The following is a 115,343-nucleotide window of genomic DNA, read 5'->3' as shown; positions in this document are numbered from 1 at the left end:
TGATGGAAATGGCAGCTGAAATGACAAGAGTTGCAAGGAGAGCCACGAAGAACGGGGCCCCGATCAAGCGGCTCGACGCAGCAGATCGCCAGTCATTCGGTGTCCAGAGGATGTGGTCCATCCGTCCGGCTACTTTGTCGAAAAGGCTCGAAAATGGACCACATTTCCTTCGCCTTTTCTCCTCCTATCCAAACGGATGGCCTCACACCATTTTCACCAAATGAATAGGTCTTGACCCTGACCCGCTTGCGATTTCAGACAGTTGAAAGCCTATTCCGCAGGGGTATCTTCCGGTTTCAGATTCTGCTCGGCCTTGGTCGACTTTTGATGCGTGAAACCCTTGAGTCCCTTGGCTGTTTCCTCGGCATCGCGCTTGATCTCGACCTCGCTCATTGCGTAGTGAACCGCAAGTTTTGCTATGGAAGTGAGCGCGCTCAGATGAATGCGCTCATAACCATGCGACGCATCGACCCCAAAGGTGAGCAACGCCGTGCGCACGTCGTGCCCCGCCTCGACCGCCGAGGCCGCATCCGAACGATAATAGCGGAAAACATCCTTCTGGACCTGGATGTCATGTTCTGCGCAAAGCTCATACAGCTTCTTCGTAAGATGGTAATCGAACGGCCCGGTCTGATCGGCCATGGCAAGCGTGACACCGAACTCGGACGAATTCTGGCCCGGTGCTGTGGTGCCATTGTCGATGGCAACCAGCGAGGCAATATCCGGCACGACGACCGCCGATGCTCCAACGCCCACTTCCTCGCCGATGGTGAACAGCCAATAGCTATCGACCGGCGTTTCCACATCCGCCCTCTGCATCGCCTCAAGGGCTGCAAGCATGATGGCAACGCCTGCCTTGTCATCGAGGTGGCGCGAAACGATAAAGCCATTATCGATGAATTCCGGTGCGGGATCGACCGCAACAATATCACCGACATCGATACCGAGCTGCAACAGATCATCACGGTTTCGGGCAAGCGCATCGACGCGTAGCTCGACATGAGGCCAGCCAACAGGCTGTGTATCCACTTCCTCATTGAATGTATGGCCGGAAGCCTTCAAGGGAAGGATCGAACCGCGATACGTGCCTTTGGACGAAAAGATGGAAACGCGAGCACCTTCGGCGAAACGCGCCGACCAGTTGCCGATGGAAACCAGTTCCAGCCGTCCGTTATCCTTCAGATATTTAACCTGTGCGCCAAGCGTATCGACATGCGATACGATCCCGCGCGCGGGCCTCTCGGACAGGCCCGCCCTGCGCGCCCGAATGGCGCCCCTGCGCGTCAGCAGGACCTCAAGCCCAAGATGCTCAAGCTCCCGCGCGACGTAATGCACGGCCTCGTCGGTAAACCCGGTCGGGCTCGGTATGGCCAGCAGCGCCTTGAGCCGTGTTACGAGATAGTCCTGATCGATTGTGATGGAGGTTTGCATTCCCTATGTGTCGCAAAACGAGACGGCAACGTCAACGTCAGCCCATGATGGGGAATAGCTGTTATTCGGCGGGTTTGATCGGCTTCGGCCTGAATTCCGGCTTGACGGCCTTGAGCGCCATGCGGTCCACCAGCGTTGGGGCAACAAGCTTCAACCACCGTCCCAATCGCATCTGGCGCGTCATCAACACTTCACGCCTGCGGGCCTGCACGGCTTCCAGCATGAGCCGCACGGCTTCCTCGACCGGCATCATGTCATCTTCACGCACGCCGCTCATTCCCAGAGCGCTACCGCTTGCGCCATAGCCCACCTTGCGAATGTCGGTTTTGACGACGCCCGGATAGACGATCGTAACCGATATGCCGCTTGGTTCGAGCTCTGGACGAAGCGCCTCGCAGAAGCCAGATAGCGCGAACTTCGTTCCGCTATAAGCCGTGCGGCCCGGCACGCCGATCAAGCCGGCGACAGAGGAGACCGCCACGATCCGTCCCCGGCTCGCGGCAAGATGAGGAAGTGCCGCATGAATGGGCCAGACGCTTCCCCAGTAGTTCAATTCCATCAGATCATGCATCCAGTTGAGATCGTCCGGCTTGATTTCGGCAAAATTGGCGTGGGCCGACATGCCGGCATTCACGATCAGCGTATCGATGCGTCCGAAAGCAGACACCGCCCGGTCAATCAGGGCGATGCAGGCCGCGCGATCTTTCACATCCGTTGGCACCACAAGAACCGAACTGCCCAGCTGTCGCAATTCGGTCGCCAGACTTTCCAGCTTTTCCACGTTGCGCGCGGCGAGGACAAGCGCCGCACCAGATCGGTCGCGCCGGGCAATCTGCCGCGCAGTTTCCGCACCGATACCTTCCGATGCTCCTGTTATGATCGTGACATCCATGCCAGTCCCTCCCGCCTTTCGGTTAAACGTCAGGCAGGGTACAGGCAAGGCAATCCGTGCGTCCAGTCGCTTCGGCCCTTCGCACCATGCAATGCGATGGAGGCTCGCCCTTGTTGCGGCAGGTGTTTCCCGTCAGAATAATGCGTAAACCCTCATAAAGTCGTATATCCTGCCAACAGATAAGGATTTTCAATTACTTATCTCTTGGTTCGTTGCATCCACTAAATCTTCAGGGCCAATTTCCGTGACTTAGCCAAAGGGAGAAATTGACAGTCCGGTTTCATATCCTGTATCGGTCATTCAGTTCTGAACATTGTTCAGTATATCGAACAAACGGAAGGTTTATCTCAAGACCTTCCTTTCGGAACTGCCGGTGCATCGGCTGCATCGGAGAATTGCACAGGCGCCTCCTTCCCAAGACAGAAGCGCTTGCGAAGAAAGCCCAGCGTTGTGTGCCGGTGAGGAAATGAGAGACCTCGGCGCTGGTGAAAGTGATAAGGGTGGAATGATGACAACTGAGATCAAGCCATTTTCATTCGATACCGTCGGCTCGATGCTCGTCGAATGGAGCGCTGCGAAGCGTCTTGGCGAAATCCTCGGCGAACGGTTTTCCGAACGCAGGATTCTGATCGTGACGGACAAGGGACTGCACAAGGCCGGTGTCCTGGACCATGCGCTGGCCTCGCTGGAAAAAGCCGGTTTCGGTATCAGCATTTTCGATGATGTGGTAGCCGATCCGCCGGAATCCGTGCTGTTTGCCTGCGTCGAACAGGCAAAGGCCGCAGACTGCGATATCGTGCTGGGCCTTGGCGGCGGCTCCTCCATGGATATTGCCAAGCTCGCAGCCGTGCTGCTCGTCTCGGAACAGGAGCTCTCCGAACTATATGGCATCGGCAAGGTGCAGGGCAGCCGCCTTCCACTGATCCAGATTCCGACAACAGCCGGAACCGGATCGGAAGTCACGAACATCACCATTCTGACGACTGGTGAGACCACGAAGATGGGCGTGGTCGCGCGTCAGCTTTACGCCGACTTCGTTATTCTGGATGCCGAACTGACCTGCGGCCTGCCTGCCCTGCATACGGCTGCAACCGGCATCGACGCCATGGTCCATGCGATCGAGGCCTATACGAGCCGCATCAAGAAGAACCCGCTGTCCGACGCTTTCGCCCGGGAGGCGCTGACGCTTCTTTCGGCGAATCTGGTCGCGGCCTGTGAAAACGGCAATGACCGTCATGCCCGCGAGGCCATGCTGCTCGGCGCCAATTATGCCGGTCAGGCTTTTTCCAATTCGCCTGTCGGCGCCGTTCACGCGCTGGCTTACCCACTTGGCGGTCATTACCATGTGCCGCACGGGCTTTCCAATGCGCTGATGCTGGGGCCAGTGTTGCGCTACAATATGGCGGGCGCGGCCAAGCTTTATGCAGAACTTGCCGATCTCCTTCTAGGACGAGTGGAAGGCACGATGGAAGAGCGCTCGGCGGCCTTCGTCACCTATATGGAAGAGCTGATGGACAAGTCCGGCGCCCCGCGCCGCCTGCGTAATGTCGGCGTGACGGAAGACAGCCTCGAAATGCTGGCGCGCGACGCGATGCTGCAAACCCGGCTTCTGGGCAATAATCCGGTCGACGTGACCGAGGCCGACGCCCTGGCGCTCTACCGCGAAGCTTTCTGACCAAACATAACAAAATCTGACGACCGAACGCCGGAGAAGCGCGCTGACTACCGCTTCTCCGCAGCTTGGTTCCGTGTCTGTGGAGAATAAATTGAGCACTGAACGTATCGACGGTCAGGAGCAGCCCTATTGGCCTGCCGGACCGTTCAAAATCCGCCTGCCTTTCGTCCATTACAAGTTCGAGTGGCCTGATTATTTTCAAGGCTTGCTGATGTGCGCGGTGGACCTGTCCGCCATCCCGCTTATGACAGAACTCCTTGGGATGCCTTTCGAGGTGGCCCTCGCCGTCGTCGTGCTGAACGGGCTCTTTTACCTGACGCACCATCTTCTGGGCGATCCCGTCGTTCCGGGCTGGATCACGCCTGCCATTCCGCTCCTCATGGCCTATTGCGCCACTTTTCCCGAAGGACCGGAACGTGTCCACGCTCTGGTCGCATTCCAGATGATGCTCGGCATATTCTCCATCCTGATAGGCGCGACGGGCATGGCCCATCGGGTGGTGCAGCTTATTCCCGCCGCCATCAAGGCGGGCATCATTGTCGGTGCGGGATTTGCCGCCGTCATATCGGTTTTCCAGCTGGGCGGACGTTTCGACACTTTCCCGTTTACGATCACCATCGCCGTCGGCCTCGGCTTCTACGTCATCTTTTCCCGCCATTTTGCACGTATCAAGAACAGCAATCCTGTCCTTGCCATCGTCGGAAAGCTTGGCGTGTTTCCGATTATCCTGCTCGCGGTCATCATCGCTCCCCTTTTCGGCGAAGCGCAGTGGCCGAAGCTTGAGTGGTCGATCACAAGTCCGGATTTCACCACGCTTTGGCGCGAATACACGGTTTTCGGCCTTGGCTTGCCACCTCTTTCGATGTTCCTCAGCGCAATCCCGACAATGCTTGCAGCCTATATCGTCGTGTTCGGCGACGTTCTGCAAAGCCGCGCCATCCTGAAGGAAGCCGACGAGGCGCGTCCTGATGAGAAGGTGGACTACAATCCAGACCGGGCGCATCTCATCTTTGGCGGACGCAATGCCGCAATGAGCGTTCTGGGGCCGGATGTGTGCATGTGCGGGCCGCTCTGGTCTGCCATGCACGTCGTCATCACCGAGCGTTTTTCTCAAGGAAAAAAGGCGATGCATTCGATCTTTGGCGGTGCAGGCTCATTTCGCTGGGGCACCAATACCGGCCTGTTCCTGATGCCGATCGTCACCCTGGTACAGCCGATCCTCGGCGTCGCACTCGCCCTTACCTTGCTCATTCAGGGCTATGTTTCAGTCCGTGTCGGCATTCTCGAAGCCCGTTCCCAGCGCGATCTCGGCATTGCGGGCGTGGTCGGCGCGGTTCTTGCCACCCGCGGCGCTGCCTGGGCCTTTGCGACCGGTGTTGTCCTGTGTCTCCTGATATATGGCCGCGACTTCTTCCGTGGTGAAGCAGACAATACCTTTACCAAGGACAGCTGACGCATCTTTCCTCCCGCATTCACGCGGGAGGGCTATCCTTCTGCATCGAAGGGAAATAGGATCGGCGGCCATGACCCGGATTTTCTTGCGCAGGACCGCTTCTGCTGACGCGGATTGCTGGAGCCGACAGGCAGGGCAAGCCGCCTATTTCCCCTTGGGCAGCACAAATTCCACGCGCCGGTTCTGCGCCCGGCCTTCCGGGTTGTCCTGCCCATCCGCCTTGTTGTTGGGCGCAACCGGGCGGGTGCTTCCAAGGCCGATGGCGGAAAGCTTTTCCCGGTCGACACCATGCGCTTCCAGCCAGAGCGCAACAGCCTTTGCGCGGCGCAGCGAAAGCGCCCGATTATAGGCCGCCGACCCCTTGGAATCGGTGTGCCCCTCGATAATCGTCCTATCAGGACCCAGCGACGTGACCAGGCGCGCGATTTCATTCAGCACTGGCTCCGCTGCCGGTTTTATGGCCGCCTTGTCGAAATCGAACAGCACATCGCCGGTCATCGAAACCCGGACGCTCCCCGCGTCCTGCCGAACGGTAAGGCCGCTGTTTCTGGCCGCGAGGTCATCGATCCGGCCACGAAGCGAGGAGGCCGACGATTCCAGGCCGGGATGAAGCCCCTTGAGCGACAACACCGTCGCCTTCAGCGCACGAATGTCCCGCTTGTAATCCCCGGCTTGCGCATATGCACAACCCGCCGAAGCCAACAGCACAAGAGCCGCTATTCCTGCCAGACCCCTCATGGCTATTTATCGGAAATCGGGATGGCATCGATGGTTTCGACACCGCGGATGGTAAGCGAAACTTCGCCGATATCCTTTGGCGGCGCAGGAAACCGGCCATACCATGTTCCGGAAACGGGCGAGTTTTCGCTGTTGCGGATGGACAATTGCGGATTGGTCAACGGCTTGTCCTGGCTATCCGTCAGAAGCAGATACTTCTTGTCCCCAGCAAGCACATAAAAATCGTTTTCGTAATCATCCTTCGTGATCTGGCTGTAGATGGATTCCATCTTGCCCGGAACGACCGGAGCAAACCGGATCTTGATCGTGAGAATGTCGCCCCTGCGGATGGCCTCGGTCACTTGTGCCTCCGCCGAACCCGTATTGGTCATCCCGGTTGCGAGCGGAGCAACAGTGCTATTGGAAGCCTGTGCATGCGCCGTGCCCGGCCCGGCAATTCCGCCTGCGACAAGGAAGAGGCCAAGGGCAATCGCTTTCAAACCATAGGAATGCATGTTCAGTCCCCTTCACGAGCGAATTCTGGCGGGCAGCCTAGGGGCTAGCCCGGTCAATCATCGGATGTTCCGTGTGTTTGCCGGGCCGGTCCATTTCCGCCTCCAGCATGGAAAACAGCATTTGTCTCTGACGCTCCAGAAAAGCCTGGTCCGGTGCGATGACGTTGTAGAAGACGTAGCCGCGCAGGGTGGAAAGCGTCAGATGCATGAGATCGGTGCGCTTTTGCCGGTCGGGAATGCGCGCTTCGAAAACCGTGGTCCAGAGTTCATCGAGCTTGGCCTGCGACTGGATTCGGTGTTGCAGGATCAAGCCATGCAGATGCGTGTCTGCACGCGTCCCCATCACGATTTCCCAGATCGCCATATAACGGGGGCTCGAATAGATATCGCGCAACAGATCGATAAAGCTTCGCCAGTCCACCCTGGAATTTTCGTCATTCGCAAAGGCTTCAAGCTGTTCGCAAACCGCATCGAACTGATAATCCGCAAGCGCAAGAAGCAGCTCTCCCCGCGACGCGAAATGGTGTTGCAGCGCCCCTGAAGTCAGGCCTGCCCTACGGATGATCTCATGGGTGGTCGTGCGCGCATAGCCAAGCTCGATCAGCGCCGCCATCATGCCTTCCAGCAAGGCCTTGCGGGTCTCCTCCCGCCTTTCCTGTTGCGTGCGGCGGCGTGTGCGCATCTGATTTTCAGCCATGTCCGTATCTCGCTATCACATAAAACATCATAATCATGATGTTTTATGTTGCAAGTCTCATTCTTGAAACCTTTTCTGGAATATGCACCGAAATGCCACTCTTCAAAGGGTTGCGCGGCGCGGATGTTCAGCCAATCGCAAAAAGCATTTTGGAGCCAAAGGCGTGAAACGCCTGCGCGGAGCAATAAGACAAAACGAAGAGTTGAAGTGGTCCCGGCTTTTCTGTCGCAACAGGAACCACCCTATCGAACGGCATCAGGGCCTTGCCTGCGGGAAGGCATTATAGATCGTTTCCCGCAGATTTTCGTCCAGCCAGTCTGCATTCAGCGCAGCGGTGGCCAGAAGATCGGTGATGACGATCCTTTGCGCCTCGTCGGCGGCTTGCGACATTGTGAGCGCCTGCTGCGTGCCATCCTCAAGGGTCTTTTCCATGGGGATCGACAGGACCAGAATATGCGAGCCGATATTTCGGAAAATCACCCGCATCCCTATCTCCCAGGCATTCTGTTCCTCACGTCTGGTAACGCTTTGGAGGATAATGTCCGGCTTTGTGTATTTCATTTTCATGCTCCAGCTTTCGCGCCTTCAAGAACATCAGTTCAGCTGATTTGCAAAGCCGTTTGCACAAATATTCACGCCGCAAAAAAGGCCGCCGAAGCGGCCAGTTTGATCACGGGAACATTAATGGAGAGCATTATAGAACCACAGTCGCAATTGCGTCAGGTTCAACCTCACGAAGAATGCAACTGTAGCAATAGGGCCAGGCTGCGATTAGCCACTACAATGCAGCCTGGCCCAAGGGGGTGACGCGGGAGGAGGTCCGCGCCTGCCTTCTGTGGGGGGTGGAAGGCAAATTCAAAATAGCCCTGATTTATCATCTTGTCCGCATAGAGACTGCCTAAAATGGGCGCTTTACTGTCATTCACTCTTCCGGCAGGGGAAAATCTATCGAAACAGGCTGGCTCAAAACTCTGCTTCACGCATGCGGCTCAAATTAATTAACAGGTGAATTATATTGACTCCGCGCCGTGCCGGAGGCATATTTTCCCCTTGTTTCCGGCATTTCATGCCGCGAAACCACCGGCTCTGTTGGGAGGCAAAGTTGGAACTCGTTCACTATAGCAACCTCGTACCGGATGCGTGGAAAGCCATCCCCTACGATCAGTGGTCCAGCGATCTTCGCTCCGTGTGCGGCAATTTCAATCCGCAGACTGTGGAAAAAGGCGATGCGGTGACGGGCGCCGCCCGGCGCATCGACGTCTGCGGCATGGAATTCGCCCATGTTTCAAACGATCTCGATTGTGTGAGCCGGGGATGGGATGATGTTCGCCGCGATGCGCAGGAACATCTTTTCCTCATCGTGCAGCTTGAGGGAAGCTGCGGCCTGGAGCATGGCGACCGCCAGAATATTCTTGATGTCGGCGAATGCATCCTCGTCGATTCCACGCGGCCAACAACCTTTTATTTCGGCGGGCGCTTTTCCAATCATCTGTCGCTGCATCTGCCGCGGCAATTGATGTATTCCGACAGCCGCATGCACTTCGATATTGCCCGCAAGCTTTCCGCACACGATCCGATGGCGCATATGCTCCATGCGCTCATCGCGAAAATCATGGCGACGACGGAATCGGATTCCGCTTCGCCGCATCTGCGCCAGCTCATGTTCAACGCCACGCGCCAGGCCTTTCATTCAACCGGCGAGAGCGCCCCGCTGCACAGCCTCCATGACAGCGCAAGCAAACGCCTGCAAATCGTCGACCTTCTGATCGACCGGCACCTGACGGAAACCGAGCTTTCCGCACGTTGGCTCGCAACCCGGCTCGGCATTTCCATCCGCACATTGCAACAGGACTTTCAAGGCATGGGCGTTACCTGCACCATGGTCATCCGCGACAAGCGGTTGCGGCTGGCGAAGGAAAAGATCGAGCAGTTGAAGGAGCAGAAGTCGGGCAGCACCATCGCCGAAGTCGCCTATTCGGCAGGCTTCAACGACATTTCCTATTTCAACCGCAGCTTCAAGGAACTGTTCGACTGCGCGCCGACCGATCTCCTGAAAGGTGGCGATTGCTGAAGGCTTGCGCTCCGGTCCAAGCCGGGGCGCGTTTCTCCCCAAGACGATACTGCTTATTGCGGCAATACTCCTTTCGATAAGTTAGAACGATGATCCGATTCAATCAGATCGAACCGTGTTCTAACCATTTGTTTTTACGCGCATACCGAAAACGGTTTCACGCTTTTCGGGATGCGCGCCAGGGAGGATATCATTGTGAAGCAGTACACGCTGCTCATCGGCGGCGAATGCGTTGCCACGACCAGCCATGCCGAAGTGCGCAATCCATCCACCGGCGAAGTGGTGGGGCTGATGCCGCTTGCGAGCGAAGCCGATCTCGACCGCGCCGTCGCCGCCGCGGCCAGCGCATTCCAGACATGGTCGAAAACCGGCGATGGTGAGCGCGCGGCCGCCTGCCGGGCCATTGCCGACAAGCTTTCCGAACACGCGGAAGAACTCGCCCGCCTGCTGACGCTCGAACAGGGCAAGCCGCTCAACGGCCTCGGCTCCCGGTTCGAACTGGGCGGCGCAATGGCCTGGACACGCTATACGGCCGAGCTTGGCCTGCCCGTGGAAGTGGTGCAGGACGACAATGAGGGCCGCGTCGAAATCCACCGCAAGCCGATCGGCGTTACCGGCTCCATCACGCCGTGGAACTGGCCGGTGATGATCGCCTGCTGGCACATCATTCCAGCCGTGCGCACGGGAAACACGGTCGTCATCAAGCCCTCCCCGCTCACCCCGCTTTCCACGATCCGCCTTGTCGAAATCATCAATGCGGTTTTGCCGGCGGGCGTGGTCAATGTCGTCACCGGCGAGAACAGCATCGGCGCGGCCCTCTCGGCCCATCCGGACATTGCCAAGATGATATTCACCGGCTCCACCGAAACGGGCCGGAAGATCATGGCCTCCGCAGCCGCCACGCTGAAGCGCCTGACGCTGGAACTTGGCGGCAATGATGCAGGCATCGTGCTGCCCGATGCCGATCCTGCCCGTATCGCAGAAGGGCTTTTCTGGGGCGCCTTCATCAATAATGGCCAGACCTGCGCGGCCCTGAAGCGCCTTTATGTCCATGACCGGATTTATGACGATGTCTGCCGGCACCTGACCGAATATGCCGCCAATATCGTTGTCGGCGACGGCCTTGACGAAAAAAGCGTTCTTGGCCCGGTTCAGAATGCCATGCAGTTGAACAAGGTGCGCGAGCTTGTGGACGACGCCAGGGCGAAGGGCGCGCGCATTCTGATCGGCGGTGAAGCACCCGAAGGCCCCGGCTATTTCTATCCGATCACACTGGTCGCGGATATCGACAACGGCACGCGCCTGGTCGATGAGGAACAGTTCGGCCCCGTGCTGCCCATCATCCGCTACAGCGATATTGACGAGGTCATCCGCCGTGCCAACGACAATCCCTCGGGCCTCGGCGGTTCGGTCTGGTCCGGCGATGCGGAAAAGGCGCGGGCGGTCGCCCTTCAGCTCGAATGCGGCTCGGTATGGATCAACAAGCATGGCGCGATCCAGCCCAATGCACCTTTCGGCGGCGTCAAGCAATCGGGGATCGGGGTCGAGTTCGGCACGGACGGGCTCAAAGAATTCACCACCATCCAGACGGTGCTAAGCTGATGAGCGGAGCTTTCGACTATATCATCGTCGGCGGCGGATCGGCGGGCTGCGTGGTGGCCAACCACCTGTCGGCCAATCCGGCCAACCGGGTTCTGCTCATCGAATCCGGCCGCCGCGACCGTGATCCGTGGATTCATATCCCTGCGACCTTCTTCAAGGTTCTGGGCAAGGGCATGGACATTCACCCTTATGCGTCCGATCCACAGCCCGGCCTCAACGGACGCCCCTCGATCGTGCCGCAGGGAAATGTGCTCGGCGGCGGTTCGTCGGTCAATGCGATGATCTATATTCGCGGCCATCGCAACGACTACGACACATGGTCACAGATGGGCTGTCGCGGCTGGTCTTATGACGAGGTGCTTCCGGTGTTCAAGGCGCTGGAGAACAACCAGGCTTTCAACGGCCATTATCACGGTCAGGCCGGGCCGCTTGCCGTTTCCAACCCGCGTCACCGCCATCCCCTTTCGGAAGCCTTCGTCAATGCGGCCGTCGAAACCGGCCTGAAGCCGAACGCCGATTTCAACGGAGCGGATCAGGAAGGCGTCGGCTTTTACCAAAGCACGACCCGAAACGGACGGCGCTGGAGTTCGGCCATGGCCTTCCTGCGCGAGGCGGAAAAGCGTCCCAACGTGACAGTGCTCACCGGCCGCAAGGTCGCCCGCATCCTGTTCGAGCAACGCAGGGCTGTCGGCGTCGAACTGATGGACGGAACGATCCATCGCGCAAACCGGGAGATCGTGCTTTGCGCGGGCGCCATAGCAACACCCCGCATTCTGCAACATTCGGGTATCGGCGATGGCGCGCATCTGTCGTCGCTCGGCATCAATGTGGTTTCCGATCTGCCGGGCGTGGGTGAAAATTATCAGGATCATCTCGAAGTGCCGGTTCAGGCAGAAGTCCGCGAGCCGATTTCCATCATGGGCCAGGATAAGGGCATCAGGACCGTCGGCCACATGCTGCGCTATCTGACCACAAAACGGGGGCTTCTCGCGTCCAATGTCGTGGAATGCGGCGGTTTCGTCGACACGTTGGGCACCGGCCAGCCGGATGTGCAATTTCATGTCCTTCCCGTGCTGATCGGCTTCATGGACCGCGAGCCGGAACCCGGCCACGGCTTTTCGATCAGCCCCTGCTATCTACGCCCGCGTTCGCGCGGCTCGATCCGCATCAAGGCGCCGGACCCGTCCGCAAAGGTGGATTTCAACGCCAATTCACTGGCTGATCGCGACGATTTGGAAACGCTCCTGCGCGGTGTGAAGACGGCGCTGCGCGTCCTGGATGCGCCGTCCATACAGAAAATCATCAAGCGCCGTGTCCTGCCGCGCCCCGGAGTGGAGGCCGACCCGGCGGCGCTCGAAGCCTATATTCGCCAGACCGCCAAGACGGTGTTCCACCCGGCAGGGACGGCGAAAATGGGCCGCGACGACGATCCCATGGCGGTCGTGACGCCGGAATTGAAGGTGCGCGGCGTCGAAGGCCTGCGCATTGCCGATGCCTCGATCATGCCGACGCTTGTTTCGGGCAACACCAATGCGCCTTGCATGATGATCGGCGCACGGGCTGCGGCGTTTATGAGCGGGACCGCATAAGAAAAACCGGCCGGTGCGGAGGAACACCGGCCAAGCCGCCAAGGCACAAAACATGGAGGAGGAACAACATGCTGAATTTATTAAAAGGGCTGCTGCTGGGCCTGGCGCTCAGCCTGGCAGGCGCAGCCGGGGCACAGGCAGCCGCATCCTGCGGCGATAATACGGGGCAGGCCGCGACCGGCGAGCCGATCGTGATCGGCGCCATTACCGGCAAGACGGGACCGGACGATTTTTCAAACTCCACCAAGGCGGCGAAAGCCTATTTCGACTGCCTCAACGCCAATGGCGGCATCAAGGGCCGCCCGGTAAAATATCTGGTCGAGGACGACCAGTGGAATCCGGAAACGGCAGCCCAGCTTGCCGCCAAGCTGGTCAACGATGAAAAAGCCGTCCTGATGGTCGGCAATTCCAGCTATGTCGAATGCGGTGCCAATGCCGAATTCTACAAGAAAGCCGGAATCTATGTGATCGCGGGCGTCGGTGTGCCACGCGAATGTTTCTTTGCGGAAAACTATGCGCCGACCAATGCCGGTCCCCGCGTCTCCATGCTTGGCGCAATGGGCTATGCGCTCGACCATCTGGACGCGAAATCGGTGGTCTGCATCGGCCCGAACATCCCGAATGTCGGCACATGGTCCTGCGATGGCGTCATGCTGCTGGCCAAGGAAAAAGGCTTTGCTGCCCAAACCATCCTGATGGACCCCGGCAGCGCGGATGCCACATCGATCATTCTGCAAGCGGCCGCCGGCAAGCCGGATGTGATCGTCCTCGGCATGTCGAAGGGCGTCGCCGTTCCCCTGCTCGTCGCCGCCGAAGAGCAGGGGCTCAATGAACAGATCACTTTCCTTTCCGCCGCATCGGCCTATGACCTTTCCGTACCGGAAACCATCGGCGCGGGATGGGACGGCAAGTTCTATGTGAACATGGAGTTCAACGATCTCGAAGCCGACACGCCCGACAATGCCAACTGGCTCGCGGTGATGGACGAATACGGCCAATCGTCCGACCCGCGCGATACTTTCGCCCAGGCTGGTTATCTTGCTGCCCGCATTGCTGAAAAAGCGCTGATGGGCCTTGATGGCGCCGACATCACGCGCGAAAGCGTTTCGGCGGCAGTGCGCAATGTGCAGGACTTCAAGAGCGATATATTCTGCACGCCCTGGTATTTTGGCGACGGAAAGCTGCGCCACAATGCCAATTCCACCACGCGCATGGCTGTCAGCGAAGGCGGCAAGTGGAAAGTCATTTCCGATTGCGCGCCCTCTCCCGATCCGGAACTGAAGGACATCCGGGCCTACGAAGCCAGCCTCAAGTAATCCACCTCACCCTGCGGGCGTTTGCCCGCAGGGTAATCGCGGCAATTCCCGTGCGGCGCGAAGCGCCGTGAATTGTCAGGCAAATGGTTCGCATTGCATCGAGGGCATCATGTCGCTTCTGCCATTTCTCATTTCCGGCCTTGGGATCGGGGCGGTCTATGCCCTGTCGGGTGTCGGTCTTGTCATACTCTATCGCTCGACCGGTGTTCTGAACTTCGCCTTCGGCGCTTTCGGCGCGCTTGGCGCGCATGTGGCATGGCAGACCCTGCAATGGAACATTCCACTGGTTTTCGCCATTCTGGCAGGCGTTGCGACCTCCACCGCCGTCAGCCTCCTTTATGGCCGTCTCTTCGCACCCATGCTGTCCCATCGCGATATCGTCGTGCGGGCCGTGGGCACGCTGGCGCCCGCCCTCGTGCTGATCGCCGCCATGGGGGTTATCTGGGGCGAACTGCCGCGTCGCCTGCAATTCCCGACCGATCAGATGTATCTCACCCTGTTCGGCGTGCGGCTGACCTTTACCAGACTGATCGCGCTTGTTCTGGCGCTCGCCATGGTAGCCGCCATTACGCTGCTTTTGAACCGAACGCGCCTCGGCCTTGACATGCGGGCGCTCGCCAATGACCGCGATCTTTCGGCCATTCTGGGCGTGCGCGTCCTGCATACGGAAACCGCGGCCTGGGTCATCACCGGCCTGTTTTCGGGGCTGGCCGGGCTGCTTCTGGCCGATCTGGTGCGCCTGCAAGGCACATTTCTAACCTTCGTCGTCATCCCGGCCATCGCGGCTGCAATTCTTGGCCAACTACGCTCGCTTTACATCACGGCCATTGCAGGCATCGGCATCGGCCTTGCCGAAGCCGTCCTGACACCCATTGCCTGGATCTCGCCCTACCGCGCCGCGGCTCCCTTCGTGATCGCGCTGATAGCGGTAACGATCCTCGGAAGCACCTCCAGAGCCGCTTTGAGGGACCGATGAACAACGAACGAACCCTTCCCGCCGCCGCCATGCCTTCGCTTCGCCCAAATCATCGCGCGTTCCAGCCTCTGGCCGTCATCGGCCTTGCCATGGCGCTGTTTGCCGCAGCAGTCTGCCTGTTGGCCAACGCCTTCTGGATATCGGCGACAACCTCGGCCATGGCGCTGTCGCTGTCCGTCGCCGGTGTTGCCCTGCTTTATGGCCAGCTTGGCCTTGTTTCGCTCTGCCAGTTCGCATTGGTGGGGGTTGGCGGGTGGGTCACGCTGCGCATCGGCCATGGCTTCCACCCGCCTTTCGAGATCAGCCTTCTGGCGGGCGGTGTAGTAGCGGCCCTTATCGGTCTCCTGTTCGGCATTCCCGCACTTCGCCTGCGCGGCCTCTATCTCGCTTTGGTGACGCTGATGCTGGCGGGCGCATTCCAGATCGTGATTTCCGCCTGGGGTTTTCCCGATGGCGGACCCGGCTTCCTTGGCCGCGCCGATGGCGCAGGCCGCGCCATGCTTGCCCGTCCGGCCCTTGCAACGGAAGCCACGCCTTATTTCCTTTATACCTGCCTCTTCGCCACCCTTGGCCTCATGCTGGTGCAGGCGCACAAGATGACCCGGCCGGGCCGCGCCTGGGCGCTGATCCGCAAGGGCGAGACCGTCGCCATTGCATCGGGCGTCAATGTGCTGGTGTACAAGGCCTGGGCCTTCGCACTGTCGGGCTTTCTCGCAGGCATTGCAGGCGGGCTTCTGGCAGGCAATGTCGGACAGCTGGAGGGGCGCGCCTTTTCCGCCTTCGAGAGCCTCAATCTTTTTGCGCTGGCGACGGTCGGCGGGGCATTTCACTGGTATGGCGCGGTCATTGCCGGCCTGCTGCTTCGGGCATTGCCCGCCCTGCTGACCGATCTCGGCATAGATGGTTATGTGACCATCGGCATTTTCGGTGTCGCCCTTTTCCACGCCCTGGCAACCGCCCCCAGTGGAATTGCCGGGCAGATTGCCGCCCTTCTCACCCGTTTCGCGAAGAGAGAGCCGCGATGATCGAAATTGAAACGCTTTCGGTGCGCTTCGGCGGCATCAGGCCGATTGACCAGCTGACCGCCGCACTCAGCGCGCCTGTCTGTGGTCTTATCGGGCCGAATGGCGCGGGCAAAACCACGCTTCTCAACGTGTTTTCAGGTTTCGTGCGTCCCGTCGAAGGTTCGGTGCTGATCGACGGCATGCCCTTGCTGCCGCTCTCGCCGCTGCAAAGGGTACGCGCGGGCCTGCGCCGCTCTTTCCAGACCGAACAGGTCGTCGAAGACCTCACCGCGCGCGACAATCTCGCCGCCATTGCCGACAATGTTGCAGCAACGGGAGAGCGTAACCGCACGGTCGACCATGCGCTCGATTTCATCGGCCTCGCTGCCGTCGCGCACCGCCCCGGCGCCGGGCTCAATCTTTTTGAGCGCCGTCTTGTGGAACTGGGCAAATGCCTGATCGGCAAACCGCGCCTCATCCTGCTTGATGAACCTGCCGCAGGCCTCACCGATGAGGAAGGCGCGCGCCTGCGCGATCTGGTTCTGGCCATCCCCGACACATTCGGCGCGCAGGTCATCGTCATCGACCATGATGTCGAACTGATACGCGCCATGTGCAGCCAGACGCTGGTGCTCGACTATGGCAAGCGCCTTGCCCTCGGCCCGACCGAAACCGTGCTGGCCGATCCCGATGTGCGCCGCGCCTATCTGGGAGAATTGTGATGAAAACCGATATGATCACGGTTGACGATCTCGTCGTCGAGCGGGGCGGAAAGCGGGTGCTGCACGGCATTTCATTCTCGCTGCAACCCGGCACGATCAGCACCCTGCTCGGCGCCAACGGTGCGGGCAAATCGAGCACGGTGATGGCGCTTGCAGGCGCCATTCCCACCGCTTCCGGCATGGCCTCGCTCGGCAGCACACGCCTGACCGGCCGCTCTCCCGACGATATCCGGCGCATGGGCGTCGCGATGGTGCCGGAAGGCCATCGCGTGCTGAGCCAGATGAGTGTGGAAGACAATCTCCTCGTCTCGGTTCTGGAACGCGATGCGGCCGCCCGGCGCGACGGGCTGGCACGCGCCTTTACGATTTTTCCCGAACTCGAAACCCGTCGCCATCAGCGCGCAGGCGATCTTTCTGGCGGGCAGAAACAGATGGTTGCCATGGCGCAGGCATTTCTCTCCCGACCGCGCTTCATGATCGTGGATGAATTGTCGCTCGGCCTTGCGCCCACCGTCGTCAAACGATTGGCCGAAGCGCTGGTGCTTGCCGCCGGGGATGGCATCGGCGTCTTGCTGATCGAGCAATTCGCCAATCTGGCGCTTGGCCTTGCAAGCCACGCCCTCGTGATGGAGCGCGGACGCATCGTCTTCGATGGCCCGTCGCAAACATTGCGGCAGCAGCCGGATATCCTGCACGGCGCCTATCTCGCGGATTGAGGCCATGACAGGCTTTCCCCCGCTCGAAGCTGCAACGGGCACGGACGTCCCGACCGTTGCGCGCCGCCTGTTCGGTACGGTTCGCCTGCATTTTCCCCATGGGCGGGAGGGTGCCAGCCGCCTCGTTTCAGCAAAATTCGGGCAATGCAGGCTGACGCGCCTCAATGCCGAGGCGCATCGGGTCGATGGCACGCAGGTACTGACCGATGGCCGTCGTCCCGATATGGTGAAACTCGTCATCCAGCCGCGCGGCAAGTCACTCTTCCAGCAGGCCGGGCAGAACCTGACAGTGGGCGGGCAGGCGCTTGTGATTTACGATCCGGCCTATAGTTACCGGCTCGACAATCCCATGCCGGTCGAAGTGCTGATGCTCCAGGTGCCGCGCGGGACATTGCCGCCCGCAATAGCCGGGCGGCTGCGCCGGCCGATGACGGTGCCTCTCGCTGACGGCGGACTGCCGAATATCCTCTTTTCCATGATGCAGGCAACCATATTGGAAATGAACCATCTCGACGGGGCCGGGCGGGAGAGCCTCGGGCGCGCCATGGTGGACCTCACCCGCACCATCGTCGGCGACCATATGAAGGCCGATGTCCAGGCCCAACCGCTTGCGCTGCTGTTCGACCGCATCAGGGACTATGTGACGGAAAACATTCGCCGCAGTGATCTCGACGCCGCCGACATCGCACGGCGGATGGGCTGCTCGGTGCGCTATGTCTATCGCGCATTTGCCGCGCAGGGCACGACGCCAGCCGATTTCATCTGGGAACAGCGCCTTGCGGCAGCAGCCGAAATGCTGCGCAACCGCCCATCCCGGCCGGGCCTCATCGCCGAAACCGCGTTCGAATTCGGTTTTTCCTCCAGCGCGCATTTTTCACGCCTGTTTCGTCAGCGCTATGACCATACGCCATCGCAATGGCGCGAGGCGGCGAAGTGACCGCCGCCTCTTGATTTTCAATCGCACATGGCCTCGGCAACACGCAGCGTATCGGTGAACTGCTCGAAGCGGCGGATTTTTCCGTCGGCAACGCCCCAGACATGCACCACCCGCACGTCCATCGCCTTGCCGGTCGCCTTGTTACGGGCGGTATAATTGCCGGTGGCCACGACGTCGTCCCCCGCATCGAGCAGGCGATCCAGCGTGAAGGTATAATCATCCCAGGCCGCGCCAAGTGCGGCAAAGACGTTTTCCACGATGGCCATTGGCCCGACATAGGTGCCCGCACAGGGAAAACCGTCCATCTCCGTCCAGCGGCAATCTTGCGCTATGTCGGCGAGCATCCCGTCCATGTCCCGGCGCGCATTCGCATCGTAATGCGCCTTGACGATCTCGTAAGCGCTACGCATCAGACTGGCTCCTGGCCGGGCTGGTAGAAGGTGACGGAAGCCTTGCGGATAAAGGCGCCGGCGGGGCTGTTCTGGATGGCCCCCTGGCCGTTGATCCCGAGGAACTTGCCTGTCGAACGCATGTCGGCAAAATTGTAGAAGAAGGTAGAAGCCACCGGAATCTTGAATTCACGGAAGGTGAAGACATATTGGTTCTCGGCAAACTTGTAGGTCGTGGCAAGGTCCACGTCGCCATGGCCGCGCTGCACGCCCACGAGGCATTGCCAGGCATAGCGCTTTGACGACAGATAGGTGTGCTCGTAGACATGGTTGGGGCTGTAGGTGAAATGGGCGCGCAGGCCGATCAGGTCGCGCGTTTCCTCCGGCACCATGCCGCTCGGCTCGCCACCCGCGATGACACCCGGACGGAAGATCTGGCCCACCTGCGGCTCGCCCACCGTTTCCTCCTTGGCGCGCACGACCGAAAGGATCGACAAGGCACGGCGCGAGGACAGATTGAGGATCAGCGTTTCCGCTTCCAGCGGCTTTGCGGCGAAGATGATCTCCACGAAATAGGTATCCGGGGCGACTTCCACGACCTCCACGGCATCCGTGCCGGACCCGGATGCATCCTTCCAGATCACCTTGTCTTTTGAAAATTCGAGCGAAAGTTCGCGTCCATCGTCAAAGCGGACCGCCTGTTTCGTCCCGGCAAGCGCATCGCTTGCGGGCAGACGGTTGGTGTCGATGCCATAGGCGAACTGGTCGTAGGTTTTCCAGTCCTTCGGGTTTTCAAGTGCCATTCCGGTTCCTCCTATTCCACAAAAGCCAATGTCGGCAGATCGACCGTGCCTGCGCCGCCGTCGACGGTCAGGATCGCGCCGTTAATCATTGCGGCCTCGCCGCAGGCGAGAAAGCAGACGGCATTGGCGACTTCTTCCGCCGTGGCCGGGCGTCCGAGCGGCACATCCCTGGTCACAAGCGCATAGGCCTCGGCAATCGAGCCGAGCTTATGTTTCTCGACCAGCACTTCCATCTGCTCGTCCGCCATGGCGGTCGCAACCCAGCCGGGGCAAACCGTGTTCGTGCGCACGCCGAAGCGGCCATAGTCGCGCGCCAGCGATTTGGCGAGCCCGATGCAGCCATGTTTCATGGTGACGTAGCCCACGGCATCCGGCCCCGCGAAGAGGCCCGCAATGGAGGAAAGCACGACGATATTGCCCTTCGAACGGATGAGGTGCGGCAGGGTTTCGCGGGCCGAGACGAAAGCCGTATTGAGGTTGAGCCGGATCGCCTGCTCCCATGTCTCGTCGCTCATGGTTATGGTTGGCCCGACGCCATGACCGCCCGCATTGGCGATCAGGATATCGATGCCGCCAAACTGTTCCGCTATCGCGGACACGGCAGCCTTCATGCTGGCTGTGTCGGCGGCGTCGGCGGCAAAAACGGCGGCCCCGGTTTCTTCCGCAACCGCACGCAACGGTTCGGGCCTGCGCCCGATCAGCGCCACCTTTCCGCCCTCGGCAACAATCCGCCGCGCAACGGCGGCCCCGATGCCGGTGCCGCCGCCGGTGACGATGGCGACCTTGTTTTCAAAACGCATATGTTCCTCCCGTTTCTCAGGCGATCATGCGATGGAAAGGCGGTATCGTCGCGTCTGGTCCTGCACTTCCTTTTGTCTGGAACTGCACTTTCCACCGTGCCCAAAATGAAGCAGGCGGCCCGTCAGGTGCCACCTGCTGTTCAATAAATCCTGGCGTCCGGGCTGGCTGGCCTGCCCGGCTCGGTTGTCTTGAAGTCGGCAAGCAGCCTGGTGGCGGCGCTTGCAAGCAGGGTCACATCATTGCCGATGGCGACAAAGGTTGCGCCAAGGTCGAGATAATGACGGGCAAGCGACAGGTCGCTGGTGAGAATGCCCGCCGCCTTGCCGTGCCCGACGATGCGTTGAAGTGCATCCCGCACGGCGTCCTGCACCTCTTCCGCGCCCGGCCTGCCCAGATAACCCATATCGGCGGCAAGATCGGCAGGGCCGATGAAGACGCCGTCCACGCCTTCGGTCGTGGCGATTGCATCGAGATTGGCAAGTCCCGCCCGGCTTTCCACCTGCAACAGAAGACAAACCTCGTCATTGGCCGTTTGCAGATAATCGGGGATGCGGTTGAAGGCGGAAGCCCGCGCCAGCGCGGAACCGACACCGCGCACCCCATGGGGCGGATAGCGCATGGCCTTCACCATGGCTTCGGCCTGTTCGCGGCTTTCGATCATGGGGATCAGCAGGGTCTGCGCGCCGATATCGAGCAACTGCTTGACGATCCATGTCTCGCCGACAGGCGGCCGCACGACCGGATGCGAGGCTGAACCCGCCATGGCCTGAAGCTGTGAAACCAGAAGAGGCACATCATTGGGCGCATGTTCGGCATCGAGCAGCAGCCAGTCATAGCCGGCTCCGGCGCAGATTTCGGCCGTATAGGGATTGGCGAGCGCCTGCCACAGACCGATCTGGGCGCGGCCTTCCTTTAGCGCGGCCTTGAACTGATTTCGAGGAGCAGGCATCAGACATATCCCTTTCAGCACCGGCCCAAAAATCGGAATCGATTTTTGGAAAGCACGATGCGTAGATGCAAAAAATCAGGGCGACCCTTGGGCGTCCAATCGGACGCACGGCGCTCTATAGAAAATGACAGGCAATCGTGCCGCAAGGCCCGAAATCCGCATTGATCGTGTCGCCATGGCGCGCCTCCACCGGACGGATGAACGATCCGGCCAGCACGATCTGCCCGGCTTCGATGCCCTCGCCATAAAGGGCCAGCCGGTTGGCAAGCCATGCAATGCCGCGCGCGGGATGGTTGAGAACTCCGGCTCCCAACCCCGTTTCCTCCACTTGCGCATTGCGTGAGACGATGGCGCCCATCCAGCGCATGTCCACCTGGTCGGGCCGCATCTGCCGTCCGCCAATAACGATGCCGGCATTGGCCGCATTGTCGGAAATGGTGTCCACGATGCTGCGCGCTTTCTTCGTTTCAGGGTCCACGCGTAAAATGCGCGTATCGAGAATTTCCAGCGCGGGCGTGACATAGTCGGTGGCGTTCAGCACATCGAAAACCGAAATATTCGGTCCTTTCAGCGGCGCCTTCATGGTGAAGGCGATTTCCGCCTCGATGCGCGGCTGGATGAAGCGGTCGGCGGGAATGACCGCGCCGTCTTCAAAAGCCATGTCATCGAGCAGCACGCCGGAATCGGGAATGTCGATGTTCAGCGCATATTGCATGGCCTTGGATGTAAGGCCGATCTTCCAGCCGATCACCCGGCGGCCGGCGGCGTGCCGCACACGATCACGTCGCCCGGCACCAGCGTCGTGAAAGTGGAGACATAGTTGATGATCCTGCGGAAAGAGAAGATCATGCGGCTGGTGCGATCCTGCTGGCGCACCTCGCCATTTACCCGCGTCGTCAACTGAATATCGGCTATCTGGCTTTCATCCATATAAGGCACCAGCCATGGCCCGATGGAGCCGGTGGCATCGAAATTCTTGCCTTGCGTCACGTTGAATTTCGCATGGCGCACCCAGTCGCGGATCGTGCCTTCATTGCAGAGCGTGAGCGCGGCAATGTGATCAAGCGCATTCTTTTCCGCAATGCGCCGCCCGCCCTTGCCGATGACGATGGCGATCTCGCCCTCATAATCGAGCTGCGGGCTTTCCGGCGGGCGCATCAGCGGGCGATCATGCCCGGTGAAGGACCGCGGAAACCGGACGAAGAGCGAGGGATTGGACGGCGCGGCCTGTCCATCCTTGTATTCCTCGTTTCGATCCGGAAAATTGACGCCGACACAGATGATCTTTTCCGGCGAGGGGATCGGAATCTCATATGTGATGGAAGAAAGCGGAACATCGGCGGCAAGCCCTGCCGCCTCCTGCGCAAGCTGCGCCAGCGCACCGGCCTCGATCACCTCGCGCAAGGTCGGCCAGCGAGAGCCATGGCGTGCCGAAAGATCGACAATACCGTCTCCTTTCAGCACGCCATAGTGCCTGCCCCCGCAGGTCGAAAAACTTAAAAACTTCACCGTGACCTCCTCGGATTTCCTTCCGTTCCGCGCCACCCGCCACAGGGGCGGATGGCGTCGGGACCGCCCATCAAGGGGCGACGATCGGCTGTGCCTTCAACACGGAATCGATTGGCTGCACGTCTGCAAAAAGGCTGCCTTCCTCGAACCAGGATTTCGGCGCAGGCGCGCCCCAGAGCGTCTGGCGCTGCGGGTCCTTCAGATCCCACTTGATCGGCTCCAGATCGGGATCGACCGTCTGGTAATCCGAGCAGTAGATTTCGATGCGATGGCCATCCGGGTCGCGCACATAGAGGAAAAAGGCATTGGAAATGCCGTGGCGGCCGGGACCGCGCTCGATATTGGCAAGCCAGCCGCTGGTGGACATGAGGTCGAGCAGGTCGATGATGTTGAGCGGCGTCGGCACCCAGAAAGCGGTATGGTGCAGGCGCGGCCCCTTGCCATTGGTGAAGGCGATATCGTGAACGCCGCCCTTGCGGTGCGTCCAGGCGGCCCACAGGCGGCCGGTTTCCGCATCCTCGGTATATTCCGTCACGCGGAAGCCAAGCTCGTTATAGAAGGCGACGGATTCATCCACATTGGGCGAGAAGCAGTTGAAGTGGTCGATCCGCAGCGGCTTCACGCCCTTATAGAGCGCATATTTCTGATGGATCGGCGGCAGGCGGTCCATTCTGGAATAGAACTCAAGTGGAATGCCGTGCGGATCGCGCGTGCGCAGCGTGCGCGACTGGTAGGGCCGCTCCACCCATTCGACAGGCAGGCCCTTGCCCTTGAAGAAATGTTCGGCCCGGTCGAGATCGTCCTCCGAATAGAGCTTGAAGCCAAGATCGCGGGCTTGCGCCTTGTCGGTCTTGCGCAGAACGATGCAATGATGCCCGCGCTCTTCCATGGCGCGCAGATAGATGGCGTCAGCACTTTCGTCGGTCACTTGCAGTCCAAGCGTATCGACGTAGAAAGCCCGCGACTTGGCAAGGTCTGTCACCCCAAGTTCGACATGCGACAGGCGCACGATGTTGAATGGCGGGTGAAGGTTAGGGGTCGGCAAGGGCATGAATTTCCTCCTCAATATGTCAGATGCGGCGATGCGGGGTTTGAATGCCCGTCCTCAGCCGCCGAGTTTCGCAATCGCGTGCGCAGCGTTGGCGAAGGCGATATTCTTGGTTTCCATGTAGAAATCGAACGACCAGTCGCCGCCGTCGCGGCCGATACCGGAATTCTTCACGCCGCCGAAGGGCGTCGGCAGATGGCGCACATTTTCCGAGTTGACCCAGATCATTCCGGCTTCCAGCGCATCGGTGAAACGGAAAGCGCGGGTCACGTCACTGGTCCACAGATAGCCGGTCAGGCCGTACTGCACATCATTGGCAAGCGCCAGCGCCTCGGCCTCGTCCTTGAAAGGAATAGCGGTCAGAACCGGGCCGAAAATCTCCTCCTGCGCGATGCGCATGCCATTGTGGGCGGCGGTGAAAAGCGTCGGCGACACATAGCAGCCACCGCCCGGCCCCGCGAATTTCGCGCCGCCTGCGGCAACCGTCGCGCCTTCGCTGCGGCCGATCTCGATATAGTCCAGCACTTTCTTCTCGTGGACCGGATGGATCAGCGGGCCAACGACCGTTTCAGGATCGAGCGGATGGCCGACCTTGATGCGCTTTGCCTTTTCGGCGACCAGCGCGGTGAATTTTTCATAGATGCTTTCTTCCACCAGCAGGCGCGAGGAAGACGTGCAGCGCTCACCGTTCAGCGAATAGATCATGAAGACGGCAGCATCGGCGGCGCGCTCCAGATCGGCATCGGCGAACACGACCACCGGGTTTTTGCCGCCAAGCTCGAAGTGCACGCGCTTCAGCGTGTCCGCTCCCTGCTTCATGATGAGCGAGCCCGTGCGGCTTTCGCCCACAAAGCCAATGGCCTTGATGTCTGGATGCTCGGTCAGCGCCTTGCCCGCATCTTCCCCGAAGCCGTTGACAAGGTTCCACACGCCCTTCGGCAGGCCTGCTTCCTCGGCAATCTCAACGAGCAGGCGCGCGGTCAGCGGTGAAAATTCAGCCGGCTTGTGAACCACGGTGCACCCTGCCGCCAGTGCCGGCGCGATCTTCCAGGTCGACAGCATGAAAGGCGTGTTCCAGGGCGTGATGACGCCAACCGGCCCGATGGGCATGCGGGTCGTCATATTGACCTGGCCGGGGCCGCGAAGCGCCCTGCCGTCGCGGGCTTCCGGCGCGCGGTCTGCGAAGAAGCGGAAATTTTCCGCACCGCGCAGGGCTGCCTTCGCCATGAATTTCAGCGACTGGCCCGTATCCATGCATTCCACGAAGGCGATTTCCTCGGCGCGGGCAACAATGGCGTCGGCGATCTTGTGCAGGAGCTTCTTGCGCGCATTGCCCGGCATCGCGGCCCATTCGGGAAAGGCAGCCTTTGCCGCCCTGGCAGCACGGTCGATATCCGCCGCCTTGCCCAGCGCCACCGTTGCCAGCGGCTTCAGGTCCACCGGCGAAATCGTCTCGAAGGTCGCGCCATCGGTAGCGGCCACGTCTTCACCGCCAATGCGGTTCAGGACCCCTTTTTCAAACCGGGCAAGATAGGTTTTTGCTTTGGCGACATTGTCGTCGAGCTTGGACATGCTTTACTCCGTGATGTGGGCCGCGCTGTGAAAACAACCGGCGGCGACGCGCTGCAAGGCGCGTGTGGATCAGGCCTGCTTCTGGCGCAGGCGGGGATGAATGGCGTTTTTCTTCCAGCTGAGGCGCGGATCGATCTCGCGGATCTCCAGCGTCAGCGCGAAATGCGGCGTGGCGAACAGCGGCGCCAGAAATTCGGTAACGGTGGCGAAGATCGCTTCGCCGGTCCTGTGCTTTTCCTCATCGGTTCGCCCCACGCCGATGCGGAAGCTCATGTCGATGAAACCATTCTGCGGCAACAGGTCGGCGACGGCATAGGCCCCGGCGCGAAAGGCGCGCACGCGCACCGCGCCCAGCTCGAAAAGCCCCGTATCCAGGATCGTCCTGTGCACGGCGCGGCACAGACCGTCGAAGTCGACCGCGCCGTCGAGATTGGAGGAGTACTCCATTGTAAAATGCGGCATTTTTCCTCCCTCGAAACCCGGCCCCGTACCTGTTCCGGCTGTTCGCTTGCATTGCGATCTGTCGTGATTATATTTAACATGTTAATAATAGCCTCCACCCCTGTCAAGCCGTTCCCTCGCGATCTCCCCGTTCCAATCATTGAAAAGCGCAAAAAAATGCAGGATAAAACCAGGATGCAAGATCGATCGTCGCCCAAGACCAAAATCCAGCAGGATGCCCTGCTTCCCCGCAACACGCGCCGTTCCGTGCCGATCGCCCTCCTGCGCGCCCGCGAGGCGGTGATGAGCCATTTCCGGCCGATGCTGGCCCAGCACGACATCACCGAGCAGCAATGGCGCGTCATCCGCATTCTGGCGGAAACGGACATCGTCGATGCCTCGGAAATGGCCGAGCGGGCCTTTATCCTTGCGCCCAGCCTCACCCGCATCATCCGCTCGCTCGAGGAACGCGGCATCATCACCAAGACCAGGGACGAAAATGACGGACGCCGCGTGCTGTTGCAGATCACCCCGGCCGGGCTTGCGATCATCAAGGAAGTGGCCCCGGAAAGCCGCCTTATCTATCAGATGATCGAGGAACGTTTTGGCCGCGAGCGGATCGACCAGCTTCTGGTCATGCTGGACGATCTGGCGGCGATCAACGACTGACACCCTCCTCTTCGGCCAGGGCGCGCACGTCCGCCACATAGCGGCTGAGGCGGGCAAGATTGTCGGGCAGTTCCGGCCTTGCAGCCGCCCAGCCGATATAGGTCAGCGCGCGCAGCAGCAGGAAAAGCGGGAGATGCCCGAACTCCCGCGCAAGGCGGGGCCTGACGGCTGCATAACCGTCCAGAAGTGCCGCGCGCAGCGCCGGATAATCCGGCTCGCGCCTGTTGCGCAACAGCACCGTCGCCAGATCGAACAGGCGAAAACCGAAGCCGCAATCATCAAAATCGATGAATGCCACCGCGCCGTCACGCACAAAGACGTTTTCGCGCACCAGATCGGCATGAATGAGCCCCTGGTCGAGTTGCGGCGCCAGATCTGCCAGCACCGCCGACAAATCCTCACGCAGCCGCGCAAGATAGATGCGGTCGTCCGCGCCCAGCGCCTCGCAATCCCAGAAACGGCCCCAGAACGGCGCCTCGCCCAAAAGGCCCGCCACATCCCATGCCGGGCGTTCGAAATCAGCCGGGCGGGAAAACCTGTCCGCAGCCTCATGCATCCGCGCCATTTCGCCGCCAATAGCATGAAAAACCGCAGGCAGGTCACGGCCCTGCCGGAAAAGCGGCGTGCCCGTTTCGCCAAGCGGGTCACCGTCGACCCAGCCGATCAGGTCGGCATGATAGGTCGCCCCTTCCGGGGCATCCAATGCGACCAGAAATGCACCGTCCAATGCAGCCAGCGGTTGGGGCACGGCGATGCCGCGCTTGCGCAGATCATCCATCCACACCAGTTCCGAAACCAGCGCCGCGCGCGCATGATAGCCGGGGCGATGCAGGCGCAGAGCCGCCGGATTGCCATCCCGAAGCCGGACCTTGAAAACCGCGTTTTCACGATATTTCAAAAGTTCGGGCCTCTGTTCCGGCAAGCCCCAGAAGGCAAGGGCCGCGGAGGCGCGCCCCGCCAGATTGTCGAGAATGTTTCCCATCGCGTTACAATCCGCCCAGAACATCGTCCAGCGTGGAAAGCATGAGGTCCGCATTCTCCTTCGAGAACGGCATGGGCGGCCTGATCTTGGTGGCGTTCTGGTGAATGCCGAGCTTGTTCATCAGCACGCCGCGTTCGCGCATTTCGTTCACGACCCGCGTGGCAAGCTCTGCCGCCGGTGTTTTTTCCGCCCGGTCGAGAACGAGTTCCGCGCCGAAAAACAGCCCGCTGCCGCGAACATTGCCGATCGCGCCATGTTTCCGGGCCAGTTTTTCCAGTCCCCGGCGTGCATAAGCGCCAACCTCCAACGCATTGGCCTGGAGGTTTTCCTCCTCCAGCACGTCGAGCACAGCCATCGCCGCAGCACAGGAAACCGGATTGCCGCCAAAGGTGTTGAAATAGCGGAAGGCCTTCCGGAAGGCATTCAGCGTATCCGCACCGGCAACCACCGCGCCAACCGGGTGGCCGTTAGCCATCGGCTTGCCGAGCGTCACGATGTCCGGCACGATGCCTGCCTTCTGGTGTCCCCACATATGTCCGCCCGTGCGTCCGAAACCCGGCTGCACCTCGTCGGCGATCACCACGCCGCCCGCCTTCCTGACCGCAGCGATGGCGGGGGCCAGAAAATTCTCCGGCAGATCGGGAAAACCCTCATTGGCAAAGAACGGGTCGATGATGAGGCCGGAAAAGCCGAACGGGCTTGCCTGCAACGAAGCGATGGCCTTTTCCACCTCCGCCGCCCAGGCTTGCGCGAAGGCTTCGCCCCCCTCGCCGCCGAGCGGGCGATAGCTGTCCGGCGCGGGCACATGGCGCACATGGCCGCCATAGCCGCCCACCGGCGGCATTCGCGTCGAAAGCTGCGATACCGCCGTCGTGTTGCCGTGATAGGTGAAGTCGGTTGCGATGATGCCGGTCTTGCCCGTTACCGCCTGCGCCATGCGCAGGGCCACGTCATTCGCCTCGCTGCCGGTGCAGGTGAGGATCGCCGCATCGAGGCTTTTGTCGAAAGTCGCGGTCAGCCGCTCGACATAATCCAGAATTCCCTCATGCAGATAGCGCGTATGGGTGTTGAGCATCGAGGCCTGACGGCAGATCGCCTCCACCACACGCGGATGGCAATGGCCCACATGCGGCACATTGTTGTAGCAATCGAGATATTTGCGCCCGTCCGCATCCCAGAGCCAGACCCCTTCGCCCTTCACCAGATGCACCGGGTCCTGATAAAACAGGGACATGTTGCGGCCAAGCAGCCGCTCCCGGCGGGCGATCAGTTCGTGATTTCCACTCATTTCACTGTCCCTTCGCAGCGGAAAGGCCAGCATCGAGCGCGGAAACAATGCGGTTCACATCGTCTGCCGTGATGATGAGCGGCGGCGAAATGATGACATTGGCACCGGAAGTGCGCACCATGACGCCTTCCTCATAGGCGACATCATAAACCTTCTGCACCACGGCCTTGGCGGCGGCGCTCTTCTTCTCACGATCGGAAACGAGTTCCAGCGCCGCCATCAGGCCCTTGCCGCGCACGTCACCCACAAGCCCGTGCTTTTCCTTCAGCCGATTGAGCCCCGCCATAAGTTCGACACCGCGCGCCCCGGCATTGGCCGCCGTGTTGGCGCGCGCCGTTTCCTTCAGCGTGGCAAGGGCCGCCGCGGCACCCACCGGATGGCCGGAATAGGTGTAGCCATGGCCGATTGCGCCGAGCGAATTTTTGTTCGCCTCAAAAACGCTCGCCACCGTGTCGGAAATCATCACCGCGCCGAAGGGGAAATAACCGTTGGTGATTGCCTTGGCGGTCGTCATCATATCGGGTTTCACCCCCCATCCGCGCGAGCCGGTCCATGCGCCGGTACGCCCGAAAGCCGTGATGACCTCGTCGGCAATCAGGAGAATGCCGTGCCGGTCGCAGATTTCACGCATCAGCGGCATGAAGCTTTCATGCGGCACAATCACGCCTCCTGCTCCCAGCACCGGCTCCATGATGAAGGCGGCAATGGTGTCCGCCCCCTGAAACGCGATTTCATCCTCAAACTGGCGCGCAATCGCCGCAGCAATCGCCGCCGGGTCGTCCGTATTGAACGGATTGCGATAGGGATAGGGCGCCGCCAGATGGAACACGCCCGGCAGAAGCGGCTCGTAGTTGCGGCGGAAATTGGCATTGCCGTTGACCGAAGCGCCGCCGAAATGCGTGCCGTGATAACCCTTTTTCAGCGAAACGAATTTCGTGCGTTCCGGCTGTCCGTTGATCTTGTGGAACTGGCGGGCAAGCCGCAGCGCCGTTTCGACCGAATCCGATCCGCCGGAAGTAAAGAAAGCGCGCGTCAGCCCGTCTTCCTTGAAGAATTCGACAAGCTCATAGGATAACTCGATCAGGGGCGAGTTGGTCGTGCCGCGAAAGGTCGAATAATAAGGCAGGCTGTCGAGCTGGTCACGGATCGCCTTCTTCACCGGCTCGCAGGAATAGCCCAGATTGACGTTCCACAGACCGCCGACCGCATCGAGAACCTTCTTGCCGTGAATGTCGATCACCGAGACGCCCTCGCCGCCATTGACGATGCGGGGCGGATTGGCCTGCATCTCCGCCGGATGCGCCATGGGGTGCCACAGGTGGCGGGCATTGTTCTCGATCAGGAAATTGGAATCACGCATGAGGATAACCTTTCAAATTCCGAGCATTTTCAGCGCCTGCGCATAGCTTTCCGCAGGCCGGGTCACGTCGAAGTGCACATGCGGCAGGTGGACCGCCTCCGCCCCTTCGATATTTTTCTTCTGGTCGTCGACGAACACACAATCGGCGCGGTCGAGCGCCAGCTCCGCCAACACCTGTTCATAGGCGCGCGGGTCTGGTTTCAGAATCTTGGTGTAGGTGGCGTCCACGATCACATCGAAGAGCTCGATCAGCGGGAAACGCTTGCGAAACTCCACGCCATAGAAAAGATCAAGCTCGTTGGAGAGGATCGCAAGCTTCAGACCCGCCGCCTTTGCCCTCAGGATGGCGTCGCGCGCTTCCGGGCGCAGCACCAGCTCCGGTTCCGCGCCGCGCGCACGCTGGACAAAGGTTTTCATGTCCGTCCAGTTTTCCCCCAGAAGCGCGCCGGTTTCGCGGGTGCGCGTCATCCAGTAATCGCGTTCGGTGATTTCGCGCGCCTGCATCGACACCCAGAGCGGGTCGGTGGACGGATCGAAGGGGCCCTTCCAGCCAAGGCTTCCCGCGGGAAGGCCGAGCGCCCTTTCCGTAATATCGTGGGTCTCGAACAATGTGCGTGTCACCACGCCGCCAAAATCGAGAATGAGAGCCTTGTTCATGCGGCCCTTGTTCATGCGACATTGCCTTTCACTACAATTCCTTCCGCGACCCAGCGGTCGAAGACCGCAAGGGCGCGCGATGCAAATTCCGGCGCATTGATATGCGCATCCACTTCCTCGAAGGTGATCGCCCTGGAAACAGCGCCCCGCATCTCGTCAAGAAAGGCATCGAGCGCCTCCGGCTCATGCAAGGGTTCGCCGTTGCGATCCCATTCCTGCACGCCGCCGGACGGCAGGATGAAGGCAACCGGCGCGACAGCGCGCTCCAGCTTGGCCGCCACCACGCGGGCCACCTCGCGGCGCTGCTCGGGTGCAACGGTGATGGATGCGATCAGCCGGTTATGGGCGTGATAGGGCCGATCCCGGAACTGGTCCGGCACATTCTGCCAGGCGGGCATATCCACCATATCCACGGCCCCCGGCGCGATGATCTGGGGTATGCCCGCCCGCCCGGCATTTTCCATGCGGTCCGGCCCGGATGTAACCACAGAGCCGCTCTGGGCATTGGTCACTTCCTGTATGCAGAAATCGAAAACAGCGACAAAACCCTTCTGCGCCGCAACCGCCTCATAGGCGCGCCCACCCATGCCCGTGGCGTGGAATATCGCGACATCATAGCCGCGCTTTTCCAGTTCCGGCTTCAGGAAGCGCATATATTTGAGACAGGAAGAACCGAGCGAGGTCATGCCGATCAGCGGCTTTTCGGCGTTGGGCTTTTCCGCCATCTTCGCCGCGCCCACCACCGCGCCGCAGGCTTGCGACAGGACGGAACGGCAGATCGGGTTGAGGCCGTAAAGCCCTCCGGCCCAGAGGATCATCATGAGGTCGGGCGCGATGCGCTCCGGCGGCAGGAGATGCGAATAGGCGATGGTCGAAACGATGAATTTCGGCACGCCGAGCGGCAGGACCGCCGCGATATCCAGCGCAAGATCGGTGCCGAGCGAACCGCCGAGCGCAATCATGCCATCGACCTGACCGCGTTGCGAAAGGCCGCGGACGAGAGCCGTCGCGCCTTCGGCCATGAGCGCCATGGCGCTATGCTCATCGCCGCTGTCGATGATCGCCTGAACCGTCGTTCCGGCAGCCCCGGCCACATCATGCTTGGAATAGGCCGGCTCATAGGGCGGATTGCCCAAAATGCTGACATCAATCATGACGGGCGTGCCGCCGGCCCTTTCGACGACATCCGCCATGAAAAGCAGTTCGTCGCTCTTGGTATCGCCCGTGCCGATCACCAGAATGCGGGGGGAATTGGTATTCGCAGTCATCAACCGTTCCTCTTCGATTGATTGAAACGGATGTGCCTGTGTTCTCCGAACAGGGCAGCGGAAATGGCCTCGGCCGTGGCATGGGCGTCCGCGCCATACCGCATGACGACCCCGTCATCGGCGCGCGCAAGGGGGGCTGCCACCGTGATGCAGCCAACCGGCCTGGAATCAGGCGCGAGAATCGCTGCCGATGTGCTCATCACGCCCACCTCAAGCCCCTGCCGGTTGACGGAAAAGCCGTTCTGCCGCGCTTCCTGCACGCGCTGCCGGACTTCCCCCGGATCGGCAAGTGTAAATTGCGTGAATGTATCGAGCGATTTCGCCACGGTGGCCTCCACCACGTCGTCCGCACAGGCTGCCAGATAGGCAAGGCCCGACGCCGTGGCGTGGAAAGGCAGGATCATGCCGACATTGACGAAAACCCGATGGGCGCGGGGCGATTCTTCCACATGAATGGTGGAAAGCCGCCCATTGGAAAATTCGGAAAGATGCACGGTTTCGCCGGTACGCTCGGCGAGTTGCCTTATGAATGGAAGGGCCGTGCCCAGAAAGGGATAACGGGCTTCGCGAATACGCGCGAGCCGCAGCGGCTCGGCCCCGATTCGGTATTTGCGGCTGTCGGCCAGCTGCTCGACGAAGCCGTGCCTTTCCAGTTCGACCAGAAAACGGCGGGTCGTCGCCTTATCATAACCGCAGGCCTGCGCAATCTCCGTCAGTCCGGCCACGGTGTTCAGCCGCGACAGGACGTCCAGAAGCGTCAGAGCTTTGCCAATGGTGCTCATTCATAGTCCTCCTCAGGTCAAGCCCCATGCCCGCCAACGCGCCTGGCGGCGGCGTTTCCCAAGCTCCTCCCCCACTCTCCCGCGGGGCGCTTCGCACGGCACAGATACTTAACATGCGAAATAACTTGACAGGAACCCGGACTCTTTGCAAGTCTATATTTGAAGCATCGGTTTAAATAATGAACCGGGCAAATTCGGACTTCAACAACAGAAAAACTGCCCGAATAGCGCTTTCGACTTTACGGCCGCGATGTGGAACGCGGTTTTTCAAGTATCCAGGGGAACAAACATCATGAGCGATTCTAGCGAACTGCCTGAACAAGCCAATCAATTGCGAAAAAACAGCCTCGGCGTGGCGGCTGTTACCTTTCTCGTCGTCTCTGCGGCCGCACCTTTGACTGCCGTGGCCGGCGGCGTGCCGCTCTCCATGCTGCTTGGAAACGGGGCCGGCATCCCGCTCACTTTCCTGATCGTCACCAGCGTTCTGTTGATGTTTTCGGTGGGCTATGTCGCCATGGCGCGGCATATCCGCAATGCCGGGGCGTTCTATGCCTTCACCGCACAGGGGCTGGGTGGCCTCATGGGCGGCGCGGCGGCACTTCTCGCCATTTTGGCCTATAATGCCATGCAGATCGGCGTGTTCGGCCTTTTCGGCGCGGCAACATCCGGCTTCATGGCGGGCCTCGGCCTCGACCTGCCCTGGTGGGCATGGACCTATATCGGCATCGCAGCCGTTGCCGTGCTCGGCTATCGCCGGGTCGATCTTTCGGCGCGGGTTCTCACCGTGCTCGTGGTTCTGGAATATCTCGTCGTGCTGGTGATCGACGCCGCCATCCTGTTTTCCGGCGGCGACAGCGGCCTTACGATGGAACCCTTCACACCGTCCGCCTTCCTGAGCGGCACGCCCGCCATCGGCATTCTTTTCTGCTTCGCCGCGTTCATCGGTTTCGAAGCAACCACGATCTACAGCGAGGAAGCCCGCGATCCGGGCCGCACCGTGCCGCGCGCGACCTATATTTCCGTGCTGATCATCGGCCTTTTCTACATGCTGACCTCATGGCTGATGGTCAATGGCGCAGGCGCCGACAAGCTCGTCGGCGAATTGCAGGCTCTGCAAGACCCCACGACCTTCCTCTTCGGCCTTGCCGAGCGTTATGTCGGGCACTGGATCATCCCGGTCATGAACCTTCTCTTCGTCACCAGCCTCTTTGCAGGCGTGGTCGCCTTCCACAACGGCGTTGCCCGCTACATGTATGTGGCTGGCCGTGAAGGCCTGCTGCCGCGCGGGCTCGGTGTCACCCATCCGCACTATCAAAGCCCGCATGTCGGCTCCGTCGTCCAGACCGTCATTGCAATCGTCGTCGTGGGCATTTTCGCGGCCACCGGACAAGACCCTGTCCTGGCGCTCTTTTCCTGGGCAACCAATGTCGGTACGCTGGCGATCATGCTTCTCATGACCTTCACCGCCTTTGCCATCATCGCCTTTTTCGCACGTCGTCCGGGGCTGGAAAGCAATCCCTTCACCACGCGCATCCTGCCGTTGGTGACGGGCATCATCCTTGGCCTTCTCGTGATCTATATTGCCGTCAATTTCGGCAGCATCGCCGGTGCGAACGGCTTCATGGCCGTGTTCCTGCCGGGCCTTGTGCTGGTGGCGGCGATTGCGGGCCTGCTGCTTGCACTGCGCCTCAAGGGCGCCAATGCCGCAGGCTTCGCCCGGCTGGGCGCGGGCCAGACCGTCTGACCGCTGACATTCCGGCGCTCTCCCGCAAGGAGGGCGCCGCATCTGCATTTGCGAATTGAGGATAGTGCCGCCATGCAAGACAAGATCAACCGTCTGCGCCAACAAGCCGTATCGCCGCAAGGCCTGTTCATCAATGGCCGCTGGCAACCCGCTGCCGACGGAAATGTGATGGCGGTCATCTCGCCCATCGACGGGACGCAGCTGACGACAATCGCCGCCGCCGCGGCCATTGACGTGGACCGCGCCGTCGCTGCGGCGCGGCACAGTTTCGAAAAAGGCACATGGGCAAAAGCCGCACCGGCCGAGCGCAGGAAGGTCCTTTTGAAAATCGCTGAGCTGATCGACCGGGATGCCCTAGAGCTTGCCGTTCTCGGCGTGCGGGACAACGGAACCGAAATCTCGATGGCGTTGAAGGCGGAGCCCGGCAGCGCCGCCAATTCGTTCCGCTATTACGCGGAAGCCATCGACAAGGTCTATGGCGAGATCGCCCCCACGGCTGAAAATATTCTCGGCCTCGTGCACCGCGCGCCGGTCGGTGTAGTGGGCGCCATTGTGCCATGGAATTTTCCGATGATGATCGGCGCCTGGAAGATCGCGCCCGCCCTGGCGGCGGGCAATTCGATCGTGCTCAAACCCGCCGAAGGCGCTTCGCTGTCGCTGCTGCGGCTGGCCGAGCTTTGCACTGAGGCCGGATTGCCGGACGGTGTGCTCAATGTCGTGACGGGCGCCGGACCTGTTACCGGCGAGGCGCTGGGGCTGCATCCCGATATCGACGTTCTGGCCTTCACCGGCTCCGGCTTCGTGGGCCGCAAACTGCTCGAATATTCCGCCCGCTCGAACCTCAAGCGTGTCTATCTGGAGCTTGGCGGCAAATCGCCCAACATCGTCTTCGCCGATGCGCCCGATCTGGCGCAGGCGGCGAAAGTTTCGGCCTATGGCATATTCCGCAATTCCGGCCAGGTCTGCGTCGCGGGTTCGCGCCTTCTGGTCGAGCGTTCCATCGCCGAGAAATTCGCCGAAAAAGTCAGCGCCATCGCCGCCGCGATGAAGGTTGGCGACCCGCTCAGCCTTGCAACCGAGGCCGGCGCCATTTCCAGCGATGTGCAGCTTCGGAAAAATCTGGGTTTCGCCGAACAGGCGCTTTCGGAAGGCGCGCGGCTGCGCACCGGCGGCAAGCGCATCCTCGAAGAAACCGGCGGTTTCTACATGCAGCCGACCGTCTTCAATGTCGCCCCCGGCATGACGCTTGCCCGCGAGGAGGTTTTCGGCCCGATTCTTTCGATCATCCCCTTCGACACGGAAGAGGATGCGTTGAAAATTGCCAATGACAGCGATTACGGCCTCGCCTCGGCGGTCTGGACCGGCAACCTGTCCCGCGCGCACCGCATGGTCCGGGGCATCCGCGCCGGGGTGGTCCATGTGAACACCTATGGCGGGTCCGACAACACGGTTCCGCTCGGCGGCGTCAAGCAATCCGGCAATGGCCACGACAAGTCGCTCCATGCGCTCGACAAATATATCGACCTGAAAACGGCGTGGATTCAGCTCTGACGCTGTTTCCATCCATAAGAGCGACAAGGGCGGCTTCGGATTGATCCGGCCGCCTTTTTCATCATCATTCCCTGCACATCAAAATATTTAACGTGTGAAATATATTGACACGCCATCGCAGTCGCGGCAATCTAACAAACAAATAATGGGTTCGAATAATGAACCATAAGGGAACACTATACATGACCGGTGCGACGCACGCAGATTTCATCCTCACCAATGGCCGCCTTTATACTGTCGATGCCGCACGCCCCTGGGCGGAGGCTGTCGCCATTGGCGGCGGGCGCATTCTGGCGGTCGGCAGCAAGGCTGAAATCGAAGCCTTTCAAGGCAGTGAAACGGAAGTGGTGGACCTTGGCGGGCGCATGGCCATGCCGGGTTTCGTGGATGTGCACAATCACATCATGATGGGCGGCCAGGCCGATCTCTTCGAAACGCAATTGCCGGCGGGCGCAAGCGTCGATGACATCTGCGCCCATGTGCGCCGCCAGGCCGAGGCAGCAGTGCCCGGCCAGTGGATTGTCGCCAACCAGTGGGGCGCGGATATGATAACCGCGCTCAACAGCGAGGCCTCGCTTGCCAGGCTCGATGCGGCCAGCCTTGGCCATCCCGTCCTGCTGCGGGATGAAACCATGCACAATCGCTGGGTCAACAGCGTGGCATTGCAGATGTGCGGCATTGCCGACGACCAGCCGGACCCGCCCGCCGGTTCCTTCGGGCGCGATCCCTCGACGGGCCGCCTGACCGGGCTTCTGGTGGAATCGGCTGCCGGTATCGTCGAGCGTGTTGCCGCCGACCACTTCACCGAGGCAATGGGAGAGGCAGCCATTGCCCGCGCGGTGGAAATCGTCAATTCCTATGGCGTCACCGCCTTTCAGGATGCCGCCTCCGTCCTCCCGATCATGAAGGCGCTGACCGGACTGGACAACAAGGGCAAGCTGACGGCCTGGGCCGTCACCTCCCTGCCCCTGATCGAGCCATCCTTCATGTTCGGCCTTTCCGGCGATGAGCTGCTTGCGCTGCGCGATGAATACCGCACCCGGCATGTCAGGCCGAATTTCACCAAGATATTCCTTGATGGCGTTCCGGGCGCGCGAACCAGCGCCTTTCATGATGCCTATCTGGATGATGGCGTGCACCCGCGCGGCCATCGCGGCGAAACGCTCGTCCCCTATCCCGATCTCGTCCAGCATATCGACAAGTCCGAAAAGCTCGGCATGGGATTGAAAATCCACTGCACCGGCGATTATGCCGTCACCGAAATGCTGGATGCGGTGGAGGCCGTGCGGCACTTCAACGGCCCGGCCAAGGTGATGCATCACATCGCCCATGCAAGCTATGTCCGCCCGCAGGATATCGAACGCTTCGCAAGGCTTTCCGTCGTCGCCGACCTGTCTCCAATGATGTGGTATCCGACCACCTTCCTCGAAGGCCACAAGGAAGCCATGGGCGACGAGCGCGCAACCCGCTTCTGGCCGATTGCCGATCTGCACAAATCCGGCGCGCTTCTTGCGGGCGGCTCCGACTGGCCCGTCATTCCCGTGCCCGATCCATGGACGGGGATCGAAGGCATGGTCACGCGGCAGAACCCATCCGGCGCATTTGCGGGCGTTTCGCTCTGGCCGGAACAGGCCATCGACCTTGCAACCGCCATCCGCATCTTCACGCTCAACGCGGCAATCGCCATGGGCATCGGGGAGGAAACGGGCTCCATCCAGCCCGGCAAGTCCGCGGACATCATCGTGCTCGACCAGCATGTCTTCGACGTGACCCCGGACAGGATCGCCGACACGAAAGTCCTGGCCACCTATTTTGCGGGCCGCGCCGTCTATCGGCGCTGATACCGATAATGCATCCCGCCATGGCGGGGAAACAATGAACGGGGAGGAAAAACATGAAACCGATAAAGGACACCTGCCTGCGGGTTGCGGGCATGGCGCTCGGCCTTTGGGCCCTTGCCACAGCCGCGCAAGCCGCGCCGACCTGCGAAAACGGCCCGATCCAGCTTGGCGCCGTCTCGACAGTTACAGGCGTCGTGGATTTTTCGGACGCGCCGAAAGCGGCGGCGGCCGTCTTCAAGCAGCTGAACGATGCCGGCGGCATCAATGGCTGCAAGGTTGAATATTCCATTGCCGACGACAAGGGCGACCCGCAGGTGGCGGCACAAGCCGCCCGTGACCTGATCGACAACAAGTCCGTCGTGGCGCTGGCGGGCGGCGCAAGCCTGCTCGACTGCGCGGTCAATGCCGCCACCTATAACCGCAACGATGTGCTGGATGTGCAGGGCGTGGGGGTGGACCCGCTTTGCTTCAACGCGCCCAGCATCGCCCCGGTCAATGTCGGCCCCTACACGCTGACCACCGTCATGCTCGACTATGCGATGAAGAATCTCGGCGCGAAGAAGCTTTGCGCCTTCTTCCTCGTCATCGGCGGCACGCAGGAGGCCTATGCCAATGCCGTTTCCCGCTGGGAAGAAGCGAGCGGAAACAAGATCGCCCTCATCGACATGACGCTGCCCGCACAGGGCGACCTCACGCCCTATGTCATCAAGGCGCGCAATGCCGGTTGCGATGCGGTGCTGACCAATCAGGTCGAGCCGGGTGTCGTGCAATGGATCAAGACCGTCGACGCGCAGAAGGTGGAAGGCATCAACTGGCTGTTCCTCGCGCCCGGCTATACGGAAGGTGTGGCAAAGGCACTCGCCGACAGCAAGCAGCCCATCTATGTCGGCACGGAATGGGAACCCTATACCGAGGCCAGCGAGGCCAATGCCGACTGGATCAAGACGATGGACACGGCAGGGCTTGCCAAGACGGCCTTCTCGCAGGGCGGCTATCTGGCGGCGAAGGTGATGATCGACACGATTTCCGGCATTGACGGCGAAGTGACGCGCGAAGCCGTGACGGAAGCGCTGAAGCAAGGCAAGGAACTGCACTATCCGATGGCGGGCAGCCCCTATGTCTTCGGCGAAGCCAAGGCCCACTCGCCGATGCAGGCAACAAAGGTCATGCAGCTCGACGCGGGCAAATGGACGGTCAAGACCAATGACTGGTTCTCGCTTTCAAAAGCAGACTGACCCCTGTTTCACCGGGCGCACTGTGGCCGCCCGGTGAACATACGCAAATTTCTGGAGTGCCGGACATGAGCTCTCTCTTTTCTGCCGCCGTCGCCGGATTGTCGGCAGGCGGCGCCTACGCAATCCTTGGCGTGTGCGCCATCTTCACCTACAGGCTCGTAGCCGTGGTCAATTTCACCGGAGCCGCCATCGGGGCCATCGGCACATTCATCATGGTGGCGCTGGCCGAGGCGGGCGTGCCGCTGGCGCTTGCCGTGCTTCTCGGCGTTGCGGCGGGCGCGCTTGCGGGCATCCTCGTCGGGCTTGTGATGACCACGTGGTTTGCCAATGCCAACGCCTCGACCAAGGCCGCCGTCACGGCAGCACTTCTGGTCGGCATCATCGCCGTGGGCCTGCGCCTCACCGGCGGGCAGCACCCGCATTATTTCCCGGAAGTCATTTCCGGTTCGGCCTTCCGGCTGGCGGGCGTGGAAGTGACCTGGGCCGCGGTGCTGACGCTTGTGCTTTCCATCGCCTTTACGGTTCTCACCGAGCAATTCCTTGCGCGCACCCGCACCGGCCTGCAATTGCGCGCGCTGTCGCAAAGGCCCATGGCGGCTGAACTGATCGGCATCCGCGTGCGTCTTCTGGCGCTCGGCGTCTGGGCCGTCACCGGCGCGGTCACGGCCTTCGCGCTGATGGTGATCGCGCCGCTGCGCTCGCCGGATTTCGCGTCGCTCAGCCTTCTCGTCGTTCCGGCCCTTGCTGCGGCGCTGATCGGCGCCTTCTCAAGCTTTCGCGCGGCCCTTGCTGGCGGCGTGCTGATCGGCATTCTGGAAGGCGCGGTCAGCACCATCGATATCGTCAGCCAATATCGCAGCACCGTGCCTTTCTTCGTCATTCTTGCCGTCCTTCTGTGGTCGCAACGGGGAGCCCGCTGGGATGAAGCACGCTAGTTTCCGCGCCGCCCTCATTGCCCTCGCGCTTGCAGCGCTCGGCGCCGTGATCCTCCTGGGCTTTCCGAAATATTGGGTATTCCTGATAACGGCCGTGTTCATCGTGGGCATAGCGCTGCAAAGCCTCGGCCTTGTTGCGGGCCGCACCGGCATGATCTCGCTTTGCCAAATGTCCTTTGCGGGCGTCGGCGCCTGGGTCACGGGCTATCTCAACCTTATCGAAGCGCCGGGGGGCCTTGCCGTCTGGGTGCTGCTTGGCGGGCTTGCCGCCGTTCCGGTCGGCATTGCCATCGGCCTGCCCGCCCTTCGCCTGCGCGGGATCAATCTTGCCATCGTCACTTTGTCCTTTGCCGCCGCTTTCGATACGGTGCTGGCCACCATCACTTTCCCCGGCCAGACAAGCTTTACGCAAGTGGCAAGGCCCGATCTCTTCGCAAGCGACCGGGGTTATTTCCTCTTCGTCCTTCTCGCCTATGGCATTATCGCCGTGGTGCTGGAATTCATCAGCCATTCGCGGCTTGGCGCCTCGTGGCTGGCGGTGCGCCATTCCGAACGCGCCGCAGCGGCAAACGGCATCAGCATCCCGCGCGCCAAGCTCAGCGCCTTTGCGATTTCCGCCTTTATTTCCGGCATATCCGGCGGCTTGCTGGCGGGCTATCTCGGCACATTGGTCGCGGAAAATTTTTCCATGATGCAATCGCTGGCGCTCTTTGCCGTGGCAACCATGGCGGGCGCACATTTCACCCTCGGCGCGCTTATAGGCGGCGTGCTGATCGTGCTGTTTCCAGAACTTCTGCGCCGCCTCAATCTTCCGCAGGATATCGGAAACGTCTTTTTCGCCTTGGGTGCGGTGCAAGCCCTGTCGAGTGGCGAAACCATTGCGGAAAGCTGGACACGGCTTGCCGGGAAACTGTTCCCGCGGCGCGCCGAACGGGCCATATCCGCAGCACAAGCACTCACCAATTCCCCGCCAGCCATCGGCGAAGGCACGGTGCTTGAAGTCCGCGATCTTACGGTGCGCTATGGTGCGGTGACGGCCTTGAACAAGGTCAGCCTCACAGTGTCAGCCGGTACGGTTATGGGCCTCGTCGGGCCGAACGGAGCGGGCAAATCGACATTGGTGGACGCCATTGCCGGGTTCCTGCCGCGTTATGACGGCACGGTTCTTCTGCATGGAAAGCCGCTTGAGGCGCTTTCGGCAACGGCGCGGGCCAAGGCCGGCATTCGCCGCACCTGGCAGACAACACGCATCGCGCCGGAATTGCGGGTCGGCGACTATATTCGCCTTGCCGCCGGTTCCATAGGACAGACGGAGCTGGAAAGCCTGCTTGGCTGGTTCGGTTGTCCGCCGCCCGAGACGCCGATCGCGTCCGTCGATGCGGGCACGCGCCGCCTGCTGGATGTTGCAGGCGCCGTCGCCTCGCGCGCGCCGGTGATCCTGCTCGATGAACCAGCCGCCGGCATTTCCTATGACGAAGCCTTGAAGCTGGGCGAGCGGATCGCCGCCATCCCCGCCACCTTCGGCAGCGCCGTCCTGCTGATCGAGCATGACATGGATCTCGTGCGGCGGGCCTGCACGGCCATTACCGTGTTCGATTTCGGGCAGGTGATCGCTTCGGGCGAACCGGCGGAGGTGCTGGACATGCCGGAAGTACAGAAAGCCTATATGGGCGTTGATTTCGAGGAGGCCGCCGAATGACGATATTCTCCGTCAAGGCGCTGCAAGTGGACCGTGCCAGCATTCCCGTCATTCGCGGCGTGGACGTGGAGGTCAGGAGCGGCGAGATCAGCGTGCTTCTGGGCTCCAACGGCGCGGGCAAGACCACCTTTCTGGAAAGTCTTTCCGGCATCATCCCGGCGCGTGCGGGAACAATCCGTCTGGACGAAACCGAACTTGCCAGATTGCGGCCTGGCGCGCGCACAAAGGCGGGGCTGAGCCATGTCGAGCAGGGCCGAACGGTTTTCCCGGACATGACGACCGACGAGAATATCCGCGTCGCGCTTCACCCCGATGCCGATCCGGGCGAGGCCTATGGCCTCTTCCCGGAACTTTTGCAACGGCGCGACGTGAAGGCGGGCATGTTGTCGGGCGGCGAGCAGCAGATGGTTGTCATCGCCCGATCGATCGTCAACCGGCCCAAAGTGATGCTGATCGACGAGATGTCGTCGGGGCTTGCCCCCGTCATCGTCAGTCGGCTGATGCGCGCCGTGCGGCAACTGGCCGATAATGGCATGGCGATCGTGCTGGTCGAGCAGTTCGCCGCGCTGGCGCTTTCCATCGGAAACCGCGCCTATGTGCTGCGCCGCGGCCAGATTGTCTATGATGGCGGCAGCGAGGCGCTGGCGCGCGATCCCGCCCGCCTTCACCAGCTCTATCTGGGAGATGCCGCCGCCATTTAACCGTTAGGGCGGTTCCGGCTAAAGCGGAATCACTGGAACCGCAAAATGCCCTGGCGCATCAGGCAAGGCGTCCGTACTGGCGCAACACCTCGCGGAGACGGTCATGATCGATGGCCTGGACCAGAAGCCGGTCATGGGGCGTCCCGCCCATATCCTCGGCGGCGATCATCGCATTGACCACCGCTTCCTCCACGCTGTCCACCGCCGCGAGATAGAACGGATCGAGCGGTTCGTCATTGACGAGCTCGACCTCAAGGAAAGGCGCGGCGCGGTGCTGCATGGGGCGCTCGTTGGCAGTGGAAAAGGCGAGGAATATATCGCCGGAATTGTTTCCGCCCGGCGTGCCGTTGCGCCCGATGCCGATGGAAGCACGGCGCGCCAGCCGCTTCAACTGGTGCGGCATCAGGGGAAGGTCCGTCGCAAGGACGACGATGATCGAGCCGCGCTCCTGCAACTGGCTTTGCGGCGTGCCGTCGCGCATATGCTGCCCGACCGGAACCCCGGCAATTGTCAGCCAGTCGCGCTGGCCATGATTGGCCTGCACCAGCGCGCCGATGGTGAAGCTTCGCCCGCCGAACTCGACCACGCGCGAAGCCGTTCCCGTACCGCCCTTGAAACCGTAGGTGATCATCCCCGTGCCGCCGCCGCAATTGCCCTCCTGCACCGGGCCGGACGACACATTTTCAAGGGCGGCGCGAACATCCGCCTCGGTCACGGGCAGGCCGTTGATATCGTTCAGCACGCCGTCATAGGTTTCGGCTATTACCGGCATGATCCACAGGAAATCATCGGTCTGGTAGGTCGAGGCATAACGCTCCGTCATCCAGCGCACGGTGGCATGATGCGCCATTCCGACGCCGTGCGTATTGGTGATGACGACCGGCCCGAGAAAATAGCCGCCATCCTCGATCCAGTGGGTGCCGGTCATTTCGCCATTGCCGTTGAAGCGGTGTACCCCCGCATAGACGGGAACCGGCACATCGGACCTCATATGCGGCAGGATGGCGGTGACGCCGGTGCGCACCGGGCGCTTGCGGCCCGGCCGCGGCTCATTCTCGATGATGGTGCGGAACCCGACGCCCACACCGGCAACATCGGTGATGGCATTGTGCGGGCCGGTGCGGCCGGTGAAAGGCAAGCCGATATCGCGGCCACGGGGTTTGCGGGTCGTTGTCTGTACGGTCATGTTATTTCTGCCGGGAGCGAAGATAGAGGCCGAGAGAGGCCACGAGGAAGGAGAATGTCAGCATCATCACCGCAATCGCGTTGATTTCCGGTTTGATGCCGCGCCGGAGCATGGCGAAGATGAACATCGGCAGGGTGGTGACATCCACGCCTGCGATAAAATAGGTTATGACGAGATCATCCATCGAGATGATGAAGGCAAGCAGCGCGCCGCCCAATATGCCGGGCATGAGCTGCGGCAGCACAACCTTTCGGAAGGTCATCCATTCATTCGCGCCAAGATCGGCGGATGCATGTTCCAACGTCCGATCCATGCCCGCCAGGCGCGCTGAAACCACGATGAAGACATAGGAAATCAGGAAGGTGCACTGGCCCACGATAATGGTCGTGAGCCCCAGGTGAATGCCCGCATTGACGAAGAAGATGAGGAGCGCGATGCCGAGCACGATATCCGGCATCAGCATCGGCATGAAAAGCGCCACCTGATAGAAACGTTTGCCCAGAAAATTATAGCGATGCATGGCAATCGCCAGCGCCGTGCCCATCACGGTCGAGATGATTGTGGTGGAGGCGGCAATTTTCAGGCTGTTGAACACGGCGGCGACAAGCTGGCTGGTCGATTCTATATAGAGCGCGCTTTCGGACACGCCGGTCTTGAAGCCGAGAACCTGCGCATACCATTCCGCCGTGAAGCCGCTCCACACCATCATGTTCACGGGATTGGCATTGAACGAATAGACGGCAATGAGCACCAGCGGAATATAGATGAAGGCGAAGAACAGGGCGGTATAGGCTGTCAGCCCGCCATTGAAGAGAGAACGCAAAGTTTTCATGGTTGTCGCCTCCCTTTAGCGTGCGCGGGCTTCGGCCGCGTTGCGCCGGTTGGTCAAAAGCACATAGATGAGCAGCAGAACCAGCATGACCGCCATGACCATCATCGCCAGCGCGGAGCCGAACGGCCAGTTGCGGGCGGCGAGGAACTGCCCCTCGATCAGATTGCCAAGCATCATCACCTTTGCCCCGCCGAGCACGGCCGGCACGACGAAATTGCCAAGCGCGGGAATGAAGACAATCACCGAACCGGCAAAAATGCCGGGCGCGGTCAAGGGCAGCACGACGCGGAAGAATGTGCGCACCGGCCCCGCGCCGAGATCAAGCGAAGCCTGCACCAGCCGCCAGTCCAGTTTCTCGATGCTGGCATAGACCGGCATGAACATGAATGGCAGGAACACATAGACCATGCCAAGCACGATGGCGCCATCCGTATAGATCATGTCGAGAGGGCGCGTGATCGCACCGATCGACAGGAGCGTTTCATTGATGAGGCCGGTGGGACGCAGGATCATCACCCAGACGAACAGCCGCACGATCAAGCTGGAAAAGAACGGCAGGGTAATGAGAAAAAGGCAGAAGTTCTTCCATCGGTCGGGCAATCGGCTGATATGAAACGCCGCCGGATAGCAGACCAGAAGCGACGCCACGACAGTCACCGCCGCGATTTTCAGCGAGCGGTAGAAGATCGCGATATAGATCGGGTCATATTCCTCGAACGCCGGATCGGCGAAGCCCAGAATACGCCCGAAATTATGCGGATAGAATTCCCATTCCACCCCGCCATAGAGGCCGGGCGCAAGAAAGCTCGTCACCACCATGATGCCGAGCGGTACGGCAAAAAAGACGAGCAGGAACAGCGTGGCAGGCCCAAGAAGCATGGAAAGCTGCAAGCGCTGGCGAGCGGCGGGGGTCATTGCGCGCCCTCCCCGTCACACAGAAGATGGACGCTTGCGGGATCATAATACCAGCGCGCCGCATGGCCCGGCTGAAGGGCCGCCACCGCCGCCTTCTCGCTTGCGGGTATCTGCGCCATCAGCTTGCGGCCCGAGGCCGTGCGCCCGAAAAGCTCGAAAGACGCCCCCACGAAAACGATCTGGTCCAGCGTGACCTCCAGCGAAGGGGAACCCTGCTCCCGCGCCGCAAGGGAAAAGCTTTCAGGACGCAGAAGCGCCGTGCCGCGCGCCCTTGCCGTCTCGCCGCCGGTACGGCTTAGAACCGTGCCGTCATCCAGCACGAAACCGCCCGCCTCATCCCTGCCGTCCAGCAGATTGCTGGCGCCGACAAAATTGGCGACAAAGGCATTGACCGGCCTGTCATAGATCGTGCGCGGCGTATCGAGCTGCTGGATGCGGCCATTGTTCAGCACCGCCACGCGGTCCGACATGGTGAGCGCTTCCTGCTGGTCGTGCGTGACGAAGATGAAGGTGATGCCGAGTTCGTTCTGAAGCGTTTTCAGCTCAAGCTGCATCGCCTCGCGCAAATTCTTGTCCAGCGCCGACAAGGGCTCGTCCAGGAGCAGGACCTTGGGCCGCGCGACAATCGCGCGCGCCAGCGCCACGCGCTGCTGTTGCCCGCCGGACAATTGCCGCGGCAGCCGCGCCTCCATGCCGGAGAGGCCAACCATCTGCAAGACGGCCCGCACCCGCTCGGTGCGCTCGGCCTTGCCGATGCCCGCCACTTCCAGCGCATAGCCCGCATTCTGGCCAACGGTCATATGCGGAAACAGCGCATAATTCTGGAAAACCGTATTCACCGGCCGCCGGTAGGGCGGACGGTCGGTCATATCGATACCGTCGATCTCGATGCGCCCCGCATCCAGTTCCACAAAACCGCTGATGACCTGAAGCAAGGTGGTCTTGCCGCAGCCCGAAGGGCCGAGCAAGGTGATGAATTCATTGCGCCCGATATCCAGATCGATGCCATCCAGCGCCCTGACCTCGCCGCCCTCCGGACTGGCAAAGGTCTTGGCGGCTGACATCAGCCGCACAATCGCATCCCGCATGTGTCGTTCCCCAAAATGTTATCAAATTAACGCTTGCGTGATTTAGGTATGTTGATATCATTTTTTCGTACAAGTCAACGCCTCGAAGGATCGGTCTTCCATCGTGCCGGAGCTTTTGCAAAGCCTGGGGATGCGTGGGGTTCTGCGGGGGAAAATATGACAAGGGGAACCAAAATGACGATCTTCAAGGGCGCCCTCCGGCGTCTCGGCCTCGTTGCGCTTACCGTTCTTGCCCTACCTGCAAGTGCGGCCCTCGCGGACGAACTGAACATCTACAACTGGGGCGAATATATCAATCCCGCCGTCCTGAAGAAGTTTGAGGAAGAGACCAAGATCAAGGTCAATCTCTCGACCTATTCCTCCAACGAGGAAATGCTGGCGAAGATTCAGGGCGGCGCCAGCGGCTACGACATTGTTTTCCCGTCGGTGCATATGCACGACATCATGTCCAAGCTGGATCTTCTAGAAAAGACCGATATCAACACCTATGACGGGTTCAAGAACATCGATCCGCAATTCCTGCGCGCCAAAAGCGACCCGAAGGGCGAATATTGCCTGCCCTATGCTTTCGGCACGGTGGGCATTCTCTACAACCGCCGGGTGCTCGGCAAGGATGTGGCGGGCTGGAAGGACCTGCTTGCGACGGTGAAGGAGAAGAACCTGAAAATCACCCTTCTGGACGACATGCGCGAAGTGCTGGGCCTTGGCCTCATCCTGAACGGCCATTCGGTCAATTCCACCGACCCGGCAGAATTGCAGCAGTCCGCCGACACGGTGATTGCGATGAAACCCTATGTCGCCGCCTTCACCTATGATTCACGCCCCATGGTGGGTGCTGGCGATGTGGCGGCCGCGCATTTCTTCGTCGGCAGCATGATCGACGTTTTCGGCAATCCCAAGGACCTTGGCTATGTCATCCCGGAAGAAGGCGCGACCATGTATCAGGAAGACATGTGCGTGCTGAAATCAGCGCCGAACAAGGAAAACGCCGTCAAGTTCATGCAGTTTTACACACGCCCGGAAATCGCGGCGCTCAATGTCGCGCAACAGACCAACGGCACGCCCAATGTGCCTGCCCGCCAGTTGACGCCCGACAACATCAAGAACAGCAAGGAAATCAACCCGACCGACGAAACCATGAAGCGGCTTCAGATTTTCGACGATCTCGGCTCTGGCATCCGCCAGCTCGACCGGGTCTGGACAAAAGTGAAAACAGCACAATAATACCGGGGCGCTACGATGCTAACGCTATCCACGCCCTGAAAATGCTCAATCGCCGCACGGGCTTGACCACGTTTCGATGAAACAAGCTCATTGAAACGTGGTCAAGCTGTCATGCAGGCCCGTCCGCGGCATCGCGGGCGGGCTGGCAGGAGAACAGGTTTGGCCAAAGACATTATTGCACGCCTGCAAAGCGCGGAAATGCGCAAATCCAAAGCCGATAAGCTGATTGCCCAATATATCGAGCGCAATCTTGCCGAGCTTCCTTTCGAGACGGCGAAATCCATCGCGGCCCGGCTTGGCATCTCGCAGATGACGGTCGGACGCTATCTGCGGCGGCTGGGCTTCGACGGGCTTGAGGAAATGAAAACCGCGCTGCGGCGCGGGCGTTCCAATCCCGCATGGGAGGTGAAAGGCCAGGTCGCGCGGCTTCAGCAGGATATCCGCGAGAACAAGCTGCTTGCGCGGCTGGTGCAGCAGCAGATCGACAATCTTGGTGTGGTCTACGACCTGACGACCCGCCCCGAATGGCAACAGACCATCGACGCCCTGATGAAAGCGAGCGAAGTCTATGTCGCCGCCTACCAGAATGTGCGCGGCATCGCGCAATATTTTGCCTCGCAGCTTTCCTATTCCCGCCCGCGGGTTTCCTTCATGGACGGGCTCAACGGCACCTATGCGGAAGTGCTGGACGGGTCGGTCGAAAATCGCGTGCTGTTCCTGCACGATGTCCGCCGCTTTGCCTCCAAGGCGCGGCCTCTCGCCATGGAAGCGCGCCGCGCCGGCGTGAAGGTCATTCTTCTCACCGACGAATTCTGCCCATGGGCGGAAGAGGTCGCCGACATCGCCCTGATCGTTCCGGGCTCCCATGGCCCGCTCTGGGATGGTGCAGCCACGATGACGGCAGTGATGGACCTGATGCTTTCCCATATCATCGTGCTGCTCGGCAACGCGGTGGACGAGCGCGTGCAAAACCTCACGCGGCTTCAAGATATGTTCGGGGATTTTGAAAGCTAGAGCATGTCTCCCGAAAGCGGGAACCGGTTTCGGGATAAAGACATGCGTAAAAACAATCAGTCAGAGCGGTTCCGGCTTTTCTGTCAAAACAGGAACCGCTCTGTCGCCTTCCGCACAGGATGCGGAAGGGAAGCCATCATCCGGTCACCACTTCCGGCAATGGCTTGTCCACGATCATGGCATGGTCGAGAACGCGCTGAAGATTGGCCGCGTGGCGGAAGCTCGGTTCCAGCTGCGTGCCATCGGCAACCGCGCGGGCAAACCGCTGATAGTTCGTCTCCACCGTTCCCGCATCGATATCGCGCCAGACCGGCGTTTCGATATCCTCGCCGATGGAACCGCGCAGGCTCGACCCGGTCGGCGTGTGCAGGATTTCAAGCGCCCCCTTGTCGCCATGGATGCGCAGGCGCAGCTCGTTCAGATGGCCTGTGGCCCAGCGGCTTGCATGGATGACGCCCAGCGCGCCATTGGCATATTCCGCCATCATGACGAAGCTGTCATTGGCATCCAGCACATATTCGCCGATATGGTTGTTCTCCGCCTTCTCGAAAGTCTTGAGACGCGCCGAAGCACGCTCCACATCGCTGCCGATGGCATAGCTGGCGAAGTCGAGAATATGGATGCCCACATCGCCCAGGACGCCGTTGGACCCGTGCCGGGTGGAAAGCCGCCAGAGCCATTTGCTCTCCGTCTTCCAGTCGCCCCAGCTTTTCGAGACCAGCCAGCTTTGCAGATAGGACGCCTCGAAATGGCGTACCTGGCCGATCTCGCCCGCCATCACCATCTCACGCGCCTTCTGCAAGGGCGCGACATTGCGATAGGTGAGGTTGACCATATTGACCACGCCCGCCTGCTCGGCGGCGTCGGCCATTTCGGCGGCTTTCTCGTAGCTTTCCGCAAGCGGCTTTTCGCAGAAGACATGCTTGCCCGCGCCAACCAGTGCCAGCGTGGTGGGGTGGTGGATAGCATCCGGCGTCACATTGGCGACCGCATCGAAGCGGTTCCACTCCAGCGCATCCTCAAGCCGCGTGAAGCGGTTGTGAATGTCGTGGTTTTCCGAAAACGCATCGACCCGCACCGCCGAAACATCGCACGCCGCCACGACCTCCACCCCCTCGATGGCCTTGAAGGCTTCGGCATGGTTTTTCGCCATGCCGCCTGTTCCAAGAATAAGAAGACGCATGATGCACCTCAGCGATAGCCGGCTTCACCGGCCTTGTGCAATTTCGGCCCGCGCTCCACGATCGGCTCCAGCGCCTTTTCGACGGGAACATTGGGCGCGGTGTGAATGCCGGTCCAGGCTGGCTGCGGATTATAGGCCCATTTGACCGCATTGCGCAGAACGGTCTGCACATTTGCGTCGTGATAGGTCGGGTAGGTCTCATGGCCGGGCCGGAAATAGAACACATTGCCCGCGCCGCGCCGCCAGGTCATGCCGGAGCGGAACACCTCCCCGCCTGCGAACCACGAGATGAAAACCGTTTCGAGCGGCTCGGGCACCGAAAACTGCTCGCCATACATTTCCTCGTTTTCGAGCACGAAATTCTCATCCAGCCCCTGCGCGATCGGGTGGCCGCGATTGACGACCCAGACGCGCTCGCGCTCGCCCGCCTCGCGCCATTTGAGCGCGCAGGGCGTGCCCATCAGGCGCTTGAAGATTTTGGAAAAATGGCCGGAATGGAGCACGATCAGCCCCATCCCCTCGAAGACGCGCTTTGCCACACGCTCCACCACCGCATCGGCGACCGCGCCGTGTTCCTTGTGGCCCCACCAGACCAGCACGTCCGTTTCGGCAAGGCGCTCTTCGGTCAGCCCATGTTCGGGTTCCTGAAGCGTGGCGGTGGCAGCCGCGATAGCGCTATCCCCATTCAGCGCCCCGGCAATGGTGTTGTGCATGCCGTCCGGATAGACCGAACGCACCGTTTCATTGATCTGCTCGTGGATGTTTTCACCCCAGACGATGGTACGAATAGGCACGAATATTCTCCTTGTTGAGGGCATTTCAGCCCGCGATCCATTTTGAGCTTGGGAGGTCGGCGTCAGAGGGCGCGGCCTTTTTCATCGAAACGATGAACATGGTCCCCTGTCGGGGAAACCGAGAGCGTCTCGCCGGGCTTGCGTGCCGACACGCCGCTTTCGCGGACCACCAGCGGCTCGTCCAGGCCGAGATCGATATAGACATAGGTATCGGAACCGAGGATCTCGGTATGGATCACCCGACCGGACCAGTGCCCGCCTTCGGGTACGATGGCCAGATGCTCGGAGCGCAGGCCCACCGTATGGGCGCCGAAAGGCTCGGCAAGGCTGCCGGTCAGGAAGTTCATCTTCGGCGATCCGATGAACCCGGCGACGAAAAGCGAATTGGGCTTTTCATAAAGCTCGAGCGGCGTGCCGATCTGCTCCACGCGCCCGTCACGCAGCACGCAGATGCGGTCGGCCAATGTCATCGCCTCCACCTGATCGTGCGTCACATAGATCATGGTGGTGTCTTCCATGCTCTGGTGGAGCCTGGCGATCTCAAGCCGTGTAGCCACACGTAGCGCCGCATCGAGATTGGACAAGGGCTCATCGAAAAGGAACACCTTCGGATCGCGCACGATGGCGCGGCCGATGGCGACGCGCTGGCGCTGCCCGCCGGAAAGCTGGCGCGGCAGGCGCTCCAGATAGGGCGTCAGTTGCAGCATCTGGGCGGCGGCATGAATGCGGGCCTTGCATTCCTGCTTGTCCTTGCCTGCAAGCTGCATGCCGAAGGCCATGTTCTCATAGACCGTCATATGCGGATAAAGCGCATAGGACTGGAACACCATGGCGATGCCGCGCCTGGACGGATTGAAGCTGTTGACCACCGTGCCATCGATGGACAGCGTGCCGGAGGTGATTTCCTCAAGCCCTGCGATGAGGCGCAGCAGCGTGGATTTTCCGCAGCCGGAAGGGCCGACGAAAACCATGAACTCGCCGGGGCGGATATCCATATCCACGCCCTTGATGACCTCGAAATTGCCGAAAGACTTGCGCACATCGCGCAATTGAAGCTCTGCCATGGTGTACCTAACCCTTTACGCCGCCTGCCGTCAGACCGGACACGATCCGCCGCTGGAAGATGAGCACGAGGATGACGAGGGGCACCGTCACGATGACGGAAGCCGCCATGATGTTGCCCCAGGGGATTTCAAACTGACTGCTGCCGGACAGAAGCGCGATGGCCACGGGCACGGTGCGCTGGCTGCCGGACGAGGTGAAGGTGAGCGCGAAGAGAAACTCGTTCCATGCCGAAATGAAGGCGAGAAGCCCCGTCGTCACCAGCGCCGGCCACATGAGCGGCATGAAAACCCGCGTGATGATGATCCATGGCGATGCGCCGTCGACAATGGCCGCCTCCTCGATTTCCACCGGCAGGTCGCGCATGAAGGTGGTGAGCACCCAGACCGTGAACGGCAGGGTGAAGATCATGTAGGAAAAGATCAGCGCCAGCGGCGTGTTGAAGATGCCAAGCAGGCGGATCAGTTCGAACAGGCCCGCCAGCACCGCGATCTGCGGGAACATGGACACCGAAAGGATGGTGAGAAGCAAGAGCCCCCGGCCCCGGAAGCGCACCCGCGCCAGCGCATAGGCAGCCGTGACCGCGAGCAGGAGCGATATCGCCACCACCACGGTCGCCACCAGAAGCGAATTGCCGAGGCTGCGCACAAAACTTCCCTGCGTCAGCACGCCGGTATAATTGTCGAGCGAAAAGCTGCCCGGCCAGTAATCGACCTGGAACAGCGCCGTTCCCGATTTGAAACTTGTGATGATCGCGTAATAGAACGGAAACACCGCAACCAGAATGATGAGCGCCACAAGCAGGTAGAAGCCGAGCATTTTCACAGTGCGCATCATGGCTATTCCCCCCTGCCGCCGATGTTCACGCGCCCGAAGAACATGTAGAGCACGGTAATGCCTGCGATGATGAGGAACAGCATCGTGGATGCCGCCGCGCCATAGGCGAACTTGTCGAAATCGAAGAGATTTTCGCGCGCGAAGACCGACATGGTCTTGGTCTGTGCATTGTTGGGCGTCAGCACATAGATGAGATCGAAAATGCGCAAGGCATCGAGCATGCGGAAGATGATCGCCACCATCAGCGCCGGGCGGATCAGCGGTAGCGTCACACGCCAGAACACTTTCAGCGGATGCACGCCGTCGATCTTCGCCGCCTCGTAGATGTCGGAGGGCACCATCTGGAGCCCCGCCAGAATGAGCAGCGCCATGAAAGGCGTCGTCTTCCACACATCGACGATCAGGATAGCGATCATCGCGGTGTCCGGATTGGCGGTCCAGGCGATCTTGTGGCTGATGATGCCGAGATTGAGCAGGATATAGTTCAATATGCCGAACTGGTCATTGAGCATCCAGCCCCACATCTTGGCCGAAACGATGGTCGGGATCGCCCACGGGATCAGGATCGCCGCGCGCACCAGCCCGCGCCCCCGGAAATTCGCGTTCAGCACCAGCGCGACAATCATTCCGAAGATGGTTTCGAGGCTGACCGAAAGCAGCGTGAAGCGGATCGTGTTCCAGACCGCGCCCCACCAGGCCGGATCGACGAGAAGGCCGCGATAGACCGTGCGCCCGCTCTTGAGCGTCACCCAGGACAGATAATTGTTGAAGCCGACGAACTCCGCGGCACCAAGGCTCGTCAGGGACGCATTGGTGAAGCTGAAATAGATGGTGCGAAGCAAGGGCCAGCCCGCCACCAGCGCCAGCACGATCAGCGTGGGCGCGAGAAACACCCAGGCCGACCGGATGCGCTGCGCGCCAAGGTCGGAATGAACCCGCCTGCGCGGGCTCTTCGGCATATCAAGGGAAGTCTCCGTCATGATCCTCTCCGGGTCATCGGATGGGAAGGGCGTTCGGGTTGCCCACTCGGGGGGCTTAGGAGGACACAACCCGAACGCGGCCGAACGCAGCTTGATCGGTCCCTACCAGCCCGAGCCTTCCAGCTCGGTCAGTTCGACCTCAAGCATTTCGAGATTCTCCGCCGCCGTACCATTGCCCGACAGGGTCTTGTGCACGGCGGTCCAGAATTTCGACGATACCTCGTTATATTTCACCTTTGTTGCCGCCGATGGCCGCGGCACGGCATTCTGGAAGATCGGCTTCCAGTTGGCCATGAAGGGCTGTGCCGCGATGACATCCTTGTCGTCATAGAGCGCTGCAATGGTCGGCAGGCGTGAAATCTCGACCGCTTGCGCCTTCTGCACTTCGGGCGAAGCGAGGAATTTCACCAGCGCTATGGCGGCATCCTGCTTGGTGGAATATTTGGAAACGGCCAGATTCCACCCGCCGAGCGTGGAGGCCGGCGGCTCACCTTCCGCGCCGGAGGGAAGCGGGGCGACATCGAACTTGCCCTTCACGGCGCTATCCGCGCTATTGCCCAGCGCATAGGCATAGGGCCAGTTGCGCATGAAGACGGCATTGCCGGTCTGCCAGACGCCGCGCGATTCCTCCTCCTGATAGGCAAGTACGCCCTGCGGCGAAATCGTGCCGATCCAGCCCTTGGCGCGATCGATCGCAGCCGCGGCCTTCTCGTTATTGACCGAAATTTCGCCATCCGCCTCGACGATCTGCCCGCCGCCGGAAGACTTGATCCACTCCAGCGCGTTGCAGGTCAGGCCTTCATAGGCATTGCCCTGAAAGACAAAGCCCCAGAGATCGGATTTTCCTTCCGCCCGCTCCTTGTCCATGATTTCCCTGGCGGTGGCGGTCATTTCATCCCACGTCTTCGGAACCGGCTTGTTGTATTTTTCAAGCAGGTCCTTGCGATAGAAAAATGCCGGAGCATCCGTGTAGAAAGGCAGCGCCACGAGCCTGCCGTTCACGGTCTGCGATGCGATGATGGAGGGAAAATGTGCGCCCGTCACATCCTTGGCCGCTTCGGTCAGATCGATGAACTGGTCCGACAGTTGCGGCGCCCAGACCACGTCGGTCTGATAAACATCGACGTCCGAATTGCCCGCGGCCAGCCACAGGCGATACTGGCTGAACTGCTCGCTGCTCGAAGACGGCATCGAGACGATATTGACCTTGTTGCCGGTATCCTTCTCGAATTTGGCGATCTGCTCCTGCAAGAACGCGATATTGTTGCCCGTCGAATTGGCCGCGATGGAAATCTCCACCGCATGGGCGCTCACTGTCGCCAGACCAAGGACCACGCATGTCGCAAGCACACCTCGAAAAGCCTTCATTGTTCCCTCCTCCCATCCATTTTGTACTTAGAATGATAAAATCGAAAACGGTTTGGATGGAGAAAAGGTTGCAGAGGACCGCATTTCTGTCAAGCTGCAGATTATTGCCTTGAGTCATCCGCTCCATTTCGATCTTAAAAGACCATATAATTCAATCTATTATAGCAGTATCGCATTCTTGACCAAAGCTTCCGGGACTTGCTTCCTCAAGCAAATACTCATAAAAATTCAAACAAACTTGAAAGCGGTTTGGATTTGTTGCACACTCTATGATGAAGCGCGTCAAACAGCAAAACCGACCAATTGTTAATCGCGGGGAAGCGGCTATAATCCGCCGCCTTGCCTGCCCCTATCATTCGAAAGCCAAATGAAGCTCCGTGAATTCGCCAAACATCTCGGCCTCTCCGCCACGACCGTAAGCCGGGCGCTGAGCGGCTATCCCGAAGTGGCGGAAGGCACGCGCAGGCGGGTCATGGATGAGGCCGTGCGCCTCGGCTACCGGCCCAATGTCAATGCCGTCAGGCTGGTGACGGGCCGCGCGGGCGCCATCGGCGTCGTGATGGGCCGCAACAGCGAGTTTCACTTTGCCGAGTTCATGCGCGGCATGGCCGAACGGCTGGGCCAGGATGAGGTGGACATTCTCGTCAGCCCCACCTCCCCGAATGGCAATGAGGATGAAGTGCAACTCTGCCACCGGCTGGCGACAAGCGGGCGGGTCGATGCCGTCATCGTCACCTCGCCCAAGCCGAACGATGAGCGCATCCGCCTGCTGCACAAGCTCGGCATGCCGTTTCTGGTCCATGGGCGCTCCGAGATCGACATCCCCCATGCCTGGCTCGACATCGACAATGAGGGCGCGGTCCATCGCTCGACCGCGCATCTGCTCGACCTTGGCCATCGCCGCATCGCGATGATCAATGGCCGCTACGGCTTCACCTTCTCGCTCCACCGTGACGCGGGCTATCGCAAGGCCCTGGAAGACAGGGGCATCGCCTTCGATCCCGATCTGGTCGAACATGGCGACTTCACGGATGAGATCGGTTATCGCCTCGCGCGCACGCTTCTGGAACGCAAGCCGCGCCCGACGGCATTCGTCGCCGGCTCCATGATGACCGCGCTTGGCATCTACCGCGCCGCCCGCTCTGTCGGCCTGACAATCGGCAAGGATATTTCCGTCATCGCGCATGATGACGTCATCTCGTTTCTGAGCGCCGAGAATATGGTGCCGTCGCTGACTGCGACCCGCTCATCCATGCGGGCGGCGGGCAAGCGCTGCGCGGATCTGCTGATGGACATGCTGGACGGGCGCGCGGCCGCCGATATCCGGGAACTGTGGCCTGTCGAACTCATCCTGCGCGATTCCGCGACCCGCGTTCCCGAACAGAGCTGAAAAAAGCAGCGCCGACACAATAAATCCTGCCGGCAGTTCCGCTCGACGCGCTTTATGCGTTCGTCAGCGACAAGTGACGGCACGGCCGCATCAGGCCTTGAGCTTCTCCGCCTGGATGCGCGGAGACGCTCTTTCGACCGTGATTTCGTAATGATCGCTCTGCGTCACCTCGGCGATCCGGCTCGGGCGAAAGGCGACGGCATTGATGCCGCCCTGATGACGCAGGCTGTCGAACAGAATTCCGAACTCGCCGTCCTTGCGCATCTCTTCGCCGAACTTTTGTGCGGCGGCATAATCCGTCGGATCATAGACGGCAGGCATTGCGGCCTGCGCGCCGCATATATCGACAAAATCCTCTTCCAGTCTTGCCGTATAGACCCGGAAGGTTCGCGCCAGGCCGTCCTGCCCGGTCGCGACGGTTTCACGGCGCATGTGGTGCGCAACCTCGATGACGGAGGTGGTGAGCCGCGCCGCCGCATACCATGCACCGAGTTCCGGCCCGTTGAAACGCATCCCGCCCGGCGCCACATGGAGAAACGCTGCCATGACAATGCTGGAATTGGGCCTGCCGAATACCCATTCCTCATGCGCAAGACGCTGCAAGCGCTCGGTCAGAAGGCGGTCGTTCGTCCAGCCTGCCAGCTCCATCACCGCTTCCAGATCGGCAGCGGTGGCAACCGTGTCGAAAAGGCCGATCGGCGGAAAGCGCGACGGGATCAGGCGATAGCTTGGCTGCGGAGCGGGGTTGCGCTTCACGAGAACACCACGTCTTCATCGCGATAGGGCCGGAAAGCGCGATCCAGTTCGTTCGGCTCCATATAAAGGCCGCCGCGCGCCGCATCCAGAAACCGGCGAACGGTCAGCAAGCCGTCCTGCAAGCCGCTGGTTATCAGGCTCAAGGGCGGATGCCCGCCGAAGACTCCGGCCTGATTGGGCATGTGCAGCCAGCGGATACCCGCCTTTTCATCGGGATAGAGCACGCCCAGCGCCTGATGAATGCCAAGCACGGCGGATAGCCGCATCAGCACATCCACATCGAGCGTGATATCGCGATGCTCACGCACCGCCTTCACCCAGTTATAATAGGTCGACCGCGAAGGCAGTCCCAGCACCAGAAGACGCTGCTGTTCGTCCAGCCCCCACAAATCGGCAATGGAAAGGAAGGTGCGCAGGCCCGGCCCGCTCAGACGCCTGCGCGAATGAGGGGAGAAACGGGACGCATCGAGAATATCCGGTCCCCTGCCTATCGTTGTCTTCAACGCCGCATTGCTTCTGGCCATAGTTGCCTCCAATCGTCCAGATCAGAATATAGTCCAAATCTGGACTTTTGCAACCCTGCGGTTTATTCAGCGGCGATGAGAGCGGCTTCAGCAGCCACATCCGGCATGGTATCGAAGTAAACCGGACGCAGCGAGACAGTGCCGTTGCGGATATCCAGCACATGCGAATAGACATTCTGGCCGTTTTCAAGCAGCGGCAGCTTGTCCTCATGCATGATGCTGATGACGATGGCGCGCGGGCAGCGCGTCTTCAAGGCTTCATGGAAGCGCATCTTCGAGGCGGGATCGAGGGCGCCGGTTGCCTCGTCGAGGAAGATGATCGACGGCTTGTGCAACAGAATGCGCGCCAGCACGATCTTCTGCTTCTGGCCGCCGGAAAGAACCATGTCCCATGGCGCGCCATCGGCATCGGCGTCGTTCATCCGCTCGATGAATTCGCCCAGTCCCGCCTCGTGCAGGACTGCGGCAACAGCCAGATCGCTGAACAGGCTTTCATCGGCGGGCAGGCTGACAAGCTGTTTCAGCGTGACGGAGGGGAACTTTGCTTCCTGCGTCGCATAAAGCGAGGTGGCGTTCTGCGGATAGATGATATCGCCGGTGCCATAGGGCCACAGGCCGTTCAGCGCCTTCACGAAGGATGTTTTTCCCGAGCCGGATTCGCCGCGCATATAAACCCAGTCGCCGGAACGAAGATTGATCACGCCCGACCGCAGGAACGGCGCCTCGCTGTCCGGCCCCTGCATGAGGGTGAGGTTGCGCACCGACAGGCCGAAACGCGGATGCTGTTCGGCAAAGGCAAAGCGGTTGATGCCGGAACGGCTGTAGAATTCGGCCGGGTCCTGAACATTTTCGATGGCCTGTGCGAGGCCGGTCACGCGGCCCGCATTGGCGCGCAGATTGGCAATCGCCGGCATGACCTGAATGAACCAGGAACAGTCGTTGATCATCGCCGCGACCAGTTCCGCACCCGTCACATAGTTCCGGAAACTGACGGAGCCGCTCATATAGGGCAGGAGGCCCGGAACATAGGCAACGATACGGTTGGACAGAAAACCATAGGCCTGCGAGAAGGCCAGATAGGCGGCATCGAAACGGTTGAGCCGGTTCCAGGTGCCGTCGACCTCCTTGTAGAGACGATCATTGACCGACCGCTGGACGGCCTCGCCGCCGGATGCCGAAATCTGGAAGCTGCGGCGCAAAAGCGTCGTCCACTCGCCACGGTAGGAGCCTTCGGCCTTCTGGATGCCGAGATTGAGCCGCTCCAGACGCTTGCCGATCCGGATCGCGACCAGCGTTCCGAGCGGGACATAAACGACGATTGCCGCAAAGGCCAGAACGGCGCTGCCATAGCTGCCGAGGAAATCCAGCCCCTCCACATGGGTGGACATTTCGATCAGCTTCTGGCCGATGAAAAAGGCCGACAGGAAAACGCCGACAATGCCCATGACGAGGCCGATGGCGCCGCCGGTCATGCCCTTGATCGATTCCTGCAGACGCTGATCGATATTGTCGGGCTGGTCCTTGCCCCTGCCCTGCTGCAGATGAAAATGCGTGTGCCTGCCGTTCAAAAGCGCGGTGGAGAACTGGTCGTTCAGCCATTTGCGCCATTTGCGATGCAGCGTGGTGGAGAGAAAATGGCGCGAGCCGACCAGCATCACATCCTTTGCCAGCATCAGCAGCACAAGCATGCCCGCATTGGCGGCAATCGTCATGAGAGGATGCTGAACAGGCGCGGTGTTGACATTGACGATGGAATTCATGAGCAGGCCCGAAGCTTCGGCCACCCATACGGTAGTCTTGCTCACGAAGGCCGTCATCAGGAAGATCGCGATGGTGAGAAGCCAGGCTTCCTTCCAGCGGTCGGAAACCCAATAGGCGCGCATCAGCCCCCAGAACGACGTCATGTCAGCCACGGCAGACCTTCCCCTTGCCGGCAAGGATTGCTGTCTGGTCTGCCCCGTCTTACTCAACCCACACCTCGTTCTGACAACTGAATGATAACGCTTTGTAACATATTGCAACAAACTGTGGTTAACGGAATGTTAATAGTCAACACAAAAGCGGAGCACCAACGCGTGATGAGCGGATATCGCATTGTCAACGATATGAAATCGTTGGGCTATCGGAGCCAGATTTTTTTGGATGAAACGCCCGTTTTCGGCCTGAAAATCGATGTTTCCGGCGATTATTTCCGACGATTCGAGCAAAACAGGCCGATTGCGCCGGAGCGCCGGAAGCTAATCCAGCGTCCGCCGGAAGCGCAAAAGCGCCAGCGTCGCAAACAGGAACACGAAGAACAGAAGGGCGTTGACCTCTCCGGCAATATCGGAAAGGTGGGCGCCTTTCAGCATGACGGCGCGGACGATCCGCAGAAAATGCGTCAATGGAAAAATCTCGCCCAGCGCCTGCGCCCAATCGGGCATGCCCCGAAACGGGAACATGAAACCGGACAGCATCAGCGACGGCAGGAAGAAGAAGAAGGTAAGCTGCATGGCCTGCATCTGCGTGCGCGATACCGTCGAGATCGAATAGCCGAGCAGCACCAGCGACAGGACGAAGATCAGGACACAGCTCAAAAGAAGCGCCAGCGAGCCCACGAAGGGCACGCCGAACAGAAGCTTGGCCGCGACCAGCACGACCACAACCTGCACCGCCCCGACGACAAGAAACGGCAAAACCTTTCCCAGCATGATTTCGGCAGGCGTGGCGGGCATCGCAAGCAGGTTTTCCATCGTGCCGCGTTCGGTCTCGCGGGTCAGCGCCATGGCGGTCATCATCACCATGGTCATTTGCAGGATCACGCCCAAAAGACCCGGAACAATATTATATTGCGACACGCCTTCGGGATTGTAACGCCGGTGCACGACGACCTGTAACTGGCTTCGCGCGGCATTCGCGGCCTCGGCCTGCTTGCCCTGTTCACGCAGAAGCGCCTGGCTTGCGACGGTTCCAAGCGTCGAGATCGCTCCGCTTGCCACTGATGGATCGGTCGCATCCGCCTCGATCAGGATCTGCGGCTGTTCGCCCGCATCGACGCGCCTTGCAAAATCCGACGGGATCGTCACCACAAAGGAAACCGTGCCATTGGCGATAAGCGCCTCGGCTTCCGCCGCACTTTGCACCACATGGTCGAAGCGGTAATAACCCGTTGTTTCCAGCGCGGATATCATGGCGCGCGTATAGTGATCCTGGCTGGTCACAACCAGCGCGCTCGGCAGGCTCTTCGGATCATTGTTGATGGCAAAGCCGAAGAGCAGAAGCTGCATCAGCGGGACGATCAGCATCATGGCGAAGGTGATGCGGTCGCGCCGCATCTGGATGAATTCCTTCACCAGCATCGCGCCAAGACGCCCGAATGAGAACCAGCCTTTCATGGCTTGCCGCTCCCGGCGTTTCCGCCTTTCGACATATTGTCCTGCGCATTGGCCATGAACTGGATGAACACATCCTCCAGGCTGGTTTCGCCTGCCTCGACGGTAATGCCCTCGCGATGCCTGATCCTGTCCAGAGCAGCCTCAAGTTTCTCCCTGTCGGACCCCACGACATGCAGCGTCGCACCGAAAGGCGCAACCTGCTCGACGCCCGGCTCGCTTTCCAGTTCCCGCGCCACTTCGCCAAGCCTTGGACCGTTGACGATGAAGGTCGTCAGTCCAGCCTTGTCGATGACATCGCGGACGGTGCCCGTGGCCAGAAGCTTGCCATAGGAAATATAGCTGATGCGGTGGCAGCGCTCGGCCTCGTCCATGTAATGGGTCGAAACCAGCACGGTCAGCCCGCCATCCGCCAGACGATGTATCTCGTCCCAGAAATCGCGCCGCGCCTTCGGATCGACCCCGGCGGTCGGCTCATCCAGCAGCAGAAGCTTCGGCTTGTGCATGATACAGGCCGCCAGTGCCAGCCGTTGCTTCCAGCCGCCGGAAAGCGTGCCCGCCAGTTGATTTCCGCGCGAGGTCAGGCCCAGTTCCTCAAGGGTGCGCGCCACATGCTCCTTCACCGGCTTCAGCCGGTAGAGGCGTGCAACGAATTCAAGATTTTCGGCAATGGTCAGGTCTTCATAGAATGAAAAGCGCTGCGTCATATAGCCGACCTCGCGCTTGATCTTCAGACCTTCCGCGCGAAGATCGAAACCAAGCACCTGCCCTTCGCCCTCGTCGGGCGTCAGCAGTCCGCACATCATGCGGATGGTCGTCGTCTTGCCCGAACCGTTCGGCCCCAAAAAGCCGACAATCTCGCCCTCGGCCACCGCCATGCTCACATGATCGACAACGGTGGCATCGCCGAACCGCTTGACCAGACCTTTGACGTCGATGACATTGACCATCGCCTCCTCCCCTCAATCAGCAGCCAGATCGACATCCACGATCTGGCCGGGCTGTAGAGGCGAAGCCGGATCGACCGGATGCGCCTCGACGAGATAGACAAGCTTCTGGCGCGTTTCGAGCGAATAGATGACCGGCGGCGTGAACTCGGGGTCGGGCGAAACATAGCTGACACGGGCTTGCAGGCCGGGCGCGCAGCCATCGCAGCGCACCGACAGCATATCGCCCACCTGCACCGCCGAGAACTTGTCTTCCGGTATGTAGACCTTCAGCTTGATCGCGCCATCGGGCAGCATGGTCAGGACCGGCGCGGACGGACCGGCAATATCGCCCGGATTGCGGATGACATCGGTGATCCGGCCCTGCGCGGGCGCCGCGATCGTCCGCTTGGCCAGATGCCAGCGCGCGGAATCAAGCTGCGCTTCGGCGCTCTTGACGGCATTTTCCGCCGCCTTGATCGCTTCGGCGCGCGCAGGCAGGCGGCCGACCGCCAGATTGGCTGTCGCCTGATTGATCGAGGCCTCCGCCACTTCAACCCTGGTGGCGGCATCGTCAAGCTGCGCCTGTGTCATCACGCCGCGCCTGGCCAGGTCCTGCGTGCGCAAAAGCGTGCGCCGCGCATCGTCTGCCTGCGCCCTTGCCGTCCTGACGGCCGCTTCCAGAACGGCAATTTCATCGGGACGTTTGCCGACCTGCAAATCCGCCAGTTGCGCGCGCGCCTGAGCCAGTGCGGCCCCGGCCTGCGCGACCGCGATCTTCGCATCCGCATCTTCCGTCCTTGCGACCGGCTTGCCCGATTCGACGCGATCGCCGCGCCTGACGGCGACGGACTGGACCTGCGCAACTTCCAGCGGTGCAAGCTGCACAAACTCCCCTTCCACATAGCCGACCGCGAGAGGCTGCGCGCTGCATGCGGCAAAAAGATAGGAGGCGAATGGGAGAATACACAAAACACTCATCGCGACACCTCGCCGTCTTTGGCCGCATCTTTGGCTGCAAGAATGGCCATGAGATTCTGGCGGGCGATTGCCGCGACCGCCGCCGCCTCATCCTCGCCCATCGTCGGCCAGCCCATGCGCCTTTTCACCGCCTCGCGGCCAATGCGGAAATAGATAACCTGTCCAAGCAGGGTGAAGATAAGGAGCCGTGTATCCTCGCTCTCGGCAGGCTCGCCCGTTGCGACCTCCCAGATGGCGCAAAGCCTTTTGTGCGTCGGCTCGAACACGCCGGAATAGATGCGGTCGAGCGCCGCCGTCGGATGCGCCAGTTCACGCATAAGGAACTGGACGATCTCGCCGGATTGCGGCTCCGCGACAATGAAATAGGTCATCCGCTCCAGCGCCAGACCAAGCTGCTGGCGGGCGGTTTCCTTCGTCTCGGCAGGCGCGTTGATCGCCGCATAATGCCCGAGCGCCTGCCCGGCAATGCCCTGTATCGTTTCGACGATATAATCTGCCGCCGCCAGCCGCAGCCCTTCCTTGTTGCCGAAGTGATAGGCGATGGAACCGATATTCGCCCTGGCCAGACCGGCAATCTCGCGCGTCGAGGTGGCATCGAACCCTTTTGCGCCGAAAAGCTGCAAGGCGGCATGGATCAGCGCGGCCCGCGTCTGATCGACGGAAGGCGATGGCGGCTCCTGACCGATATTTTTCGTTGTGCTCATATGAAGATTTAATCAATCGATTGATTAAATGTCAAGAGGGAGCGTGTATTGAAAACGCCAGCCTGTTTCAATCAGGCTGGCGCTCAGCTTTTCCGAAAATGGATTCCGGCGCGGCAACCGCCCGGCGCAGGCGGATTTTACTTCTCCCCGCCATATTGCGCGTCGCTGACATGCTCCATCCAGTCCACCACCTTGCCGTCAAGCTGTTCCTGAATGGCGATATGGGTCATGGCATTTCGGGCCGATGCGCCGTGCCAGTGTTTTTCGCCCGGTTCGAACCAGACGACATCGCCCGGCCGGATTTCCTCGATCGGCCCGCCCTCGCGCTGCACGAGGCCGAGGCCCGCGGTCACGATCAGGGTCTGGCCAAGCGGATGCGTATGCCAGGCCGTGCGGGCACCGGCCTCGAATGTCACCGTCGCAGCCGCAGCGCGCCTGGCATTATTGGGAGAAAACAGCGGATCGATACGGACATTGCCCGTAAACCAGTCGGCTGGACCTTTGCCCGAAGGATCGGTTCCGTTTCGCTTGATATCCATGGCGCGTTCCCTTTCGAAGATGACAGACGCACCATAGCGCATCCCGAAAAGTGTGAAACGGTTTTCGCAACAAGATGCGCGTCAAGCCAATGGATAGATCAACTTCGCGGGGAGATCAGCGCCTTTTGGCGGGCTGCGCCTGCAAAATCACATTGTGCCGTTTATCAAGCTCGGTTTTGACCGCCTCGATTTCCTCCGCCTTGCGGGCGTCGTCCCAGCCGAATTCCCGCGCCAGAATATCGGCGATGGCAGCAAGATTGCCGGTCGTCAGCGCTCCGTCGATTGCAAGCGTGGTGCGCCGCAAAACGACATCCGCCAGATGCACCACAAGCTCGTTGCGCGCGATCCATATGATTTCCGTCGCGCTGACCGTATCGGTGTCCGGCAGCATCGCGACTGTCATGCTCGCTTCCTCGCGGAGGATCGGCAGGGCCGTACTGCCATAGCGTTTCAGCAAGGTTTCAACCCGCGCGGCGGGCAACCGCGTTTCGGTGGCGATTTTCGTCACCCAGGCCTTGCGGGCGCGGTCATCCGCCGGATAATCCCTGCCGCCACCTATGGCAAGATTGCGCGTCGATATCCGCCGCGTCTTGCCCAACCGGGTCAGAACCGTGTCGGCCACTTCCTCGGCAAAGCCGCGGAAGGTCGTCCACTTGCCGCCCACAAGGGAAATGATCGCAAATGGCCGTTGATGATCCGGCTCGATGACGGGCGCGGAATGGTCGCGGCTGATGAGGCCCGGCTCGGACGCATTGGAAGCCGGAAGCGGGCGGATGCCGCTATAGGTGTAGACGATCTGGCTGCGGTCAAATTGGAGCTTCGGCAGCAGCGAACGCAGGCTGTCGATGAAATAGTCGGTTTCAGGATCGTCGCAGCGCACATTGTCGGGATCATCCGATGGAATATCGGTGGAACCCACCAGCGCCAGACCGTGATAATCATAGACGAGGCAGATGCGCCCGTCATCCGCCTCGAAATAGATCATGCGCCCGTTCAGGCTTTCCACCAGCTTGGGGTGGTCGATGAGAATATGCGAGCCCTTGGTGCCGCCGATCATCTTTGTCGGCTTGCCGAGCGCGGCATTGACCCGATCGATCCACGGTCCCGCCGCATTGATGACGAGTTTCGGCCTGACGGCAAATTTCTCACCGTCCGGCCCTTCAAGACCGATCACGCCGCTTTCAGCGGAAACCAGTGCCGTGAAATTGGCGGCTGCACTTTTCGGATTGGCGCGCAATCCGTCGCTGACGAGTTCATAGACCAGCCGTTCCGGCTGGCTCACCTTCGCATCATGATAGATGCCGCCCGCCACGATTGCGGGCGTGATATAGGGCATTTCCTTCGTCGCCGTTTCCTTCAAAAGAAAACGGTGGCGCGGCATGACGCGCTCGCGCGCGCCGAAATAATCGTAAAGCGCCAGACCGATCTTGATCAGCACCGCACCACGGCTGCGCGGCGCGGTGGTGGAGCCGAACAGGGTGCGCAGCGCCGCCGGAATGCCCTTGCTCCACGAAAAGACCGGAATGAAGGTCGGCAGCGGCTCCACATTGTGCGGCGCGTTCTTCAGAAGCAGATTGCGCTCCAGCGTGGATTGGGCCACAAGGCCGAACTCGCCGGTTTCCAGATATTTCAGGCCGCCATGGATCAGCCGCGACGGGGCTGCACTCGTGCCGGAACCAAAATCCGCCTTGTCCACGATGAGACAGCTTATGCCCTGCTCGCAAAGATCGCGATAAAGCCCCGCACCATTGACGCCCGCGCCGAGGATAAGCACGTCCACGCCCTCGACTTCCAGCTGCGCAATGCGGTTCTTCATGTCGGCCAGGCTTACGAAATCATTCATGTCAGCATCTTTCTACGGCGCGGGAGACGCCCTTCATTTCAATCCGTGAGCGCTTCGATCTTCGGCCAGATCGGCCCGAGCGCCGATGCGATCTCCCTGAACAGCCGATAGCGCTTTTCATAAAGCGCGCTTCGCTCAGCATCCGGCTCATAGGTCCGGCCCATGGCATCGAGATCGCGCGGGTCGCTGTAGACATCGGCAAAGACACCGGCTCCCTTGCCCGCGCAGAGCGCCGCGCCCCACGCCGCCGCCTCATCCGTATCCGTGACGGTCACGGGCATGCCCAGCACATTGGCGAACATCTGCGCGAAAGCCGGGCTGCGCGACACGCCGCCGGTAAGCCGCGCGGCGGAAATCGCAAAGCCATCCTTCAGGTGATCGACATGGATGCGATGATTGAAGGCAATGCCTTCCCATACGGCGCGCAGCATGTCGCCGCGGTCCTGCCAGCCGCGCAGACCAAAAAACGCGCCGCTTGCCATCGCCCCATAGGGCGAGCCGAAAAGATAGGGGTGGAACATCGCCGTCGAAGGCTTTGCCAGCGCCGCATCGATTTCCGGGCGCAGCATGTCGTGGATCGAGCGGCCTGTTTCCTCCGCCTCGCGCCGTTCCGCCGGGCAGAGCCGGTCGAGGAACCAGTCATAATTGGCCGTCGATGCGGGCGAGATCGACATGTTGTTCCATTCGCCCGGCGCAATGCCGTTGCGGCAGAACCAGCTTTTGTCGACGCGCGGTTCTGAAGTCAATGTTTCGTTGATCGAATAGGTTCCGGCGACGACCGCAACCGTGCCGATTTTCAAGCCGCCGACGCCGAGCGCCGAAGCGGTCACATCATGCAAGCCGCCGACAACCGGCGTCCCGGCAACGAGGCCGGTGCGCTGCGCGCATTTGGCCGAGACATGGCCGACAATCTCATCGGAACGCGACATGGGCGGCAGCGCCTCCCAAAGCGCATCCAGCCCGAAAAGGGCGAGCGCCTCCTTCGAATATTCCTGCGTGTTGACATCGGTAAACGACGTCGAGGCTTCCGTGCGATCGGTGCCCACGTCACCCGTGAGACAAAAGCGCAGCCAGTCCTTGCAGGCAATCACATGGGCGATGCGGCCATAGCGTTCCGGCTCATTTTCCTTCACCCATGCCAGAATGGCCGATGGCGCCGATGCATGGGGCAACTGGCCGGTGACAGTGATGACGCGGTCGGCAACAGGGCTATCCACCCAGCGCTCCGCGATATCGACAGCGCGGCTGTCGAGCGAGAGGATGCCCGCGCCGAGCGGCTGGCGGTCCTTGTCCAGCATATAGATGCCGTCGCCATGGGCGGTGGCGGCGATGGCCAGAATATCGGCGGCGGGCCGCCCGCTTCTGGCGATGGCCTCGGTGATCGCATCGGCGGTCGCGTTCCAGAATTCATCCATGTCGCGTTCGACATGGCGCGGGCGCGGCAACGATTGCGCCACGCGGCGGCGCGCAACGGCAAGCGGCGTTCCGTCAATATCGAACAGAACGGCCTTGGTGACGGTCAGTCCGCTGTCGATTCCGAGCAGAGAGGGCATGGATCATATTCCTGATAAATATGCGCGGGCTATTCCTGCTTGCCGCCCGTTCGGGCATTGGCGCGGGCGATCACCACATTGATGCCTTGCGCCTGCATCCGCTCGATATGCGCGAAGGGCGTTTTTTCGTCGACAATCACGACATCGAAATCATCAAGCGCACCGAAATTGTGCAAGGCCCGGCGCTCGAATTTTGTGTGATCGGCCAGAAGGATGCGCTTTGCGGCACAGTCCAGCATGGCGCGCTTGGTCTCCACCATTTCCGGCGACTGGTGGAACAGAAGATCATCCGTGATCGCGGCAATCGAGATGAAGGCCACATCGGCGCGAAGACGGCGGATTTCATGGATCGTCATGCCGCCGACAAAAGCGTTGCACCAGTTATAAAGCTGCCCGCCAAGGCCCAGCAGCGTCACATCCTTGATGTCGCGCACCTCGTTCATCAGGATCAGCGAATTGGTGATGACGGTCAGCGGTCCCTTGCCCGGCAGATGCGGCACCATTTGCAGGACGGTGGTGGAATCGTCGAAGAAAATGGCCTGTCCCGGCTCGACAAACTGCATCGCGGCTTCGGCGATCAGTTTCTTTTCTTCCGACTGACGGGTGACGCGATAAAGGTCGCTCGCCTCGATCAGGCTTGTCGGCGCTGCCGACACGATGCCGCGCGATTTGCGAAACAGGCCGCGGCTCACCAGTTCATCGACATCGCGATGCGCCGTCATCAGGCTGATGCCGAAACGCTCGGTCAGGTCCTCGATACGCATCGAGCCTTCCGCCATCACGGTTTCCGCAATCTGCTGGCGCCGGACGAGCTGACGCGCATGCCGGCTGTCATTCGGCACCTGTTCCGTCATCAGCTTTTCAATGCTTGCCTTGCTGCTCACTGCCATGTCTGCCACTTGCCCCCTTGCTTGCGCTTTCCGAAACTTTCGGAATCGCCTGATCGGCCTATATGCGCGGTCTTCAGCCCCAAAATCCAGCGCGTGATTGCGCGGGACTTGTCTGAGGAGAGGGACGTCTGGAAATGCGCATCCCGAAAGCTTTCGGCTGACGGGATGCGCCTTTTTCAAACCTTACTGTTCGAGAACGAACGGCGAGGTGTACTTGTCGACATTGTCCTTGGTGATGAGGATGCAGTCGAAAAGCTGCTTTTCATGGTCCACGCCGGTCTTGCCGGTCTTGATGAAGTTGTCGGCCTGCTTGACGGCAGCTTCCGAGAACACGGCAACCGGCTGCAGAACCGTATACTGCAATTCACCGGCCTTGATGGCTGCAACCGCATCGGGCGAACCGTCGAAACCGCCAACCTTCACCTGATCGAGCTTGCCGGCCTTCTTCAAAGCGGCAATCGCGCCGAGCGCCATTTCGTCATTGCCGGAGATGACGCCGATAATGTCCGGATTGGCCTGAAGCAGCGCCTGCATCTTGTCGTGGCCCTGCGTGCGGTCCCAGTTGGCGACATCCTTGCCGGCCTTCACCAGATCGGGATATTGCGTCAGAACGGTTTCATAACCGTTGGACCGCGTTGCGGCATTATTGTCCGAAGGCGCGCCGAACAGTTCGACATATTTGCCCTTGTCGCCGACGCTTTCGACCCACTGGGTCGCGCCGAGGGCGGCGCCCTGCGCATTGTTGGAAACGAGCTGCGCCTTGGCGAGCCCTTCCTGATTGATTTCGGCATTCACGAGGAAGACCGGAATATTGGCGGCAATCGCGCGCTTGACGGCGCCGACCGAACCATCGGCATTGGCCGGATCGAGAATGATGGCAACCGACTTGTTGGTGATGGCCGTGTCGATCAGGTTGCTTTCGGTGTTGGTGTCGCCCTTGTGGCCGCCGACAACGGCCTTGTAGCCCAGACCTTCGGCGGTCTTCTTGGCGATCTCGCCTTCCGTGAACCAGTACGGGTTGGACGGATCGTTGACGATGATCGTCATCAGTCCTTCGGCCCAGGCCGTGCTGGCGATGAGAGGCAAGGCTGCCGCAGCGGCGAACAGAACGCGCATACCCTTCTTGAACATAGTCTCACTCCCTTGACGTTTTTCATTTGCGTTGTGCCGGTTCCCCGGCGGTACTTATTTCCATTGGGCCGTTTTCGAGACGGTGCGGCTTTGTGGAAACCTTTCGATACTCCGATCGATGACGAAGAACCGGCTCCACCCGGAACGGTGGGCGGAGCCGTAATCGATCATCGCCGGGAGTATTGAATGCTGTTGAGCAGAACCGCGAGCACGATCACCGCGCCGGTAAAGACGGTCTGCCAGTAGGAGGACACGCCGATAATCACGAGGCCGTCGGAAAGGAAACCGATCACGAAGGCGCCGAGAAGCGTGCCCTGTATCGTACCGCGCCCCCCGGTGAGCGCAGCGCCGCCGATCACCACGGCGGCGATTGCCGTCAGTTCGTAGGTGGTGCCTGCCGTCGGGCCGGCCGACGTCAACTGCGAAGAAAGAACCAGCCCTGCAATGGCGGCGCAGATGCCGGAAATGACATAGACCGACACCTTGACCCGCTTGACCGGAACGCCGGACAGTTCCGCCGCCCGTTCATTGCCGCCCGATGCATAGAGCCAGCGGCCGAATGCGGTGCGGTTGAGCACGATGGCGCAGATGATGGCGAGTACAGCCAGCACCAGAACGCCGATCGGCACGCCGAAAAGCTTGTTGAAGCCCAGCCAGTCAAAGCCCGTATTGCCAAGCTCCGGGCGACCGCCCAGATTATTGTAGGTCAGGCCGTTGGTCATCAGGAGCGCCACGCCGCGCGCGCAATAGAGGACGCCGAGCGTCGCCACGAAGGCTGGAACGCGCAGATAGGCGATCAGCACCCCATTGACCGCGCCGACGAAGGCGCCGAGCGCGCAGGTGATGAGAACCACGGCCCAGACCGGGAAATAAAGGATGATGCCGAGTTCCTGCAAGGTCACGCCCTGCATCAGGAAGCCCGCAACCACACCGGCAAGCCCGAGCGTGGAGCCGACCGAAAGGTCGATGCCGCCATTGAGGATGACGAGCAGCATGCCGATCGCGAGAAGGCCGAAAATGGCCACATGCGACGACATGATGAGGAAATTGTCGACCGTGAAATAATAGGGTGAAAGGAACGAGAAGACGGCGATGATCGCGATCAGCGCAAAGAATGCGCGGCCTTCGAGCAGCAGATGCACGAGGCTGGTCTTCCGCTTCGCGCCGTTCGGAGCCGCTGTTTCCTTGTTGGTGCTCGTGACTGACATTCGATCAGTGCTCCTGGATAATTTTAATGAGCCACCATGGCTTCGCCCGAGGCGGCCATGATCTTTTCCTTGGACACGTCCGATCCGAATTCGGCGGAGATGCGTCCACGGTGCATGACGATGATGCGATGCGCGATGCTGAGGCATTCGCCGACTTCCGAAGTCGTGTAGACCACGGCCAGCCCCTGCTTGGCCTTTTCGGCCAGAAGCTTGAACACTTCCGCCTTTGCGCCGATGTCGATGCCGCGGCTCGGCTCGTCGAGCAGGATCACATCCGGTTCGGTCGCCAGCATCTTGCCGATCACGACCTTCTGCTGGTTGCCGCCCGAAAGCGAACCGATGGCCGCCTCGCCGCCATCCGTCTTGATGTGCACATTCCTGATCGACTGATCGACAATCTGCTTTTCACGCTTGCGCGAGGTGAAGAGACCCCTGGTCATATCCGCAATACTGGCAAGCGACAGGTTCTTACCGACCGTCATCGTCTGGACGAGACCGTCGCGCTGGCGATCTTCCGGCACCAGAACCAGTCCCTTTTCGATGCGCTGCGCGATGGTGAGGCCGGAAATATCCTGACCTTTGAGCAGAATGCGTCCGCCGCTTGCCTTGAGGCGACCGGCGACACTTTCCAGGAGTTCCGTGCGGCCCGCGCCCATGAGGCCATAGATGCAGACGATTTCGCCCGCCCGCACGTTGAGCGACATGCGGTCAACCAGCGAGAAGCCGGCGCCAGCCGGATCGGGAACGGTCAGGTTTTCGACCGAAAGCGCGACATCGCCCCAGTCATAGCCGGTCGGCGGCGAGCCGAGATCGAAGTTTTCGCCGACCATGTTGCGCACGATCCATTCCAGATCGATTTCCGCGCGCGGCGCATAGGCCGTCATGGTGCCGTCGCGCAGCACCACCGCATGATCGGTGATTTGCAGGGCTTCTTCCAGATGGTGCGAGATATAGACGATGGCGACGCCGCGCGCCGTCAGGTCGCGGATAACCTTGAACAGAACCTCGACTTCCGAGGCGCTGAGCGCCGAAGTCGGCTCGTCCATGATGAGAATGCGCGAATTGACCGAAAGCGCACGCGCGATTTCAACCACCTGCTGCTGGCCGAGACGCAATTCCTCAACCGGCGTCAGCGGATCGATATCCTCTTCCAGCTCTTTCATGAGATCGCGCGTCAGCCGCTCTTCCTCGGCGAAATCGACGCCGGTGGCGGTGCGGATTTCGCGCCCCATGAAGATGTTGTCGCGCACATTCATGTTGGGCGCGAGGCTCAGTTCCTGATGGATGATCGAGATGCCGCGGTCGCGCGCTTCGGTGGACGAATTGAACGTCACCGGCTCGCCATCGAGGATGATCGTGCCGGAAGTCGGCTGGATGACGCCGGAAAGCACCTTCATCAGCGTGGATTTGCCGGCGCCGTTTTCGCCGAAAAGCGTCGTCACCTGCCCGCGCCGGATCTCGAAATTCACGCCCTTCAAGGCATGAATGCGGCCATAGGACTTGGCCACATTACGCGCGGCAAGGACGACATCGCCGTTTTTGCCTTCGATTTTGGAAGCCGTGCTCATTTGACTTCAAGCCCTACCGGCGTGACCAGCCAGTTCTTCGGGTTGACGACCTTGAACACGCCGACCACCGACACGGTCTTGCCGTTGAGGTTTTCGACGGCGACGCCGGAAAGCACCTGTTTCTTCATTTCATTATTCAGGGCCGAACCGGCATTCTGATATTCGATCTGGTTCTTGAACTGGCCGAACTGGATGTCGCCCGTCGCATCGCGCAGATCGGTGCCATTGACGGCGGGGCCGGTCTGCACGCGGATGACGACGCCTTCCGGCATTCCATCCACCTTCACGACATTATAGTTGGATTTGCGCTCCTCCACCGTGCCGGTGAACTTGACCGGGATGACGGGATTGGCGCTGCCGACACCGTATTTCTTTCCGGCGGCAGCCTTGTCGGCGGCCAGTGCATTGCCGACTTCCACGGCATCCACGGCACGCTGCTCGACGCTGGCCTTCACCTTGGGAAATTCGGAAGCGCCAAAGGCATCGGGGGAGAAGGCCTGCTGGCGCACATCGGAATCAGACCCGATCTTCACGACCTTCGTGTCGAAGGCGATCGCGCCGACGACCACCACCGCGGCGATCACGCTCCAGACGACGGCGCGGCTCAGCCTGGCGGGTTTTTGTGAAACTTGACTGGTTTGTGCACTCATTATCAAACGCCTTCAGCAATTCTGCCGGATTGTCGTTGCAGGAACGGATGATGCGGCCGGATCAGACCGCCGGGGAACCGCCCCGGCCCCGCGCCATTGCGCTTGCCGGATGGGCGAAAGCGGTGCGTGTCGATGCGACGGACGAGATCATGATATCCTCCACATGAATTCCAGGGGCCCCGCTCCTCCGTGCATCCCGGAAACAAATGCCCGCGATCGAAACTTATGATAGCGGTGTGTTATCAACTCCAATAATGATGTTATAAAGCGCGAAAGCTGTCAATCGCATGTTTTTGAAACGCCGGTGAAATGGCGCAATTTCACGGCAAATCCACCGCGCGCCCCAGCGAAATCCACTGTTTAATTCGCCATGATGCGCATTATTCACAGCGCAAATCCTGCCATCTCAATCAAGCCGGACCCAGACTGGTATTCGACTATTATCATTATAGTTCAATATGTTGCCAGATTACCAATCGGGCGGGCACCGGGAAAACCCGAGCAAAAAGCCCGCGGCAGCGCCACGGCACGCATAGCGATTTCCCCCGCGATCACCGCCTTGTGAAAAAAAATGCGCGCTGTTGAAAATTTTACAGACAAGGAGATGGTGTTATGTTATCTCCTGCATACGCCATCGCCCGATTTCATTATAGACAGGGCTGCGAGCGACCTGTTTTCAGTCGCGGGAGGAATCCGAATGTCCGTGGAAGCAATGATGCGCAAGGCAGCTGACATCATCATCGGCATTGACGCAGGCACATCCGTGCTCAAGGCCGTCGCTTTCGATTTCGGCGGGCGCCAGATCGCATCGGCGGCGGTCCGCAACACATATGACACCGGCAATCATGGCGCCGTCACACAATCCCTTTCCCGGACATGGCAGGATTGCGCGCGCGCATTGCGCGACCTTGGTGCCAGGCTGCCGGGTCTTGGCCAGCGCACCGCCGCGATTGCCGTCACCGGACAGGGCGACGGAACATGGCTGGTCGGCAAGGATAATCGCCCGGTCGGCGACGCCTGGATCTGGCTCGATGCCCGCGCCGCGCCCACCGTGACCCGCCTTGCCGCAGGCCCGATGAACCGCGCGCGCTTTGAAGCGACCGGAACCGGGCTCAATACCTGCCAGCAGGGCGCGCAGATGGCGCATATGGACACAATCGCGCCGGAACTGCTCGACAATGCGGAGGTCGCCCTTCACTGCAAGGACTGGCTCTATCTCAATCTCACCGGCGTTCGCGCCACCGACCCTTCGGAAGCAAGCTTCACCTTCGGCAATTTCCGCACGCGCCAATATGACGATGTCGTCATCGAAGCGCTGGGCTTGCAAAAACGCCGCAAGCTGCTGCCCGAGATCATCGACGGCACGCAGCTCCAGCATCCGCTTTCCGTGGAAGCGGCAGCTGTGACCGGCCTTCTCGCCGGAACGCCGGTCAGCCTTGGCTATGTCGATATGGCGATGACGGCCCTTGGCGCAGGCGTGCGCGGCGGCACGGCAGGTGCGGGATGCTCGACCATCGGGTCCACCGGCGTGCATATGCGCGCCAAGCCGGTTGCCGATATTCATCTGAACAGCGAAGGCACCGGCTATGTCATCGCGCTGCCGATCCCCGGCATCGTCACGCAGGTGCAGACCAATATGGGCGCGACGATCAATATAGACTGGATATTGCAGGTCGCAGCCGACCTCATGTCCACGCCGGAAAAGCCGGTTTCGCTGGGCGATCTCATTCCCCGCCTCGACGACTGGTTCAATGCTGGCCGTCCGGGCGCGATCCTCTATCACCCTTACATTTCGGAAGCAGGCGAGCGCGGCCCCTTCGTGAATGCCGATGCGCGGGCCGGTTTCATCGGCCTTTCCAGCCGCGACCGTTTTCCCGAACTGGTGCGTTCGGTGGTGGAGGGGCTCGGCATGGCGACCCGCGATTGCTACGCCGCCATGGGCGAAATGCCCGCCGAACTGCGCATCACCGGCGGCGCGGCGCGCTCGAAGGCGCTGCGCAGCACGCTTTCGGCGGCGGTCAATGCGCCGGTGCGCGTTTCGGCCCGCGAGGAAGCAGGCGCTGCCGGAGCCGCCATGATGGCCGCTGTGGCCATCGGCGCCTATCCGTCCATGGATGACTGCATTGCCGAATGGGTGGAGCCTCTGCTCGGCGCGTGCGAAGCGCCGGATGCGGCGCGCGCACGACATTATGAAGAACTTTTCGTTGCCTATCGGGAAGCGCGGCTGGCTCTGACGCCGGTCTGGGACAAGCTCGCTTCCGGCAAATAAGGAAACATTGAAATGGCTGAACCGGAAACCTGCGACCTGTTTGTAATCGGCGGCGGCATCAACGGCGCGGGTGTGGCCCGCGACGCTGCCGGGCGCGGCCTCAAGGTCGTGCTGGCGGAAAAGGACGATCTGGCGCAAGGCACATCATCGCGGTCGGGCAAGCTGGTGCATGGCGGTCTGCGCTACCTCGAATATTACGAGTTCCGCCTTGTGCGCGAGGCGCTGATCGAACGCGAAGTGCTTTTGAACGCCGCGCCGCACATCATCTGGCCGATGCGCTTCGTGCTGCCGCACAGCCCGCAGGACCGTCCGGCCTGGCTGGTGCGGCTCGGCCTGTTTCTCTATGACCATCTCGGCGGCCGCAAGAAACTTCCCGGCACGCGCACGCTCGATCTGAAGCGCGACCCGGAAGGCACGCCGATCCTCGACCAGTACAGCAAGGGTTTTGAATATTCCGATTGCTGGGTGGACGATGCGCGCCTCGTGGCGCTCAATGCGGTGGGTGCCGCCGAAAAGGGCGCGACCATCCTCACCCGCACGCCTGTCGTCTCCGCCCGCCGCGAAAATGGCGGCTGGATCGTGGAAACGAAGAACCGCGACACCGGCGAGGCCCGCACGTTCCGCGCCCGCTGCATCGTCAATTGCGCCGGGCCATGGGTCACGGACGTCATCCACAATGTCGCCGGCTCCAACTCCTCGCGCAATGTGCGCCTCGTCAAGGGCAGCCACATCATCGTTCCGAAATTCTGGTCGGGCGCCAATGCCTATCTGGTCCAGAACCACGACAAGCGCGTGATCTTCATCAATCCATATGAGGGCGACAAGGCGCTGATCGGCACCACCGACATTGCCTATGAAGGCCGGGCGGAAGAGGTAGCGGCGGACGAGAAGGAAATCGATTATCTCATCACTGCGGTAAACCGCTATTTCAAGGAAAAGCTCCGGCGCGAGGATGTGCTGCATTCCTTCTCCGGCGTGCGCCCGCTGTTCGACGATGGCAAGGGCAACCCTTCCGCCGTCACCCGCGATTACGTCTTCGACCTCGATGAAACCGGCGGCGCGCCGCTGCTCAACGTCTTTGGCGGCAAGATCACCACCTTCCGCGAACTGGCGGAGCGCGGCATGCATCGGCTCAAGCACATTTTCCCGCAAATGGGCGGTGACTGGACCCATGATGCGCCGCTGCCGGGCGGCGAAATCGCCAATGCCGATTATGAAACCTTCGCCAATACCTTACGCGACACCTATCCGTGGATGCCGCGCACGCTCGTCCATCATTATGGGCGGCTCTATGGCGCACGCACGAAGGACGTGGTTGCAGGCGCGCAGAACCTCGAAGGGCTTGGCCGTCACTTCGGCGGCAACTTCCATGAAGCGGAAGCGCGCTATCTGGTGGCGCGGGAATGGGCGAAGACGGCGGAAGACATTCTCTATCGCCGCACCAAGCATTACCTGCATTTAACCGAAGCCGAACGCGCCGCTTTCGTGGAATGGTTCGACAACGCCAATCTAATTGCTTGAGGACGACATGGCCCTTACGCTTTCGCTCAACACCAATCCGCTGGTCAACCGCTTTGCCGAGCCGGACGACCTGATCGAAACGGTTGCCCGCGACCTTCGCCTGCGCGACCTCCAGCTCACCCATGAATTCATCAATCCGAGCTGGCAGGCTTCGACCATCCGCCGCCTCACCCGCGACATGGACAGGGCCTTGCAGCGCACCGGCGTCCGCGTCACCTCCGGCATGACCGGCCCCTATGGCCGTCTCAACCATTTCGGCCATCCCGACCGGGATGTGCGCCGCTATTATGTCGACTGGTTCAAGACCTTTGCCGATATTATCGGCGATCTGGGCGGCAAGTCGGTCGGCACGCAATTCGCGATCTTCACCTATAAGGATTTCGACGATCCGGCGCGCCGTGAAGAGCTGACCAGGATCGCCATCGACTGCTGGGCGGAAGTGGCCGACCATGCAAGCCGTGCCGGTCTCGACTATGTGTTCTGGGAGCCGATGAGCATCGGGCGCGAATTTGGCGAGACGATTGCCGAATGCATGAAGCTTCAGGATCGCCTGACCGCCGCCGACATGGCAATCCCCATGTGGATGATGGCCGATATCGACCATGGCGATGTCACCTCATCCAACCCGGATGACTACGACCCTTATGCCTGGGCGCGCGCCGTGCCGAAAGTCTCGCCGATCATCCATATCAAGCAAAGCCTGATGGACAAGGGTGGGCATCGTCCGTTCACCGCCGCGTTCAACGCCAAGGGCCGCATCCAGCCGGAACCGCTTTTGAAAGCCTTTGCCGAAGGCGGCGCGGTGGACAATGAAATCTGCCTTGAACTTTCGTTCAAGGAGCGCGAGCCGAACGACCGCGAAGTCATTCCGCAGATTGCGGAAAGTGTGGCTTTCTGGGCTCCGCACATTGACACCGGCGCTAAGGACTTGAAGATATAGACAATTTAAGGAACCGGACCGCTTTCCATGGCAGATGCTGACGATTCTCTGGCGCTGCGCGCCGCCTGGCTTCATTTCGTGGGCGGCATGACCCAGTCTGCCGTTGCGAAACGTCTTGGCCTGCCTTCGGTGAAGGCGCATCGCCTGATTGCCAAGGCTGTTGCCGACGGCGCGGTGAAAGTGACCATCGACGGCGACATCAGCGAATGCATCGACCTCGAAAACCGTCTGGCCGACCTCTACGGCCTCGATTATTGCGAGGTTGCGCCGGATATCGGCGAGGAAGGCCTGCCGCTCATGGCGCTTGGCCATGCGGGCGCGAATTTCATGCGCCGCGAGATCGAGCATGGCGATCATGAGGTCATCGGCATCGGCCATGGCCGCACGCTTTCGGCAGCAGTCGGCTACATGCCGCGCGTCATCGCCAACGATCTGCGTTTCGTCTCGCTGCTCGGCGGGCTGACACGCAATTTTGCCGCCAACCCGCATGATGTGATGCACCGCATCGCGGAAAAGACCGGAATGCCCGCTTATGTGATGCCGGTGCCCTTCTTCGCCAATACGGCGGAAGACCGCGAAGTGCTGCTCGCCCAGCGCGGCGTCACCACGGTTTTCGACATGGGTTGCCGGGCGGAACTGAAGATCGTCGGCATCGGAACCGTTGACGCGCAGGCGCAGCTTGTCACATCCGGCATGATAGAACTTGGCGAAGTGGAAGAGATCGCGAACCTCGGCGGGGTTGGCGAAATGCTCGGTCATTTCTTCGATGCCGATGGCCAGCGCCTTGAAACGGCGCTGACGGCCCGCACCATCGCGGCTTCCGTTGAAAACGCCGATATGAGCCGTATCGTGGGGCTTGCGGGCGGCCTTTCCAAGGTAGACGCCATTCGCGCCGTGCTGAAAAGCGGGCGTCTTTACGGCCTCATCACCGATGAGCGGACAGCAAAGGCGCTTGTCGGAAAGGCGAACGGAAAATAACAAAATCACATTTTTGCCGTGGATTTTTTTGTGATTTTGTGATCTAACTTCATGCAATAATGTTCCGCCCAACAGATCGGATAAAGCGTGAAGCGCGACGACAGACGACAGGCGATCATAAACCTTCTTATCGAAAATCAGGCCGTCGATCTTGACGATCTGGCGGATCGGTTTGCCGTTTCCAAGATGACGATCCATCGCGATCTGGATTCGCTGGAACAGTCCGGCGTGCTGCGCAAGGTGCGCGGCGGCGCGACGATCGACGCGGGCACGCAGTTCGAGAGCGATTTCCGCTTTCGCGAGCGGCAGGATGGCGAAGCCAAGCAGAAGATGGCCCGCGCAGCGCTGGAACTGGTGGAGCCGGGCATGACCGTAATGGTCAATGATGGCTCCATGGCAGCCCTTCTGGGCGGCATGTTGCGAGAAAAGCGCCCGCTCACCGTCATCACCAACAATGCCGTCATCATCGATGAACTGAAGGGCGAAAACGGGATCAATCTCATCGCGCTCGGCGGCACCTATTCGGCCAAGTTCAACGCCTTTTTCGGCATTTTGACGGAAGAAGCACTGGCGCGTCTCAGCGCCGATATCGCCTTCGTCTCGTCGCCTGCCGTCAACGGGCAACTGGTCTATCACATGGACGAAAACGTGGTGCGCACCAAGCGCGCCATGACGAACGCCGCCGCGCGCTCGTGCCTTCTGGTCAATCACCAGCGGTTTGGGCGCCCTGCCCTGCATGTGATGGCCGACCTTTCCGATTTCGACGCGATCATCACCGATGCATCCCCCGGCACGGCGGTTCTGAACGGGCTGAAACAGGCCGGGATCAGACTGACAATAGCAGCAGACTAGGAACAGTAACGCATGACCAAATTCTGGATTGGCACAAGCTGGAAGATGAACAAGACGCTGGCCGAGGCCCGCCTTTTCGCGGAAGCGCTGAAAGCCGCCGATGCAGGCCGCTCGCCGGATATCCAGCGCTTTGTCATCCCGCCCTTCACCGCCGTGCGCGATGTGAAGGAAATCCTGTCCGGCACCTCCGTCAAGGTGGGTGCGCAGAACATGCACTGGGCCGATCAGGGTGCATGGACCGGCGAAATCTCCCCGCTGATGCTGAAGGACTGCAATCTCGACATTGTCGAACTCGGCCATTCGGAGCGCCGCGAACATTTCGGCGAAACCAACGAGACGGTCGGCCTGAAAGTGGAAGCCGCCGTGCGCCACGGCCTGATCCCGCTCATCTGCATCGGCGAGACGCTGGAAGACCGTGAAAGCGGACGCGCAGCCGCAGTGCTGGAAGAAGAAGTGCGCGGCGCGCTTTCCAAGCTTTCCGACAGCCAGAAGCAGGCCGAAATCCTGTTCGCCTATGAGCCGGTCTGGGCCATTGGCGAGAACGGCATCCCGGCTTCCGCCGATTACGCCGATGCGCGCCAGGCGGAAATCATCGCGGTTGCGGAAAGCGTGCTCGGACGCCGCGTGCCGTGCCTTTATGGCGGCTCGGTCAATCCGGGCAATTGCGAGGAACTCATCGCCTGCCCGCATATTGACGGGCTTTTCATCGGCCGCTCGGCATGGAACGTCGAAGGCTATCTCGACATTCTGGACAAATGCGCCAAGAAAATCGCATCCAATTAAGGAGTAACATCATGAAAATAGCAGTAGCAGGCGACAGCGCCGGCGAAGGTCTGGCCAAGGTTCTGGCCGATCACCTCAAGGACCGCTTCGAGGTTTCGGAAATCTCGCGCACGGACGCTGGCGCGGATGCATTCTACGCCAACCTCTCCGACCGCGTGGCTTCCGCCGTTCTCGACGGCACCTATGACCGCGCCATCCTCGTTTGCGGCACCGGCATCGGCGTGTGTATCGCGGCCAACAAGGTTCCGGGCATCCGCGCAGCACTCACGCACGACACCTATTCGGCGGAACGCGCAGCGCTTTCCAACAATGCGCAGATCATCACCATGGGCGCCCGCGTCATCGGCTCGGAAGTGGCCAAGACCATTGCCGACGCCTTCCTCGCGCAGACCTTTGACGAAAACGGCCGCTCGGCCGGCAATGTCAACGCGATCAACGAAGTCGACGCGAAATATAACAAAGCCTGATTGGTAACAGCTTTAACCCGGCCCGAAAATCTTTTTCGGGCCGGGTTGAATTGAACGGCTCAGTTTTCAGGAATTATAGCGGCATAATCCCGTGCGCCGTGCAGGATATGGACGACAACCAACTGATCGGCATCCACACGGTAAAAGATCAGGTAATTGCCATGGACCTTGCGGCGAATGCCCTGCTTTTCATATCGGGGCACCAGCGGAAAAGCTTCTGCGGAAGCGACAATCGCCAGACATGCCCGCTCCAGCTCATCGATGAATGACAAGGCCCTGAGCGGATTGTCTTTTGCTATATAGTCGCCGATCTGCTGCAAATCGGTCCGTGCTTCAGCCGTGAAGCAGAGCTTCATTCGGCCCTGTCCGTCAGCATGGCCTTGTAACGCTTGCGCAACGCGCCGAAAACCTCCTCCGAGCCGTGTGTGCGGCCCGCATCGGCATCGGCAATCCCTCGCGTGATGGAGGCATCAAGTGCTGCAAGGCGCATCTCGCGCTCCTGCACAAGACGCACGCCTTCTCGCAAAACCTCGCTTTTCGAGCCATATCGCCCCGTATCGACGAGGTTTTGAATGTAGCTTTCAAGCTGTTTGCCAAGGTCTGCGCTAATCATCCGGTCGGTCTCCATCGGTCTGCATGATCGCAGGATAAAGCCTTTATCAACTATTATCAACGAGCGCCGAAAGCAAAAAAAGCGGAGGGTTTCTCCTCCGCTTTTCTATTGTCGTAACGGCAAGATTTAGCTGAACTTCGGGTCCAGCGAGCCATCGCGATAGCGCTTTGCCATGTCGGAAAGCGGGATCGGGCGGATGGAAGCCGCATGACCGGCGGTGCCGAACTGCTCGAAACGCTCCTTGCACAGTTTGGTCATCGCAGCCATGGCAGGCTTGAGGTACTTGCGCGGATCGAATTCGCTCGGTTCTTCCTGCAGGACGCGGCGAATCTGGCCGGTCATCGCCATGCGGTTGTCCGTGTCGATGTTGATCTTGCGCACGCCATGCTTGATGCCGCGCTGGATTTCCTCAACCGGAACGCCCCAGGTCGGCTTCATCTGGCCGCCATATTTGTTGATGATTTCCTGCAACTCTTCCGGCACCGAAGACGAGCCGTGCATGACAAGATGCGTGTTCGGCAGCTTGCGGTGGATTTCCTCGATCACGTGCATGGCAAGCACGGAACCATCCGGCTTGCGGCTGAACTTGTAGGCGCCATGCGAGGTACCCATGGCGATTGCCAGCGCATCGACCTTGGTTTCGCGCACAAATTTCACGGCCTCATCCGGATCGGTCAGAAGCTGGTCGTGCGACAGCACGCCTTCCGCACCGTGGCCGTCTTCGGCATCGCCCATGCCGGTTTCAAGCGAACCCAGAACGCCAAGTTCACCTTCCACCGAAATGCCGCCCAGATGCGACATCTCGCTGACCTGCCGCGTGACGGAGACGTTATAGTCCCAGTCGGCGGGCGTCTTGCCGTCGGCCTTCAGCGAACCGTCCATCATGACGGAGGTGAAGCCGGCCTGGATGGCGGTCATGCAGGTGGCGGCTTCATTGCCATGGTCGAGATGCACGCAGACCGGAATATGCGGATAGATTTCCGTGACCGCGTCCATCATGTGACGAAGCATGATGTCGTTGGCATAGGAACGCGCGCCGCGCGAAGCCTGCAGGATCACCGGCGCATCCACGGCATTTGCCGCTTCCATGATGGCCAGCGCCTGTTCCATGTTGTTGATGTTGAATGCCGGAACGCCGTAACCCTTTTCAGCGGCGTGATCGAGCAATTGCCGCAGCGTAATGCGCGCCATTTCTAGCCTCCTAGTCGACTTCAGATCAGATTATTTCGCGAAATATGTGCCGAGGATATCCACCTCTTCGGCCACGCCGAACACCAGCGCACTGCGCTCGTGATAGGTCTGCGGCACGATATCGAGAATGGGGCTCAAGCCGTCTGTCGCCTTGCCACCCGCCTCACGGGCGAGGAAAGCAATCGGATTGGCTTCGTAAACGAGCCGCAGGCGGCCCTTTTCGTAGCCGGGGCGGCTGTCATTCACATAGAAGAACAGGCCGCCGCGCTGCATGATGCGGTGCATGTCGCCCACCGCCGCACCGAGCCAGCGCATGTTGAAATTGCGCCCGCGCGGGCCATCCTTGCCACTATAGGCATCGTCCACATAGGCCTTCATGCCGGGGGACAGGTGGCGATAAACGGATGCGTTGAACGCCAGGTCGGAGGTGCGTTCGGGCAGCGTCACATTGCGGCGCGTGATATGGAAAACCCCGCTTGCCGGATCGAAGGTCGCGAAAATCACGCCCTCGCCGACCGAAAAGCCGAGATCGACCGAATTGCCGTAGGACACATAACCGGCGGCAATCTGGCGGTTGCCGGGCTGAAGAAAGGGTTCTTCCACATCGGCGGGGAAGATCGAGAAGATCGTGCCGAGCGGCGCGCCGAGACCCACATTGCCCGAACCGTCCAGCGGATCGATGGCGACAGCCACCAGCCCATCGGCCTTGCCCGCCACGGGGAGGTCCGCTTCTTCCGAAAGGATGGAGGCGGCACCTGCCGCAATCAGCAGATCGACGAACAGATTGTGCGACCCGACATCGATGCACTTCTGCTGGTCCTGATCGCTGTTGACGCCGACAAGCCTGCCCGGATCGCCGGGAAGCGAACCGCGCGCAATGCGGCCGGAAAGCCGCGTCGCACCAGCAAGAATGGCCTTGATCGCATCGGCGGTCGCAAGACGCAAAGCATCCTTGCCAGCCCAGCCGTCGAGATAGGCGCCGACGGCTTCGGCTTCCACGCGATCGCTATCGCCAACCAGAACCAGTGGAGAAAAATTACCTGCCATTGTCATTTGCCCTGCTCCTGAAAATCCCCTGCGAGGCGCACGGTATCGGAGGAGAGCGCGCGAATGCGATTGGCGCGTTGCAGCTTGTCTGATACGGGCGGGGTGAAATTCATGAACGGCAACCTCCTTGCCAATCGGAAAGCCTTGAGCCTGAGGCTTTTTGCGACCGATTTGAGCGCCAAAACCTCAGGCACCAGTTCCGGTAACACCCTTTCAGAAGCTTAACAATACGGCCATAACATTATAACGATTTAAATGTGATCTTGAGTGTGATTTTTCTTTCCACAGCCCGGTTTCCGGGCCTTTTGCGGGGGTGAATCATAGCTTTGAAGCCGCGACTCACCTCCCGGAACATCAAAAAGCAGCCCGTAGGTTTCCACGGGCTGCCTTTAGATTGATATCGCGATGAGCCGGTTAGGCCCCGGCTAAGCGCTGGCGACGCTCCCGCACCAGCATCGGACCGTATTCGAGAACATAAAGACCGAAAGCGCCCATCCAGAGCAGGGCCGAGGCGGCGAGGATGGTGTGGAAGAAATTCGGCATAACTTCGGCCAGCGGGCGGATCAGCGCTGCCGCGACGAGGCACAGATAAGCGGCCTGCGTGACGGGCGAGGCCGTCAGTTCGCGCCCGGTATGGCCGCGCGTCGCCCGCGTCATGACCGCCAGCATCATGCAGCCGATCGCGCCCACGGTCACGACATGAAGGGCGGAATAAGGGTTGAGCCGATCGATGGCGGAAAGGCCGATGGCGATGAAGCCGAGCGGGATGAAGGCATAGGCGACGTGAAGGATAAGCAGCAGCTTTTCGCGCGCCACCGACCATCCCCGCCAGCGATAAAGCCGCACGAAATGAAGCAGCGCCGCAATCCACGCCACAACGGCGGTTATCGTCTGGTCGGGCATGGCGATCCAGCCGATGCAGGCGACGACGCCGACAAGGATGCACACCCCGTCATAGCGGTTGAACGGCACGGGAAAGCGTGTCTTCCCCATCTTGTTGAGCCAGTTACGGGTGAAGCTCGGCACGATGCGCCCGCCGATCACCATGACCAGCAGCACATAGGCGCTGATGCCGATGCGGTTGGCCATTGCCACATCGCCGTCGGTCAGGATCAGATAATGAAAGACGAGATTGGCGACCATCACCGTCGCGACGCCCATCAGCACCTTGAGGTTTTTCCACTGGCGCCCGGCAATGATCTCGCGCGCGCAGATGAAAAGCAGCGCGGGCAGAAACAGGCTCTCGACGGCAACGGCGAACCACGCATCGATAAGGTCGGGTTCCAGAAAGACGAGCCGCCCGGCAAGCCATATCCCGAAGAGAAGCGCAAGCGGTGTTCCCGATACCGGCAGTCCGCCGGTCCAGTTGGGGATGGCGGTCAGCAAAAAACCCGCCAGAACAGCGGAGGAAAAGCCGAACACCATTTCATGGGCGTGCCAGTTCAGCCCGCCATAAGAGCCGCCAAGCGGCATGCCGAGCGTCAGCGACAATATCCACAAAAGCATGGCCAGGACGGCCCATATGGCTCCGCCCAGAAAGAACGGGCGGAAGCCATAGCTGAGGAGGACAGGACCGGTCGCTTTCAGCCCTCGCGGCATACCTTTGTGGTCGGATGGCATTGCAGCAGATATTGCCTGCGGGCCTGGCTGTCTGGTCATGGTGTCCTCGTCATGCAGCCGGTTCAAGTTCGGCTCATCAAGAGTATCGGCATTCTTACTTGGCCGTATTATTTGGCGCTGGCGATCACCTTTTCCAGTCGTTGCTGAACCACTTTCGGCTTCTTGGCCGAAACGATCTCATCCAGATTGGCCGGGCTGTCGCCCACTGCGATCAGCGCGATCATGCCCATGGCGTAATGCGGCGTGCACTTTACCAGATAAGCACCGGGCTGTGTCACCGTCAGCACATAATTCTCATTGATCTTGCTTTTGAACTTTTCGGCCCCTTCGGGGATCATGTCCTTGATGGACTCGACATTGTGCCCCTTGTCGACGGGAATGAAGGTGATCGTATCGCCGGGATTGGCCTTGATATAGGCAGGCTCGAAAACCATGGCGCCATCGGCGCCCTTGTTGAGCATGTGCACTTCGATATTTTCAGCAAGAGCGGGGGCCGCCAGTAAGCCAAGAATGCCAGCGGCAGCAAGTTTGATTGCGAGATTACGCATTTTGTCCTGATCTCCATCGATTGGCACATGTGCCGTTTCGGCCCCAACGCGCCATATAACGGATTTAGACCTGTCAGCCACCCACCACTTTGATTTGGATCAAACTGACCGCGATATTCCTGATAGTAACACTCAAAATTAAAACGGGTCATTTTTAGCCCGGCGCGGCATGACAAGCTTGCATGCATCTTGTATGCATTTCATGAACGAGAGGCGCGCATCGGCAAGGGAGACAAAATGAGCGACACCATTTCGATTTCGACGGAAGACCTCGCAAAGCTCGTGCGGGAAATCCTGAACAAGGCGGGTTTCAGCGCCGACCATGCCGCGGCCATTGCCAGAACCATTGTGGCGGGCGAACGCGACGGCTGCAAATCGCATGGCGTCTACCGTATCGAGGGCTGCCTGCGCACGCTGAAGAGCGGCAAGGTGGTTGCCGATGCCGACCCGGTCGTCACGACCGACGACAGCGCCGTGGTGCGCGTGGACGCGAAGGGCGGATTTGCCAATCTGGCCTTCGAGCGCGGCGCGCCTGCCCTTGCCGAAAAGGCGCGCAAGCTTGGCATTGCGGCGCTAGCGATCAATGACTGCACCCATTTCGCGGCTTTGTGGCCCGAGGTGGAAGCGCTTGCCGAACAGGGCCTTGCGGCAATCGCCATGTGCCCGAGCTACGCGACCGTGGCGCCCGCGGGCGGAACGAAGCCGCTTCTGGGCACCAATCCCTTCGCCTTCGGCTGGCCTCGCCCCGGCGACTATCCTTATGTGTTCGACTTTGCGACCAGCGTTGCGGCACGCGGCGAACTGGAGCTTTATCGCCGCGCCGGAAAGCAGCTGCCGGAGGGCTGGGCCGTCGATGCGGACGGCAACCCGACCACCGATCCCGAAGCCGCCCTTGCGGGCGCGATGCTGCCATTCGGCGGGCACAAGGGATCGGCCATTTCCACGATGATCGAACTTCTGGCCGGGGTGATGATCGGTGATTTCACCAGCCCTGAGGCGCTCGATTTCCTTGGCACGACGACGCTTGCGCCGCGCCACGGCGAACTCATCATCGCCTTCGACCCGGCCCGCATGGCCGGTGGCCGCGGCAACCCGCAGGAGCGCGGCGAAAGGCTGATCGACGCGATTGCCGGTCAGGGCGCGCGCCTGCCGTCGCAGCGCCGCTTTGCCGCCCGCCGCGCTTCCCTCAGCCAGGGCATCACGCTCACCGCCGCCGAAATGGCGCTTCTGGAAAAGCTGAAGGAAAAAGGGCTGGACGCCGTCGCTTGACCCAGCAAAAAGGCGCCGAAACCGGCGCCTTTTTCTCTATCTGCAGGTGTTTCAGGCGGCGTATTTCGCCGCAGCAGCGCCCTGCTTGATCCAGTCGGCATACCAGTCCTGGAACAGCTTCAACTGGGTTTCGCAATAGCCGCGCTGGCTGTCGGACAGCTTGTCCGTTTCGTTGAAATGCAGCTCATATTCCGGATTGCCGGTCAGAACCATCATATGCTTGTAGAAGAGGACGAGGTCCGGCCCCTCATCGAAGGACGAGAGCACATCGAGCGCTGCTTCCAGTTCCAGCGCCAGCTTGCGCGCTTCGACATCGCCCGCGGCGGCCGCCTTCGACAGTGCCACCAGATGCTGGACTTCCTTCGGCAGCACATTGCCGATGCCGGTGATCGCGCCGGTTGCGCCGCAATTGACGAAGCCGTGGAAAACGCCGGTATCGACGCCGACCATCAGCGTGACATCGTCATCGGCGCTGGTGATGTTTTCAGCCGCGTAGCGCATGGCTTCCGCGCCGCCGAATTCCTTGAAGCCGATGAGGTTCGGATGTTCCGCGCGCAGCGCGAAAAACAGGTCGGCACGGGTGGCAAAACCATAATAGGGGCTGTTGTAGATGACGGCAGGCAGGTCGGGCGCCGCCGACAGGATCGCCTTGAAATGAGCCTTCTGCGCCGAGATCGACGAACCGCGCGAGAGAACGCGCGGAATGACCATCAGGCCCTTGGCGCCCACCTTCTGCGCATGGGCGGCATGAGCGGCGGCGATCTTCGTGTTGACGGCGCCGGTGCCGACGACGACGGGCACGCCAGCCTTGGCAAGCGCTTCCACGCCCGCCATGCGTTCCTCGTCCGAGAGAAGCGGCCAGTCACCCATGGAGCCGCAATAGACGACCGCGGACATGCCCTTCGCGATCAGTTCCTTGCCCTTGCGGACCAGCGCATCGAAATCCGGCGTGCGGTCGGGCTTGCAGGGGGTCATGAGGGCCGGAATGCAACCGGAGAAAATGTTGGAGGTCATCGCTTTTTCCTTTGACGTCTTTCCTTGGACGTTTCCCTTGAGCGCTTTTCACACAAGCTTGGCCCATAATCGGTCTGCCGAGCGTTGCATTGAATCAAATATACACTTTGTATTTTTCTTGTCGACCAAAATTTTGTTTTGGTTTAGCATTGCTTGACGGGAGAGATTTAAACTGATGTTAGGCTGTAAGGCCGCGTCAGAACAGACCGACAAAGGACAGACACGATCATGGACAAGGACGACGCAAACCAGACAGCCGACCGCAAGAAGGGCTCGGGCGTCAAGCTGGTTTACGACGTGCTGCGCGACGAGATCATCGATCTTTCGCTCGCGCCGGGCAGTCCCATCGATGAAAATCAGCTGGCGGAGCGCTTTTCCATGTCGCGCACGCCCATCCGCGAGGCGCTGGTGCGGCTTGCAAGCGATGGCTTCGTGACCACGCTGCCCAACCGTTCGACGGTTGTATCCAATATCGATTTTCTCAGCCTGCCCGCCTTTTTCGATGCGGTGACGCTGATGTACCGCGTGACGACGCGGCTTGCCGCCCGCAACCGGACCGACAGGGACCTTGAGACTATCCGCGCGCATCAGGAGGCTTTTGCCCGCGCCGTCCGCTCGCAGAATGCGCTGGAAATGATCGCGACCAACCGCGATTTTCATGCGGCCATTGCGGAAGCGGGCCGCAATCCGTTCTACACGACCTTCTTTTCGCGGCTTCTCGATGAAGGGCGCAGGCTGTTGCGCCTCTATTACCAGTCTTTTGCCGACCGTCTGCCGGAGCGCTATGTCACCGAACATGAGGACATGATCCGCGCCATCGAGGAACGCGACGTCGATACCGCCGATCTGCTCGGCAGGGCGCATGGCGACCAGATCGTCTATCAGATTCGCAAGCTGATCGCCGAAGACCGCCGCGACCAGCTGGATTTATAGACCGTTCGTCACAAACGAACGGTCAGACCGCCTGGCGGAGGCGGGAAGCGGCCACATGGTCGAACCATCCAAGCGCGGCTTCGCTGTCCGGCGGCAGAAGCACGCCGCAATCGCCGGCAAAATCGCACCAGCCGTCAATATAGGTTTCGCGCACCACGGTCAGCACCGGGACCTGGCGGGCATAGGCGGCTTCGATCACGGCACGGAAGCCGTGGCCTTCCGTCTCGCCCTTGCCGAAACGGTTGAGGATCAATAGGTCCGCGCCCGCTTCCAGTTCGGCAAGCAGGGTGCCCGCAACATCGGCCAGCGCCGCCGGATCAAGACGGCAACCGCGTGAGCCGGTACCGAGCGGCTGCGAAATGATCTGGGTCTTGCCGGTGCCGATATGCTCGATCTCGATATCGCGGCAGCATTCTTCCGTATCCTTGCCGCGATGCTGGAAAAAGCCTGCAACCCGCAGGCCCTCCCGCTTCCCCCGCGCGGCGATTTCCGCCAGCAGGGGATCGACGGGCACGTCTTTCGCCGCATGGATCGCGGCGAGGATCGGCGCGGCTTTCATTCGCCGTCCCCCTCGCCGGAGAGAAGATCGATGCCGGTGATCTCGGCATCGGCGGTAAGGATCGCGATATATTGCGACACGGCCTTCGACCAAGTGGAGGCCTCCAGCCAGCCCGCGATCTTTTCGGCCACATAGTCGAATGGAAGCTCCTCGCCTTCCACGCGCCGGTCCAGCCGGACGATATGGAAGCCGAAGCGGCTTTCAATCGGGGTTGCCGTGGTTTCGCCGGGCGTCATCCGTTCCAGCGCCCGCTCGAATTCCGGCACGGTGCTGCCGCGCGTGAGCTGGCCCAGATTGCCGCCCTGCGCGCCCGACGGGCAGGCAGAATATTCAAGCGCGACGGAGGCGAAGGTCGCAGGCTCCGCGATCACGGCGGCGGCAAGCCGCGTGGCCGTCTCGCGCGCCTTGTCGCGCTCCGGCTGGTCGGCCGGATCGGCGGCGACCAGAATATGGCTTGCCTCCAGAATGGGCGCGCTGGTGAAGCGATGGCGGTTGTTCTCATAATAACGCTGGGCTTCGTCGCGGGAGGCGGACGGCACGTCCACTTCCTGTTCGATCACCATGCGCACAAGCGCATCCTCATCGGTTTCGGCGCGGCCTTCGGCGTCTTTCTCATGCTCCGGCTCGATGCCGAGTTCTCTTGCCCGTTGCAGGAGAAGCTCGCGCACGGCAAGCGCGCGGGCCGCCGACAGCAGCGCCGCGCCGGGGTTTTCCGCCGGATGGTTCTGCGCTTCGGTCAGGATATCCGTCTCATCGATCGTGACGCCATTGACCGAAACCGCATCGAAGACCGGGCGCGGCTTGGGCGGCACGCGCGTATCCGGTTCCTGATAGGTGGTGTAGCCGGTCTGGTGCTGGTGGCCATGGTGGCCGGCGGGGTTGTCCCCCGCCGGTTGTCCACCTGCATTCTTGCTGTCGAAAAGCGTGACCATGAGCCTTACTCCGCAGGAACGCGCAGATGCGAGGGGGCTGCGGTGTGGTTGCGCTCACGCACCACCTGATAGCCCGGACGCCAGATATAGCGCACCGGCGCGCTCAGCATGTGCACAAGACGGGTGAACGGGAACAGGAGGAAGATCGTGAGCCCGAGGAAGATGTGCATCTTGAACACGATGGACGCATCCGCGACATAGCTGGCAGCGGCCGGATTGAAGGTGAAGATGCCCTGCGCCCAGTTCATGAACTTGACCATTTCGCCGCCGTCGAGATGCTGGAGCGAGATCGGGATCGATGCCAGGCCAAGCAGGAGCTGCACCCACAAAAGCAGGATGATGAGCGTGTCTGTCGGGCGCGAGGAAGCGCGCACGCGCGGATCGAACAGGCGGCGATGCGCCAACATGCTGGCGCCGATGATCGCCATCAGGCCGGCAATGCCGCCCGCAACGACGGCGAGGATCTGCTTTGCCTCATGGCTGATGCCAAGCGTGTCGAAAATCCAGATCGGGGTCAGAAGGCCCACGAAATGGCCGACGAAGATGAAGAGAACGCCGACATGGAACAGGACCGAGCCCCACATCAGCTGCCTGCGGCGCAGAAGCTGGCTGGAGCCGGAACGCCAGGTATAGGGTTCGCGGTCATAGCGGAAGATCGAGCCGAGCGCGAGGACACTCAGCGCGATATAGGGATAGATGCCGAACAGAAGCGTGTTGATATAGCTGGCCATCTTCCGTCTCCTAGATTTGTGTGGATGGCGAGGCGGGCTTGCGGTGCGCGGCGCGCATCTGCATGCGCAGCCGATCCGGCCCGCAGGCGTTTTCGCCCGCATTGGTGCCGAAGGTCACGGCTTCCTCTTCCCAGATGCGGTCAAGCGCTGCGAGATCGTCCGGGTCGTCCTCTTCCTGCCGAAGCAGCTCTCCGACGAGTTTCTCGTCCGGCTTGGCATTGGCAAGATGAAGCAGCGCGGCAAAGGCGCCCGCATAAGGCGACTGGCGCTTGCGCAGGCGTTCGCCGATGGCGGTCGTGATATGCCCGGTCTGGCTCAGAAGATCGTGGATTTCCTCGGGCGAGCGCGTGGAGAGGAATTCGAGGAACAGCGGCAGATAGTCCGGCAGTTCCTTGGCGTCGATATCGAAGCCGTTATCCTCATACATCTGGCCGAGATCGACCATGGCCTGCCCGCGGTCGCGGCTTTCGCCATGGACATGCTCGAAGAGGTGCAGCGAGAGCGAACGCGTGCGGTCGAACAGATGCACATAACGTTCCTGCGCCTCGTAGAGATCGGCCTCGCAGATGTAATCGACCAGCTTGTCGAGGAGCCTGCGCACGCCGGGGGAGAGATTTTTCTCCCCCTCGAGCGCGGCTTTCAGCTCCGCCCGCCCCGCCTGCAATTCCGGCGAGGGGTAGGAGAGAAGCAGCGAGACGATTTTCAGGGTCTTGTTCATCAGACCTGCTCCCTGAAGATATCCGTCGGGGTCTGCACGACCTTCTGGCGCTTGGCGCCGAACAGGTCTTCCGTGGAGGTGCCGCCGGAGCAGCCATTGCCGAAGGTGAAGCCGCAGGAGCCGCGAACGTCATAGGCGTCCTCGGTGATCTCGCGGTGCGACGTCGGGATGACGAAGCGGTCTTCATAATTGGCAATCGCCATGATGTGGTACATTTCCTCGATCATCGCCGCGCTCATGCCGACGCGGTCGGCAATCGCCTCGTCGATGACGCCGTCGATGGTCTTGGTGCGCATATAGGCGCGCATGGCGAGCATGCGTTCCAGCGCGGAAATGACCGGCTCTTCCTTGCCGGCGGTCAGGAGATTGGCAAGGTAGCGGACCGGAATGCGCATGGAGCGCACATCGGGCAGCGGGCCGTCCATGCCGAGCTTGCCGGCCTGCGCGGCCGATTGCAGCGGCGAGAGCGGCGGCACATACCAGACCATCGGCAGGGTGCGGTATTCCGGATGGAGCGGGAAGGCGATCTTCCAGTCCATGGCCATCTTGTAGACCGGCGAATGCTTGGCTGCTTCCAGCCATGCGTCCGGCACGCCGTCCTTGCGGGCCTGCTCGATGACGGCAGGATCGTTCGGATCGAGGAAGATGTTGAGCTGTTCCTGATAGAGATCCTGTTCGTTGGCCGTGGAAGCGGCTTCCGAAATGCGGTCGGCATCATAGAGCATCACACCCAGATAGCGGATGCGGCCCACGCAGGTTTCCGAGCAGACGGTCGGCTGGCCGCTTTCGATGCGCGGATAGCAGAAGATGCACTTCTCGGACTTGCCGGAGCTCCAGTTGTAGTAAATCTTCTTGTAGGGGCAGCCGGAGACGCACATGCGCCAGCCGCGGCATTTTTCCTGATCGATGAGGACGATGCCGTCATCCTCGCGCTTGTAGATCGCGCCCGACGGGCAGGCCGCAACGCAGGTCGGGTTGAGGCAGTGCTCGCAAAGGCGCGGCAGATACATCATGAAGGTGTTTTCGAACTGGCCGTAGATTTCCTTCTCCACGCCCTCGAAATTGTAGTCCTTCGAGCGCTTGGCGAATTCGCCGCCGAGAATTTCTTCCCAGTTCGGGCCCCATTCGATCTTCTCCATCCGCTCGCCGGAGATCAGCGAGCGCGGACGGGCGGTCGGCATGGTGCGGCTTTCGCCAGCCGTCTGGAGATGACCGTAATCGAAGTCGAACGGTTCGTAGTAATCGTCGATTTCCGGCAGGTCGGGATTGGCGAAAATCTTGGCGAGGATGCGCCATTTCGCGCCCATCTTCGGCTCGATCTTGCCGTTCCGCTTGCGGACCCAGCCGCCATTCCACTTCTTCTGGTTTTCCCATTCCTTGGGAAAACCGATGCCGGGCTTGGTCTCGACATTGTTGAACCAGGCGTATTCGACGCCCTCACGATTGGTCCAGACGTTCTTGCACGTGATGGAGCAGGTGTGGCAGCCGATACACTTGTCGAGATTCAGCACCATTCCGATTTGAGCGCGAATTTTCATTCTGCTGCCTCCTTGACCTGGGACGACTTGTTGCCTTCTTCGAGCGGACCTTCCATCCAGTCCACCTTGTCCAGCTTGCGCACGACCACGAATTCGTCGCGGTTGGCGCCGACGGTCCCGTAATAGTTGAAGCCGTAAGCCTGATGGGCGTAGCCGCCGATCATGTGTGTAGGCTTGGTGATGACGCGGGTGACGGAGTTGTGAATGCCGCCGCGCTGCCCGGTGAGGGGCGATCCCGGCGTGTTCACGATCTTCTCCTGCGCGTGGTACATGAAGATCGTTCCGTCCCTCATGCGCTGCGAAACCACGGCACGGGCCACAATGGCGCCGTTGGAGTTGTAGACCTCCACCCAGTCATTGTCGGCGATGCCGGCCCTGGCCGCATCCGGCTCCGCGATCCAGACGACCGGCCCGCCGCGATTGAGGGTGAGCATCAGCAGGTTGTCCGAATAGGTGGAGTGGATGCCCCACTTCTGGTGCGGAGTGATGAAGTTCAGCACCAGATGCGGCTGTCCGTCCGTCTTGGCGCGAATGGCCGCGTCGACGGTCTTGGTGTCGATCGGAGGACGATAGACGCAGAAGCCCTCGCCGAATGCCCGCATCCACAGGTGATCCTGATAGAGCTGCTGACGGCCGGTCAGCGTGCGCCACGGGATCAGTTCGTGCACATTGGTATAGCCGGCATTGTAGCACACGCTTTCCGATTCCAGACCCGACCAGGTCGGCGAGGAGATGATCTTGCGCGGCTGCGCGACGATATCGCGGTAACGGATCTTCTCGTCTTCCTTCGGAATGGCGAGATGGGTGTGGTCGCGGCCCGTGAATTTGGACAGCGCCGCCCAGGCCTTCACCGCCACTTCACCGTTGGTTTCCGGCGCCAGCGACAGGATGACTTCCGTGGCGTCGATATCGGTATCGATGCGCGGACGGCCTTTGCTCGCGCCCGGTTCTTCAACCTTGCCGTTGAGCTTGGCCAGCAGATCGACCTCGTGCTCTGTGTTCCACGAAATGCCCTTGCCGCCATTGCCGAGCTTGTCGAGAAGCGGGCCGACGGAGGTGTAGCGCTTGTAGAGGTTGGGATAGTCGCGCTCGACGACGACGACCGACGGCATGGTCTTGCCGGGGATCGGCTCGACCTCGCCGCGCTTCCAGTCCAGCACGTCCTTGGGCTGCGCCAGTTCGCCCGCCGTGTCGTGCAGGGTGGGCACGAGAACGACGTCCTTTTCCACGCCCAGCACTTCCGGCGCGACCTCGGAGAACGTCCTGGCGATGCCCTTGAAGATTTCCCAGTCGCTGCGTGCTTCCCATGCCGGATCGGCTGCGCTCGACAGCGGATGGATGAAGGGATGCATGTCGGACGTGTTGAGATCGTTCTTCTCATACCAGGTCGCGGTCGGCAGAACGATGTCGGAATAGACGCAAGTTGTCGACATGCGGAAGTCGAGCGTGACCAGAAGGTCGAGCTTTCCTTCCGGCGCATGATCGTGCCACACGGCCTCGCGGCTTTCCTGTGCGCCTTCCTGGCCGAGATCCTTGCCAAGCAGGCCGTTCGACGTGCCGAGCAGGTGCTTCAGGAAATATTCATGGCCCTTGCCGGAAGAACCGAGCAGGTTGGACCGCCAGACGAACATGTTGCGCGGCCAGTTGGCCTCATGGTCCGGGTCCTCGCAGGACATGGTGAGCGTGCCGCTCTTCAGGGCGCCGGCGACGAAGTCCTTCGCCTCCTTGCCCGATTCAGCCGCCTGTCTTGCGACTTCCAGCGGGTTCACCTGAAGCTGCGGCGCGGATGGTAGCCAGCCCATGCGTTCGGCGCGGATGTTGTAATCGATCATCGTGCCGTCCCAATTGCCTTCCGGCGCGGTCGGCGACAGGATGTCCTGCACCTTGACGGTCTCGTAGCGCCACTGGTCGGTATGCGCATAGAAGAAGGATGTCGAGTTCATGTGGCGCGGCGGGCGGGTCCAGTCGAGCGCGAATGCAAGCGCCGTCCAGCCGGTCTGCGGGCGCAGCTTTTCCTGCCCCACATAATGGCTCCAGCCGCCGCCGGACTGCCCCACGCAACCGCACATCACCAGCATGTTGATGATGCCGCGATAGTTCATGTCCATGTGGTACCAGTGGTTGAGACCGGCGCCGAGAATGACCATGGAACGGCCATTGGTCTTTTCGGCATTGGTCGCAAATTCACGGGCAACGGCAATGATCTGGGCGCGCGGAACGCCGGTGATCTTTTCGGCCCATGCCGGGGTATAGGGCAGGCCGTCATCATAGCTCTTGGCGCAGTTTTCGTCGCCAAGGCCGCGGTCGAGGCCGTAATTGGCCGCGAACAGGTCGAAGACGGTGGCGACCATCACGTCGCCTTCCTTCAGCTTCAGCGTGCGGGCCGGAACCTTGCGCACGAGAACGCTGTCGTGGTCGGTGCCCTCGAAATGTTCATGTTCGAGATTGCCGAAATAGGGGAAGGCCACATCGGCGACGGCGTCATGCGCGTCCTTGCCGATGAAGCTCTTGGCAAGTTCCACATCCTTGCCCTTGCCGTCCTTTTCTTCCAGGTTCCACTTGCCTTCATCGCCCCAGCGGAAGCCGATGGAGCCCTGCGGGGCGACATAGGCGCCGGATTTGGTGTCGAAGGCGACCGTCTTCCAGTCCGGATTGTTGCCTTCGCTGAGATTGTCGGCAAAATCGGACGCGCGCAGGAAGCGGCCCGGCACATAGCGGCCGTCCTTCTTCGTGAGCATGACCAGCATCGGGAAGTCGGTATATTTGCGGCAATAATCCTCGAAATAGGGAACCTGCCGGTCGAGGTGATATTCGCGCAGCATGACATGGCCGAAAGCCATGGCAAGGGCGGCATCGGTGCCCTGCTTCGGGTGCAGCCAGAGATCGGAGAACTTGGCGGCTTCCGAATAGTCGGGGCAGACGACGACCGACTTGGCGCCCTTGTAGCGGGCTTCGGTATAGAAATGCGCGTCGGGCGTGCGGGTCTGCGGAACGTTGGAGCCCCACAGCATCAGGAAACCGGCATTGTACCAGTCCGCCGATTCCGGCACGTCGGTCTGCTCGCCCCAGGTCATGGGCGAGGCAGGCGGAAGGTCGCAATACCAGTCGTAGAAGGACATGCAGACGCCGCCGAGCAGCGACAGGTAACGCGAGCCCGCCGCATAGGAAACCATCGACATGGCCGGGATCGGCGAGAAGCCGACCACGCGGTCCGGGCCGTAGGTCTTGGTCGTATAGGCATTGGCGGCGGCGATGATCTCGTTGACCTCATCCCATGTCGCGCGCACGAAACCGCCGAGGCCGCGCACCTTCATATAGTCGGAGCGCTTGGCCGGGTCCTGCTGGATGGCGGCCCATGCGGCCACCGGCGTTTTCACCGCGCGTTCCTTGCGCCACAGTTTCAGGAGGCGCGAGCGGATCAGCGGATATTTCACCCGGTTGGCCGAATAGATGTACCAGCTGTAGCTCGCCCCGCGCGGACAGCCGCGCGGTTCGTGGTTGGGCAGGTCCGCGCGGGTGCGCGGATAGTCGGTCTGCTGGGTTTCCCAGGTGATGATGCCGCCCTTGACGTAGATCTTCCACGAGCAGGAGCCGGTGCAGTTCACACCATGGGTGGAGCGCACGATCTTGTCGTGCTGCCAGCGCTTGCGATAGGCGTCTTCCCAGTCGCGGTTTTCATTGGTGGTGACGCCATGGCCTTCCGAGAAGGTGCCGACATTCCTGCGGGCGAGGAAGTTCAGGCGATCGAGGAGTAGACTCATGATTATATCCTCTCAAATTGTCTTCAAGCAGCGGCTGCGGCCGGCTTGCGGCGATGCTCGACGTCGTAGAGCAGTCCGCCTTTTCGGGTATAGACGCCCCAGGTGATGACGAGGCATGTCACGTAGAAGATCAGGAATGCCCACAGTGCCGCTTCCGGTCCTCCGGTCAGGCTGATCGAGGTGCCGTATCCCTTGGGGATGAAGAAGGCGCCGAAGGCAGCGATGGCCGAGGTGAAGCCGGTGATGGCAGCGGATTCCTTTTCCGCCTGGCGGCGGCGTTCTTCCGCCGTGGCCTTCGGCATGAGCCGGTTCATGTCCTTCGACATGATCGCGGGGATCATCTGGAAGGTGGAGGCATTGCCGATGCCGGTGGCGAAGAACAGCAGGATGAAGGAGGCGAAGAAGCCCCAGAAGGCATTCGGCTGATCCTTGACGCCGACGAAGTACAGCACGCCGCTGACGCCGACCATCATCAGGATGAAGGCCCAGATGGTGACGCGGCCGCCGCCATATTTGTCCGCCAGCCAGCCGGAGCCCGACCGCGACAGCGCACCGACCAAAGGTCCGAGGAAGGCGAATTGCAGCGCATTGACCTCGGGGAACAGGATGTTGGTGAGCAGCGGGAAGCCTGCCGAATAGCCGATGAACGAACCGAACGTGCCGGTATAGAGCCAGCACATGATCCAGTTGTGCCTGCGGCGGAAGATGACGGCCTGATCGGCGAAGGAAGCCTTGGCCGAAGCAATGTCGTTCATGCCGAACCAGTTGGCGAAAGCCGTGACGACGATGAACGGCACGAAGATGAAGCCGGCATTCTGGAGCCAGAGCGGGGCTTCGCCTGCTGCGGTCGCGACCATGGAAGGATCGCCGCCAAGCTTGCCGAAAATGCCTGCGGTGATGACCAGCGGGACGACGAACTGCACGACGCTGACGCCGAGATTGCCGAGGCCCGCATTCAGCGCTGCCGCATTGCCCTTCTCATGCTTGGGGAAGAAGAAGGAAATGTTGGACATGGAGGAGGCGAAGTTGCCGCCGCCAAAGCCGCAGAAGAGCGCCAGAGCCAGGAAGATGAAGTAAGGCGTATCCGGGTTCTGGACCGCGTAACCGATGCCGATGGCCGGAATGACCAGCGACCAGGTGGTGAGCGTCGTCCACAGGCGGCCGCCGAAGATCGGCACCATGAAGGAATAGAAGATACGCAGGGTTGCGCCCGAAATGCCGGGAAGTGCCGCCAGCCAGAAGAGCTGGTCGGTGGTGAACTGATAGCCGACCAGCGGCAGCTTCGCCACGACGACGGACCAGACCTGCCAGATGGCGAAGGAAAGGAGCAGCGCCGGGATGGAGAGCCACAGGTTGCGCTTGGCGATCTTTCTGCCCTTCTGTTCCCAGAAGGCCGGATCGTCCGGGCGCCAGTCGGTGAGGACGGAATCGCCCTTTGCAGGCTTGACTTCGGCCTTCTTCAGGCCCTGCAATTCGGCGAAGGCCGGAAGCTCTTCCGTGGCCTTGCCCTGCGCGGCGCGCTCCATCTGGCGGATGGAGACATGCATCCAGATGAAGGAGACGACCACGATGACGAAGAGCAGCATGAAGCAGCTCGTCCACAGGCCGGTCTGGTCCAGAAGCACGCCGAACAGGATCGGCAGGATGAAGCCGCCAAGACCGCCGATCATGCCGACCAGACCGCCGACGGAGCCGACATTGCCGGGATAATAGACCGGGATGTGCTTGAAGACGGCAGCCTTGCCCAGCGCCATGAAGAAGCCGAGGATGAAGACCGTGACCGTGAAGCCGACCATGCCCATTTCAGCATGGAAGCTGATGGAGCCGTCATTTGTCTGGATGACATAGTCGGTCGGCGGGTAGGACAGGATGAAGGTCGCAACCAGCGAAACCATGAAGGTCCAGTACATGACCCTGCGCGCGCCGTAGACATCCGAAAGATGTCCGCCATAGGCGCGGAAAAGGCTGGCCGGAACCGAGAAGAAGGCTGCGATAATGCCTGCAACGCGAATATCGACGCCATAGACATGGATCAGATATTGCGGCAGCCACAGCGCCAGCGCCACGAAGGCGCCGAACACGAAGAAATAATAAAGCGAGAAACGCCAGACCTGAATGTTCTTGAGCGGTTCCAGCTCCATCAGCGTGCTGGTGGGCTTTTCGCCCGTGCGGCGACGCTCGACCAGAACAGGATCGTCGCTCGTGGTGAAATAGAAGACGATCGCCATGACAACCAGCGCAGCCGCCCAGATTTCCGCCACCGCATGCCAGCCGAAGGCGACCATGATAAGCGGGGCGAAGAACTTGGTGACTGCCGAGCCGACATTGCCCGCGCCGAAAATGCCGAGCGCGACGCCCTGCTTTTCAGGCGGATACCAGCGCGACACATAGGCCACACCGACCGAAAACGACCCGCCCGCAATGCCGACGCCAAGGGCGGCGAGAAGCATTTGCGGATAGGTCATTGCATAGGTCAGAAGGAAAGTTGCGACGGCGGAAATCAGCATGGTAAACGTGAAGATCACGCGCCCGCCATAGCGGTCCGCCCATATGCCGAGGATCACCCGGATCAGGGAGCCGGTCAGGATCGGCGTACCCGCAAGCAGGCCGAACTGTGTCTCAGTCAGGCCAAGCTCGGATCGAATTTCAATGCCGATGATTGCAAAGATGGTCCAGACCGCAAAACAGACTGTAAACGCGGTCGTACTCATCGCTAGCGCCGTCGTCTGCGCCCTGGGGTTTTCCCCTGCGACATGTTGCATAGGCGTACTCCGAATTGAATACCATGGGAGGTTTCGTTTGCACTTATGCGTCGACTTTCAGATCAATACATTGATTAAGATCAATATCCTTAGACTATTCAAGTTGAATTTTAGATATTCGTGGCTTAACACGGGAAATAGACCTAGTTCGGCCAAAGTATTGATCAATGCATATTGCACGATTGATATTCATCAATCATTATAGCCCATTATAAGTTGAGGGAGAAAGTGAGGTTTAATGCGGCAGCAAGATAAACTCGCATTGAAGAATCAACCGCTTTTCGCGGACATGGCGGATGCCACGTTCACGCGTCTCATGCGGCCAAGCTTCGTGCAGTCCTTCCCCCCGCGCACCATGCTGTTGACCGAAAGCGAACCGGCGGATTTCCTCTTTGCCATTCTCGACGGGCTGGTGCTGATGTCGGCGAAGTCGGACGATGGGGAGACGGCGCTGGAAATCCTGCGGGCGGGCGATGTCTTCATTCTCGCCGCCGTTCTCAACAATGATGTGTGCCTGCAGGCGGCGCAGACCCTGACGCCGACCCGCGTGCTGATGGTGCCGGCCGAGCTTGTGCGCGAGCAGATGGGCGAGGACCCCGCCTTCATGCGCGCGGTGGTTTTCGAACTCGCCCGCGCCTATCGCCGCCTGGTCAAGGAACTGAAGGCGCAGAAGCTGAGAAGCAGCGTGCAGCGGCTTGCCAACTGGATCGTCAGGGAATCGCTCCTTAACGACGGCGCCGACGTCGTGATGATCCCTTATGAAAAGCGGACCCTTGCCGCCTATCTCGGCATGACGCCGGAGAACCTGTCGCGCAGCTTTGCGGCACTTGTACCCCATGGCGTCAGCGTGCATGCTTCCGCCATCCGGATCACCAACCACAACAAGCTGCTGCAATTTGCGGCCCCCTCCCACCTGATCGACAAGCAGGAGCCCACCCGTCTCCCCGACAGGCTTTGACAAGGCAAATCCGGTGCCGGTCCAGTACTGGTATTGCCGCAATCATGGCCTATGTTGTTTGCTTCAATTCCAGCTCAATCGGAGGCCATGCCAATGAAGAAAGCGAAGAACCTGAATCAAAAAGCGCCTTTTGGAACAGGCTTCAAGGCTGTTTTTGTGTTTGCGGGCCTATGCGCGTTTTCATCCGCGCTCAGCCCGGCGCTTGCCGCCAGTGAGGGCAGCTCGAAACAGCGGGCGAAGGAAGTCACCGCGGTCGTCAACGCCGTGGCGCAGAAAATGCCCGGCCAGCCGATCAATACGGTGATGTATATCCGCTCCAACAATTTCGAGGTTCTGGCGGGCGACTGCACGGTGCGGGCACATATCGTCTCGTCGGACCACAAGGCGAAAGGCGCCTCTTCCGAGCGGATCAAGGTCCGGCTCAACAAGCGCCGCTGCGCGCGTTAGTTCCCATTTAGTTGTGACTTGGCGACGGTCTTGACGACCCAGTCGGCAAAGACGCGCAGGCGGTTGCTGAGATGCCGGTTGGGCGGATAGACCAGATAGATCGGCATCGGATCGATCCGCCATTCCTGCAAGACGGGGCGCAGCGTGCCGTTTTCGATGTCGTCCTTCACCATGAACAAGGGCGCCTGCACCACGCCAAGCCCGGCGCGGGCTGCGGCGAGATAGGTGGTCGCTTCATTCGCCGCCACGATATAGCGTCCGCTCACCTCGATTTCCTCCGTTCCCCTTTTGAAACGGAACGGCATCTGCTGGCCGTTCGAGGGCCGGAAATAGCCGACCACCGTGCAGTCCCGGCCAAGATCGGAAGGGTGCAGCGGCGTGGAGCAACGCTCGAGATATTCGGCGGACGCGCAGGCGATGAAATGCATGTCGCCGATGCGGCGCGCAATCAGCGACTGGTCCGTCAGCTCGCCGATGCGGATGGCGCAATCAACATTTTCCGCCACATAATCGACGGGCCGGTCGGATACGCCGAGATCGATCTGGATATCGGGATAACGCTGGTGAAACCCGATCAGCGCCGGAATGATGATGAGATTGGCGACCGCGCTTGCCATTTCGACGCGCAGGCGCCCCTTGGGCAGGGTCTGCGCGCTGGACAGGCTGCCGTCCAGTTCCGCCAGATCGGCCAGCAATCGTGCAGCGCGCTCATAGTAAAGCGCGCCGTCCGGTGTTACGAGAACACGACGGGTCGTGCGGTTGAGGAGTTTTGTACGCAGATGGGCTTCCAATCCCTGGATGAGATTGCTGATCGTTGCCTTGGGCATATTGAGCGAGGCGGAGGCGCGCGTGAAATTTCCGGTTTCGACAACCCGGAGAAAGGCGCGCATGGCCGAGAGCTGGTCCATTTTCGATAGCCGTCATTGTTCGAAATTCTGGACAGTGTAACCAATTTGAGGGGACTATTCCAGACGATGAACAATGATAATATTCCATCATAGCGGTTTGCCGCTATACATGAAGGCCGAACAAGATGTGTGAGACGTTCCGTGTAGAAACAGTGCTGGTTCACGGGCAGGCCCATGGGCAAGCAGGAGACTGCACGTGCACGGCCCGCGTTTATCGCGGCGCCAGGCTGCTCTCTCCGCCGCCGGTGGTGCTGCACCTTCACGGCGGGGCTTTTTCGGCCAACTGCCCCGGCGCCTGCGACCGCGTTGCCGAAACCCTTGCGGAGGCGGGTGCGGTGGTGGTGTCGCCGGAATATTCGTCGGCCTGTCTCAACCCGTTCCCGGCGGCGCTTGAGGTGGCCTATTCCATCCTGACTTCGATGCGCGCGCGTTGCCCGGAGTTTGCGCACAGGAAGTCGATGCTGTTCGTCGCCGGTGAAGAGGCGGGCGGCAATATTGCTGCGGGCGTGGCCCTCATGGCGCGCGATCAATGCCTGACCGATCTCAAGGGGCAGATATTGCTTTCGCCCATGCTGGACCCCTGCCTTGCCACGGCGTCTTTCCGCAAATATTGCCCGGAAGGCGCCGTCCAGACGATGGCGGATGGCTGGCAGCATTATCTGGGCGAGTGCGGCGGGTTCGCCCACCCCTATGCCGCGCCCGCCCTGTGTACGCGTCTTGCCGGTCTGGTGCCCACCCTGCTCGTCACCAGCGCCGAGTGCCCAATGCGTGATGAAACGCAGGCCTATGCCGAGCGTCTTCGTCAGGCGGGGGTGAAGGTTCAATCGCATGTCCTGCCCGGAAAAGCGGGCTGGATACCCGAAAACAAGGTGGCGGGCACCGACTGGTCGCCACAGGAACATGAACTTATCGGCCTGTTTTCCGATTTCTTCCGGCAGGCAGGCGCAAAGCCAATCGCAGAATAATATCAGTGTTGGGGTCCTCCCAAGCTTTGACCTGACGCTTAAATCGAAGCCGGCTTCCCCACCGGTTCAGGAGATACAAAGATGACATCGATCACAGCCCGCCGGGCCCTATGGGGCGCCGGCCTGAGCATCCTATTGTCCGCGGCAGGCGGCAGCGCCCTTTTCCTCGGCGCGCCGCACATCAAGGCAGATGCCGCAACCGATATTTCCGCTCCACCACCTGCCGTGCCGGTTTCCGTCGCGAAGGCGCAATCGCGCCGCATTGCGATATGGGAAGAATTTTCCGGCCGTCTGGAAGCCATCGACCGGGTTGAAATTCGCCCGCGCGTCGGCGGCGCCATCCTGAAGGCGCATTTCCGCGAGGGCGCTCTGGTGAAGCAGGGCGACCTGCTCGTCACCATCGATCCCGAGCCCTATGCGGCGGCGGTCGAAAAGGCGAAGGCGCAGGTTTCCGCCGAGGAGGCCCGCCTTGCGCTGGCGAAGGCCGAACTGGAACGCGGCCGCCAGCTCGTGACCACCCGCACCATCGCCCAGAGCGGCCTCGACCAGCGCTCCAGCGCCTATGACGAGGCGCAGGCAAGCCTGCGTTCCGCCAAGGCCGCCCTTCGCTCCGCCGAGCTTGACCTTCAATATACTGAAGTGCGTGCGCCGATTTCCGGCCGCGTCGGGCGGCTGGAAGTGACGGCGGGCAATCTGGTTGCCGCAAGTTCCGCCTCGCCGGTGCTGACCACGCTTGTTTCGGTCGATCCGATCTATGCAAGCTTCAGCGCCAATGAGGAAGTCGTCACACGGGCTCTGGCAAGACTTGCCGCCTCGCCCGGCGGAAGCGCCATCGAGCGCATACCCGTCCAGATCGGCACCGCTTCCGATGATGGCACGCCGATTTCCGGCCATATCCAGCTCATCAACAATGAAGTCGATGCCGCGACCGGCACGATCCGGGTTCGCGCGGCAATCGACAATCCGGATGGAAGGCTGATACCCGGCCAGTTTGTCCGCATTCGCTTCGGCACGCCGGAACCGGATGAAAAACTGGTGGTGAGCGACCGCGCGATTTCGTCCGATCAGGACAAGAAATTCGTCTTCGTGGTCGGCGCGGATAACAAGGTCGAATACCGGCAGGTGGTTCTGGGCCGCAATTATGACGGGTTGCGCATCATCGAAAGCGGGCTGAAGCCCGGCGAGAACATCGTCGTCAACGGCCTGCAGCGCATTCGTCCGGGCGTGGTCGTCGCACCGCAGCCCGTCACCGAAACGCTTGCCAAAAGCTGAATTAAAACGGCGCGCCTGAGCGCGCGCTAACCGCAAATGCTCAGCCACATCAACCCGCGAAATCTACCGATTTCGCGGGCCGGGAGAGTCTTTGCCTTCCCGTTCAAGGGGGATACTGACATGAACTTTTCTCGCTTTTTCGTCGACCGGCCGGTCTTCGCCGGTGTTCTGTCGGTCCTGATCTTCGTTGCCGGCCTGATCGGCATGACGGGTCTGCCGATCTCGGAATATCCGGAAGTCGTGCCGCCGCAGATCGTGGTGCGCGCGCAATATCCGGGCGCCAACCCGGCCGTTATTTCCGAAACCGTCGCCACGCCGCTGGAAGAACAGATCAACGGCGTCGAGGGCATGCTTTATATGCAGAGCCAGGCGACCGCCGACGGCGTCATGACGCTGACGGTCACGTTTGCGCTTGGCACCGACCCCGATCAGGCCCAGCAACTGGTGCAGAACCGTATTTCGCAGGCCGAACCGCGCCTGCCGGAAGAAGTGCGCACGCTTGGCGTCACCACCGCCAAAAGCTCGCCTGATCTCACGCTGGTTGTTCACCTTATTTCGCCCGATGGGCGCTATGATGTGAACTATCTGCGCAACTATGCCGTTTTGAACGTCAAGGACCGCATTGCCCGTGTTCCGGGCGTCGGTCAGGTGCAGATATTCGGCGGCGGCGATTATTCGATGCGCGTCTGGATCGACCCGCAGAAGGCCGCCGAGCGCGGCCTTTCCGCAAGCGACATCGCCAATGCCATCCGCCAGCAGAATGTGCAGGCCGCAGCCGGTGTCATCGGCGCTTCGCCATCGGTTTCCGGGCTTGATCTCCAGCTTTCCGTCAATGCGCAAGGCCGTCTCCAGTCGCCGGAAGAATTCGCCAATATCGTCGTGAAATCAGGCAGCGAAGGCGAAATCACCCGGCTCGGCGATGTGGCGCGTGTCGAAATGGGGGCCGCCGATTATTCGCTCCGCTCGCTCCTCGACAACAAGCAGGCGGTCGGCATGGGCGTGTTTCAGGCGCCGGGTTCCAATGCGCTTGAGATTTCCGAAAACGTCCATGCCGCCATGGCCGATCTGAAGAAAACCATGCCGGAAGGCGTGGATTTCGACATTGTCTATGACACGACCCAGTTCGTGAAGGCCTCCATCGAATCGGTCATCCATACCCTGCTCGAAGCCATCGTGCTGGTGGTGATCGTGGTCATCCTGTTCCTGCAGACATGGCGCGCCTCCATCATTCCGCTGGTTGCCGTTCCCGTTTCCATCGTCGGCACATTTGCGGTGATGTATGTGTTCGGCTTTTCCATCAATGCGCTCAGCCTTTTCGGCCTTGTTCTCGCCATCGGCATCGTAGTCGACGACGCCATCGTGGTGGTGGAAAATGTCGAGCGCAACATCGAACAGGGCCTGTCGCCGGTCGAGGCCACCTATCGCGCCATGCAGGAAGTGTCCGGGCCGATCATCGCCATTGCGCTGGTGCTGGTTGCCGTCTTCGTGCCGCTTGCCTTCATCACCGGCCTGACCGGCCAGTTCTACCGCCAGTTCGCGCTCACCATCGCCATCTCGACCGTGATCTCGGCCTTCAATTCGCTGACGCTTTCGCCTGCTCTCGCGGCCCTGCTCCTGCGCGGCCATGATGCGCCCAAGGATCGGCTGACCCGCATCATGGACGGGCTGTTCGGCTGGTTCTTCCGCGGCTTCAACCGCTTCTTCGGCGCAAGTTCAAACGCTTATGGGCGCGGCGTCGGCGGCATTCTCTCGCGCAAGTCGCTGGTGATGGGGCTTTATGTCGTGCTGCTTGGCGTCACCTTCGTCCTGTTCCGCGCCGTGCCCGGCGGTTTCGTTCCGGCGCAGGACAAGCAATATCTGATCGGCTTTGCGCAATTGCCGGATGCGGCAACGCTCGACCGTTCGGAAGATGTGATCCGCCGCATAAGCGACATTGCCCTCAACCATCCGGGCGTGGCCAATGCCATCGCCTTCCCCGGCCTGTCGATCAACGGTTTCACCAATGCGTCGAACTCCGGCATCGTCTTCGTGACGCTGAAGCCGTTCGAGGAGCGCAAGACGCCCGAACTGTCGGCCAATGCCATCACCATGGAACTGAACCAGCAATTCGGCGCCATTCAGGATGCCTTCATCGCCATGTTCCCGCCGCCGCCCGTGCAGGGTCTCGGCACGACGGGCGGCTTCAAGCTTCAGCTTGAGGATCGCAACGGGCTTGGCTTCAAGGCGCTGGACGATGCGACCAAGGCGTTTCTCGCCAAGGCCTATCAGACGCCGGAACTGGCCGGTCTCTATTCGAGCTACCAGATCAATGTGCCGCAGCTTTATGCCGATCTTGATCGCACGAAGGCGCGCCAGCTTGGCGTTGCCGTGACGGATGTGTTCGAAACCCTGCAAATCTATCTGGGTTCGCTCTATGTCAACGACTTCAATGCCTTTGGACGCACCTACAGCGTGCGCATTCAGGCCGATGCGGATTATCGCAGCCATGCCGAGGATATCGGCAAGCTGAAAGTGCGTTCGCAGTCGGGCGAGATGATTCCGCTGTCGGCGCTTTTGAAAGTCGAGCAGACGGTCGGTGCGGAACGCGCCATCCGTTATAACGGCTTCCTGTCCGCCGATATCAACGGCAATCCGGCCCCCGGCTTCTCGTCCGGCCAGGCACAGGCCGCCATTGAACGGATTGCCGAGGAAACCCTGCCTCCCGGCATCGCTTTCGAATGGACCGACCTGACCTACCAGCAGATCCTGGCCGGCAGTTCAGGCTTCCTCGTCTTCCCGCTGGCGCTGCTGCTCGTCTATCTGGTGCTGGCCGCGCAATATGAAAGCCTTGCCCTGCCGCTGTCGATCATCATGATCGTGCCGATGGGGATCATGGCCGCACTCACCGGCGTCTGGCTGACGGGCGGCGACAACAACGTGTTCACCCAGATCGGCCTGATCGTCCTTGTGGGGCTATCGGCAAAGAACGCGATCCTGATCGTGGAATTCGCCCGCGAGCTGGAATTGTCCGGTCGAGGCGTCGTGCAGGCGGCGGTCGAGGCAAGCCGGTTGCGCCTGCGCCCGATCCTGATGACCTCGATGGCCTTCATCATGGGCGTGGTGCCTCTGGTGACATCGACCGGCGCCGGTGCGGAAATGCGCTCAGCCATGGGCATCGCGGTCTTTGCCGGCATGATCGGTGTGACGGCCTTCGGCATCTTCATGACGCCGGTGTTCTATGTGCTGATCCGCAAGCTCTCCGGCGAGCGTCCGCTGAAACATGCGGGCGCGAAGATCGAGGCCCCGCATCTGGCGCCGGGGGAATAAACGGGCGCTTTTTTCCCATCCTGAAACGGGGGCCGGAGCAATCCGGTCCCTGTGCCGTTTCATATCGAGGCAAAACCGTGGCAAGCTGCGATTTTTGCGGCAAAGGCGCTTTTTCCACACCATGGCAGCGCAATTTCATGCGGCCAATCGTGTCGAGCGCCCGTCGAAACAGGGGCAGGCATGGCAAAATTGCGGCTTTATTGCGGCAGGACAGCTTTTCGGGACCGGCAAAAAAAAGCGCGCCCTTCATGCGAAGGACGCGAAAGAGGTGCAAGCTCACTCTGATCGAGGAACCCGAACGGCAGGTTCATAGAGGCACGACCAGATGCCTGTCGGCCATCCTGTCGGAAAGCCTTTACAAATGCAGCGATCGACTTTTGCTTTTGGCTCGAAACGCCTCCGTTTCGAGAGTCATCGTTATCGCCGCCTGCATGCTGTCCGAACTAATTGGCTGCCTATTGACCCCGACTCCCCGCGGCCGATAAGCAGCCCCCGCCCATTTTTGTGTCGGCCTCCTAAGCCCCAACAGGCCGACTGTTATTTAGTGGACGCTCTAATAGCGAAAAACAATTCCCCTGTTCAGGGGGGTAGGTTGGAAAGAACAATGCGCCGCATCAGCCGAAATTCCATGTAACCACCGGTAGAGATTGAAAGATTTCGTGAAATAGCTTGTTGTTTATTTGGCTTTTGAATGCATTTTTTTAATGTTAGGCGTAAATTGAAGCTCTCGGGGGGCAAATTCGTCTGGCGCATTCAAGAGATTCTTGAAATTGCGCCTATCCTCCCGTTTAAGCTTGGATGCATTCGTAACTGATCGTTTCTGGAGATGCCCACGTGTCACGCGCAAACTGGATGTTCGCTTTTCGGCGTCTTCTGGCGCTTCGGGCACTGATCGCGCTTTTCGCCATCGGCCAAATATTCTGCTCCACCGGCGCGGCGGGGGCCGCGCCGCTTGCCCGGCCGCCGGTTGCGGCCGCCGTCACGCTGACCGTCATCGCCCCGAATGGAACGACCCGTGTGCTGACAAGCGAAGACTTCACGACACTGCCGCAGAACAGGCTGCAAACCACCACGCCCTGGACGGAAGGGCCGCAAATTTTCGACGGCGTGCTGCTGCGCAACGTGCTGGCAACCGTCGGCGTCACGGCAAAAGACGCGGCCAGCCATTCGATCACGGTGCTGGCGCTCAACGATTACAGCATCAGCATTCCGCTGAAGGACGCCTACGAATATGATGTCCTCGTCGCGCACAGGATGAACGGCAGGGAGTTGAACCGGCGCGACAAGGGGCCATACTGGATCGTCTATCCGCGCGACCAGCATGAGGAACTGGACGATTCGCGTTATGACCATCGCTGGGCATGGCAGCTGAAGCAGATCGAGGTGAAATGAGACTGAAGCGAGGCTATATTCTTTCCGGCCTTGTGATGGCGGGTTTTGCGGGCCTGCTTGCCTATGCATTTCTCCAGCTTCTCGAAATACAGAAATCGCTTGCAACCTATGTCGGCGAGAACATGGTCTGGGCCATCACCCAGACCGAGCGCGATGCCGGGCGGCTGGGCGAAACCGCGCTGACATTTCCGAGCGGCAATGCCAACACGGCCGATCTCTCGCTTCGCCTTGATGTGCTTTACAGCCGGTTTGCGCTTCTGGCCGACGCACCGCAGAAGAAATATTTTGCGCGCATCCCCGGCGGCAGCGACATCATCCAGCGCAATGCCGACCGGCTTCCCGAGATCGAGGCGATGATCGACGCGGAGCCGGAAAAATTCGATCCGATCGCCATCTATGAAGCCCTGGTCCCGATGCGCGAGGAACTGACCAAGGTGGCGAACGATGCCATGATCATGGAGCGCGACCGCAACGGCGCGCAGCGCGACCAGCAATTGCAGTCGATCTATCTCATCATGTTCGCGGTGCTGGGCATCATGGCCACCGGCGGCATTCTATCATGGCAGGTATTTTCCAACATGCGCAAGGCCGAGCGCGCCCACAAGGCGTTGCAGGAATACAAGCAGCAGCTGGAACACACCGTCGCCGACCGCACCGCCGCCCTGCGGGAGGCGCTGGAAAACGAACGCAAGTCGAAGGAGCTTTACAAGAGCTTCATCACCACCGTCTCGCACCAGTTCCGCACGCCGGTATCGATCATCGACATCATCGCGCAGCGCTTCATCCGCCGTGCCGACGAGTTCACGCCCGAGATCATCATCGACAAGGCCAAGCGCATGCGCAATGCCAGCCGCCGCCTGATCCTGCTTCTGGAAAGCACCGCCAATGCGGAACGGCTGGATGAAAGCGGGTTTCAGATCAACCGGCAGCCGGTCGATTTTTCGGCGCTGGTCCGCAACACCTGCGCCTATCACCAGGAGCTTCACCCGGATCGGGAACTGGTGACAAACATTCACGAAAGCCGGGACTTCTGTTATTGCGACGGCATTCTGGTGGAGCAGATACTGGTCAACCTGCTTGGCAATGCCACCAAATATTCCCCCGCCGACAAGCCCATCGAAGTGACCACGGAAGAAGACGACAACGCCTTTCGCTGCATCGTCCGCGATCATGGCATAGGCATCCCGGCCGAGGATGCGGATCGCATCTTCACGCGGTTTTTCCGCGCCGGCAACGCATCGCATCTGGCGGGCACCGGCCTTGGCCTCAGCCTGTCGCGCGCGCTTGCCGAACTGCACGGCGGAACGCTTGCCTTCACATCCGTCGAAGGACAAGGTACGGTATTCACCCTGACCCTGCCAAAGGTGGCCCAACATGCGACTGCCTGAAATCCTCCCCATGCCGACCGTCCTGTGCATCGAGGACGAAACACATATTCTGGAAGAGATGATCGATGAGTTGAGCACGTCGGGCTTCAACGCCGTCGGTGCGGCCAATGCCGGTGAAGCATTGCACGTGCTGGACACCACGACGCCCGACATCATCATCTGCGATATATTGATGCCCGGCACCAACGGGTTGCAGTTTCTGGAACAGATGCGTAGCCGTTACCCGCATCTGTCCGGAACACCCTTCCTGTTTCTGACGGCGCTTGCCGACCGCAGCCACGAGCTGGAAGGCCGGGAAGCGGGGGCCGACGATTATCTCACCAAGCCGATCGATTTCGACGTGCTGATCCTCACCATCCGGGCCAGGCTCAATCTCGTCGCCCGCGTCAGGGCCATATCGGCAAAGCCGGTTCCCATGGAGCCGGAAGGCGCGTTCATCCATCTTTCGCGCCGGGAAACCGAGGTGCTGAAAGAGATCGGCGCCGGGCACCGGAATGGCGAGATCGCCCGCAAACTTGGACTATCGGAACATACGGTCAGCGACTATGTGAAGGCCATCTATCAGAAGCTGGACGTTTCCTCCCGCGCGGAGGCAACCCGCGAGGCCATCAGGCGCGGCCTGGTCGACATGTGACAGGCGAGGGTGACAGTTCAACCAGATTTGTTTGGGGAAGGCTGGCAATGATCTCGACAATCCGAAAGCCCCAAATTACGGTTTGCGCATGAAGCAACCGGTTCGACGACGCGCTGTCTTCTTCATTGGCGGCTATGATCCCAAAACGCCCGAAGCGTTTTTCGGGCGATTGAAGAGAGAAATCAACCGCTTCGAAACGCTATGGGACGTTCGCTCCGTCGTTTCGCCGGTCGACATATCGCCAGACCGCGAAATCGGCTCCGTTTCCATCGAAACCGCGCCCGCCGACAAAAGCTGGGCCACCGGGACGGATTTCCATTTTCTCGTTCTGGACAAAATTGTGCGGGCGGATTTCGACCGCCCGCTTCCCGTCCGGCTGGCCAAATATCTTGTCGCCTTCGGCGATTTCGTCATCACCGGCACCGCCTTTCGCTTCTTTGCCAGGGCATGGCGCTTCGGGCTCTATTTCCTCTACCCGTTTGTGGTGCTCGCCCTGTTTGCCGCCATGGGCTATGCGGCGGCGCGGTGGACGGCTCACGGACTGGGCGCTGCCGGGTGGGCTGGCTGGGCAAGCTTGATTGTCGGCCTTGCGGTCTTTTTCACGGCACTCGCCATTCTGGGTAAGCGATGGTCGACCAACCATCTGATGGACCTCTGGTCGTTTTCGCTCAGTTTCATTCGGGAAAGACGACAGGATGCCGAATCCCTGATGCAGCGCTTTGCGGCCCGTATCGTCAGGCGCATCACCGCAAAACCTTATGACGAGGTCATTCTGGTCGGCCACAGCACCGGCGGCATGCTGATGCTGGACGTTGCGGCGCGCTGCCTTGCCATCGATCCGGAATTCAGCAGCCGTGCATCCAGCGTGACGCTGCTCACCCTCGGATCGACCGCGCTCAAGGCGGGCTATCACCCCGCGGGCGGGCATTTTCGCGAAGCCGTGCAGCGGCTGGTGGATGACGGCAAGATCGACTGGGTGGAAATCCAGTGCCTGACCGACGCGATCAATTTCTACAAGACCGATCCCGTGGCCGAAATGGGCCTCAAACGGCAGCCGCAGCGGTGCTTCCCCGTCACAAGGACCGTGCGGATGAAGGACATGCTGGAGCCGGAAATTTACAAGCGTGTGAAGCGGAACCTTTTTCGCGTGCACTACCAATATGTATTCGGCAATACGAAACCCTATTGGTATGATTTCTTTCAGATATGCTGTGGGCCGGTGCCGCTTCGCGTTCGAACGGATGACCGATAATCGGCGCCATGCCAATGAAGGAAACTATTGCCGAATGACACCGACACTGGCCGCAATCGTCTGGGGCATCGGGCTTGTCGCCTGGGTCGTTATCCGCATCCCGCACCAGCGGCGCGCGCGCAAGATCAAGGTCGCCAACAATGCGAAAACGCTTGCCGACAGGCTGGCGCTGGGCGCGGCGACACTTGGCCTGTCGCTGATCCCGATCATTTATGTGGCAACCGGCTTTCCCGCCTTTGCCGACTATGCTTTCCAGCCATGGCTGGGCTGGATCGGGCTGGTTGTCGAAATCGCCTTCCTCTGGCTTTTTTATGCAAGCCATCGGCAGCTTGGCAAGAACTGGTCCGTCTCGCTTGAAATCCGCCGCGAACACAAGCTGGTGACGGACGGGCTTTACCACTATGTCCGCCATCCGATGTATCTGTCGTTCTGGCTGTGGGCAATTGCGCAATTCTGCCTGCTGCCGAACTGGTTTGCCGGGCTGGCGGGGCTTGTCGGCGTTGCCATCCTCTATTTCTATCGGGTCGATCACGAGGAGGCGATGATGCGCGCGGCTTTCGGCGCATCCTATGACGATTATGCCCGCCGGACCGGCCGTGTCGTTCCAAAACTCAAGTTCTAGTGATTTGGCTGAAACGGATGGGGGCTCTAGGGTCGGGACCTATTCATTGGTGTCGAACACGCTCCAGCGGGCAATCGAAGATGATTTCAAAACCGACAAATTTGCGTTCCAAACCCTTGACCCGCCGCAGCCTGCTTTTTGCCGGTGCGGCACTTGCCCTTTACGGCGGCGCGGCACGAGCCGCACCCAAAGCGCCATCCGCGGCCTCCCCCCAGGCCGATGTTTATCTTCTGCGCGGGTTCGGGGATATTTTCTCCACCGGCATCGATGAGATCGGCAAGCAATTGCAGGCCAACGGGGTTGACGCGCATGTCGAAGGACATCAGGCGGCGGGTTTCGTGCTGAACCATATTCTCGCCGACCAGCGAAAAAACCCTGGCGCGCCCGTCATTCTGATCGGCCATTCGCTTGGCGCCAATGCCGTCATCGACATTGCGGCCGCGCTTGAAAAGAAGGGCATTCAGGTTGCTTATATGGCGACCTTTGCCGCCACGGCACCGGCTCCCCTGCCCGGCAATATCAAGCGTGTCGTGAACTTCTATTTCAAGCAGCACGGCTGGGGCCTGCCGCTGGCCGCCGGGCCGCGCTTCAAGGGAAGCCTCGACAATCGCGACTTCTCGGGCATGAAGGATATCGGCCATTTCAATATCGAGAAACAGCGTCCGCTTCAGGACGAAGTGGTGCGCAATGTAGTTGGTATCCTGCGCGCGAGATGATCTGAACGCCTGCTGGCGGAAGAGAATGGGAGTCGAACCCACCAAAGACCGTCTATCGGCCCCTCCCGGATTTGAAGTCCGGACGCCCCACCAGGAACGCATCTCTTCCTTATGCCCCTTGCGGCGCGGCCTCACTTTGCGTGAAATCACCAAACAAGTCCAGCTTGCGGCGGTTCAGGCGGCGCATGTCCCCCCGCCTTATCGTGACGCTATTGCGGTCGAAGAATTCCAATATCTGGATCGCCACCTTACGTCCGCTGTCGATCCGGTCGCGAAACCGCGCCGCGATGAACCAGCCGCTGTCGAAGGCCGCGTCCATATCCGACAGGATGCCGATCATTTCGGCAATCGTCGCTCGCAGGAAGAAATGGTCGTGCGCCACTTCATGCACCCGGCCCATGCGCCCGGCAAGCTTGAGAAGGCAGCGAATATCTTCCTCCCGCGCATCAAGCAATCCTGCAATATCGCGCACGCGCGGCGGTCGAAAGCGAGCCTCGCCTCCGAGAAGTGGCGCGATGCGCTGCCAGAGCGCCTCGTCGGCATCGCTCATCGTCACTTCATGATCGCGGAGGCGCAGCCACGCACCGTCCAGTCTCAAAAGGTCCGCCTCGACCAGCGCGGCGATGGCGGCGCGAAAGGCAGGTGCTGGCAGGCGCGGTTTCAACAATAGCCGCAGCCGCTCGACGCCCATGCCGATCAGGCCCGGGTTTTCGTCATGAAATGCGCCAAGCCGCGCCAGAATATCATCACGCAAAGCATTCCATCGCTCCGGCAACAGCAAAAGTACCGAATTTGTCTGGCGGAGCATTATGGCATCAAGCGTCTGGGCGAGGCTTTCCGGATCATCAGGCAGCGCGCGGTCGCGCAGAAATGCCGTCGCGTCAAGATAATAGGGCTCGACCGACAGCAATGCGCGTGCCGCTTCCACAGGGTCGTCGATGGAGTGGGCATCAAGTTGCGCCATGCGCTCCGGGCTGCGGCGCTTGCGTTGCGGCGGGCGCAGATCGAGAAAACGTCCGCCGCCGATGGTGCGTTGTGCGGAAACATCCCGGATGACGAAACGGTCTCCTGCCGCCGCCGCGACGGGACGATCCAGCACCAGCTGAACCCGTTCTTCCGCGCCAGGCCGCAGCTCCTCATCCCGCAGAAGCACGATGCGCGCCCCGACCTCGGCTGCGGCATGATGCAGGCGAACCGGGAACCACTGCCCAATCGGCTTTTTCTCCGAAGGCAATATCTGCAACGATGCATCGATGCGATCCGTCGGGCGATGAAGGCCGGGCGATACCAGCATGTCACCGCGATGCACCGCCTCTTTCGATATGCCCTCGCCCGCCAGATTGAGCGCGCAGCGATCACCCGCCTCAGCAGTTTCGCTCGGCC

102 protein-coding genes, 1 tRNA gene and 3 pseudogenes (1 of these 106 cut by a window edge) are annotated in these 115,343 nt (G+C 60.7%); 43 read left to right on the top strand and 63 right to left on the bottom strand.

Going from position 1 to position 115,343, the window contains the following annotated elements; all coding sequences use genetic code 11:
* Positions 1-270: 270 nt before the first annotated feature.
* A complete protein-coding gene (locus AVM02_RS01015) occupies positions 271-1,431 on the bottom strand; it encodes an osmoprotectant NAGGN system M42 family peptidase (protein ID WP_411505159.1) in 1,161 nt (386 codons plus the stop codon).
* Between the two features lie 61 nt (positions 1,432-1,492).
* The gene (locus AVM02_RS01010) at positions 1,493-2,323 is read right to left on the bottom strand and encodes an SDR family oxidoreductase (RefSeq protein WP_411505158.1); all 831 of its coding nucleotides are present in this window, start codon (positions 2,321-2,323) and stop codon (positions 1,493-1,495) included.
* 505 nt (positions 2,324-2,828) lie between these two features.
* On the opposite strand from AVM02_RS01010, the gene AVM02_RS01005 reads away from it, so the two are divergent.
* Positions 2,829-3,998: an iron-containing alcohol dehydrogenase gene (locus tag AVM02_RS01005; RefSeq protein WP_411505157.1), complete on the top strand. Its 1,170-nt coding sequence runs from the start codon at positions 2,829-2,831 to the stop codon at positions 3,996-3,998.
* A gap of 91 nt (positions 3,999-4,089) precedes the next feature.
* Positions 4,090-5,451 carry a hypothetical protein gene (locus AVM02_RS01000; RefSeq protein WP_411505156.1) on the top strand — a complete coding sequence of 454 codons (1,362 nt, stop codon included), beginning with the start codon at positions 4,090-4,092 and terminating at the stop codon, positions 5,449-5,451.
* 144 nt (positions 5,452-5,595) lie between these two features.
* Here the strand turns inward: AVM02_RS01000 and AVM02_RS00995 are convergent, their stop codons facing one another.
* From AVM02_RS00995 to AVM02_RS00980, 4 genes are all read right to left on the bottom strand, one after another.
* The gene (locus AVM02_RS00995) at positions 5,596-6,189 is read right to left on the bottom strand and encodes an OmpA family protein (protein ID WP_411505155.1); all 594 of its coding nucleotides are present in this window, start codon (positions 6,187-6,189) and stop codon (positions 5,596-5,598) included.
* A gap of 2 nt (positions 6,190-6,191) precedes the next feature.
* Entirely contained in the window at positions 6,192-6,683 is a 492-nt protein-coding gene (locus tag AVM02_RS00990; protein WP_411505154.1) for a hypothetical protein, read from the bottom strand.
* A gap of 37 nt (positions 6,684-6,720) precedes the next feature.
* A complete protein-coding gene (locus AVM02_RS00985) occupies positions 6,721-7,380 on the bottom strand; it encodes a TetR/AcrR family transcriptional regulator (RefSeq protein ID WP_411505153.1) in 660 nt (219 codons plus the stop codon).
* A 255-nt stretch (positions 7,381-7,635) separates the two neighbouring features.
* Positions 7,636-7,941, bottom strand: coding sequence for a hypothetical protein (locus AVM02_RS00980; RefSeq protein ID WP_411505152.1), 306 nt, complete (start codon positions 7,939-7,941; stop codon positions 7,636-7,638).
* Between the two features lie 541 nt (positions 7,942-8,482).
* Between AVM02_RS00980 and AVM02_RS00975 the strand changes: the two genes are divergently transcribed.
* From AVM02_RS00975 to AVM02_RS00935, 9 genes are all read left to right on the top strand, one after another.
* The gene (locus AVM02_RS00975; protein WP_411505151.1) at positions 8,483-9,451 is read left to right on the top strand and encodes a helix-turn-helix domain-containing protein; all 969 of its coding nucleotides are present in this window, start codon (positions 8,483-8,485) and stop codon (positions 9,449-9,451) included.
* 195 nt (positions 9,452-9,646) lie between these two features.
* The gene (locus AVM02_RS00970; protein WP_411505150.1) at positions 9,647-11,053 is read left to right on the top strand and encodes an aldehyde dehydrogenase family protein; all 1,407 of its coding nucleotides are present in this window, start codon (positions 9,647-9,649) and stop codon (positions 11,051-11,053) included.
* Positions 11,053-12,642 carry a GMC family oxidoreductase gene (locus tag AVM02_RS00965; protein WP_411505149.1) on the top strand — a complete coding sequence of 530 codons (1,590 nt, stop codon included), beginning with the start codon at positions 11,053-11,055 and terminating at the stop codon, positions 12,640-12,642. The genes AVM02_RS00970 and AVM02_RS00965 overlap by 1 nt, the downstream gene beginning before the upstream one ends.
* 68 nt (positions 12,643-12,710) lie before the next feature.
* Positions 12,711-13,958 carry an ABC transporter substrate-binding protein gene (locus AVM02_RS00960; RefSeq protein ID WP_411505148.1) on the top strand — a complete coding sequence of 416 codons (1,248 nt, stop codon included), beginning with the start codon at positions 12,711-12,713 and terminating at the stop codon, positions 13,956-13,958.
* 109 nt (positions 13,959-14,067) lie between these two features.
* Positions 14,068-14,934, top strand: coding sequence for a branched-chain amino acid ABC transporter permease (locus AVM02_RS00955; protein ID WP_411505147.1), 867 nt, complete (start codon positions 14,068-14,070; stop codon positions 14,932-14,934).
* Between the two features lie 29 nt (positions 14,935-14,963).
* Entirely contained in the window at positions 14,964-15,959 is a 996-nt protein-coding gene (locus AVM02_RS00950) for a branched-chain amino acid ABC transporter permease (RefSeq protein WP_411505295.1), read from the top strand.
* Entirely contained in the window at positions 15,956-16,660 is a 705-nt protein-coding gene (locus AVM02_RS00945; protein ID WP_411505146.1) for an ABC transporter ATP-binding protein, read from the top strand. The genes AVM02_RS00950 and AVM02_RS00945 overlap by 4 nt, the downstream gene beginning before the upstream one ends.
* Complete coding sequence (locus AVM02_RS00940) at positions 16,660-17,376, top strand: ABC transporter ATP-binding protein (protein ID WP_411505145.1); 717 nt, start codon at positions 16,660-16,662, stop codon at positions 17,374-17,376. Before AVM02_RS00945 ends, AVM02_RS00940 begins: the two co-directional genes overlap by 1 nt.
* A gap of 4 nt (positions 17,377-17,380) precedes the next feature.
* Complete coding sequence (locus AVM02_RS00935; RefSeq protein WP_411505144.1) at positions 17,381-18,313, top strand: helix-turn-helix domain-containing protein; 933 nt, start codon at positions 17,381-17,383, stop codon at positions 18,311-18,313.
* 17 nt (positions 18,314-18,330) lie between these two features.
* Here AVM02_RS00935 and AVM02_RS00930 read toward each other — a convergent pair whose 3' ends face one another.
* The 9 genes and pseudogenes from AVM02_RS00930 to AVM02_RS00890 all read right to left on the bottom strand — a co-directional run bounded on the left by AVM02_RS00930 (position 18,331) and on the right by AVM02_RS00890 (position 25,846).
* Positions 18,331-18,723, bottom strand: a complete 393-nt coding sequence (locus AVM02_RS00930; RefSeq protein WP_411505143.1) for a nuclear transport factor 2 family protein — start codon at positions 18,721-18,723, stop codon at positions 18,331-18,333.
* The gene (locus AVM02_RS00925) at positions 18,723-19,505 is read right to left on the bottom strand and encodes a MoaF C-terminal domain-containing protein (protein ID WP_411505142.1); all 783 of its coding nucleotides are present in this window, start codon (positions 19,503-19,505) and stop codon (positions 18,723-18,725) included. The genes AVM02_RS00930 and AVM02_RS00925 overlap by 1 nt, the downstream gene beginning before the upstream one ends.
* 11 nt (positions 19,506-19,516) lie before the next feature.
* Complete coding sequence (locus AVM02_RS00920; protein WP_411505141.1) at positions 19,517-20,305, bottom strand: SDR family NAD(P)-dependent oxidoreductase; 789 nt, start codon at positions 20,303-20,305, stop codon at positions 19,517-19,519.
* A 140-nt stretch (positions 20,306-20,445) separates the two neighbouring features.
* Complete coding sequence (gene hpaI, locus AVM02_RS00915) at positions 20,446-21,255, bottom strand: 4-hydroxy-2-oxoheptanedioate aldolase (protein WP_411505140.1); 810 nt, start codon at positions 21,253-21,255, stop codon at positions 20,446-20,448.
* A 115-nt stretch (positions 21,256-21,370) separates the two neighbouring features.
* Positions 21,371-22,021, bottom strand: a pseudogene (gene hpaH / locus AVM02_RS00910) (2-oxo-hept-4-ene-1,7-dioate hydratase); the annotation flags it as partial.
* Positions 22,006-22,764, bottom strand: a pseudogene (locus AVM02_RS00905) (fumarylacetoacetate hydrolase family protein); the annotation flags it as partial. The pseudogenes AVM02_RS00905 and hpaH, both read right to left, overlap by 16 nt.
* A 70-nt stretch (positions 22,765-22,834) precedes the next feature.
* Positions 22,835-23,815, bottom strand: coding sequence for a 3,4-dihydroxyphenylacetate 2,3-dioxygenase (gene hpaD, locus AVM02_RS00900; RefSeq protein WP_411505139.1), 981 nt, complete (start codon positions 23,813-23,815; stop codon positions 22,835-22,837).
* A gap of 54 nt (positions 23,816-23,869) precedes the next feature.
* Positions 23,870-25,384 carry a 5-carboxymethyl-2-hydroxymuconate semialdehyde dehydrogenase gene (gene hpaE, locus AVM02_RS00895; protein WP_411505138.1) on the bottom strand — a complete coding sequence of 505 codons (1,515 nt, stop codon included), beginning with the start codon at positions 25,382-25,384 and terminating at the stop codon, positions 23,870-23,872.
* Between the two features lie 69 nt (positions 25,385-25,453).
* Positions 25,454-25,846 carry a 5-carboxymethyl-2-hydroxymuconate Delta-isomerase gene (locus AVM02_RS00890; protein ID WP_411505137.1) on the bottom strand — a complete coding sequence of 131 codons (393 nt, stop codon included), beginning with the start codon at positions 25,844-25,846 and terminating at the stop codon, positions 25,454-25,456.
* Positions 25,847-26,002: 156 nt separating this feature from the next.
* Between AVM02_RS00890 and hpaR the strand changes: the two genes are divergently transcribed.
* Entirely contained in the window at positions 26,003-26,494 is a 492-nt protein-coding gene (hpaR, locus tag AVM02_RS00885) for a homoprotocatechuate degradation operon regulator HpaR (RefSeq protein WP_411505136.1), read from the top strand.
* Here the strand turns inward: hpaR and AVM02_RS00880 are convergent.
* The 6 genes from AVM02_RS00880 to AVM02_RS00855 are packed head-to-tail and all read right to left on the bottom strand — an operon-like array spanning position 26,484 to position 32,831.
* Complete coding sequence (locus AVM02_RS00880; RefSeq protein WP_411505135.1) at positions 26,484-27,476, bottom strand: phosphotransferase enzyme family protein; 993 nt, start codon at positions 27,474-27,476, stop codon at positions 26,484-26,486. The genes hpaR and AVM02_RS00880 overlap by 11 nt on opposite strands.
* Before the next feature lie 4 nt (positions 27,477-27,480).
* Entirely contained in the window at positions 27,481-28,764 is a 1,284-nt protein-coding gene (locus tag AVM02_RS00875; protein ID WP_411505134.1) for an aspartate aminotransferase family protein, read from the bottom strand.
* Position 28,765: 1 nt separating this feature from the next.
* On the bottom strand, positions 28,766-30,124 hold the full coding sequence (locus AVM02_RS00870; protein ID WP_411505133.1) for an aspartate aminotransferase family protein: 1,359 nt from the start codon (positions 30,122-30,124) through the stop codon (positions 28,766-28,768).
* 12 nt (positions 30,125-30,136) lie between these two features.
* Positions 30,137-30,781: an HAD family hydrolase gene (locus AVM02_RS00865; RefSeq protein ID WP_411505294.1), complete on the bottom strand. Its 645-nt coding sequence runs from the start codon at positions 30,779-30,781 to the stop codon at positions 30,137-30,139.
* An 11-nt stretch (positions 30,782-30,792) separates the two neighbouring features.
* Positions 30,793-32,049 (bottom strand): Tm-1-like ATP-binding domain-containing protein, encoded by a 1,257-nt coding sequence (locus AVM02_RS00860; protein WP_411505132.1) that lies wholly within the window; start codon positions 32,047-32,049, stop codon positions 30,793-30,795.
* Positions 32,049-32,831, bottom strand: a complete 783-nt coding sequence (locus AVM02_RS00855; protein ID WP_411505131.1) for an IclR family transcriptional regulator — start codon at positions 32,829-32,831, stop codon at positions 32,049-32,051. The genes AVM02_RS00860 and AVM02_RS00855 overlap by 1 nt, the downstream gene beginning before the upstream one ends.
* A gap of 292 nt (positions 32,832-33,123) precedes the next feature.
* Between AVM02_RS00855 and AVM02_RS00850 the strand changes: the two genes are divergently transcribed.
* The 7 genes from AVM02_RS00850 to AVM02_RS00820 all read left to right on the top strand — a co-directional run bounded on the left by AVM02_RS00850 (position 33,124) and on the right by AVM02_RS00820 (position 42,537).
* Positions 33,124-34,575 carry an APC family permease gene (locus AVM02_RS00850; protein WP_411505130.1) on the top strand — a complete coding sequence of 484 codons (1,452 nt, stop codon included), beginning with the start codon at positions 33,124-33,126 and terminating at the stop codon, positions 34,573-34,575.
* Between the two features lie 72 nt (positions 34,576-34,647).
* Positions 34,648-36,126, top strand: coding sequence for an aldehyde dehydrogenase (locus AVM02_RS00845; RefSeq protein ID WP_411505129.1), 1,479 nt, complete (start codon positions 34,648-34,650; stop codon positions 36,124-36,126).
* Between the two features lie 182 nt (positions 36,127-36,308).
* A complete protein-coding gene (locus AVM02_RS00840) occupies positions 36,309-37,967 on the top strand; it encodes an amidohydrolase (RefSeq protein WP_411505128.1) in 1,659 nt (552 codons plus the stop codon).
* A 53-nt stretch (positions 37,968-38,020) separates the two neighbouring features.
* Positions 38,021-39,202, top strand: coding sequence for an ABC transporter substrate-binding protein (locus tag AVM02_RS00835; RefSeq protein WP_411505127.1), 1,182 nt, complete (start codon positions 38,021-38,023; stop codon positions 39,200-39,202).
* A 65-nt stretch (positions 39,203-39,267) separates the two neighbouring features.
* Positions 39,268-40,137 (top strand): branched-chain amino acid ABC transporter permease, encoded by an 870-nt coding sequence (locus AVM02_RS00830; RefSeq protein WP_411505126.1) that lies wholly within the window; start codon positions 39,268-39,270, stop codon positions 40,135-40,137.
* Positions 40,124-41,836, top strand: coding sequence for an ABC transporter permease subunit (locus tag AVM02_RS00825; RefSeq protein WP_411505125.1), 1,713 nt, complete (start codon positions 40,124-40,126; stop codon positions 41,834-41,836). Before AVM02_RS00830 ends, AVM02_RS00825 begins: the two co-directional genes overlap by 14 nt.
* A complete protein-coding gene (locus AVM02_RS00820) occupies positions 41,833-42,537 on the top strand; it encodes an ABC transporter ATP-binding protein (protein WP_411505124.1) in 705 nt (234 codons plus the stop codon). The genes AVM02_RS00825 and AVM02_RS00820 overlap by 4 nt, the downstream gene beginning before the upstream one ends.
* A 58-nt stretch (positions 42,538-42,595) precedes the next feature.
* On the opposite strand, the gene AVM02_RS00815 is transcribed toward AVM02_RS00820, so the two are convergent.
* From AVM02_RS00815 to AVM02_RS00800, 4 genes are read right to left on the bottom strand one after another with little or no spacing between them, the layout of a single operon-like run.
* Positions 42,596-43,723: a P1 family peptidase gene (locus AVM02_RS00815; RefSeq protein ID WP_411505123.1), complete on the bottom strand. Its 1,128-nt coding sequence runs from the start codon at positions 43,721-43,723 to the stop codon at positions 42,596-42,598.
* A 1-nt stretch (position 43,724) separates the two neighbouring features.
* Positions 43,725-44,555, bottom strand: a complete 831-nt coding sequence (locus AVM02_RS00810; RefSeq protein WP_411505122.1) for an ABC transporter permease — start codon at positions 44,553-44,555, stop codon at positions 43,725-43,727.
* 15 nt (positions 44,556-44,570) lie between these two features.
* Positions 44,571-45,470: an ABC transporter permease gene (locus AVM02_RS00805; RefSeq protein ID WP_411505121.1), complete on the bottom strand. Its 900-nt coding sequence runs from the start codon at positions 45,468-45,470 to the stop codon at positions 44,571-44,573.
* Positions 45,467-46,558 carry an ABC transporter ATP-binding protein gene (locus AVM02_RS00800; protein WP_411505120.1) on the bottom strand — a complete coding sequence of 364 codons (1,092 nt, stop codon included), beginning with the start codon at positions 46,556-46,558 and terminating at the stop codon, positions 45,467-45,469. Before AVM02_RS00800 ends, AVM02_RS00805 begins: the two co-directional genes overlap by 4 nt.
* Before the next feature lie 174 nt (positions 46,559-46,732).
* On the opposite strand from AVM02_RS00800, the gene AVM02_RS00795 reads away from it, so the two are divergent.
* Positions 46,733-47,782, top strand: coding sequence for a spermidine/putrescine ABC transporter substrate-binding protein (locus AVM02_RS00795; protein ID WP_411505119.1), 1,050 nt, complete (start codon positions 46,733-46,735; stop codon positions 47,780-47,782).
* A gap of 159 nt (positions 47,783-47,941) precedes the next feature.
* Complete coding sequence (locus AVM02_RS00790) at positions 47,942-48,796, top strand: MurR/RpiR family transcriptional regulator (RefSeq protein WP_411505118.1); 855 nt, start codon at positions 47,942-47,944, stop codon at positions 48,794-48,796.
* A gap of 136 nt (positions 48,797-48,932) precedes the next feature.
* Here AVM02_RS00790 and AVM02_RS00785 read toward each other — a convergent pair whose 3' ends face one another.
* The 6 genes from AVM02_RS00785 to AVM02_RS00760 all read right to left on the bottom strand — a co-directional run bounded on the left by AVM02_RS00785 (position 48,933) and on the right by AVM02_RS00760 (position 55,020).
* Positions 48,933-49,979 carry a Gfo/Idh/MocA family protein gene (locus tag AVM02_RS00785; RefSeq protein ID WP_411505117.1) on the bottom strand — a complete coding sequence of 349 codons (1,047 nt, stop codon included), beginning with the start codon at positions 49,977-49,979 and terminating at the stop codon, positions 48,933-48,935.
* Positions 49,980-49,987: 8 nt separating this feature from the next.
* Positions 49,988-50,773: a ThuA domain-containing protein gene (locus AVM02_RS00780; protein ID WP_411505116.1), complete on the bottom strand. Its 786-nt coding sequence runs from the start codon at positions 50,771-50,773 to the stop codon at positions 49,988-49,990.
* Between the two features lie 62 nt (positions 50,774-50,835).
* A complete protein-coding gene (locus AVM02_RS00775; RefSeq protein WP_411505115.1) occupies positions 50,836-51,837 on the bottom strand; it encodes an ABC transporter ATP-binding protein in 1,002 nt (333 codons plus the stop codon).
* A 7-nt stretch (positions 51,838-51,844) separates the two neighbouring features.
* On the bottom strand, positions 51,845-52,672 hold the full coding sequence (locus tag AVM02_RS00770; protein WP_411505114.1) for a carbohydrate ABC transporter permease: 828 nt from the start codon (positions 52,670-52,672) through the stop codon (positions 51,845-51,847).
* 2 nt (positions 52,673-52,674) lie between these two features.
* Positions 52,675-53,652, bottom strand: coding sequence for a carbohydrate ABC transporter permease (locus AVM02_RS00765; RefSeq protein ID WP_411505113.1), 978 nt, complete (start codon positions 53,650-53,652; stop codon positions 52,675-52,677).
* 102 nt (positions 53,653-53,754) lie between these two features.
* On the bottom strand, positions 53,755-55,020 hold the full coding sequence (locus AVM02_RS00760) for an ABC transporter substrate-binding protein (protein ID WP_411505112.1): 1,266 nt from the start codon (positions 55,018-55,020) through the stop codon (positions 53,755-53,757).
* Between the two features lie 367 nt (positions 55,021-55,387).
* Here AVM02_RS00760 and AVM02_RS00755 point away from each other — a divergent pair, with 367 nt between their 5' ends.
* A complete protein-coding gene (locus tag AVM02_RS00755; RefSeq protein ID WP_411505111.1) occupies positions 55,388-56,410 on the top strand; it encodes a substrate-binding domain-containing protein in 1,023 nt (340 codons plus the stop codon).
* A gap of 90 nt (positions 56,411-56,500) precedes the next feature.
* Here the strand turns inward: AVM02_RS00755 and AVM02_RS00750 are convergent, their stop codons facing one another.
* The 15 genes from AVM02_RS00750 to AVM02_RS00680 all read right to left on the bottom strand — a co-directional run bounded on the left by AVM02_RS00750 (position 56,501) and on the right by AVM02_RS00680 (position 73,054).
* A complete protein-coding gene (locus AVM02_RS00750) occupies positions 56,501-57,166 on the bottom strand; it encodes an RES family NAD+ phosphorylase (RefSeq protein WP_411505110.1) in 666 nt (221 codons plus the stop codon).
* Entirely contained in the window at positions 57,163-57,690 is a 528-nt protein-coding gene (locus tag AVM02_RS00745) for an MbcA/ParS/Xre antitoxin family protein (protein WP_411505109.1), read from the bottom strand. The genes AVM02_RS00750 and AVM02_RS00745 overlap by 4 nt, the downstream gene beginning before the upstream one ends.
* A gap of 62 nt (positions 57,691-57,752) precedes the next feature.
* Positions 57,753-59,603, bottom strand: coding sequence for an ABC transporter ATP-binding protein/permease (locus AVM02_RS00740; protein ID WP_411505108.1), 1,851 nt, complete (start codon positions 59,601-59,603; stop codon positions 57,753-57,755).
* 324 nt (positions 59,604-59,927) lie between these two features.
* Positions 59,928-61,064, bottom strand: coding sequence for an ABC transporter permease (locus AVM02_RS00735; protein ID WP_411505107.1), 1,137 nt, complete (start codon positions 61,062-61,064; stop codon positions 59,928-59,930).
* On the bottom strand, positions 61,061-62,011 hold the full coding sequence (locus AVM02_RS00730) for an ATP-binding cassette domain-containing protein (protein WP_411505106.1): 951 nt from the start codon (positions 62,009-62,011) through the stop codon (positions 61,061-61,063). The genes AVM02_RS00735 and AVM02_RS00730 overlap by 4 nt, the downstream gene beginning before the upstream one ends.
* Positions 62,012-62,023: 12 nt before the next feature.
* A complete protein-coding gene (locus tag AVM02_RS00725) occupies positions 62,024-62,968 on the bottom strand; it encodes an HlyD family secretion protein (RefSeq protein ID WP_411505105.1) in 945 nt (314 codons plus the stop codon).
* The gene (locus AVM02_RS00720; protein WP_411505104.1) at positions 62,965-63,672 is read right to left on the bottom strand and encodes a CerR family C-terminal domain-containing protein; all 708 of its coding nucleotides are present in this window, start codon (positions 63,670-63,672) and stop codon (positions 62,965-62,967) included. The genes AVM02_RS00725 and AVM02_RS00720 overlap by 4 nt, the downstream gene beginning before the upstream one ends.
* 137 nt (positions 63,673-63,809) lie before the next feature.
* Positions 63,810-64,211 (bottom strand): cupin domain-containing protein, encoded by a 402-nt coding sequence (locus AVM02_RS00715; RefSeq protein ID WP_411505103.1) that lies wholly within the window; start codon positions 64,209-64,211, stop codon positions 63,810-63,812.
* A 115-nt stretch (positions 64,212-64,326) separates the two neighbouring features.
* Entirely contained in the window at positions 64,327-66,054 is a 1,728-nt protein-coding gene (locus AVM02_RS00710; protein WP_411505102.1) for a glycerol-3-phosphate dehydrogenase/oxidase, read from the bottom strand.
* A 38-nt stretch (positions 66,055-66,092) separates the two neighbouring features.
* A complete protein-coding gene (locus AVM02_RS00705; RefSeq protein ID WP_411505101.1) occupies positions 66,093-67,607 on the bottom strand; it encodes an FGGY-family carbohydrate kinase in 1,515 nt (504 codons plus the stop codon).
* A gap of 29 nt (positions 67,608-67,636) precedes the next feature.
* The gene (locus AVM02_RS00700; RefSeq protein WP_411505100.1) at positions 67,637-68,497 is read right to left on the bottom strand and encodes a DeoR/GlpR family DNA-binding transcription regulator; all 861 of its coding nucleotides are present in this window, start codon (positions 68,495-68,497) and stop codon (positions 67,637-67,639) included.
* Positions 68,498-68,680: 183 nt separating this feature from the next.
* Complete coding sequence (locus AVM02_RS00695; RefSeq protein ID WP_411505099.1) at positions 68,681-69,628, bottom strand: D-ribose ABC transporter substrate-binding protein; 948 nt, start codon at positions 69,626-69,628, stop codon at positions 68,681-68,683.
* Between the two features lie 167 nt (positions 69,629-69,795).
* On the bottom strand, positions 69,796-70,836 hold the full coding sequence (locus tag AVM02_RS00690; protein ID WP_411505098.1) for an ABC transporter permease: 1,041 nt from the start codon (positions 70,834-70,836) through the stop codon (positions 69,796-69,798).
* 23 nt (positions 70,837-70,859) lie between these two features.
* Positions 70,860-72,404, bottom strand: coding sequence for a sugar ABC transporter ATP-binding protein (locus AVM02_RS00685; protein ID WP_411505097.1), 1,545 nt, complete (start codon positions 72,402-72,404; stop codon positions 70,860-70,862).
* Complete coding sequence (locus AVM02_RS00680; protein ID WP_411505096.1) at positions 72,401-73,054, bottom strand: DUF2291 domain-containing protein; 654 nt, start codon at positions 73,052-73,054, stop codon at positions 72,401-72,403. Before AVM02_RS00680 ends, AVM02_RS00685 begins: the two co-directional genes overlap by 4 nt.
* Between AVM02_RS00680 and AVM02_RS00675 the strand changes: the two are divergent.
* The 8 genes and pseudogenes from AVM02_RS00675 to AVM02_RS00640 form a co-directional block, all read left to right on the top strand.
* Positions 73,034-73,138 (top strand): annotated as a pseudogene (locus AVM02_RS00675) (ATP-binding protein); the annotation flags it as partial. The gene AVM02_RS00680 and the pseudogene AVM02_RS00675 sit on opposite strands and share 21 nt — an antisense overlap.
* A 631-nt stretch (positions 73,139-73,769) precedes the next feature.
* The gene (locus AVM02_RS00670; protein ID WP_411505293.1) at positions 73,770-75,323 is read left to right on the top strand and encodes an FGGY-family carbohydrate kinase; all 1,554 of its coding nucleotides are present in this window, start codon (positions 73,770-73,772) and stop codon (positions 75,321-75,323) included.
* Between the two features lie 12 nt (positions 75,324-75,335).
* Positions 75,336-76,844: a glycerol-3-phosphate dehydrogenase gene (locus tag AVM02_RS00665; RefSeq protein ID WP_411505095.1), complete on the top strand. Its 1,509-nt coding sequence runs from the start codon at positions 75,336-75,338 to the stop codon at positions 76,842-76,844.
* Between the two features lie 7 nt (positions 76,845-76,851).
* A complete protein-coding gene (locus AVM02_RS00660) occupies positions 76,852-77,784 on the top strand; it encodes a TIM barrel protein (protein ID WP_411505094.1) in 933 nt (310 codons plus the stop codon).
* A gap of 27 nt (positions 77,785-77,811) precedes the next feature.
* On the top strand, positions 77,812-78,762 hold the full coding sequence (locus AVM02_RS00655; protein WP_411505093.1) for a sugar-binding transcriptional regulator: 951 nt from the start codon (positions 77,812-77,814) through the stop codon (positions 78,760-78,762).
* Between the two features lie 87 nt (positions 78,763-78,849).
* Entirely contained in the window at positions 78,850-79,614 is a 765-nt protein-coding gene (locus AVM02_RS00650; protein WP_411505092.1) for a DeoR/GlpR family DNA-binding transcription regulator, read from the top strand.
* 12 nt (positions 79,615-79,626) lie between these two features.
* The gene (locus tag AVM02_RS00645; protein ID WP_411505091.1) at positions 79,627-80,397 is read left to right on the top strand and encodes a triose-phosphate isomerase; all 771 of its coding nucleotides are present in this window, start codon (positions 79,627-79,629) and stop codon (positions 80,395-80,397) included.
* A gap of 11 nt (positions 80,398-80,408) precedes the next feature.
* The gene (locus AVM02_RS00640; protein WP_411505090.1) at positions 80,409-80,864 is read left to right on the top strand and encodes an RpiB/LacA/LacB family sugar-phosphate isomerase; all 456 of its coding nucleotides are present in this window, start codon (positions 80,409-80,411) and stop codon (positions 80,862-80,864) included.
* Positions 80,865-80,923: 59 nt separating this feature from the next.
* Here the strand turns inward: AVM02_RS00640 and AVM02_RS00635 are convergent, their stop codons facing one another.
* From AVM02_RS00635 to AVM02_RS00610, 6 genes are all read right to left on the bottom strand, one after another.
* Positions 80,924-81,220, bottom strand: coding sequence for a type II toxin-antitoxin system RelE/ParE family toxin (locus AVM02_RS00635; RefSeq protein ID WP_411505089.1), 297 nt, complete (start codon positions 81,218-81,220; stop codon positions 80,924-80,926).
* Complete coding sequence (locus AVM02_RS00630; protein ID WP_411505088.1) at positions 81,217-81,477, bottom strand: type II toxin-antitoxin system ParD family antitoxin; 261 nt, start codon at positions 81,475-81,477, stop codon at positions 81,217-81,219. The genes AVM02_RS00635 and AVM02_RS00630 overlap by 4 nt, the downstream gene beginning before the upstream one ends.
* A gap of 126 nt (positions 81,478-81,603) precedes the next feature.
* Positions 81,604-82,668, bottom strand: coding sequence for a class II fructose-bisphosphate aldolase (fba, locus tag AVM02_RS00625; protein ID WP_411505087.1), 1,065 nt, complete (start codon positions 82,666-82,668; stop codon positions 81,604-81,606).
* A gap of 30 nt (positions 82,669-82,698) precedes the next feature.
* On the bottom strand, positions 82,699-83,721 hold the full coding sequence (locus AVM02_RS00620) for a class 1 fructose-bisphosphatase (RefSeq protein WP_411505086.1): 1,023 nt from the start codon (positions 83,719-83,721) through the stop codon (positions 82,699-82,701).
* 408 nt (positions 83,722-84,129) lie between these two features.
* Positions 84,130-85,374, bottom strand: coding sequence for an NnrS family protein (locus tag AVM02_RS00615; RefSeq protein ID WP_411505085.1), 1,245 nt, complete (start codon positions 85,372-85,374; stop codon positions 84,130-84,132).
* A gap of 68 nt (positions 85,375-85,442) precedes the next feature.
* Positions 85,443-85,883, bottom strand: coding sequence for a pseudoazurin (locus AVM02_RS00610; protein WP_411505084.1), 441 nt, complete (start codon positions 85,881-85,883; stop codon positions 85,443-85,445).
* A 237-nt stretch (positions 85,884-86,120) separates the two neighbouring features.
* On the opposite strand from AVM02_RS00610, the gene AVM02_RS00605 reads away from it, so the two are divergent.
* Positions 86,121-87,152, top strand: a complete 1,032-nt coding sequence (locus tag AVM02_RS00605) for an Ldh family oxidoreductase (protein ID WP_411505083.1) — start codon at positions 86,121-86,123, stop codon at positions 87,150-87,152.
* Positions 87,153-87,203: 51 nt separating this feature from the next.
* Here the strand turns inward: AVM02_RS00605 and AVM02_RS00600 are convergent, their stop codons facing one another.
* Positions 87,204-88,166 carry a dihydrodipicolinate synthase family protein gene (locus AVM02_RS00600; protein WP_411505082.1) on the bottom strand — a complete coding sequence of 321 codons (963 nt, stop codon included), beginning with the start codon at positions 88,164-88,166 and terminating at the stop codon, positions 87,204-87,206.
* Positions 88,167-88,394: 228 nt separating this feature from the next.
* Between AVM02_RS00600 and AVM02_RS00595 the strand changes: the two genes are divergently transcribed.
* Entirely contained in the window at positions 88,395-89,099 is a 705-nt protein-coding gene (locus tag AVM02_RS00595; protein WP_411505081.1) for a GntR family transcriptional regulator, read from the top strand.
* 22 nt (positions 89,100-89,121) lie between these two features.
* Here the strand turns inward: AVM02_RS00595 and AVM02_RS00590 are convergent, their stop codons facing one another.
* Genes AVM02_RS00590 through AVM02_RS00560 form a run of 7 tightly spaced genes read right to left on the bottom strand, consistent with a single transcriptional unit; the run spans position 89,122 to position 100,100 of the window.
* Entirely contained in the window at positions 89,122-89,658 is a 537-nt protein-coding gene (locus tag AVM02_RS00590; protein WP_411505080.1) for a DUF2478 domain-containing protein, read from the bottom strand.
* On the bottom strand, positions 89,655-90,590 hold the full coding sequence (locus tag AVM02_RS00585; RefSeq protein ID WP_411505079.1) for a peptidylprolyl isomerase: 936 nt from the start codon (positions 90,588-90,590) through the stop codon (positions 89,655-89,657). Before AVM02_RS00585 ends, AVM02_RS00590 begins: the two co-directional genes overlap by 4 nt.
* Before the next feature lie 5 nt (positions 90,591-90,595).
* Entirely contained in the window at positions 90,596-91,321 is a 726-nt protein-coding gene (gene narI, locus AVM02_RS00580; RefSeq protein WP_411505078.1) for a respiratory nitrate reductase subunit gamma, read from the bottom strand.
* Between the two features lie 10 nt (positions 91,322-91,331).
* Positions 91,332-92,039 carry a nitrate reductase molybdenum cofactor assembly chaperone gene (narJ, locus tag AVM02_RS00575; RefSeq protein WP_411505077.1) on the bottom strand — a complete coding sequence of 236 codons (708 nt, stop codon included), beginning with the start codon at positions 92,037-92,039 and terminating at the stop codon, positions 91,332-91,334.
* The gene (gene narH / locus AVM02_RS00570; protein WP_411505076.1) at positions 92,039-93,577 is read right to left on the bottom strand and encodes a nitrate reductase subunit beta; all 1,539 of its coding nucleotides are present in this window, start codon (positions 93,575-93,577) and stop codon (positions 92,039-92,041) included. Before narH ends, narJ begins: the two co-directional genes overlap by 1 nt.
* Positions 93,574-97,338 carry a nitrate reductase subunit alpha gene (locus AVM02_RS00565; RefSeq protein ID WP_411505075.1) on the bottom strand — a complete coding sequence of 1,255 codons (3,765 nt, stop codon included), beginning with the start codon at positions 97,336-97,338 and terminating at the stop codon, positions 93,574-93,576. Before AVM02_RS00565 ends, narH begins: the two co-directional genes overlap by 4 nt.
* A 23-nt stretch (positions 97,339-97,361) precedes the next feature.
* A complete protein-coding gene (locus tag AVM02_RS00560; RefSeq protein WP_411505074.1) occupies positions 97,362-100,100 on the bottom strand; it encodes a nitrate/nitrite transporter in 2,739 nt (912 codons plus the stop codon).
* A 238-nt stretch (positions 100,101-100,338) separates the two neighbouring features.
* Between AVM02_RS00560 and AVM02_RS00555 the strand changes: the two genes are divergently transcribed.
* On the top strand, positions 100,339-101,058 hold the full coding sequence (locus AVM02_RS00555) for a cyclic nucleotide-binding domain-containing protein (protein WP_411505073.1): 720 nt from the start codon (positions 100,339-100,341) through the stop codon (positions 101,056-101,058).
* Positions 101,059-101,151: 93 nt separating this feature from the next.
* Positions 101,152-101,505 (top strand): hypothetical protein, encoded by a 354-nt coding sequence (locus tag AVM02_RS00550; RefSeq protein ID WP_411505072.1) that lies wholly within the window; start codon positions 101,152-101,154, stop codon positions 101,503-101,505.
* Here AVM02_RS00550 and AVM02_RS00545 read toward each other — a convergent pair.
* Positions 101,502-102,413 (bottom strand): LysR substrate-binding domain-containing protein, encoded by a 912-nt coding sequence (locus tag AVM02_RS00545; RefSeq protein WP_411505071.1) that lies wholly within the window; start codon positions 102,411-102,413, stop codon positions 101,502-101,504. The genes AVM02_RS00550 and AVM02_RS00545 overlap by 4 nt on opposite strands.
* Positions 102,414-102,538: 125 nt before the next feature.
* Between AVM02_RS00545 and AVM02_RS00540 the strand changes: the two genes are divergently transcribed.
* The 9 genes from AVM02_RS00540 to AVM02_RS00500 all read left to right on the top strand — a co-directional run bounded on the left by AVM02_RS00540 (position 102,539) and on the right by AVM02_RS00500 (position 113,960).
* Entirely contained in the window at positions 102,539-103,378 is an 840-nt protein-coding gene (locus AVM02_RS00540) for an alpha/beta hydrolase (protein WP_411505070.1), read from the top strand.
* 81 nt (positions 103,379-103,459) lie between these two features.
* Positions 103,460-104,650: an efflux RND transporter periplasmic adaptor subunit gene (locus tag AVM02_RS00535; protein ID WP_411505069.1), complete on the top strand. Its 1,191-nt coding sequence runs from the start codon at positions 103,460-103,462 to the stop codon at positions 104,648-104,650.
* A gap of 120 nt (positions 104,651-104,770) precedes the next feature.
* A complete protein-coding gene (locus tag AVM02_RS00530; protein ID WP_411505068.1) occupies positions 104,771-107,956 on the top strand; it encodes an efflux RND transporter permease subunit in 3,186 nt (1,061 codons plus the stop codon).
* Between the two features lie 834 nt (positions 107,957-108,790).
* Positions 108,791-109,348, top strand: coding sequence for a molybdopterin-dependent oxidoreductase (locus tag AVM02_RS00525; protein ID WP_411505067.1), 558 nt, complete (start codon positions 108,791-108,793; stop codon positions 109,346-109,348).
* Positions 109,345-110,736, top strand: a complete 1,392-nt coding sequence (locus AVM02_RS00520) for a sensor histidine kinase (protein ID WP_411505066.1) — start codon at positions 109,345-109,347, stop codon at positions 110,734-110,736. Before AVM02_RS00525 ends, AVM02_RS00520 begins: the two co-directional genes overlap by 4 nt.
* On the top strand, positions 110,723-111,370 hold the full coding sequence (locus tag AVM02_RS00515; protein ID WP_411505065.1) for a response regulator: 648 nt from the start codon (positions 110,723-110,725) through the stop codon (positions 111,368-111,370). Before AVM02_RS00520 ends, AVM02_RS00515 begins: the two co-directional genes overlap by 14 nt.
* 88 nt (positions 111,371-111,458) lie before the next feature.
* Entirely contained in the window at positions 111,459-112,622 is a 1,164-nt protein-coding gene (locus AVM02_RS00510) for an alpha/beta fold hydrolase (RefSeq protein ID WP_411505064.1), read from the top strand.
* Between the two features lie 34 nt (positions 112,623-112,656).
* Positions 112,657-113,244 (top strand): protein-S-isoprenylcysteine O-methyltransferase, encoded by a 588-nt coding sequence (locus tag AVM02_RS00505; protein ID WP_411505063.1) that lies wholly within the window; start codon positions 112,657-112,659, stop codon positions 113,242-113,244.
* 116 nt (positions 113,245-113,360) lie between these two features.
* Positions 113,361-113,960, top strand: a complete 600-nt coding sequence (locus tag AVM02_RS00500) for a lipase (RefSeq protein ID WP_411505062.1) — start codon at positions 113,361-113,363, stop codon at positions 113,958-113,960.
* A 13-nt stretch (positions 113,961-113,973) separates the two neighbouring features.
* On the opposite strand, the gene AVM02_RS00495 is transcribed toward AVM02_RS00500, so the two are convergent.
* Positions 113,974-114,069 (bottom strand) — tRNA-Sec (locus AVM02_RS00495).
* Positions 114,070-115,343, bottom strand: partial view of a selenocysteine-specific translation elongation factor gene (selB, locus tag AVM02_RS00490; RefSeq protein ID WP_411505061.1) — the 3' portion only. The gene runs 688 nt beyond the window's last position; 1,274 of the gene's 1,962 nt are visible here — the last part of the coding sequence; its start codon lies off the right edge, out of view — the gene reads right to left on this strand; it ends in the stop codon at positions 114,070-114,072. It lies immediately after the preceding tRNA gene.

Source organism: Brucella anthropi (genome assembly GCF_046630315.1).
GTDB lineage: Bacteria > Pseudomonadota > Alphaproteobacteria > Rhizobiales > Rhizobiaceae > Brucella > Brucella anthropi_A.
The sequence above is the reverse complement of the archived record's forward strand: the minus strand, read 5'-3'. Positions and strand labels throughout refer to the sequence as shown.

Coding starts and splice junctions, on each gene's coding strand:
- AVM02_RS01015 (WP_411505159.1), bottom strand. CDS start 1,431: ATGCAAACCTCCATCACAATCGATCAGGACTATCTCGTAACACGGCTC.
- AVM02_RS01010 (WP_411505158.1), bottom strand. CDS start 2,323: ATGGATGTCACGATCATAACAGGAGCATCGGAAGGTATCGGTGCGGAA.
- AVM02_RS01005 (WP_411505157.1), top strand. CDS start 2,829: ATGATGACAACTGAGATCAAGCCATTTTCATTCGATACCGTCGGCTCG.
- AVM02_RS00995 (WP_411505155.1), bottom strand. CDS start 6,189: ATGAGGGGTCTGGCAGGAATAGCGGCTCTTGTGCTGTTGGCTTCGGCG.
- AVM02_RS00990 (WP_411505154.1), bottom strand. CDS start 6,683: ATGCATTCCTATGGTTTGAAAGCGATTGCCCTTGGCCTCTTCCTTGTC.
- AVM02_RS00985 (WP_411505153.1), bottom strand. CDS start 7,380: ATGGCTGAAAATCAGATGCGCACACGCCGCCGCACGCAACAGGAAAGG.
- AVM02_RS00980 (WP_411505152.1), bottom strand. CDS start 7,941: ATGAAATACACAAAGCCGGACATTATCCTCCAAAGCGTTACCAGACGT.
- AVM02_RS00965 (WP_411505149.1), top strand. CDS start 11,053: ATGAGCGGAGCTTTCGACTATATCATCGTCGGCGGCGGATCGGCGGGC.
- AVM02_RS00960 (WP_411505148.1), top strand. CDS start 12,711: ATGCTGAATTTATTAAAAGGGCTGCTGCTGGGCCTGGCGCTCAGCCTG.
- AVM02_RS00955 (WP_411505147.1), top strand. CDS start 14,068: ATGTCGCTTCTGCCATTTCTCATTTCCGGCCTTGGGATCGGGGCGGTC.
- AVM02_RS00950 (WP_411505295.1), top strand. CDS start 14,964: ATGCCTTCGCTTCGCCCAAATCATCGCGCGTTCCAGCCTCTGGCCGTC.
- AVM02_RS00945 (WP_411505146.1), top strand. CDS start 15,956: ATGATCGAAATTGAAACGCTTTCGGTGCGCTTCGGCGGCATCAGGCCG.
- AVM02_RS00940 (WP_411505145.1), top strand. CDS start 16,660: ATGAAAACCGATATGATCACGGTTGACGATCTCGTCGTCGAGCGGGGC.
- AVM02_RS00935 (WP_411505144.1), top strand. CDS start 17,381: ATGACAGGCTTTCCCCCGCTCGAAGCTGCAACGGGCACGGACGTCCCG.
- AVM02_RS00930 (WP_411505143.1), bottom strand. CDS start 18,723: ATGCGTAGCGCTTACGAGATCGTCAAGGCGCATTACGATGCGAATGCG.
- AVM02_RS00925 (WP_411505142.1), bottom strand. CDS start 19,505: ATGGCACTTGAAAACCCGAAGGACTGGAAAACCTACGACCAGTTCGCC.
- AVM02_RS00920 (WP_411505141.1), bottom strand. CDS start 20,305: ATGCGTTTTGAAAACAAGGTCGCCATCGTCACCGGCGGCGGCACCGGC.
- hpaI (WP_411505140.1), bottom strand. CDS start 21,255: ATGCCTGCTCCTCGAAATCAGTTCAAGGCCGCGCTAAAGGAAGGCCGC.
- hpaD (WP_411505139.1), bottom strand. CDS start 23,815: ATGCCCTTGCCGACCCCTAACCTTCACCCGCCATTCAACATCGTGCGC.
- hpaE (WP_411505138.1), bottom strand. CDS start 25,384: ATGTCCAAGCTCGACGACAATGTCGCCAAAGCAAAAACCTATCTTGCC.
- AVM02_RS00890 (WP_411505137.1), bottom strand. CDS start 25,846: ATGCCGCATTTTACAATGGAGTACTCCTCCAATCTCGACGGCGCGGTC.
- hpaR (WP_411505136.1), top strand. CDS start 26,003: ATGCAGGATAAAACCAGGATGCAAGATCGATCGTCGCCCAAGACCAAA.
- AVM02_RS00880 (WP_411505135.1), bottom strand. CDS start 27,476: ATGGGAAACATTCTCGACAATCTGGCGGGGCGCGCCTCCGCGGCCCTT.
- AVM02_RS00875 (WP_411505134.1), bottom strand. CDS start 28,764: ATGAGTGGAAATCACGAACTGATCGCCCGCCGGGAGCGGCTGCTTGGC.
- AVM02_RS00870 (WP_411505133.1), bottom strand. CDS start 30,124: ATGCGTGATTCCAATTTCCTGATCGAGAACAATGCCCGCCACCTGTGG.
- AVM02_RS00865 (WP_411505294.1), bottom strand. CDS start 30,781: ATGAACAAGGCTCTCATTCTCGATTTTGGCGGCGTGGTGACACGCACA.
- AVM02_RS00860 (WP_411505132.1), bottom strand. CDS start 32,049: ATGACTGCGAATACCAATTCCCCCCGCATTCTGGTGATCGGCACGGGC.
- AVM02_RS00855 (WP_411505131.1), bottom strand. CDS start 32,831: ATGAGCACCATTGGCAAAGCTCTGACGCTTCTGGACGTCCTGTCGCGG.
- AVM02_RS00850 (WP_411505130.1), top strand. CDS start 33,124: ATGAGCGATTCTAGCGAACTGCCTGAACAAGCCAATCAATTGCGAAAA.
- AVM02_RS00845 (WP_411505129.1), top strand. CDS start 34,648: ATGCAAGACAAGATCAACCGTCTGCGCCAACAAGCCGTATCGCCGCAA.
- AVM02_RS00840 (WP_411505128.1), top strand. CDS start 36,309: ATGACCGGTGCGACGCACGCAGATTTCATCCTCACCAATGGCCGCCTT.
- AVM02_RS00835 (WP_411505127.1), top strand. CDS start 38,021: ATGAAACCGATAAAGGACACCTGCCTGCGGGTTGCGGGCATGGCGCTC.
- AVM02_RS00830 (WP_411505126.1), top strand. CDS start 39,268: ATGAGCTCTCTCTTTTCTGCCGCCGTCGCCGGATTGTCGGCAGGCGGC.
- AVM02_RS00825 (WP_411505125.1), top strand. CDS start 40,124: ATGAAGCACGCTAGTTTCCGCGCCGCCCTCATTGCCCTCGCGCTTGCA.
- AVM02_RS00820 (WP_411505124.1), top strand. CDS start 41,833: ATGACGATATTCTCCGTCAAGGCGCTGCAAGTGGACCGTGCCAGCATT.
- AVM02_RS00815 (WP_411505123.1), bottom strand. CDS start 43,723: ATGACCGTACAGACAACGACCCGCAAACCCCGTGGCCGCGATATCGGC.
- AVM02_RS00810 (WP_411505122.1), bottom strand. CDS start 44,555: ATGAAAACTTTGCGTTCTCTCTTCAATGGCGGGCTGACAGCCTATACC.
- AVM02_RS00805 (WP_411505121.1), bottom strand. CDS start 45,470: ATGACCCCCGCCGCTCGCCAGCGCTTGCAGCTTTCCATGCTTCTTGGG.
- AVM02_RS00800 (WP_411505120.1), bottom strand. CDS start 46,558: ATGCGGGATGCGATTGTGCGGCTGATGTCAGCCGCCAAGACCTTTGCC.
- AVM02_RS00795 (WP_411505119.1), top strand. CDS start 46,733: ATGACGATCTTCAAGGGCGCCCTCCGGCGTCTCGGCCTCGTTGCGCTT.
- AVM02_RS00785 (WP_411505117.1), bottom strand. CDS start 49,979: ATGCGTCTTCTTATTCTTGGAACAGGCGGCATGGCGAAAAACCATGCC.
- AVM02_RS00775 (WP_411505115.1), bottom strand. CDS start 51,837: ATGGCAGAGCTTCAATTGCGCGATGTGCGCAAGTCTTTCGGCAATTTC.
- AVM02_RS00770 (WP_411505114.1), bottom strand. CDS start 52,672: ATGATGCGCACTGTGAAAATGCTCGGCTTCTACCTGCTTGTGGCGCTC.
- AVM02_RS00765 (WP_411505113.1), bottom strand. CDS start 53,652: ATGACGGAGACTTCCCTTGATATGCCGAAGAGCCCGCGCAGGCGGGTT.
- AVM02_RS00760 (WP_411505112.1), bottom strand. CDS start 55,020: ATGAAGGCTTTTCGAGGTGTGCTTGCGACATGCGTGGTCCTTGGTCTG.
- AVM02_RS00755 (WP_411505111.1), top strand. CDS start 55,388: ATGAAGCTCCGTGAATTCGCCAAACATCTCGGCCTCTCCGCCACGACC.
- AVM02_RS00745 (WP_411505109.1), bottom strand. CDS start 57,690: ATGGCCAGAAGCAATGCGGCGTTGAAGACAACGATAGGCAGGGGACCG.
- AVM02_RS00735 (WP_411505107.1), bottom strand. CDS start 61,064: ATGAAAGGCTGGTTCTCATTCGGGCGTCTTGGCGCGATGCTGGTGAAG.
- AVM02_RS00730 (WP_411505106.1), bottom strand. CDS start 62,011: ATGGTCAATGTCATCGACGTCAAAGGTCTGGTCAAGCGGTTCGGCGAT.
- AVM02_RS00725 (WP_411505105.1), bottom strand. CDS start 62,968: ATGAGTGTTTTGTGTATTCTCCCATTCGCCTCCTATCTTTTTGCCGCA.
- AVM02_RS00720 (WP_411505104.1), bottom strand. CDS start 63,672: ATGAGCACAACGAAAAATATCGGTCAGGAGCCGCCATCGCCTTCCGTC.
- AVM02_RS00715 (WP_411505103.1), bottom strand. CDS start 64,211: ATGGATATCAAGCGAAACGGAACCGATCCTTCGGGCAAAGGTCCAGCC.
- AVM02_RS00710 (WP_411505102.1), bottom strand. CDS start 66,054: ATGAATGATTTCGTAAGCCTGGCCGACATGAAGAACCGCATTGCGCAG.
- AVM02_RS00705 (WP_411505101.1), bottom strand. CDS start 67,607: ATGCCCTCTCTGCTCGGAATCGACAGCGGACTGACCGTCACCAAGGCC.
- AVM02_RS00700 (WP_411505100.1), bottom strand. CDS start 68,497: ATGGCAGTGAGCAGCAAGGCAAGCATTGAAAAGCTGATGACGGAACAG.
- AVM02_RS00695 (WP_411505099.1), bottom strand. CDS start 69,628: ATGTTCAAGAAGGGTATGCGCGTTCTGTTCGCCGCTGCGGCAGCCTTG.
- AVM02_RS00690 (WP_411505098.1), bottom strand. CDS start 70,836: ATGTCAGTCACGAGCACCAACAAGGAAACAGCGGCTCCGAACGGCGCG.
- AVM02_RS00685 (WP_411505097.1), bottom strand. CDS start 72,404: ATGAGCACGGCTTCCAAAATCGAAGGCAAAAACGGCGATGTCGTCCTT.
- AVM02_RS00680 (WP_411505096.1), bottom strand. CDS start 73,054: ATGAGTGCACAAACCAGTCAAGTTTCACAAAAACCCGCCAGGCTGAGC.
- AVM02_RS00670 (WP_411505293.1), top strand. CDS start 73,770: ATGCGCAAGGCAGCTGACATCATCATCGGCATTGACGCAGGCACATCC.
- AVM02_RS00665 (WP_411505095.1), top strand. CDS start 75,336: ATGGCTGAACCGGAAACCTGCGACCTGTTTGTAATCGGCGGCGGCATC.
- AVM02_RS00660 (WP_411505094.1), top strand. CDS start 76,852: ATGGCCCTTACGCTTTCGCTCAACACCAATCCGCTGGTCAACCGCTTT.
- AVM02_RS00655 (WP_411505093.1), top strand. CDS start 77,812: ATGGCAGATGCTGACGATTCTCTGGCGCTGCGCGCCGCCTGGCTTCAT.
- AVM02_RS00645 (WP_411505091.1), top strand. CDS start 79,627: ATGACCAAATTCTGGATTGGCACAAGCTGGAAGATGAACAAGACGCTG.
- AVM02_RS00640 (WP_411505090.1), top strand. CDS start 80,409: ATGAAAATAGCAGTAGCAGGCGACAGCGCCGGCGAAGGTCTGGCCAAG.
- AVM02_RS00635 (WP_411505089.1), bottom strand. CDS start 81,220: ATGAAGCTCTGCTTCACGGCTGAAGCACGGACCGATTTGCAGCAGATC.
- AVM02_RS00630 (WP_411505088.1), bottom strand. CDS start 81,477: ATGATTAGCGCAGACCTTGGCAAACAGCTTGAAAGCTACATTCAAAAC.
- fba (WP_411505087.1), bottom strand. CDS start 82,668: ATGGCGCGCATTACGCTGCGGCAATTGCTCGATCACGCCGCTGAAAAG.
- AVM02_RS00620 (WP_411505086.1), bottom strand. CDS start 83,721: ATGACAATGGCAGGTAATTTTTCTCCACTGGTTCTGGTTGGCGATAGC.
- AVM02_RS00615 (WP_411505085.1), bottom strand. CDS start 85,374: ATGACCAGACAGCCAGGCCCGCAGGCAATATCTGCTGCAATGCCATCC.
- AVM02_RS00610 (WP_411505084.1), bottom strand. CDS start 85,883: ATGCGTAATCTCGCAATCAAACTTGCTGCCGCTGGCATTCTTGGCTTA.
- AVM02_RS00605 (WP_411505083.1), top strand. CDS start 86,121: ATGAGCGACACCATTTCGATTTCGACGGAAGACCTCGCAAAGCTCGTG.
- AVM02_RS00600 (WP_411505082.1), bottom strand. CDS start 88,166: ATGACCTCCAACATTTTCTCCGGTTGCATTCCGGCCCTCATGACCCCC.
- AVM02_RS00595 (WP_411505081.1), top strand. CDS start 88,395: ATGGACAAGGACGACGCAAACCAGACAGCCGACCGCAAGAAGGGCTCG.
- AVM02_RS00590 (WP_411505080.1), bottom strand. CDS start 89,658: ATGAAAGCCGCGCCGATCCTCGCCGCGATCCATGCGGCGAAAGACGTG.
- AVM02_RS00585 (WP_411505079.1), bottom strand. CDS start 90,590: ATGGTCACGCTTTTCGACAGCAAGAATGCAGGTGGACAACCGGCGGGG.
- narI (WP_411505078.1), bottom strand. CDS start 91,321: ATGGCCAGCTATATCAACACGCTTCTGTTCGGCATCTATCCCTATATC.
- narJ (WP_411505077.1), bottom strand. CDS start 92,039: ATGAACAAGACCCTGAAAATCGTCTCGCTGCTTCTCTCCTACCCCTCG.
- narH (WP_411505076.1), bottom strand. CDS start 93,577: ATGAAAATTCGCGCTCAAATCGGAATGGTGCTGAATCTCGACAAGTGT.
- AVM02_RS00565 (WP_411505075.1), bottom strand. CDS start 97,338: ATGAGTCTACTCCTCGATCGCCTGAACTTCCTCGCCCGCAGGAATGTC.
- AVM02_RS00560 (WP_411505074.1), bottom strand. CDS start 100,100: ATGCAACATGTCGCAGGGGAAAACCCCAGGGCGCAGACGACGGCGCTA.
- AVM02_RS00555 (WP_411505073.1), top strand. CDS start 100,339: ATGCGGCAGCAAGATAAACTCGCATTGAAGAATCAACCGCTTTTCGCG.
- AVM02_RS00550 (WP_411505072.1), top strand. CDS start 101,152: ATGAAGAAAGCGAAGAACCTGAATCAAAAAGCGCCTTTTGGAACAGGC.
- AVM02_RS00545 (WP_411505071.1), bottom strand. CDS start 102,413: ATGGACCAGCTCTCGGCCATGCGCGCCTTTCTCCGGGTTGTCGAAACC.
- AVM02_RS00540 (WP_411505070.1), top strand. CDS start 102,539: ATGTGTGAGACGTTCCGTGTAGAAACAGTGCTGGTTCACGGGCAGGCC.
- AVM02_RS00535 (WP_411505069.1), top strand. CDS start 103,460: ATGACATCGATCACAGCCCGCCGGGCCCTATGGGGCGCCGGCCTGAGC.
- AVM02_RS00530 (WP_411505068.1), top strand. CDS start 104,771: ATGAACTTTTCTCGCTTTTTCGTCGACCGGCCGGTCTTCGCCGGTGTT.
- AVM02_RS00520 (WP_411505066.1), top strand. CDS start 109,345: ATGAGACTGAAGCGAGGCTATATTCTTTCCGGCCTTGTGATGGCGGGT.
- AVM02_RS00515 (WP_411505065.1), top strand. CDS start 110,723: ATGCGACTGCCTGAAATCCTCCCCATGCCGACCGTCCTGTGCATCGAG.
- AVM02_RS00510 (WP_411505064.1), top strand. CDS start 111,459: ATGAAGCAACCGGTTCGACGACGCGCTGTCTTCTTCATTGGCGGCTAT.
- AVM02_RS00505 (WP_411505063.1), top strand. CDS start 112,657: ATGACACCGACACTGGCCGCAATCGTCTGGGGCATCGGGCTTGTCGCC.